Raw genomic sequence first — 115343 nt, 5'->3', positions numbered from 1 at the left:
GGCCAATAAGTTCTTTAAGGTAACAAAGAAATGGACACAAGGCTGTGATGAGCTCGTGCGAGAAAGTTCATTCTACAATATGGAAAGAAGAGCTCTAAGGAAATTAAGAAAATATCCAAACCTTAAGATTAATGATGCGCAAACAAAGAGTTCGACATGTAAAGTACGACTGGATGCTACTAATTAATCTTCAGTATATGTAACGAGCTGATTGCCTAGGTCTTTGTAGGCCTTAAAAAGAGAATCCTCGTTTACCCATCCACTATCGTTAAAGACATCAAAGTTCTTTCCCCAACTATTGTGGACACGGTATTGATTTCGGCATTTATTTTGATCATCGCAGATCTTTCGAAAACCACTCAATAAGTAAGCATGACCTCCACAGTAGCGCTGTCTCTGCTCTTTTGGACACATCTCCATATACCTGACAGAAGGATCATCACAATAGCGAGTCCAAGTACAACTTGAAATTGCAGCGGACTTATCTTTTTCAAAAAGTTCAGTCATCTTCTTTCTAAATTGATCGACATCAGTGATACGCTCTTGCTTAAAGCCAATTGGTGGCAGCTTAATCTGACTTTTGTCTTCCTGACATTTTTGAGGAATCAGTACTTCATTTAAAAATTCCTCGAAGGCATTAATTGAAGTAATCTTTGTTGCCGCACGAGAGAGGCTATCTAACATCTCAGAACTAAAAGGAAAGAAGTCTTTAAAAAAGTCTTCAGTACACTTATTACAAACACCATCTTTTAAAGAGTTATCCTTAACCTGATGGTAGATCTCATTAATAGCGAGAAGCTGAGGATAGTCCACAATTCGAAAGTCATTATCTGGATTGTTGTAATTTTCAATTTGCTGATAAGGAGCACACTCTTCTTTGGCAAACTTAAGGCCAACCTTCTCCCCTTTTGTTAAGGCATCAATTACTTGAGTAAGGTTTCCACCATTAAGTCCTAGAAACTCACTTTGATTCCCAGACTTAAGTTGAGTCTTTCCTAAGACATCTAAAACTGAGATCTGGTCGTCTTTGCTACAGTTGCCACTTTTTAAACATGACTGATCCATTAAAGAAGTCATGGCAAATAAATAACATGTCCCAAATCCATCTTGATCGCGAACAATCGGGTTCGTCTTTACTTCGACTTTATTTACAACTTTCTCACTTCCCATAGGAGGAAGGTATTGATAGGCGCCATGCTCATACTCTTTCCAGCGCATATCTTCAGTGATCACTAACGAAAAAGTAGGAAGTGAAAGCATAAGTATAATTAACGATTTAATCATGGATTAAACTCCATGCACTCTTTAGGCTTCCATCAGAAAATAGGCAAAAGCCATACTGATTATTATCCTCATCTTTTAGAATTTTATACTGACTATTTTTGAATTCTTTGCAGGCCTTTGATCCTGGGTGACCAGTAAGCCCACTTCCCTTCTTTGGTGCAACCTTAGCATTAAGGCATAGCATAGAGCTGAGGCATTCTTTATTCATAAGAGAATGATTCTTTCCCTTATAAATCTTCACCTCTCTAAACTCGCCTTTCTTATAAATCTTCATTATCTGAAAATCTTTTTCTACGGCGAAAGTTAGGAATGGAATTAGAATTAGCAATGCCAACTTCATGTTTAACCTTCTGCTCTAAAGAACGTCTGAATTCTACTAAAGAACTTCTCAATCCAACTTCCTTCAACAGATGAAGGATTTCGTTGGGCCTCTTGAGTCTCGGCCATAACTTCAGCAACTTCCTCAAGAGCAAGATCCATCTCATCACCGTGCTCAATTGCAACCTCAGGGTTAGTCTCCTGAGACTTTGGCTCGATTTCTTCACCATTTTCATCCACTTCAGTAACTGTTGCTCTCTCCTCTAGCTTAGATCTTTGATAAAGATAGATTGGCGTTGAAGCAGGAACAAATTGGATAAGTTGGCCAATAAGGCTTCTCTTATGAGTAATACTAATATCACCACGAGCAACGGCCTTCTCTTCAGCGGCCATCATACGCTCATAAAACTTAGGATCTGCTGTTTTGGCATGTTCTTTTAAGATCTTCCACTTCTTAACCGCAAGGGCATCAACCATACGAGCAAAAGTAACAAGGATCTCATCTTTAGGAACAGATGTATTTACATTCTTTAAATGAGAGTAGCTCTTTTCAACATCATTTTTAAAACTCTTAACGATACTATTAATTTTAGGAAAGTGAATCGTTCTTGCCTGTGCATTATAAAATGCTTGAAAGATACGAACTGCGCGATACTTTCCGATTCGTTTTGATTTATAAACAAGGCCCATGATTGAATCAATGATCTCAGGCTGAAGCATAAGAGAGATTAGCCAGTTTACAACCTCAGCGTTTCTCTCCTTCTTAAGCTTTGTTAATAAGGCAACAGGGTTTTCATGAACAACTTTAGTTAGCTCCTCAAGATCAGGTCTCTTTACCCCTTTAAAGAAAACAGGTAGGCTTCGCTGCTCTTTTTCACTCTCCACACCAAGATTTGCGAGGAGAATTTTTAGCTGCTCCTCACATTCGCTATTACAAAGGTCACTTCCATTAAGATCCCTTAAGTGCTCTCTCACAAGTCGGTACTCATAGTAGTGATTACCAATATGCAGGAGGTTACTTTGTACTTCTTTGTCTAATTGAATTTTGAAAATTTCTGGGTTTGGTGAGTTTTCAAATTTCGAAAGAATAAACTCTTGAAATTCACTCCCATAGCCTTTTGAACTAACGTAGCTCTTTAGTTTCGTTTTTGTGATTTCAGTTGATTCAAATTTCTTATAAATATCAGAGAGTCTTTGAAATGAAATAAAGTTCATCTCAAAGTCACGAAAGAAGACTTCCCAGTCTCTTACGTTAACAGAATAGTGTTTCGTAAAGATATTATTATCAAGTCTTTCAATCTTTTTCCAAATGGCCAAAGTTGTCGCTGGCTCCTGGTGCTCACTCGAATTCCTCAAGCGATTATTTAAGATCTCAAGCTTATTGATCTTTTGTTTTAGTGCATATTCTGGTGTGTCGTAGAAAGAACTCTTTCTCATTCCAAGAAATGACTTAAGAACACCACCACATGATGCAAATGAATTAAACGTAAAATTGAATACAATTAAATAGGTAAATAATCTTCTCATAGGCCCTCGTCGTCTTATCGGTGACTTGGGCCTAATCTTTAAAGAAAACAGCTTAAATCAGAACGTAATTTCAACTACTTAAATAGAGAAAGGTATTGGCCATAGCCTTCTTTTTCTAGATCGGCCTTTGGGATAAAGCGCATGGCAGCTGAATTAATGCAATAGCGCTTACCTTCTGGGCCTGGGCCATCATCAAAGACATGGCCAAGGTGAGAGTCTCCGCTTGAAGAGCGAACCTCTGTTCTTGTCATAAGTAGTTTATTATCCTGCTTCATACTAACAACTTTTTGATCAATTGGTTTTGTGAAAGCTGGCCAGCCTGAGCCTGAATCATACTTATCAAGTGAGCTAAAAAGAGGCTCTCCTGTCACGACATCAACGTAGATCCCCTCTTCCTTATTATCCCAATACTTATTAGCAAAGGGCCTCTCTGTTGCATCGTTTTGAGTCACTTCAAACTCTAGCGGAGATAACTTCTCTTTTAATTCTTTTAGATCAGGTTTCTTATACATAACTTTATCCTTTTTATTTTCTAGTTTTTTCTTCTCACACTTTAGGGGCCTTGAGGCGACATCACGAATATAGCCACCTCGTCCTGATAATTCTTTATAGGCATTATAGCGTATCGGGTTCTTCTTATAATAGTCCTGATGATAATCTTCTGCTGGAAAGAATTTATGGGCCTTTTCAATGGCCGTCACAATTGGTTTGTCATACTTCTTACAGGCCTCAAGATTATTTTTTGAGTTTAGGGCAATTTGTTTTTGCTTTTCACTTTCGTAAAAAATCACAGTTCGATACTGACTGCCACGATCCGCGAATTGCCCTCCACTATCAGTTGGGTCAATATTTTGCCAATATATTTCAAGTAACTCTTCATAGCTAACAAGAGAGTTATCGTAGGTAACCTGAACAACTTCGACATGGCCACTGCTACCACTTGAAACGTCCTGGTAACTTGGACTCTCCTTTGTTCCACCCATATAGCCAGAAACAACAGAGTTTACACCTTTAAGCTTTTCAAAAGGTGCTTCCATACACCAAAAACAGCCACCACCAAATGTTGCTGTTGCCTTGGCCGCTAGAATATAAGGGCTTAACGCGACTAATATAGTTAAGAGAACAAACTTCATTTTACCTCCGTGAAACTTTCTTTAGCTTCCTTCGTATAAGTATTCGTCGCGGAAAACGAAATTGTTACATCCTAATCTTAACACAAAGGTCAGTTGCCGATTGAAAGAGTTTGACCTCGTGATTTTGGCTACTTAAAATTAGAATATGAAAAAATTTATACAATACTTTATCGATAATCTTTTAATTTCTAACGTTCTATTCTTCAGTGTCTTTGTCATCGCAATCTTTGCTTGGACTAAAATTCCAAAGGAAGAAATGCCAGACTTCGAATCTCCTTATGTTCGAATTATGACAGTCTTTCCTGGTGCCAGTGCCGAGGATGTTGAATTCTTTATCACTAAGCCAATTGAAGAAGAATTAAAAGATGTTGCAGGGATTGAAGAGGTTCGCTCTGTTTCTTCAACAGGTTCGAGTTCAATAACTGTTGTTATGCTTGAGAATTACCCTAACCCTAGAGAAGTCTATTTAGATATTCAGGATGCTGCTCTTCGTGCAGACCTGGCCAATGAAGCCGAGCTACCAACTTTTCACCAATTTAAGTCTTCTGAAAAAGCATATATTGATATCGGTTTCTACCTTGAAGGAAAAAGAGACTTATCGGTCGAAGATCGCGAACGTCTGCAACAATTAGTTCGAAATTTTGAAACTCAAGTTAAGACCCTACCTGCCGTATCAGGTGTTGATCGTAGTGGTTATCTTGATCCTGAAAATCATATCCTTCTAAGTCCTACAAAAATTAAAGAGAATAAAATCTCTATTCATAAAGTTGTTTCAAGCTTAAGAGAGAGTCATATTAGAGCACCTATCGGTGTTCTTGAAGACACTCAACAATCAAAGGTCACTTCCATTAATGAACTAATTGACGAAAGTGACTTTAAGGACCTTCTTGTCACAGGAAATTATGAAGGAGAAGGTGTCACACTCGATCAGATTGCATCGTTTAGAAAATCTTTTGAGAAAACAAATAGCATCTATAAGATCAATGGCCATGAAGGAATCATGCTTAATTTAAAGAAGAGTCACAATGTTGATATTCTTGAAGCAAATAAGGCCACTGTTGCATTTATTGAAAAGTATAAGAAGGGTCAACTCGATGATCTTAAAATCGTTACACTAGATGATGAGTCATATGATGTTAAGAATAGACTCGCTATTGTTGCAAGTAACGGGCTATTAGGATTTGCACTTATCGTGCTTGTTCTCTTTCTATTCCTCGACTTTAAATCGGGAATTTGGGTAAGTATGGGGATACCTTTTACTCTTTGTTTTACCCTGATCTGTATGCTTATTTTTGATTATACAATTAATAATATGACTCTTGCTGCGATTATTATCGTGATGGGGATTGTTGTTGATGATGCCATTATCGTGGCAGAAAATATTGGCCGAATCACAGAGGATCACAAAGGGACTCTGAAAGAGTTAATGGATAAGGTAACGACAAATGCAGCAAGTCTCTTAATGCCAATCACAAGTGCTATTGCAACAACATGTGTGGCCTTCCTACCACTTCTCTTCTTTGGTGGTTGGTTTGGAAAGTTTGTCTATGTCCTCCCATTTATTATTACCATGATGCTTGTGGCCTCTCTACTAGAGTCCTTCACTGTTCTTCCGGCCCACGTTTTCCAGAGAAAGCCTAAGAAGAAGCATGATGATGAATTAAGTTGGTTTAGAAAGTATGAAGGTATCTATGCAAAAGTTCTAACTAAGGCCCTAAACTACCGTGCTCTAATTATCGTGGCCTTCATTGCCTCGACAGCTCTTTCTGGCTACCTCTTTAAAAGCAAACTGAAGTTTGTTATGTTCCCAAGAGAAGAAAGTAAGGAACTAAGTTTAAGTGTTTATACGAAGAAAGGTACATCAAAAGATGAAATGAATGAATATCTAAAGCCAATCGAGGACATCCTTCTGTCACAAACGAAGGAGCTTAGCATCGTTGGTTTCCGTTCTAACGTGGGACAATCAAGACGCGGTGGTGCCGTTAATTACAACCGTGCCAATATCAATATTGAAATTTTACCGGCAGATGAAAGAAAGCTCTCGGCCAACCAGATTATCGATATTCTTAAAGACAAAATGAAAGATCTGCCAAATATTGAGCAGGTACGCTTCTTTAAGTCTCGTTGGGGAAGTGGCTCAGGATCAACGATTGAAATACAAATTCAAGAAAATGATGACAAGATCAGAGCAGAGATCGCAGATCTACTTGCGCAACACCAAAAAAATAATAAGACTCTAAAGAATGTAGAAATTGAAAGGCCAATTAATACAAAAGAATATAATTTTAAAATTAATCAAAATGAGATTTTAAGATTTGGGCTTACGCCAAGTGATGTAACCACTTCCCTTCGTACTTTCGTCCAAGGTACAGTTCTCTATACTCTTAAGAGTACCGATGAAGAAGTTGAAGTTAGGCTTACAGTGGCCAAGAACTACAAGGTTGATATAGAAAGACTAAAGCAACTAAGAATTGATAATGGAACTGGTGGCTACGTACCAATTTCTCGCTTTATTACAATTGAAGAAGTGATTAAACCATCTAATATTGAGCGCGTCGATTATAAGCGAACAACGATGGTCTACTCTGATATTGAAGAAAGCTCTGGTATCACTCCTCTAGAAGTAGCAGATCAGTACGAGAACGAAGTCTTTCCAGATATCCTAAAAAAGTATCCTTCATCAATTATTAACTTTGTTGGTGAAATTGAAGAGACAAGAGAGTCAACTGGTGATTTTATGATGGCCGGCTTCCTCGTTATCGCTCTTATCTATATGATTTTAACAATCCAGTTTAAGTCTCTTTCGGCACCTCTGATTATCATGACAATTATTCCAATTGGAGTTTCTGGAGTTATCTATATTCTTATGGCCCACAATATGGAGATCTTTGGCTTCTTCGCAGTTATTGGTGCCCTAGGAATGGTTGGGGTTGTTGTTAACGACTCCATTGTCCTCATTGATAAACTCATCAAAGACACAAAGTTTACTACTGATAAGAAGGAGCTATACAAACAAATTGGTCAAATCTCTTCAACGAGACTTAGAGCGATTATCCTGACAACACTAACAACAGTTATTGGGGTTCTGCCAACGGCCTACGGCTTTGCGGGGTACGATTCAATGCTATCAGAAATGATGCTAACTATGGGTTGGGGCCTTGCAATCTCAACAGTCATCACATTATTCTTAACGCCTGCAATCTTCTCATTTCTGTCGAGGTTTCTAGTGACAGAAGATCTGCCAGAAGAAGAGGCCTTCTTAAATAATAATTAATCTTATAAACACCTGATATTACGATAAAACATTATAGTATCAGGTGTTTTCTACAATAAAATAAATTGTCCATTTTTTTAACGGCCTTTTACGTTTTTTCAACTTCACCAAGACAAAGACTAAATAATGTTAATTTCTTCATATGATCAAATTCAGTATTTTGAAGAAATTTCTAATAATACTCCTAGGTACATACCTAGTGTGTTCTCCTTTGGCCTTTGCCCAAGATAGTACAGGTCAGCTTGAGCTCTCAATACAAGAGCTTGCTATTTTTAATGACCTAGGTGAAGACGTAGGCAGTAAGTTAATTTACGGAGTCAATGAGCTTGAAACAAAAGTTGGTGAAAAGCTTGATGTCGAAAAAATCACTAATGATCTCGAAAATCTAAAAAGAGAAAATGAAGAGCTTTATGAGAATGTTGAGTTAGAGGTGCTACCTCTTGATGAAACACACGTCTCAATAAAGTTTGAGATGCAAAAGAAGAGGCTTATTAAAAGAGTTATCATTAAACTATTTGATGATGGAAACTTAGAAGAAGAGATTTCTAATGACTTAAGATCTAAGCTAAAGCTTCGTCGAGGTGCTTTCTTTAAATCGAAACAAATGCTTGAAGACCTAAGCACGATCGAAGATTTTTATAAATTAAAAGGTCATGCCTTAGTTGAAGTAAAGAAGAGCTTAAAGCTTAACCGAGAAGATGAGATTAGTATCATCTTTGACATCCATCTCAACTCACCAGAGATCAAAATTGATGATATTAAATTTCAAGGTAATCATTCCTTTAAGTCACGACAATTAAAAGAGCTTATTTCTTCAAAAGAAAGTCACCTCTTTTCCAAGAATCTTTTTATTGAAAAGACGCTTTATGAAGATACAGAAACGATCAAAAAACATTATATGGAGCAAGGCTTTATCAATGTAGAAGTTACTCCATCTTTTGAAATAGATAAGAATAAAGCTAATCTGCGCTTTTTGATAAAAGAAAATAATCAGCTAAAACTCGACCACTTATCAATTGACGGGAATTATCTCTTTTCAAATGATGAGATCTTAAAAACCTTAGCTATCGAACTGCCGTCAGTATTTTCGATTAAAAAGCAAAGAGAGGCCATTCAAAAGCTTAGAGAGCTCTATGGCCAAAAAGGATATGTCTTTGCTCATATCACAATGAACTACGATCAAAACCAAAAAAGCGCTAAGTTAAAGATTGAAGAAGGTGCTGCTCAAAAAATTATAAAGATGGAGATTGTCGGAAACACAAAGACATCACCAGAAGTCATTTATGAAATTATTTCAATCTACAATGGACAGCTTGTTGATACGAAGAAAATTAATGAATCGATTCTTGCTCTTTATAAGAGTGGATATTTCAAAGATGTTAAGATTGACTATACTCCAATGACCAAAAATGCTGGAAAAATCATTATTCAAGTTCAGGAGAATAGCACCCAAACAATTCAATTTTCATTAGGCTCTGTTTACGGAGGAGCCGGCTTTGGAGTTTCACTAAGTGATGGCAATCTATTTGGAACAGGAAGTTCTCTGGCCTTAACAACGATGATCTCAAAAGAGATCAACCGTATTGGACTGGTTTACAATGACCAACATCTTTTCGGGACAAATATTAGTCTTAATCTTTCTGCCAATCATGATACGGAAAGAAGTTTTCATTATAACGAAAATAAAACGGCCATCAGGATTCTTTTTGAGAAGCAGTTAACGAAGAATATTAAGCTAGGTTTAGGAACAAGGCTTGAGTATATTTCGGTAAATAGTTTATCACAACAGTACGCTTCAGAAATAGACCTTTCAGACACAAAGGATGTTGTGAGCGGACTTATTGGCTCTTTTGCCTATCAATTTGAAGATTCAAATGAAGCAGGACTTAGAACGAATGGAACAATTTCGATTCACCTACTTCCCTCTTTTAACAAGCAAGAGCTCTTCTTTAAAAGTATTGTGAATGCACAAATCGCACGAGATATTTATCGCAATCAAGACGGTGCAGCTCATCGTCTATCAGGAAGAATCACACTGGGCTATGCCTCTGAGCAGACTCCATTCTATGAGCGCCTCCAAGGTGGTGGAAATGGAACAATTAGAGGTTTTGAGTACGGCTCAATCAGTAAAGATGGACAGCTTGGATCAAACTCAATGGTCTCGGCCAATCTAACGTATAGCATGCCTATTTATAAAGACGTCTTTAGTGGTGTTCTTTTTCTAGATGCTTTTAGTCCGGGTGATAGCTCATTTGCTCTTGATGACTTTAGGCTTGTCGGAGGTCTTGGCCTAAGGGCAAAAATGGATGCTGGATTTGTTTCTGAAACATTTGAGGCAGGCCTAACAATACCACTACTTAGTAAAGACTCAGATATGACAAAACCATTTTATTTTATTATCGGGGAATACGACCCTGCTTATAACCTATAAGGAGATTAAATATGACTTTAAATCAATTGTCTCAACTTATTACCGCCTTGGCCTTGCTCGGTTCCGTAGGAGTCCAAGCAAAGAGTTTAGAAGTCTGTGATAGACTTCAAAAGGACATCAAGCTTGAAGAAGTCGATTTTCAAGAAGCATTAAATGATGCACATGATTTGTCAGGCTCTGCAAAGCATTGTAAGGCAGCAAGAAGCTATCAATTGGCCCTTGTAAAGGATCAAAAGCTTGCCCTTGATCAAGGTGTTGATATCAAATTACTCAATGAGCTCTATGAAGGAAACTTCTTAAATGACTATGCAAATTTCTCACTGTCACTAAAGAAGCTCGTTAAGAATCATCCGCAATCAGAGAAGATTCACTACCAACTTGCAGACCTCTACAATCAGAACTTACCAACTGATATAAAGAATATGCCAATTGGTAATTTCGTCAAGGCCGATGGTAGTGCTAATGATATCGTCAATGAAGCTATTATGATTCAAGAAGATTTCATAAAGAACTATCCTAATTCGATGCTCGTAAATGATATCTCAAATAAGCTCAATAATTCAAAAACAAAGCGATTAGAGAAAACTCTATCAGACTTTAAATATGAAGTTTGGCTGAATAAGAAATCTAAAGACAAGGATATCTATGAGTATCAAGCGGCGCTCCTAATGGAGGAAGTGGCCTCTAATGAAGATGGACGTGTAAAAGCACAGGCCCTGCTCGAATTATTTGAGCTATATAATGACCATCAAACAAAGTTAACGGACGCAAAAGATAGAATGGCACAAATCGCTTATCTTCTAATAAGTGAAAGCGAGTATGTAAAAAGTCGTGAAACAAAGAAGATCAATAAAGCACTTAAGAAGTCACAGGTAGAATTGGCCAAGGCCGACGAGGACCAGTTAAATCAGGAAGTTCAAGAAGCAAGTGAGATTAAGAAATCTCTTCTTAGTGACGCTGATTTAAAAGAGCTTATTAAGAATAAGAAAGGCCGTGATCGTTCAATCTTTATGCCTATCGAATTCTCTGACTCAGAGAAATCACTGATGTTAAGAACTCTAGGAGTTGTTGGAGTTATGATGGCATTTGACCAACCAATGATGGACTTCGTTCAAGACAATAAGAATGACACACTAACGACGATTACTGACTTTACAAATAATTACGGTGAAGCAGCAGGACTTGTTCCACTAGTGGGAGCTTCTATGGCCATTGGTCTCGTTTTTAAAAATGACCAATTTAAGCGTGCAGCAGTTAGAAGTGTTGGTGCCGTACTCATTGGGCAATTGGCAACGCAACTTCTTAAGTCGCTAAGTTCTCGTGCTAGGCCTCGTGAAGGAAAAGGGCCATACCACTTTGATGGTGTAAATTTTGGTCGAAATAATACGTCATTTTCTTCAGGTCACTCTGCAGGTGCTTGGTCAGTTATGACAGTTTTTGCCACAGAATTTAAAGACACTAAGATTGTCCCTATTGCAGCTTACTCTCTAGCGGCCCTAACAAGTTTTGCACGAGTTTATAAGAATGCTCACTGGTTTTCAGATGTGACTCTAGGAGCGCTAATTGGATGGGTTTCCGGTAAGTTAATGTATAAATTATTTGATAAAAAACAAGACGGCCCAGTAACATTTACGCCTGTAACTGGTGACCTAAACGGTGGTGCGGTAACATACAAAGTAGATGGACAAAAGGATCTTAAGGCTTGGCCAATTGACTACTATAAATTAGTATTTTCACAAGCATCTAAAGAATAAATAGCAACGAGGAAAGAAAACTGAAAGCGATTTTCACTCTTATATTTACAATAATCATTGCTCTAGGTACTAGCATTAGTACCTGGGCATTTGATTTTGTCGTCGAGGAAAATCACGCGGTTTTAAGAGAAATCGAGCATCTTGTCGATAAGAGATGGAGTAATCTCGAAGCGCTTCAAGATAATGAAGAATGGATAGAGACTCAACTTAAGCTTCAGTACTTTGGGACAATATATCAAAAAGGATGGACAGGACCTAAGGCACAAAGAAGTATTTATCCTACTATCAACGGACAATTTCTTGTGGTGGACTCGATTACATTAAATGCTCCGGTTCTAGAGCAGATGGCCTATATTGGAGCAAACTTTCTTTTTAAAACAATTCTTCCAGTTGTCCAAGGCGCACCTATTGAAGAGAGAAAGTTTTCAAAGGTAACGACAGTTAATTCTTATGAGCAGGCCATAAACCTCAATCATATGAAAGTTAACGAGCTTCCACTGACAAGAGAGAAGCTTAATCAATTAAAAGATGGTGAGCAAATTAACACTGTTCTTATGAGCGGATTTGCAACACGTATGAATTTAATCTGGCTTGATTTTCTTGACGTCGTAATTCCTGTTTTAGATCGCTTTGGCCCTAAGGCAAAATTTAAGGTCATGAAGTCTCTTGATATAACAATTGAGAAGGCCGCCCATGATATTGCATTGATTACCATTAAGAATTTAAAAGAGAGATCAAAAGGTCTAGGCTCGGGGCTAAGTGTTTTCTTAGATGAGGTTATTGATCTTCCAATTTCAATTGGTATCAATGGGTCTGCTGGCTACTCTCCTATTGTTTTTAACTATAAGAAGAGAGAACGTAAGATTAACGAAATTGTCTACAGAGTAGATCTTAGTACCCAAGAAGGTCTTGATGCCTACCTCGGTTTTCTTAATCAGGACTTTTCAAAACTTCAAGAGCTTGAAGAAGCTAGAAGTAAGAGTGTTGATCTCTATATTCAAAAAGAGGGTGATGTCAGAAATAGTGAATTCAACTGGGGACTAAATCTTCTACTTTGGAAGTCTGGCGCACGCTATATAAAAGAAGATGGAAAGTACACGACAACATTTAATAATGGAGATGCGTACAACTACGATATCGTTGAGCATAAGAAAATTACAGACCACAAGGGCTTCTCTGGAACAGAAAAGCGTAGTTTTGAAGTGAAGGCAATTATTCCAACAAACGAGGATGCTACTTCAAGCTTCAGTATGGAGATTGGTTACTCTTACGTCGATGAGATCGCCACTGGAAAAGAACTAAATAAAGAGGCCGAGCTTCTTTATGAGAGATACCTCGATAATGGTATGAGAATCGACTTTGATAGAAAGAAGAAGTATGGCAAGGTTCAAATTTACTCATCATTAATGTTTTCTACCAAGGCGATTTCAAAGCTAATGCATGCACAAGACTTTGATCTATGGGAATCCATTGCTCTTGCCTTTGATTATACAAATTCTCTAATTTGGATTGATGAAGTAAGTAGAAGACAATTTGAGAGAAGTAACTATGTCTACGAAGATTCCCATAATGGACAAACGAATCGCCTTTCTCAAAGAGAAAAGAAAAAGCTTAAGCAGCTAGAGAACTTAAAATTAGCAAAGAAAATCTATCATATCCTAGATGTAGTACGCTCTAATGCATTAACAAAAGAGAAGGCCACCTTACTCGTTGAAAGTCTTAGAAAATCTAAGCTAGGGCCTAAGCTACAACGCACGATGGTCAATATTATTGGCCTTAACGATCTTATGGGACAAGGCCATATTAGAGGAAGTATTTATTAGCTTTTTAGCTTTCTAAGCTTCTTTGCGTGTAAGTAACAATTCTGACTATGATCCTGAACAATCCCGCAGGCCTGTAAGAAAGCGTAGATGATCGTGCTTCCCACAAAGCGAAATCCCCTCTTCTTTAAATCTTTTGAAATTTTATCACTAAGCTCAGTCTTTGATGGATAATCTTTAAGACTTGAAAAAGTATTATAGATTGTTTTTCCATTAGTGAATGACCAAATATACTTATCAAAGCTTCCAAACTCTCTTTGTACTTCAATGAAGAATTTTGCATTCGATACCGTTGACTCAACTTTTAGGCGATTTCTAATAATCCCCGGATCTAATAAGAGCTTTTCAATCTTGGCAGGAGTGATCTTAGAGACTTTCTTCACATCAAAATTATAGAAAACCTTACGATAATGATCTCTTTTATTAAGAACGGTTTCCCAGCTCAGCCCCGCCTGAGCCCCCTCTAAAATGAGGAATTCAAAGAGAGTACGATCGTCATGAACAGGTCTTCCCCACTCTTTATCGTGATAATCGACATATTGTTTATTGGATAACTTTAACCATGGGCATCTTTCTTTCATAAGAAGCATTATAAACCTTTTTTAAATTCTAATTAAGGATTAAAATAAACATTCATGTACTTTCAGAAAGGATAATAAATGAGTAAAGTAGTCAAAAACTTAAGCTTCTGGGTACTCGTCGCAGGTGTACTTGGATATATTTTAGGATCGATCTTTGGTGATCCACTTTGGGCAACGTCAAAAAACCCACCAGATATTTATCAAATCATTGTCATGATTAAAGATGTTTTCATCAGCTCTCTTAAGATGATGATTGCACCAATGATTTTCTTCTCACTGATTGGTGGGATTATCAGTATTGGTGAAATCACAAAACTTAAGTCCATGGGCATGGTGACAATTACTTACTATATCTCAACGACAATCATCGCAATCATTATTGGACTAACAGCAGTCTTCTTCATTCACCCATGGAAAGACTCTGGAGTAACGATAAAGACAAAAGATTCAATCCAGCAGCAAAAGCCAGCAAAGTTTATTGCTGAAGGCTCTAACTCAATTCCACTTGTTATTAAGAATGTTTTTACAACTGCACTTGTTAATCCATTTCATGCCCTCGCAAATAATAATATCCTTGGTATTGTAACTGCGGCACTACTTCTAGGACTATCTTTACTTATTGTTCATCATACCTCGAGTCCCCTTTATCAAATTGTTAAGGATCTCAATATCGTCATTAATCGGGTCCTTCACTGGATCATTAACCTGAGTCCAATAGGTATTTTTGCCATCGTCTTTGATTTTAAGGTCAAGGTATCAGGAGATATTTTTTCAGAGCTCCTCTCATTTGCCCTCTTAGTTTTTGGGGCAACAATGGTTCACGGACTTCTTGTTCTCCCATCAATTGCATGGTTCTTTGGTGGACTAAACCCAGTTAAATTATTTAAGAAGACCGCAAGGCCATTACTTCTGGCCCTTTCGACGGCCTCAAGTTCTGCGACTCTTCCTGTAACAATGCAGACTTGTGAAGAAGAGCTAGGTGTTTCAAAAGGTGTTAGTGGATTTGTTTTTCCACTAGGGGCCACAATGAATATGGATGGAACGGCCCTCTTTGAAGGGATTGCAGCCATCTTCTTAGCTAACCTTTATGGAGTCGAGCTATCTGGAGTTGCCATGTTCTCAATCTTCTTTATGGCCATGCTCTCATCAGTTGGGGCACCAGGGATGCCATCAGGATCAATGTCAGGGATGCAGATGGTTCTTCTCGCCGCGGGAATTCCACTGGAAGCAATTGGTATTCTTCTGGTAATTGAAAGGCCTCTGGATACTTTTAGAACGGCCGTAAACGTTGAAGGTGATATAATTGGAGCAGTTGTTACTCAAAGATACTTAGATAAGAAATTAACATAAAAACAAAAGGCCGCATGAAGCGGCCTTTTTTATTGGAGTCTAAGAAAGTTTAATTTACTTTACAACAACATCAAATGCTAAACTAACTTTATCATCAATCGCTTTGTCACCAAGGCTCTTAAAGAATGAAGCAGATCCATACTTAAGGCCAAAATCTGTACGATTAAACTCTAGTGAACCAACAAAGTTCTTCCCTTTTTGTGCCGCTAGAAACTTAACTTCTTTTGTCTTTCCTAAGATTGTAAGATCAGCAGTTACTGTGAAACCTTCAACTTTTTTGATATCAAGTGTTGCCGTTGGGTACTTTGATACATGAAAGAAGTCTTCATTTTTAAGGTGTCCGTTTAATTTATCTAACCACTCACCTTGAAGGTCTGTTGCAGTAAAAGAGTTCATATCAACAACAACTTTCCCTGATACAAGTTGACCTTTTTCAAGCTTTACATCACCTGATTTAATTTTAACTGTACCGAAGTGACGACCTGTTACCTTAGTACCTTGCCAGAAAACAGTTGATTTAGAAGTATCAATTTTCTCAGCGTTAGTTGCAAATACAGTAAATACCGCAAGGGCCATAACCATAAATTTACTCATAATATTCCTCCGTTTGAATTATGAAATAATTTTTAAAATATCTTAACAAAATACAGAGGAAAATAAAGATCATTATTAGTGACATCTTGTGCTATAATTCGATCATGATGTGGATAACAATTGAACAGATTAAATGTCTTCAGGCCTTAGAGAATGCAGGTAGCTTTACAAAGGCCGCCTCCGAGCTTTCAAAGGCAAAGTCAGCGGTAATTTACTCAATTAACAATCTCGAAGAGCAAGTCGGCTTTGAGCTTGTTGATCGTTCATCATATAGGCCAACCATTACTGCAAAGGGCCAAGAGTTTCTAATCGAAGCATCCAAGCTTACAAAACAATACGATGACCTGATTCATAAAACTCAGCAAATTTCTTCAAATGTTGAAACGAGATTATCGATTTCAGTCTCAGGTATCTATGGCCTCGACAGATTATACCCAATTATCAAAAAGGCCATGGCCCGCTACCCTTCCACAGAAATCATTCTTGAAAGAGAAGTACTTAGTGGCGAAAAAATGCTTCTAAACGACAGGGTCGACTTGGCCATCTTTGAAGATCTCTCAAGTATAAAGAACTTTGATTATAAAGTTGTCGGTAAAGTTGATATGTATCTTGTGGTGGCCAAGGACCATCCATTTCTTGATCTTCCAAAGAAGCAACAAAACTTTAAAAGCCTTGCCCAATTTCCACAGATAATTCAACGAAGTACTATTCCAGATGACTCCACAAGTATTGGCGTTATTGAAGAGTCTCTAAAGTGGAGGGTTACTGACACGGCTTCAAAGAAAGAGATTATTCTCAATGGATTTGGTTGGGGAAGACTTCCCTGCTCTCTAATTGAAAAGGAGCTAAAGAAAGGCCAGCTCATCCATTTAAAGCATCTTGAATCAAAAGTTCCCGTCACATTTTGCTTAGGCCATAAAAAAGAACACCATTTAGGAGAGGTCGCCCAATTTATCTGGGATTCCTTCTAAAATAGCGCAAATAAATTACCTGATTCTGGCATTTTTTCCCATTTCTTAAGCATTTAGTGCTAAGTTGGCCCATTAACACTATAAATTAAGGTAAGAAATGAAAACTGTTTACATTGGTAATCTCAATTACAAGATCACTTCTGAGCAATTAAAAGGTATCTTTTCGCGCTATGGTCGCGTTCAAGATGTGAACCTTCTGACAATCCCAGGAACTCAAAAGAGCAAGGGTATCGCTTTTATCAAAATGCAAAATGATCAAATGGCACAAAAGGCAGTCGATGGCCTTGATGGTTCGATGCTTGATGGTAGAACTGTTAAAGTCTCTATTGCCAAAGATAATTTCGAAGAGCAGAAGAAGCGCAAGCAAGAAACAAAAGCTAAGGTGGAAAAAGAAGAAGCTCAAGAGATCATTATTGAAAAGAAGAAAGCTCGTCGCCGTCGTGGATTAAATGAGTTATTTGATCACCTAGGAAAGAAATAATGACGAATAACGATATTCTAAAGAAACTTCGCATCGCCCTTTCTCTAAAAGATTTTGAAATTATCGAGATCTTAAAACTCGTTGATTTTGAAATGACAAAGACTGAGCTATCAGCATTATTTCGCAAAGATGATCATCCAAATTATAAAGAATGTGGAGATCAAGTTCTTAGAAAGTTCTTAAATGGCCTAATCATTAAGAACCGTGGAACTCGTGAAGAACGTGCGGCCAAAGCAGCAAGTACACCTGAAGCGAAAAAAACATTTAATAAAAATACAAAACCAAAGGCAAAACCAAATGCTCCACGTGGGAAAAAACAATATACTAAAGGTCCGAAAAAAACTTCATAACGGTTACACACTAATCGATGAAGAAAATACGCAGGAAGTTTTTCTGCCGGAGAATTTTGCGCCATTAAAAGTTGATGTAGGCTCAAAAGTTAAGGCCTTTGTCTATCCTGATACACAAGGGGAACTCGTGGCAACGACAGAACTTCCAGTTGCCGTTGTTGGTGAATATGCCCTACTCGATGCAATTGAAATTCAAGAATTTGGTGCCTTCTTTGACTGGGGTACATCTAAAGACCTTCTCGTTCCAGGAAATGAGCAGAAGATCAAAGTGAGAAAATTCGAGTCTCATATCGTTCGTATCTGTAAAGAGGATGGAACAGGACGTATCTTCGGAACAACAAAACTTGGTAAATATATCGAGTCCTCAGACTTTGATATTAACATTGGCGACGAAGTTGATGTTTTTATCGCTCAAGAAAGTGAGCTAGGCTTTAGAGTTATCATAAATAAGAAGTTCATTGGAATGATTTATAAGAATGAAATCTTTCAGCGTGTCTCTTGTGGAAAGTACTTCAAAGCATTTGTAAAAAAGCTTCGTGAGGATGGACTTGTTGACGTCGCTTTACAAGAACAAGGTGTTAAAAACCTAGTGGATTCAAAAGATATTATTATCGACTTCTTAGAAAGAAATGGTGGCTCTTCTTTTTTAAATGATAAGAGTTCTCCAGAAGACATTAAGAACTTTCTAAATATGAGCAAGAAGACGTTTAAAAGAACGATTGGAATGCTCTATAAAGACAAGAAAATTACAATCTCAGATAGCGGAATCAAATTAAATCAATAACAATAAGAAAGGCCCACAATGTGGGCCTTCTTTTTTAAGTACTCAATTTATATAATTAAAAATTAACCTTGAACTACTTTTACATTTACGGCACATGGACCTTTAGGACCTTCACCTAATTCGTATTCTACGCTATCACCGTCATTTGGCTCTCCACCTTGAACTGATGAAATGTGGAAGAAAAGATCTCCACCATCATCTTTTGTGATAAATCCAAAACCTTTCGCTGAATTGTAGAATTTAACTTTACCTGTACTCATTTAATTAACCTCGTAAAAAATTTTTTTCGTTAAAGAGATTTTACCTCAGTGTTCCCATAATTCCTAAGAAAAAAGGAAAAAAAATTTATTTTGCTGATCCTCGTCACTTAGATAAACGCGACGCTTCAAAGTGCGCTTTAAACGTAGCTTCTAAGTCGCTGATTTTATGGGTTTCTTTATTTGCCTTCGTTCCCCATATTGCACCAGGCCAAGAACGATCATTTTCATATCGACAGATTATATGGACGTGAAGTTGCGGAACCATGTTACCAAGCGCCCCAATATTTAATTTTTGAGGGCCATACTTATCTGTAAGAAAGCGGCTGACCTCATTAATTTCCTCTAACAAAGTCACCTGATCTTCCCAAGAGAGCTCATGTATTTCACGAATCCCCTCACGCTTTGGAATAATAACGGCCCACGGATTTTCCGTATCTGGTAAGAGCATAACTTTTGAGAGCTTCATATCATCTATTTCAATTAAGTCTTTTTTTAAAACGTCGTGTAGCTTAAACATCGATACCTTCTTTTTTCTTTATTGATTTTACGGCCCTATATGCAGTTGAAAAACAGCCCTGTAAGAGATAACCACCTGTCGGTGCTTCAAAGTCTAGCATCTCTCCAACAAAGTAATACTGATTATTTTTAATAGCAGATAGATCATCATTTAAAGTTTCAAAGCAGACACCACCAGAAGTTGAAATGGCCTCTGCAATGGGTCTCGTTCTCTTTACTTCAATCGGACAATCCTTAATCGTCATGGCCAAGTACTCAACATTTTCTTGGGCCTTTGCGCGATCGAGAACCTCATAAAGTAAAGAAGTAGCAATCTTATCAAGGCCTAATTGCTTTCTTAGTCGATTAGTTAGAGAGTCCTTACTTCTTTTTGAAAGCTTTTCTATGACCTCTTCTAGTCTTAAGTCTGGCTTAAAGTCGATATGAAGATAAGCGCTTTGAGCTTTTTCTAATTCATCTCGAAGGCCATTTGAGATGGCGTAAACAGCGCCGCCTTCAATACCATAGGGAGTTAACATGATCTCCCCTCTAGCACTTTGGGTTTCATTAAAGACAACAATATTCTTCACAAAACCACGATCAACTTTTTCTTGAAAGTGCTTTGACCAATCAATTTCAAACCCACAGTTCATGGCCCTTAATGGAGCTGTTGTTACACCTAGGGCCTCAATATAATCCATCCATAGCCCATCACTTCCAGTCTTAGTCCAACTTCCGCCACCCATTGCAAGTATATAGTAGTCTGCTCTTTGGGCCTTATTACTGTGATCATGCTTAAAAATGAGATCACCATCGGCAGTTATATTTGTAAGGGAATGCTTTAGATGCAGATGAAAGTTTTCATGTGACTTTAGTGTATTCATCCATTGGTGTAAGATATCTGCGGCCTTCATTTTCTTTGGAAAAACTCTCCCACTCGTTCCGACAAATGTTTCGGTGCCAAGCGAGTTGGCCCATGAAATAAGATCACTTGCACTAAAGTCTTCTAATAAAGATGTAAAACGTTCTTCATCTTTAAAATATCTTTTAGCAAACTTATCTAGCTCTTCACTATGAGTAAGATTGAGTCCACTATTTCCTGCAACTAAGAATTTCTTCCCAACGCCACCTGTTTGTTCATAAAGGTGAACCTCAATTCCTTGTATTCCAGAATTTAATAATTCATAAGCACAGAAGAGGCCGGCAGGGCCTCCTCCAACAATGGCAACGATAACTTGATTTGACATGATAAAATATTATCACGCCAACAAGTTAGAGAAAAGTCTAAGCTGCTTTTGATGATATCGTATCCATATCAATTTTGTAGCGTAATGCTTCGATTAAGCGGTCAACTTTCTCCTGTGAGATTGGTTCTTTTCGACGAGAATCATTGATTAAATCATTCCATGCTATCACATGGTCAATGACATCTAAGTCCATATCGTTGAGTTTAACCAAGGCCAGAGGCCAATTTTCGAAGCTGCGATTTTCGATCTCACGATCCGTCAATAAATTCACGTTTTGATGGCGAGGATCCAAAATAATTTTATTATATGTGTAGATAACATCATCTTTCTTACCTTCAATAACTTGAAAGAAGAAACCACTATTGTACATTAAAACACCTGTTACATCTCTAGCGTTATTATTTCTAAACGATGAAGAGACAATCTTATCCAAGTCCTTTTCTGGCTTGAAGTCACCTGTTTTTTCGCTGATATAAATAATTTGATATTCTTTGCTCATAGAAACCACCTTGCTGCATATTTATTTTTATTATAGATGTTTGCGAGTCCAGATGAAGACAAGAATGCTTAAATTGCAGTTTAATAATGAATCGTTTCATTCCATATTTATTTCACTATGATTAAGTAGAGTTCCAATATGTCCGTCTTTAATGATCTTAGCATTTTCGCTAATTTGATATTTTGATTGATACCCATAAACTTCCACAGTCTTAAATAAAAAGAATATTATTGTTAGAAGTGTGGCCCAGAATTTCATTTCTAGCTCCTTGTAATATCAGTATCATACTGTTCGGCCATGGCCACTTCTAGTAAAAATAGAAGGGATAAAGCGAAAATAATATTCATTTAACAGTCCAGTAAATCCATGGACTAATCGCATTAAATAGTTTAAGGTGAAGCCGTTAATTCATTGATAATTTAAATAAGAAGGATAATTTATGATTTCCACTTCCAATGTCAGTTTAAGCTTTGGTGGCAAGAAGCTATTTGAAGACGTTAATATCAAATTTACGCCAGGTAATTGCTACGGTTTAATAGGTGCCAACGGTGCTGGTAAGTCAACATTCATCAAAGTTCTTTCGGGTGAAGTTGAACCTAATACAGGAACAATTAATATCACTCCAGGTGAAAGACTTTCTATTCTTAAGCAGGATCACTTTGCATACGAAGAAGAACAAGTTCTACAAGCTGTTCTTATGGGTAATGAGAAGCTTTACTCAATCATGAAAGAAAAAGATGCCATCTACATGAAAGAAGATTTCAATGATGAAGATGGGATGAAAGCAGCAGAGCTTGAAAGTGAATTTGCTGAAATGAATGGTTACGAAGCTGAGTCAGAAGCAGGAATTCTTCTTTCTGGTCTTGGAATTGGAACTGAGTATCACTACAAATATATGAAAGAGCTTACGGGGCCAGAGAAAGTTAAGGTTCTTCTTGCTCAAGCACTTTTTGGTTCACCTGATATTCTTCTTCTGGATGAGCCGACAAACAACCTTGATATCAAGGCGATTCAGTGGCTAGAGAACTTCCTACTAAATTATGAAAAGACTGTTATCGTTGTATCCCACGACCGTCACTTCTTAAATAAAGTATGTACACATATTGCAGATATCGACTTTGGTAAGATCACAACTTATGCAGGTAACTATGACTTCTGGAGAAAATCTTCAGAGCTTGCTCAAAAGCTTCGTGCAGACCAAAATAAGAAAGCAGAAGATAAGGCCAAAGAACTTAAGGCCTTCATTCAACGATTCTCCGCCAATGCTTCAAAATCATCTCAAGCAACTTCAAGACAGAAACAACTTGAAAAGCTTGAGCTTAATGACCTTCCAAAATCAACGAGAAAGTACCCATTTGTACAATTCGATCCTAAGCGTGAAGCAGGAAAAGAAATTCTACGTGTTGATGGAATCACTAAGACAATCGACGGCGTTAAGCTTTTAGATAATGTTACATTCATGATTAATAAAGACGATAAGATTGTTCTTCTTGGTGAGAACGATGTTGCCAAGTCGACTCTTATGAAAATCCTTATGGGCGAAATGGAACCTGATTCAGGAACTGTTGAATGGGGTGTGACAATCACTAAATCATACTTTCCTAAAGATAACTCTAGCTACTTCATGGATGGTAAGAACGATCTTGTGAACTGGCTAAGACAATACTCAGAAGACAAGGACGAAACATTTATTCGTGGCTTCTTAGGTAAGATGCTTTTCTCAGGAGAGGAAGCTCTTAAGAAGACAAATGTTCTTTCTGGGGGAGAGAAAGTTCGTTGTATGATGTCAAAGCTTATGCTTTCAGGTGCAAACGTTCTTCTTGTTGATGGACCTACTGATCACCTTGACCTTGAAAGTATCACGTCAGTGAACGAAGGTTTCACAAGATTTAAAGGTAACCTAATCTTTACTTCTCATGACCATGAGTTCATTCAAACGGTAGCAAACCGTATTATTGACCTTGACCACAACAATGGTAAGGTAATTGAAGATAAGTACGTCAGCTACGATGACTACTTAGCATCAAAAGCATAATCGCTATCAAATATTAAAGGCCTCTTCTTGAGGCCTTTTTGCCACTTTTACCTTATTACAAGGTGAATTCCTGTAAGAAAAACCCCTAAGCCCACTAAATCCCGTAAATCTAAATGTAAGAAAGTAAATTTCTTTAGCTAAACAAAATTTTAATTTCAAAAAAGTCACCCTCCACGTTAGAACTGGCCAAATTCAATTAAAACTCAGAGGGAGATTTATGAAAAAATTGGTTCTACTATTAGTGCTTACGGCCCTGACAGCAACGACTTTTGCTGCACCAGAAAGAGGAAGAAGAAATAACAATGATGACGAATTAAGAAATCGTCGCTCACGTGATGCTAGATACAATAGAGACTCACGTCAAAATAGACAACGTGACAGAAGATATGATGATCGTCGAAATGATAGAAGATACGATGACAGACGCTACGACGACAGAAGATACGATGACCGTCGCAATGACAGACGTTATGATGACAGACGCTACGACGACAGAAGATATGACGATCGTCGCACAACAAGACCTGATCCGACACGCGCTTACCGCCGCTACCGTCACACACCAAACCGTGACTATGTAAGACACAATCGTCGTTGGACAACGGCCCGTGACTATCACAGAACAGTAAGACCAATCTATGTTTATAATAACCGCTGGCTAAGAGTTAGTGTCTCTTATGTTGATGGTTACTACTGGGATTACGACTACCCATACTTTATCTACAATGGATACCGTCACCGTTATAGCGCCTATGATACGTGTAACTACGAGCTTGTTGATAGCTGGAGCGATTCAGTTGAGAGAACATTTTACTCATTCTCTTGTTCAACTGGATACGACCTTTGTGCAGATCTGCGCGATGAACTGAATGATTATGAATACGATTACCGTTATTTCTGTGCTGAAAGATATAACTGGTAGATTCAATACTTATATAAGGGCCGCATAGTGTGGCCCTTTTTTTATTTTCGAATGAATCGATTAAATGAAGAAAAAGAAATTAGAATTGAAAGAACAATAATTAAAATGGCAAAGCCAATAATTTCAGTAGAGCTGAAAATATAATTTAAATCGAATTGAAGTTTTGCAACAGCATAAGTCACAAGCTGTCCTAGAGTAACACCAACAACAACGGCACTCACAGACATTAAGGCCATCTCTTTCATAATGGACTTTCTAATCTCACTAAAACGAATCCCAATGATATTGATAAGAGAGATATCTTCTCGGCGAGACTCTAATTGGTGTGCAATGAGGGAGTAGATCACAAGAAGTCCAACAAGAAAGACAATGAAGCTCATTGTAACGAGAATCTTTGTGATACTCTCCATAATTGTCGCAACTCTTTTAAGAGAGCTTTGAATATCAATTAGAGACACGTTTTGAAACTTGGCCGCAAAGTCTGATTGAAGCTGATCATTAACATCGCCCTCGCCTTTTCCAATGGCAGCAATGAAAGTCTTTGGTGCATCCTCAAGAACACCTGGGCCAAATGAGATAAAGAAATTTGGCAAGAAGCTCGTCCAACGAATCGAGCGAAAGCCTACAACTTTAGCAATAATAGGCATCCCTAGAATATTATACTCAAGCTCATCACCAAGATTAATTCCCAATCGACTCGCATAGCGCTGCTCTAATGAAACTTCTGCCACTTCATCAGATTCAAAGTCAAAGCGCTTAGGCATACGTCCTTCGACAATCTCTTCACCTCTTACAAGATGATCGCGGTAACTTAAGTTAGCACTGCGATTACGACTACGTTGCTCCCTTTGCTCTTCTCTTGTTAAATCCCCAAGTTTTTCTGGGTTATAACCTTCACCATTAATCTTTACGAGTCGCCCACGAACCATTGGGCTGATATTGAGAAGATCTAGCTTCCTCTGAGAAACAAAAGTTTTTAGCTCCTCAACTTGTTCAGGCTGAATATCGAAGAGGAAGTAAACAGGGCGCTCCTCTGCAGGCATCGAAAGTTCCGCTCCAATGATATTCTTAACTGAAGGGATAAGAGTCATAAGACTCGTTGAAATGAACAGACATAAGAAGATAAACAAAGTTGAAATCTTATGACGAGTCACATACTTAAAGGCCATATTAGATGATAAGCTAAGTTTTGGATTAAGTTTTCCAAGCCATGAAAGAACAAAACTTCCCACAGGAAAGAAGACCCCCACAATAAGTAGGAAGACTGCAATGAATGCACTACCAACAATTAAGCTCTCAGACAAGTAAATGGCCATTACCCAATAGAAGATTACAATTGGAATAAATAGCAAATAATCATAGAAGTTCTTTGAAAGGCTCGTATCATGATCAAAGAGTGCCTTTTGATCGACTCTTAAATAAGGAATAATAAGAGCTGGTGCCAAGACAATTGTAGAGGCAACCCCTACGGCCATTGTGACAAAGAAAGTTGAAAGGCTAAATTCAAGAGCAAAATTAATTCCTAAATTTCGACTGACCATGGTTTGAATAACGGGACTAAATGCCGTCCCAATCGCAATTCCTAAAAGTGAACCAAATAGGCCAAGAAAGAAAAGCTTTAACGTATAGATCTTAAAGATATCTTTCTTTCTCATCCCAATAAAACCAAGAATTGCTAAATCCTTTCTTCTCTTTAATAGAAAGCCTCTAAAGAGGTAGATGAGGCCTAGCCCTGCTAAAAATAGCCCGCATAGAGAAACAAGCCCAAGAAAGTCAGCGAGATAATCCATTGAACGCCCCACTCTTTCAGAATTAGACTGAGGAGATCGGATGCGAATTGATGAATCGATGATTTTAGCTTTTAAATTCTTTTCCGCTTTAACAAGTTCTTTGTCACTTAATTCTTTGGCCATCTTAAAATGTAAACTTCGCCAAATTGTACTGCCAGGCTTGATAAGATCAGTAGCATCTAAGACCTCATTCTTTAGATAGAGTCTTGGGGCCAGCTGTCCCATGGAAAAACCTGCAGAACCATCTTCTTCGACGATTCCTGCGACTTTAAACACTTTTGAACCAATCTTAATTTCTTTGCCAAGATCAAGTCCAAGTTGACCAACAAGTTCAGGATAAATAAAGACTTCATTATCTTTTAAATCACGAAAGCTCTTGCCACTCTTTGCTAGGATATCACCATAGAAAGGAAACCCGTGACCAAGTCCTCGTATATTGACGAGTCGACTTTTTTCGCCGTTAAAGAGCATCGAATAGAGTGAGCGGTTGCGAGTCATCTCACTATAGTCGAGATTAGACTTTGCAATCTCTAAGCTATCTTTCGTGATCGCAATTCGCGAGCTTACTGAAATATCAGAACCAAGAAGAGATTTTGACTTTGCCGTTAAAGCACTATCAAAAGAGGACTTAAAGACCTCAATGGTTGATAGTCCAACCATTCCAATAGAGAGATTTAGAATAAAGATGATAAAGAACATTGGAGAGCTTCTAAGCTCTCGCATAACCATTTTAAGCTTCAAGACTTAGCACTCCATTTTCTAAGTGATAAATCTTCTCACACCTCTTTGCTAAATCCTTATCGTGAGTGACAAGAACAAGACTCATCTTTTCATCGCGAACGATATCAAAGATTAGATTCATAACTTCATCACCAGTATTCTCATCAAGACTTCCACTTGGCTCATCTGCCAGAAGAACACCAGGGTGAGTGACGAGAGCGCGAGCAATGGCAATTCTTTGCTTCTCTCCACCACTTAATTGATTTGGGAAATGCGTCTTTCGGTGACTCATCCCTACTTTTTCAAGAAAGTAATCCACACGATCTTTCTGATGGCCACTGCCATTTACCTCGAGTGGCAAGAGAACATTCTCATATGCATTTAGATGTTCTAATAAATGAAATTGTTGAAAGACCACACCAATATGCTTAGCTCTAAGATCTGTGATCTCTTCGCTATTTAGATCTTTAAGTGAATTATTGCGATATGAAATATCACCACTAGTGGCATCATCAATTCCACATAAGAGTGATAAGAGAGTTGATTTTCCACTACCAGATTTACCTAGGATTGCGATGGTCTCCCCTTCGCTAACTCCAAGCTCAACACCTTTTAAAACATTGAGGATTTCTTCTCCTTGAGAAAAATCCTTTCTCACTTCTTTGAGTGATAATACTAATTCAGTCATTATAAAGCTTTCCTTATAAACGGTGCGACCGTCCTTGCAATAATCTTGTGTCCTTCCTCATTTGGGTGGATGCCATCGTCAATATTATACTGACGCTGTCCTGCTACATCCTTAAGTAAGAATGGAAGTAGTGTAACTCCCTCTTCTTTCTTTAAATCAGGAAACATTTTTTGAAATTCTTTCGTATACTCAGGCCCATAATTTGGTGGAATCTGCATTCCTGCGAGAATAACCTTTACTCCCTTACTCTTTGCAAGCTTGATAGCATTTTTTAAATTCTCTTTTGTTGAATGAAGCTTTATTCCACGGAGTCCATCATTTGCCCCAAGAGCAAGTAACATGACATCAGGCTTTCCTCTTAGTGACCACTTAAGGCGAGAAACAGCAGAAGCTGAAGTAGAACCGCTAATACTTGCATTCATCACTTCAATTTCAATGCCTTCTTTTTTTAAGATATCTTTCACAAGATTTGGGTAGGCCTTCTCTGGATCAATTCCATAACCGGCAGTAAGAGAGTCTCCGAGAAAGAGAACTTTTGGCGCAGCAAATGTTGAAAGGCCAATTAATAGAACTAGTAAAAATTTATTCATAACAACTCCAATCATATTATTTTAGGGCATCACAGCAAAAATAGCGAAGTTCATTTCGCTTTTTTACAAAGATTTAACAAAGCCTTTATTAATGCTTTGCTGGCCCTCTTTCATCAGTTAAACTAGATAAGTGAGTCAAGGAATCGAGATACTTCAAAAAATATTTGGTTATAATGCCTTTCGCGGCAATCAAGAAAAGATTGTGGAAAGTGTCATTACAGGAAATAACGCACTGGTCCTCATGCCAACAGGTGGTGGGAAGTCTTTGTGCTATCAAATTCCAGCACTTGCCCGCTTTGGGACGGCCATTGTTATCTCTCCCCTCATCGCTCTTATGAAAGACCAAGTTGACGCCCTTATTGAAAAAGGCGTCGAAGCGGCCTACTTAAATTCTTCAATTTCTCATAGTGAACAAGATGATATTGTGGGAAATCTTCTCAATGGAAATATTAAGATTCTCTACGTCTCGCCAGAGCGTATGATGAATGAATACTTTCAGCGAATCTTAGATCGCATTGAGATTTCTCTCTTTGCCATTGATGAGGCCCATTGTGTTTCTCAATGGGGCCATGACTTTAGACCTGAGTATATGCAACTTGGCATGATCACAAAGAAATTTCCCGACATCCCTCGCATTGCTCTTACCGCAACGGCCGGTGAAGCAACACGTGGTGAGATCATTCGCTGCCTAAACCTCCATGGCTCAAGTCTCTTTATTAGCTCTTTTGATCGACCAAATATTACATACGAAGTTCAAAAGAAGACAACGAAAGAAAAAGACTTCTATCGTCTCACGCAATTTGTTCAAGATAATCTTGATGGCCAATCAGGAATCGTCTACTGCCTTTCACGTAAAGGTGTCGAAGAATGTGCCGACAAATTAGTTAAAGCTGGTTTTAAGGCCTATGCCTACCATGCGGGAATGAGTGCCAGTTACCGCGAAAAAGTTCAAGAGAAATTTATCACCCAAAAGAATGTCATCGTTGTGGCAACCATTGCATTTGGAATGGGAATTGATAAGGCCGACGTACGCTTTGTTGCCCATATGGATATGCCAAAGTGTCTTGAGTCCTACTATCAAGAAACGGGACGAGCAGGACGAGATGGCCTCCCTTCTCAGGTTCTAATGTTCTATGGACTAAGAGATCTTGTTCTTTTAAAAAGAATTGCCAATAAAGGCGTTGGCGCAGCAGCTCGTCGCCGAGTGAATGAAGAAAAGCTTGATGCCATACTTGGTTTTTGCGAGGCCACAACTTGTCGCCGCGAAGTTCTTCTTAATTACTTTAATGACCCCTATCAAGGGCCATGTGGTAATTGTGATATCTGCTTAAGTGAACAGACTAAACAGAAGCTTATTAATGCAACTGAAATTGCCAAGGCCGTTCTCACTTGTGTTTATGAAACTGACCAGCGCTACAACGTCCACTATATCGTCGATGTTCTCAAAGGAAATATTTCTGGCGTCATTCAAAAAAATGGCCACCACCATATCACAAGCTTTGGCTATGCAAGTAAAGAAGACGAAGGATTTCTCTATTCTCTTTGTCGCCAACTAATTGCCCAAGGCCATCTTAAGATGATTATGGATGGAAGCTCAGAGATTAAACTTACTCAATCGGCCATTGATGTTATTGAAGATCGCAAAGAAGTCATGATTCGCGCAGACTTTAAAAAAGGTGCACCTGCTTCGAAGTCGACTGCGACAAAAACAAAAGCGACAAAGAAGAAAGCGGTTCGCAAGAAGGCCACCACAAGAAAGAAAGCTGTCGCCACATATAGGCCAAATGATGGAACTGATAAAACAATGTATGAGAATTTAAAAGTTCTACGCTCTAAACTTGCCAAACAAAAACGCACACAGGCCTTTAAGATTTTTCCAGACAAGACTCTTATGGAGATGGCCGCCCAACGCCCACAAACTCTCGATGATCTCGAAAGCATCTATGGGGTTGGACCTAAGAAGCTTCAGCGCTTTGGGAAGATTTTCCTTGAGGCATTAAATAGGGATGCTTAAATTTTACTGAGATTTATTTGCTAATTTTCACTTCGTGAAAATGTCGCTTTTATATTGCGGAGACTTTCCCATTGGCCTTGAGACGAACCGCTCGGGCTTGGACCCTCGCTCTCGACGCTAATCTCTAGCTAAAGAGTTGGGGGCCAAGCGGCCAAAGAAGAATAAAAATCTGTTCAAAGTGCTTTTTCTTAACACACCGTCAATGAAAAAAACACTTAGCGCCTGACTTGTATCAAGTGATAAAAGACAAGCCACCTTTAGTCACCGATTCAATAACTTAAAAGACTACTTTGAGCAAGAACAAGATGGTTCAGACTCTCGAAGACCACCACTAGGATCTGAATTATTACAATACCCCGTCATAGTAATCGAGTCCTCACTCACTGAAAAATACTTCCCAGGAATCGGCTTAAAAAACTCTACATACTCCATATTTTCATCATACACTAAAGAACATCCTATGTTAGCCTCTTCTCCCTTTATAGGGATGCATGTGACAGGACAGGATGGTTTAGAGTCATAATATGTGCCACTACAATTCTCACCATAACTCATTCCATCACGAGGTTTTGGCTTGCATAACCCACCACAATACACCTGATCACTTTGACGACAACAACTTGCTCCTTCGCACAACTGTAAACTAGCAAAAAAACGACCTTTGTACTCAAATTCATCTAGATATAAATATTCTAGACTTAGGCCAAAGCTATAATTATTTGGAGATAATGGTTTGGCTAATGAGACTTTATTTCCCTCCTCTCCATTAAATAATTTCTTTAGCTTGTCGTTTGTATAAGTAAGGTCATATAATTCATTAAAGTCTACATATAAATCTGGTTCACTATTTAAAACAACCTCTACACTGTCTCCTTTATCAATAACAGTAAGATAATCCTTTAACTCTCCTGAGTTATCCTTATCTTTAAGTTTTATTTGATAATCACAAGTCGCAGGTAATGTATTTGCAAGAGTAGACATATTCTCCAGAAATACCTTTTGCATACTTTTCACCTCACCGGTAAAAACATCCTTAACAAATACATCTTTATTTAAATATAAACCTAAAAAACTATGGTTATCTCTTAACTGATTCGGTGAAAATGTATTTAATATATTTTTTTTAAAATTGCCAGGATCACTAATAAACGAAGAGAGTGCCCTTCCAAATAATGAGGAAGGATTTTCTTGACGTACGAAGTTATGGCTTGAAGGAGGAGGTGACGTATAACTTCCACTATATTTATTCAGAATATCATCATCTAAAATAATATATCCATAATTTGGATATTGATAGCCAGAGTTATGAGGAGGAGCGACGCCTAAAGCTGCAATTTTACGAGACTTAACATAATCACTATCTTCGTCGTTACTATACTCCAATGCATATGGAAAAGTATACAGATAAGACTGGTCTACATAAAGTGCACCTTGCGAGTGGCCAATTAATATAGTATTCATACTATTATCAACATTATTTAAAAGTTTTGTTTTCAATTGGTTTAAATCACCGCCTAATTCTTGATCTTTATTAATTCGATCTTTAATTTTTGAAACTCGCTTTATAATCTCCTCATGCATCAAACGCTCCGATTCACTTGTGTACACGGGACAAGGAAAATCTTCTACCAAGTAAGCTGCAAAACATTTATCAACAAAACTTTCTTCGACAGGTTCTATTATGTGTGAAAGCTGGTTAATTTGTTTTTGAGCTTCCTTTAAATCATAATAAGCATCATTAGCGAGATCACTAAAAACACCAAGAAGAATGCTTCCTCCTTCTGACCTATTATGAACAAAGTCAAACTCAACAGCCTCCCTCTTGCTAATCAAGCTCCCATTAAAAAAAAGAGATTCTAAATTTTTATCACTAGTCTCATATAAACTCTTAATACTATTTGTCTGCAGGACAGGACGACGCACATTACCTACTCCATTTACATAAATCACGTTAAGTGCTTTTGAATTACAAACAGTCGCATATACTTCCGCAAAAATGATCATAGAAACGAAAATCCATTTACTCATCATAACTATCATAAATCAACCTCCAGCGTTCTTTAACCTCAAGTTCCCCTCTTGACATAAACTTCGCAATCTTATCTTTAGTAAAATTTCGATAATCCCTATAATACTTTACTAAAACAGCACTCAAATACTCATGCGGAAGTTCACAATATTTATCAGGAAACAATTGATACGGGTATTTCTTGAAATCATTATTAGACCTTAAGTAGTACAGTTTATTAATTCTCAATCTTTTTTTGTACTGTTTACCTAGAATTTTTTTATATAATTTTAAATGGTACGCCCTACTTGACTCAACATCATGATGAAATCTATAAGAGACCTCATCATTAGGCATCAAACTTTCTGCATACGAATAGCACCCTTCCGAAAGACTCTCCTTGCGAAGCCATTCATAAACTGCTTTTTCATCATTCAAATCAAGCTCTAATAAGTCATAAGTATCATATACCCACTTTTTAGAAAGATACTTCGCTTCAGGAACTCTAAGAGTTTCAGCGATCCACTCCTGAACTTCTAAAAGTTTTTCTTCTTTTGATTTCTTTACAACTTCGTTTTTTTCTTTTGGATTACAACCAAAAAGAATAAACAATAAACTAATTAAGACAATCTTCCTCATTAAATTCATTCCTTGTTTCAGAATTATATAGATCATATATTTCGACTCTTTTTATTACTCTATCTACATTATCAAAGGTATTTCCTTCTAACTCAATAGCCAAGCTACTTGCTAACTGGTCATAATTTACCAAATTCTGAGACTTGAAATATTGAGACAAACAAAAAACTGCCTTTTCTCGTTTAAAAATCGCTTCATTGACCTCTAATTCGGTCATTACACTTAATAATCGAGTGTTTTCAACTTGAACGTTCTTTAGTTTCTGCAATAGATCTGAATTACCTTTGGCATAATTTTCAAGACCTCTTTGAATATCATCTCGTATCAAATCATTATCACTGTCTACTCCGATCAAAGTTGAAGCATTTTCTAAACGATCAGGATAGGGAACCGCCAGATTAAACACATTAATTATCTCAGAATGTTCAGTAACAATATTATTGCTACCTTTCGTTTCGAGTTTTACCGTATACTCCCCCTGCAAAGGAAATAAGTACTCTAGAACATATGATTCCGTAATAATAATTTCTCCATTAACATACCATTTAAATTCTTTTACATCTGTAAAGTTAGACTGTGACAATGAAGCATTAAAAATAACTTTAAGATTCGTATCTATCATGTATGCATAATTGGCCAGAGGTGTGCCATTTATGTTTAAATAATTAAAATTAATCTTAGCTTTAGTTTCCGCTGCGAGATTGTCTGTGACAATAAGTTCAATCGAGAATTTCCCATATGATGATGGTTTGATGCTTACGACGCTACCTTCGTAAGTATACTCATTAAAATTCCACTTAAAATCCAATCCTTCGCTATCATCGTATGTCCCTAAAGCATTACATTCAATACGATCAGCCTCTTTTTGACTACATTCTGCTTGTATTACAGGAGACTTATTTACTTCAATAGTTTTACTTAATGTGGTTACTTTTCCCTCGTTGTCTATTACACGATGCTCTATGTCTAGAGGTGATTCATCTAACAATTCTATTATAACTGACTGACCTTCATAAACTTGATCATTAATATAAAAAAATGATGAAGCTATGTACCCATCAGAATCTCTTGATGTCGACACACAACTAAGTTGAGTATGTATTGATTGCGAACAATCAAAAGAAGCGATAGGTGCAATATTCCCATTAACAAAAATAACTTGATTAGCTGTCGCACTTAATCCGTTATCATCTGTAACAGTTAATGAAACATTTACATTTCCACTCTCTGATACAGATACTTCATCAAGATTAAAGCTTGTATATTCAACTCCATTAACATTCCATATACTAGATACAATTACACCATCATCTGTTGACTGATTTTGACATGATACTTTTAAAGAACTTGGTGAATGACAATTAAAGCTTACATAAGGAGCTAAATCTTCTTTTACTTCTTGATTATTGTATTCCACTGAGTCAACATAGCTCCCATAACTAGTTGTAACCGTAATCTGAATAACATAATTATCAGGTTCACTATATTCATAGTCGAAAAAATCCCACGTCCAACTAGAAGAAGCTGGATCAAATGTCTCAACACTCCCATCACCCCAGTCAATTTCAATTGATTGAATCTCTTCTTCTTTTGCAAGTGCTACAACATCACATCCAACGTAGAGGCCACCTTCATCGAAGCATTCAAGATTTGAAATAAAATCCTCACCTTCTTCAGCAATAATGACTCGTGCAGTTTGTGAAGCGCTCATTCCATATTCATCTACAACTGTTAATGTTGCATAATATGTGCCCGGATCATAAAAATGCGTATGGATTGGCTCATTTCCAGTGTAGACAGTGCCATCCCCATAATCAAAGGTACGACTTACGATCTCACCAGTTGGAGACATTGAAAGATCAATATTAAATGCTACGTGTGGTGCAAAATATTGTTTTTCATATCTAAAGTTAACAAGTGGAGGCTGAGCAGCGACTTCCTCGTTTGTAACAGTTACTTGCTTTGTTAAAGTTTTAACTGTTTCTCCATTTTCACCGGCCTTAATAAACTCAACATTTACCTCATATGTACCAATCGATTGATAAGAGTGTTTAGCTCCTCCCTCATCCGGTACCCAATGCTCTGAGACCTCTCCGTCGCCCCAGTCAATGACAAGACCATCAAAAAGCCTTGCAGGGTCAAAAACTCCTCGAAACTCGATAAAAACCTCTTTTGGAGCAGAAGGAATTATGTCAAATTCCATAACAGGTGCAATGATCTCCATTTCTTCATTTGTTCCAACAAAAACTTTTCTTTGATATCTAAAGACTTGATTATAAATGTCAGTTACTTCAAGAGTTACATCATGCGCCCCACTTGCAATGTCATTTATAAAAATAGAATCAAGATGATAAAAACTTGGAAGATTATATTCTTGCTCATTTACAATAAATTTTGCGCTTGTAATTTGATCACGAGGAATACTTTGGATAAAAATAAGCTCTAGCATTCCATCTTCTACTGCATACTTAAAGAAAGCTTCTCGATCATTTGTTATCGGTGCAGAAACTGTAATTTTTCTTTGTGCTGTCGACACGTACCCGAGATTGTCTACTATCTTGGATTTCACATAGTAAATACCTTCTTGATTAAATGTATAAGTAAAAATATTGCCTTCATTTTTCTGCAGTACTTCTCCATTAACAGAAAAAGAATGCTCTAATATTCCATTTGTAGCACTTGAACGACTTGAATCAAAAGTTAATGTTTCACCAATTAGAACCTGTGTTTCAACTTTCTTAATACGAGAAGTAGGCCTCGATATATCAAAACAACTCCCTGTACCAAGAGTTATCATATTTCTCAACTTACACTCAGGTGCTTGCGCACTCAATCCAGTTGACTCAATGACGACATTGTTGGCCAGTCTTACTTCAGTGTCTGATATGATAGACATTTGCGGAGTTATAATTTGAGTATCTCTCCAAATACTAGAAAATTCATCACGAGATTCAATATTGATTGCCCCCGTAATATTATAAAAAGATGAATAACCAAGAGTTGCTCTTTTTGTACCGTATAGATTCAAATTAACAGCATTAACAGAAGATGTATTTCTAATATGAACCCTTGAGTCAGCGGACTCGCCATTAGAAACCAATGAAATACTATTAACATTAATTGTTGCTTCCTTTTGAATTGCTATTATCTTTTTTGAATAAAGATGAATATTGTTTGCAGAAATATTTTTTCCTGCGTGTAGACGAATACCATCTCTAGCATCAAGACAGATATCTCCAGTCGTATTGATTTTAAAGTCTTTATGGTATCTAACGAGGCATGGCGTATGTAGCTCTATATTTTCATCACCTAGTAAATCAAAAGCTATTGTTAGGTTACGACTTTTAAGATGAGACTCGGTTTTATATCTTTCAAGATCTGCTAGAGAGTTGGCCCTAAAGTTCTTTTCGCACACAATTGCTGTATCAAATTCTTGTTGTACACAAGACTCATCCGCTGAAACACTAACATTTAATACGAATATAAGAATTCCCAACAAAGAAAATAGTTTCGACATAACTTCCCTCACACATCAAATTTATGAAATGATTATCGGGTATAATCGAACTAAATATTACCTATTTCCACACAAGTTATATTGAGTCCGAGTTCATCGTATTTAGCAGTCTCAAAGTCAAGAAATTCTAAAGAAAGAGATTCCAGAAACTAGAACTTCTCTCAAAAAAATTGCCAACAATATGAGAAAAGTTGATTGGTATGAATGTGAGTCTGTTGTACGAGGAGATTTGTTACTCATTTTCACTTCGTGAAAATATCGTTCTTTTTATGCGTTAACTTTCCCATTAGCCCTGAGACGAACCGCTCGGGCTTGAACCCTCGCTCTCGACACTAATCTCTAGCTAAAGAGTTGGGGGCCTAGCACCGCAAACAATAGCCCGCCTTAGGGCGGCCAATTTTGCGGGTGCTTAATAGCGATCTTTAAAACGTATAATCAAAGATTGATTGATATGAAGGTTTCCGCGACGGTAGTCGATGAATTTTGCACGCATTAAGTTTTTTAATGAGTGAGAGAAGTCCACATCGGCCATAGCAAATTCTTTGTAAGGATAGCCGGCCCAAAGATTTTTAAGCTCAGCATGAAGATCTTTTTCTCTTTTTCTGAATTTACCTTGGTCTTTTAGATGGTAAATGATGAAAAGCTCTTCGTCTTCAAGATCAATTCCTAGGCCATAGCAGATGGCACTAAGGGCATGAACTGCTGCGATATACTTCTTATCTTTACCGAATTCATTTTGAAAATTAACGAAGCCTTTAAAGAATGCATCGAGTTTGAATACCATATTTTCATATACGGCATATGTACTTTTCGATGAGTCATTAGAGACGTGGATACACTTATGAAGAAGCTCTTCAAATTGATCCATTTTCTTAAATTCTACTTTTTCTAATATTTCTTCAAATGTTTCTTGTAATTGGTCCATAGTCGTCTTTCTATCACATAATTCCTAAGCTGCCTATTATTGAGTAATACCGCGAATCTGATACTCTCGTGACGGCTTACGACGGCGATCGTATTCCTTTTGTCCAGGAGAGCGAGAGTCATTGTAAATATCCTCTGCTCCATAATAATTACTGATCATACATACATTCAGTGCTGCAATACGATCACATTTTGATTTTACAATTCTCTTATAATTGGCCACGGCCTTTTGATTGCGGGCCTGTCTTTCTGGTGTTAAACGGTAGTATTCTACAAAGAGATTTCTATCCGCTGGATTAATTTCATCCTTGTACACATTGTAAACGAGCTTCTCGCAAGAAACGTCCTTAAGCTCACCTTCAATAGCTGGAAAGTGATTCTTTAATGTTGTTGCAGACTCAGAGCGGAAGCCCCCCTGGTCGTTGTCCCCTGCAAAGAAAGAAAGGTTTGAATAAATATCTTCAATCTTGGCGGTTTCATTTTCACATGAGTTAAGCATTTGATCGACTCTTGTTAGAAGCTTCTCAAGATTCTTCTTTGTCACCTCGGCATTTTCATCATCACAAGAAATACACCACTCTCTTTCAGCGAAGTCCGAGTTCACATAGAGCATGGTTGCCAGAAGTGTATTTTCAAGTCCACTCATGGCATCCGCATGGGCAGTTGGAATGAAAAGATCAAGGACTGTAAATCTTCGAGTGGCCTTAACTTTTTCAACAAGTTCATCAAAGGCCTTATTAAAATCAAGCTTCTTGAAGTCAACAGGACGCTCATTCAATAGAAATTGATTCTTAACCAGAGTTTCAATGGAATATTGTAATTTGTAGTTACCAACTCTAATGGTGGCCACACCGTTTTTAATCGTAGCAGGAGGGAGCTCACCGATGCCAGTCTTCTTTAGCCAGCGAAAGTACTTATGTTGCTCTTTAATATTTTTAAAGGATTGGGCATAGACCTCAGGGTCTTTACGTCTTTGATTGTAGCTATCCGTAATATTTACGAAGCGACGATAGTAGTTCTTCAATGCAAAGTCTTCAACGATGGCCTCGCCAGAGTACTCCTCTTTCTCCACAATCATTTTTGCATGAGTCTGGGTAGCTGTCGCCAAGAGGCCAACAAGCGCTAAGATCTTAATAATCGAGTTCCTCATAATTATCTCCCATACGCTTAACGGAGTAATTATATCAATTATTAAATATTTATGTCAGAGATCTAAAGATATCAGTAAGATAGCAAGGCCATCGACATGGCCTCGCTCTAGTTATGCCAATTAAAATTGTGCTGATAATTGAAAGATAAAAGATGAGCCACATTCGAATTCATCGAGCTGATTGACTCCACAATCCATTGCTGAAACCGAATAGTCCATTGTGAATGAGCCTTTTTCGGTATTCAAATTGAAGCCATCTGCTAAATCAAGGCCTTGGGCCGTAAGAGCTGGAGCGATTGCTCTTTCTAAGTTCTCTGCACTAATTGAGATTTGTTTGAGCTTACCAAATAAAGTCTTCTTAACCACTGCTGGTACCACAATATCAATTTCATGCTCTTCAAAGATAATTTGAACTGCTTTTTTAGAGACAACGTTTAATTTCATTTTATTAAGTATTTGCTTAGTAGGAACTCCTTGCGAGATTTCATTACGTGAGCCTTCAACACTAATAACCATGTCGAAGTCACCTTCAATTGTCGATTTTGTTCCAGTAAGAGCATCTCCCTTAACCTCATAGAAATCCTTACCACGAAGCTCGATCGTAATTTCCATACCATTTTCAAGGTGATTAAAGCTTGTGTTAACAGTCTTAGCTAATTCATTATAGCTTACACCCTTGGCAAGAGCTTCAGTCATTGCCGTTGAACAAGATTCAACCTGCGCAAGATCTCCTCTTTTAAGTAAGGCAGCGGCCTTAGTGGAACCCTCAAGAGCACGAGCATAATTTACTGCAGCTTCACTATTTGAAAAGCGACAACTTGATAGGCCATCATTAACTGATAATGATGCAAATGCTTGAGTGCTTAATAAAGTGATTGCCGTGGCAATAATAAATTTATTCAATTCAGGCTCCCTTGTACCTTCTTAAAAGTCTGGCAGTAAATTATCATATCTAGGAAATCTATCGAGTTATTTGAAAATTTGCCAATGGATGTCTTAGATTTAGACGCCTATTTTAAACAGGGAGAAATGGTCTTAAAACTTAAGATTTCTCTTAAGTTTCAAGACCTTAGAGCTTATTTAGTCTTCATTTGCTCAATAAATAATCGATACAATGAAGGGAGAACAACAAGTGTTAGAAGTGTTGCAGATATAATTCCTCCAACGACAACTGTAGCAAGAGGCCTTTGAACCTCTGCCCCTAGCCCAGTTGAAAAAATCATCGGCAGGAAGCCGAAAATATCCGTTAAGGCCGTCATAAGAACTGGACGAAGTCTAACCATTGTCCCTTCCCTCACAACGTCATCAGGTGATTTTCCATCAGCTAAGAGTCGATTAAAGTAAGTCACAAGAACAACACCGTTTAGAATACTAATCCCACAAAGAGCAATAAAGCCAACCCCAGCAGAAATACTAAATGGTAGACCTAAAATCTTTAATGAAAGGACACCACCAATAAGGGCCATTGGTGCACAAAGAAAAATGAGTAAGACTTGTGCATAATTCTTAAAGGCCGCATAGAGCATAACTAAAATGAGAAGCAGGGCCAAAGGAACCAGAACGCTTAGTCTTTCTTTAGCAGAAATAAGGTTTTTAAAGCTTCCACCCCATTCGATATAGTAACCTTCTGGAAGACTAACTTCTTTTTCAACAATCTCTTTTGCAACTTTAACAAAATTTTCGATATCTCGAGTTCGTGGATTAATAAGAATAGCAAGTCTTCGAACAGAGTTTTCACGACTAACTGATGCATATGTTTCAGAAAGTTCAATATCGGCCACATCACTAATCTTAACAGTGTAGCCTTCAGAGATTCCAACAGGAAGATTTGAAATTGTCTCCACATCCTTCCTCTCGTTTGCAGACAAACGAGTCATGATCGGATACTTCTTAACACCATCATAGATATCCCCAACTTGGGCACCACCGATAGCAGTTGAAATAACATCAAGTACAGGTTTACTACTTACGCCTAGTTTAGCTAGTTCATCAAGCTTTGGCGTGTATTGAATCATTGGAGCGAGCCCTTTTGATTCAACTTCAACTTCTCCTGCACCAGGTGTTTTTGCAATGGCCGCAGAAACCTTAGTGGCGATCTCTTCAATAACTTTTAAGTCTTCACCGTAAACCTTAGCAGAAACAGATGCCCTTGTTCCTTCAAGTAACTCGTTAAAACGCAGCTCTACAGGTTGAGAGAACATGGCCACTTGAGCTGGTATATTTAAGGCGAGGGCCTTTCTTACTTCCTCCATAAGCTCGGCCTTGTTTTTGATATGTTCATTCTTAGGCCACTCATCTTTAGGCTTAAGCATGACATATGAGTCCGAGATATTGACACCCATCGGGTCCGTACTAATTTCGGCGGCTCCTGTTCTTGCAAAGACCGTCTTTACTTGAGGAAACTCTTTAATAACATCTTCACTTAAGCGTTGAAGGTGAATTGAGTTTTCAATACTAACATTAGCAGGACGGATAAACTGAACAGCAAAGTCCCCTTCATCTAATTGAGGAATAAACTCTGAGCCCATGCCCATAAAAAGAATTCCACCGAGAGCAATAGCAGATACGCCAAAACCTAGGACAGTCTTTTTAAATCTTAAGGCCAATTCTAGAATTGGTGCAAAAGCCTTTTTTGCAAGAAGCATGATTCTTGGTTCACGATCTTGTGTATTAGAGCTTAAGAAAGTTGCAGCTAGAGCAGGAACTAAGGTGAATGAAAGTACAAGTGCTGAGGCAAGGGCCATAATAAAAGTTGTGGCCATAGGGCCAAACATCTTTCCTTCAACCCCAGTCAGTGCAAAGAGTGGAATGAAAACAGTAATAACAATAATCTCTCCAAATCCAGCTGCTGAGCGGATTTCAATAGCACTTTCCACAACAAGGTCTTTAATTTCAGCTCGTGTTAAGGCACGTCCAATTTCCTTTGTTTTCTTTTGTAAACGGTGGACACAATTTTCAATAACAATAACAGCACCGTCAACAATGATTCCAAAGTCCAGAGCACCAAGGCTCATTAAGTTTCCTGAAACATTTTGCCAGCGCATTAGAATGAAAGTAATCAAAAGAGATATTGGAATGGTAGCAGCAACAATAATTGCGGCCCTAATATTTCCCACAAGAAGCATGAGAAAGGCCATCACAAGTCCGGCACCTACAATTAGGTTATGCTCAACTGTACTTAAGGTAGCATTAACCATATTCGAACGATTATAAACGATTTCGAGATTTACCCATGAAGGAAGATCCTTTTTAATCTCGTTGATACGCTCTTCAAGCCTAGTTGAGACTGCACGCGAGTTTTCCCCAAGAAGCATGAAGGCCGTGCCGATGACAACTTCTTTTCCATTATGAGTTGCTGCTCCTGTGCGAATCTCTTTATCAAACTTAACAACGGCCACATCTTTTACTCGGATGATATCAAGAGAACCAAGGCGTTTGATAACAATATTTTCGATATCAGAGATATTCTTTAAAAGACCAACACCGCGAACAAGAAGTTGCTCACCTGTTTGAGGAATATATCCTCCCCCAACATTTTGGTTCGTACTCTCGATGGCATTTTCAATATCATCAAAGTGAATTCCAAAGCGGGCCATTTTATCAATGTCTGGCTGGATGAAATATTGCTTCTCATAACCACCAATTGTATTAACTTCTGTCACACCTTTAACAGTTAGAAGTCTTGGCTTAATCAACCAATCTTGGATTGAGCGAAGCTCCATAAGCTTCAGCATCTCCTCTTCTTCAGTTTTTACTTCTCCCTTAAAACTTAAGGAGTAGTGAAAGATCTCTCCAAGTCCTGTACTGATTGGCCCCATCTCTGGTTTCATTCCTATAGGAAGATCAATATTAACAAGCTTCTCTGAAGTAAGTTGTCTGGCACGGAAAATATCCACATCATCATTAAAGATGACAGTAACCTGTGAGATACCGTACTTCGATACAGATCGTGTTTGCTCAACTCCTGGCATTCCCGTTAAGGCCGACTCAATTGGAAACGTTACCATTCTTTCAATTTCTTCAGGAGTTAACCCTTCAACAGGAGTATTAACCTGCACCTGGGTATTTGTGATATCCGGAACGGCATCAATTGATAATTTATCAAATGAGTAGATACCTCCAATGATTAGAATGGCCGTCGCAATAAAAACAAAGAGACGATTATGAACACTAAATTCAATTATTTTATTCATCATGATTCTTGCCCCCGTCCTTAGTGTGCGTGGCCGTATTCAGACTCATCTGTCGAGAAGATATCTGAAACGCGAAGAAGACCGATGCCGCTAATAACGATTTCATCACCTTTAGTAAATGACCCCGTTAACTCATGCTCGTCTATTAACTTAAAGAAACCTTCCCTCTTGCGATAAAGAGCGCGCTCCTTTCCAACAACCACGTAGGCGCTATCAGGAATATTATAAAAACCCTTTTCAAAAGATGTCGTCTTTATAGCAAGTCTCTTCTGAGCTTCATGAGACAGTTGAAAACCGTGTGTTTCATCAACCTTTGTGATGGCCTTGCCTACACCAGTTTTTTCGTCACCGTGTCCATGTCCATGGCCATGATCGTCGTGGTCGTCGTGGTCCTCGTGTCCTTCGTGATCATCATGTTCCTCATGTTCGTCATGGTCAGAATGTTCATCGTGTTTGTGTTCATCGTGTTTGTGTTCGTCATGATGAGATTCACAACCAACTAAACCTATCAGTAATATTAGTAAGAATATTTTTTTCATATTTGTTCCTCTAGAATTGTTCCTCTTAGTAAATAGATATTCCATAAAGCTTCGACTGCTCCCATTTCGTAGTCGTTTCGCCTAATGGAAAAGTCCACCATTTGTCTGTGGGCCTCAATAATCAGCGATGTTGAAATCACACCGCGATCAAAGAGCTTTTCTATTCTCTTATGTTTTTTTTCTAAGACGGCCTGAGAAACCATTTTCTTATATACTGATTGATAACGTTGATATTTTTGAATCCAATTCCTAAGATCAATTTGAAGATCAAGTTCATCATAACGAATTTGATACTCACCTTTTTTAACTGCGGCCATCCCCTTGGCCTTTGCTCCATCATTTGTATTAAAAACTGGTAAGTCAAAAGTAAGGCTTAGACCAAAGGCATGCTCTTTCTCATCATCAACTTTGGAGTATTCATACATAGGCCCAATAGAAAGATCACTATAAGCATTGGACTTGGCGACATCATACTCTGCCTTAGCAACGGCTAGTTGTGCGAGTCCTTTCTTATAGTCAGTGCTATCTTTTAACTCTAGTGATTTTAAGTTGATCTTTTTAAACTTAAATAATTTTGGCAGAGCACTTTTTGTGACAACACAATTCTTTCCTGCATTTAATTTTAAATGGACTTGTAGGTTTGCTTTTTCAGCAATTAGTTCTGATAGCCTGATGTAGTAATCATCCATCGCAAACGAAAGAGTCTCATACTCGACTTCTTGGCTTGGTGATAATGATTTTCTAATCTTGCTCTTCTTATCTAGCACTTTCTTTAGAGAATCGTAAGATTCTTGATAGACAGGAATGAGTTCTTGAATTTGTCTAAGGCGATACATATTTAGAATATTTTCTAAAACAACCTTTTCCTTTTCACCTTTCGACTCAAGACTTCCAAGCTCTTTTAATCTCTGTGCCCATGCTTTACGTGAACCTCTCTTTCCCCCTAGCTCAAAAGTTTGAGTTAGCTTAATCATGGAAGAGATTTCATTACTCCCTGCAGAGATGACTTCTGTTTCAACCTCAGGGTTATAAACCTGATTGGCCGAATTAATTTCACCATCAAGTATTTCTTCATTGGCCTTTGCCAAGTGATTGACTTGATGATTTGACTTAATTTTCTTCAAAAATTCATTAGCATCTGTGATACGACAACTCTGTCCATAGGTGTTTAAGCCTATGCACATTGCAAGAATCACGACGCTACTTCGACTAGTATTCATCGCATTAATCCTTTTTAAATAAGAATGTTAAAACTTTAAATTTGAAAATTTACGATAAAGAAGGTGGCTTCTTTGCCGGGTCGAGGTATGGGGATTTGAAGAAATCCAATCTTGGTGTTTGTGTCTTATGTATTTCAAGAAGTGGTAATTTTAATTGAACAGTATGTTCGAGATTGGCCAGGAAGTGCAGACCTGTGCAATGAATATGGCAATGATCAGAACCACTGTCGTGATCATCACAATGTTCTGGATGATCGAGTTTAGACTTCTCGACTTTAGTACTTTCTATATTATCCACAGAGACTTTAATTTCATGGGCCTCATGAGTGAAGCTCACAAAAATCATAAAGACAGTGAATAGAGAAAGTAGAATTCGCATCATGAGTAAAATACTAACATGCTCAGATATTGGAGTCTAGCCTCCAGTCTGTTTCCACTTTAAATTTTTTTTATCGAAGTGCGCCTTAACCTGATCAAGCTTTTCACCGTGAACTTCGATATAGTCGTTTTTAAAGGCACCTCCAACACCAAGAGATTTTTTTAAATCCTTAGCAAGTTTCTGACACCATTTTTTATTTGCAGGAAGATCGCTAATTTCAACAATCGCTCTTCCCTTTCCTGAAGTTAGTCTTCTAATTTTTAAAACAAGTTCAGATTCATTAACTTCTTCATTAGAATTATTTTTACTATTTTTTTTTCTTAAATCACCGGCCTCATCAGACCACACTAGTTTTGCATCTTTCATTCTTAGATCATAACTCAGAAACTAGAATTTGGCATTTTCAAAAAATCAATCTCTTCAGGAGTGGATTCTCGGCCGAGTACTTCATTGCGATGTGGATAACGTCCAAAACGTTCGATAATTCCCATATGCTGATGCATATACTGAAGGGCCATATCATTATCCAATTTTTCAAACAGCCTTAGCCCTTCTTTTTGAATTGTAAGAGATTCACTGTGCATATAGGGCATATAGAGAAAGTGTTTTTTTCTTGTCGTAAAACCTTCATCGGCTTTTTGGAGAATTGCCTCTTGGGCCAAGACCAAGGCCATATCATCACTGGCAAAAGAGCGTGCATCACCACGATAAATATTGCGAGAGAATTGATCGAGAATGATGATTTCGGCCAAACGTCCAAGATGCTCTTCCCTCCACTCAAATAACTCTCCCTTGGCGGCCTTAGTATGAAGCCTACCAAAGCGTTTCTCAATCTCGCGATCAATGCGGGTATCCTTCATCCACTTTTGTTCGTCGGTAAGCTCATCAAACCAAAAATCAAGTACTTCGTGGTACATAAACTCTCCTATTTAATGAAATTTTACCCGATATCTTGTTCAAAATTCGAAATCTGGGTAGAACCTTTTCATGAAAAAATTAATCCTTCTAGTTTGTTTATTTACACTAACAAAATCAGTCTTTGCGGCCGTTAGCAAGGACGAGTACGAGCAAGTCAAAGATGCTCTCTATCAAGCTTATAGTGAACTTGCCCCATCACAAAATGAAGTTTTACAAATTAACTTACCAATTGCAGGTTTACCTGATTCGTATTGGTGGGATATTGATATGATCCATGCCTCATATGTTCAGGCAACAAATCAAGAAGATCAAATTGAACACCGTATTTACTTAATGGGTGGCTTTGGTCGACTTGCGGGAATGACTCCAGATGGGCTGGCCCTAACGGCATGTCACGAGATCGGCCACGGTATTGGTGGTGATCCTAAGAAGGATGATCCAATGAATATGGGCTATCACTCTTCAATGGAAGGGCAATCTGATTACTTTGCCACGAAAGACTGTCTAGCTGTTGTCTTTAAATATCTTCCAGAATTACGTGAAGTAAAAGAGAAGCCTATCTATAAAGATCTTTGTTCAAAACAAGATAAGCATGAGTACTTTACTTGTCTTAGACTTCTAACTGCAATGGAAGCTGATCAGGCCTTCTTTAAAAGCAATGGTGACGAGGTAAGTTTTGAGACCTATTCATCAAATGTGGCCACAGAGCTTAACACTGATCCGTCTTACTACCCTGCGGCCCAATGTCGCTTTGACACAATGATCAACGGGATTTTAGACCTAGAGCGTCCAGAATGTTGGTATCCAGGTGGTGAGAAAAACGGAACATTGCGCTAAATACATGCAAATTTTCGACATGTTCTCCATTAAATGCTAAGGTTCACACTATTATTAGTAGTATTTAACCAAACAAAGGGTATTTAATGGAAACTCATATGGAAAAAGTAAGCTACATTATCGGTCGCCAAATTGGTTCTGATTTTGTTGCACAAGGAATGGAAATCAACGCTGAAATTTTCGCAAACGCAGTATCATCTGCAATGAAAGGTGAAGCAAGCCAACTATCACCAGAAGAAACTCAAAAAACAATGACTGAGTTCCAAGAGCACATGGCAAGACAACTTGCTGAAGCAGCAAATAAGCTAGCTGAAGAAGGTCGTGCATACCTTGAAACAAACAAAGCAGCTGAAGGTGTATCAACAACTGCTTCAGGTCTACAATATAAAGTTCTAGAAGCAGGTTCAGGTGCAACTCCAACTGCTGAGTCAACAGTAGAAGTTCACTATGAAGGAAAACTAATTGATGGAACTGTATTTGATTCTTCATTCCAAAGAGGACAAACAATCCAATTCCCAGTTGGTGGTGTAATCAAGGGTTGGACAGAAGCGCTTCAACTAATGAAAGAGGGAGACTCTTGGGAACTAACAATCCCATCTGAGCTTGCTTACGGTGAGCACGGTGCAGGAGCTAAGATTCCTCCACACGCGACTCTTATCTTCAAAGTACAACTTATCAAAGCAAACGCATAAGTTTATAGAAGGGCCAAGTCATTGGCCCTTTTTCTTAACTTCCTTATAACCTTTCTTAACCAAACTTAAACTTCTAAATTGTTAATAAAAAGCTACATTTCCATCCATAACTTATGGGAGGATTCATGAAAAAAGTATTAATCTTTTTGGCAGCACTACCATTTTTCTTTAATACTGCTCTAGCAGAAAGAAAAAGCGGAGATGAAACAAAATTATCAACAACTGAAACAGTCGGTGCGATGAAGCACACGAGACGATTTAGAAATTTCTTAAGCGCGGCCCGCATTGCAGGCCTTGATGATATCGTAACGATTGATCATCCAATCACAATCTTTGCACCGAATGATGCAGCATTTGCGAAGCTACCTCCTGAAACAGTTGAGCATCTTCTAGCAAACCCTCTAGAGCTTAGAAAACTTCTTCTTTATCATATTGGTTACGGACGCCACGACAAGAATGATCTTAGACAGAAGAAAGAAGTTAAGACATTCCATGGAAGAGTTATCCTTGTGGATCAAGATAGTGAGGAATTTATTCTAAACTCAAGTACTCTACGCCTTGGAACTCTTAAGAAGCACGATAGAAATATCATTGTTCACGAAATCAATGAAGTACTTATGCCTTCAGAAGAGCTTCCTGCTAATAACTTTCAAACTGTTGAGTATGTTGATCTTTCTCGCTACCTGGGAACTTGGTACCAACAGGGTGCATACGATGCTTTCTTTAACCTAAGATGTCAGGGAACAAAGGCAGAGTACACACTTAAGCACCACAGAATTAGAGTTAAGAATTCTTGCCAGCTAGTTAACGGAAAAGAAAAAGTTGATAAGGCCTATGCAAAAGTTGTTGATGAAATTTCGAATGCAAAACTTAAGGTTAGCTTTGTACCACTACTTGGATACTTTGGAGTTGGTGGCGGAGATTACCAGATCATCCACCTCGATGAAGAATATACTGAGGCAATCGTAGCGGATAGAAATAGAAATACCCTCTTCATCCTGACTCGTGAAAGAGAGATTGAAGAATCAAAATATGAAGAGCTAGTACAAATTGCAGTTGATCAGGGCTTTAGACCAGAGTACATCAAAAGAACTCCTGTGTATGAAGTAGTTGAGCCAACAGTAGAACCAACTGAGCCTAATGGCCATACAGATGGTGATAGTCATAGCGATAATCATGATGGTGATGATCATCACAATGATCACAACAGTGATAATCATCACGATGATCACGATGGTGATCTTGTCATTAAAGATCCAGTTGAAACTGACGTGATATTTTAAAAAAGAAAAGGGCCAGATTCTGGCCCTTTTTTTATTCGACTCTTACTAAGTTTTTACAAACGATGATATTTCTCTCTTTCTTTGGAAAGTGTGGAAAGAGATTGTATTTTGAGGAAAGTGAATCAACCATAAACTTTCCATTTCTCTGCTTCTCTAAAACAAGGTCATTAAAACCAGTATACTCATCATCATGAAACCAGCGTGTTTCAACACCTGTGTACTGACGATATAATCTAAATTCATCTGACTTATCTGTGTCTAACTCTCCTTCAAGAGTAAGAGACTTGTCACCTTTTTCAACAGTTGCATGGCAATATCCCTCCTCACACTCGATGCTAACAGAGCACCCGCTAGAGCTTTCGTAATTACCCGCTAATTTGGCGGCAGATGAATTAAAAGAAATAAGAGCAAGTATTGCGACTAGTGTAATTTTCATAGTGAACCTCATCAGATTTTTTTTTGAATCTATCAGAAATCGACATGAGATTATATAAGGGTGGTAAGAAATATTATGGTGATTAGATTTTAAACAAGGGGGCATTGCCCCCTTAAGTATGTGAAATTATAGAGAATACATTTGAACGATGATAACAGCAAAAAAGATTGCTAGAAAAAGGGCCACACATAAATAGAAGCCCCAAACACTTCCCTGCTCTTGCTCATTATTATCATGTTGTCTAACTTTACCTTCATAATCAAATTTCTTTACTTCTACAGAAGTATCTACTGATGCGTTTTCCATACATCCTCCATTGTTTTTTAAATCAAATAATTTTTAAATTGTGATAATTGATCTAAGACAATGGTGGGCTGAGCCCAGAGTGAATGCCAAAAAATAGACTTGTGGCAAGTATTGGTTGTGTGTTTGAAAGTCGACCATAAGAAGGTGCTCTTAGGTCATTATCGAGATGAATTAGATGTAAGTACTCATCAGGTAAGTCTTCTAAAGACTTAAGCTCAGGTGTTCTGGTGTGATTTTCAATTGAGGAGCTGGCCTCTTGATTAAAGTCCAAAAAGATCTTGGCACTATCTTTAAAATCAATCTGTGTTGAAGCAGCACTTGCGATACTTCCTAATAGGAAGAACCAGATGAATAGGATTATTTGCTTAATTTTCAAAGCGCCATAGTCCTCTTATATTTGTGACACCTGTAACGCGCCACTTATCTTTTTTCATTAAACTAAATACGACTTCAACTGGCTTAAGTGTATATTGGCCATCGTTGATATTCTTCATAATCGTCGCATTTGTTTGGGGACGATTTGAGACTAGTGGAGGTCTTGTTAACTTTAACAAGGCAATCTGCATATCGAATTTATTATCAAACTCTGGCACGATAATAATCGTTCTAACAGTTGCGCGACTTCCCTCTTTTTTCACGTCCACGATCTTAAATGAAAGTAGGCCCTGAATGGCCGAGAGAACTTCCTTCTTAGTCTTTTTGATATTCTTTTCCCATGTCACAACATCTTTTACGAAGCCACGATAGTCAGCAATTTGCTGCTGATTTCCAAAGCCTGGGTCATAGTAATTGAATGTTTCTTCAAAATTGACCGAGAAAGTTTCACGAATCACGCTCTCAACCGTTTCCTCTGGAGTTGGTTTAGAACAACTAATAAATGAAGAAATTAAAATTAATAAGACAAGAAATCGTTTCATCCACACATTATACACTTAGCTTGAGCTATGGCCTAATCATTTCTTTGTTAAATCTCTGTATGGAAATTGACGTCACTAAAACATGGAAAATACTAGAGTACGTATTGCATTTATAAATATGATCTGGTGGAAGCTTCTCCATCAATTCTCTGTGAGCGGCGGCCAAATTTGTATATGGAAGCTCAGGAAAGAGATGGTGGATGGCATGGTAATTTAGTCCATTAACAAAAATTAAAAATGAACTGAGTCCCGACTCTATTGTCACAGTGTCTAAGAGATGTTCTTCCCAACTCATAGGCTCTAGCTTCTCATTAGTATAGAGATGATTAAAGAGTGCGCGGTACATATTTAGCGTTGAAGAGATCACCACAATTGCAAACCAAATCCATATCGTTCGCATGGGAAGGATTTCAGAAAAAATAAGGGCCCCAATAATGGCCTTATAGAGCACACACATAAGGTCATTTCTAACCATACGGGCAACCTCTTTTTCTTCGTTACGAATTGGTCTCTTATAATCCATAGAAAAAGCGAGGGTGGACATATTTTGATAAACCCAGATCTTTTGTTCCCTAGTTAAGAATGGATAAACAAGCGGAAACACCCCAAAGCGAATGACCTGCACGATAGGCAGTGCAACTGATGCCATAAGAGGTCTTGATAAAGTAAAAAAGCTAAACTCTGAAATATACTTATATTCTGGATCTCTCTTGGTACCATAAGTCTTCTTACCGTGGTGAAAGAGGTGGGCATCCCCTAGATAGACAGGATAAGCGTTAGGCCAACCAAAGAGAATATTAAAGGCCGTACGATACCCTTTAATCTTCTTTGCGATATGACTCACCTCATGAACTAAGATTGTTCCACGATAGATAAAGAAAATCGCAACAATTAAAGTGAAGATATTAAAATGGAAACATGTGTAGAAGAAAGCACTCCATCCAATAAGAGCGTTAATAAGTAGATCAAACCAAACCCTACCCTTGTTTAGGGTGTGGTGATTCTTTAAGATCTCCTTCATTAGCTGAATGTCATCTCTTTTAGATATTACCTCTCTCATTATACTTTTCTAGCATATGAGAAAAGTATCGATAAGATAGGTAGTGAAAACTTAACCTAATTTAACAATATTGCTCTTTCAAAAACTCAGCATAGCGACTTAAGGTTTCAAACCATTTTTGCAATGAGTCTTCATCCCCATCTTTTAGAGCTTTTTGTAAATTAAATACGATTTGATCCAGTTGAAAAAAGCCATAGGACTTTGCCGAGCCCAAGATCGTATGACAAACGCTACTCATTCCCCCGATATCATTAAGTTTATAGAAAGAGGATAGCTTCTCATAGTCTAGTAAGGTGTACTTGATAAAATCAGGAATTAAGCTCACTAATTCAGGGTCAATATCTGCTTTTACAAAAATCATAAAATCCTCCTAGACCAAATTCAAATACGAGTCTTTATACAAGCAGTTATAAACTGTTTTCTTTAATATCGAGCTTGCAATTGGCTTTTGGATGAACATTGGGAAATCAGTGCCAATACCTTCAATTAGGGCACGATAATTCTTGTATTGAGAAATAAATATGAATTGAATATCTGAGTCATTTAATGACTTTATCACTCTTCTTATACTCATCCCGTTTGACTCCCCTAGATTAATGTCCAAGATCACAAGATCCACCTCATTTTGAGAGATATACTTAACAGCTTCAAACTCATCATTGAATGTTACGACATCAAACTGAAGGTCAGGCTCCAGAATTGGGCGCAAATAATTTGTGATTCTTGGGCAATCATCGAGAATCACAATTCTCTTCTGATGACATCGAATCTTATTCTTATTGTTATTTTGTAGTGCTCTTGATCTTTGCTCAAAGCTTAATTCTTTTGCCATTAAAACTCTCCATGATTAGGCTTGAGTTAAATACTACATCTAAGCTATGACCCCAATGTGACGAACTTATTAGGCCCCGCTAACAAGTCAATAATATCAACAAGATAAAGCTTGTTTTATGATTCTATTCTTAAAGTTTTTTGGTATAATAGGAAAAGATTGCACCCAAGAAAGAAGGCCTAGTGAAGAATTATCTATTAATTGATGATGATATAAGAATCTATAATCTCATGAAAGTTTACTTAAATAGTGACGAGAATCTTCATTATCTTGAATCCACAGAAGCAGTACAACAAACTCTTGAAGAGAATAAGATCGATATCGTCATTATCGATATACACTTGGAAGAAAGTGATGGGCTTAACTACTTCGTTGAGCAAAGGGATATCTTTACGAAATATAATATCCCAGTATTTATCATCAGCCAAAACACAGACTTAGTAATGAAACTCAAGGCCTTTCAATTTGGTGTTGATGACTATATTGAAAAACCTTTTGAGCCATTAGAGTTATTTGCAAGAATTAGGGCAAAAGTACAAAAAAATAATAAGTCTTCAGATACTCTCTCTTTAGGTGACTTGGTATTTAATCTACAAAGTCGTACTTTAGTCATGAAGGGCCAGCAGGGCCATGAGGACATTCTTCTTTCAACGCTTGAATTTAACCTCTTACTATTCTTTGCTAAATCTCCTGAAGTCATTCATTCAAGAGAGGGATTACTTGATAATGTCTGGGGTAATAAATTAGATGTAACAGATCGAACGATCGATCATCACATTAGTAACTTAAGAAAGAAAGTAAAATCAAACTCTCACTTCATAAGAACGCACTTCAATCTTGGATACTCATTATCAGAATATAAAAAATAGCGACTAATTAAAATTGGCCAACAAGAAGTTCACGTAGCTTTTAAAAACTTCATTTATTTCTACAGTTTTCTCAAAATCACCAGAGTCAACATGCTTCTTTAGCTCCCTGACAATTTCATCTAGCTGATCAAAACCATATGATTTAGCACTACCTAAAATTCGGTGACACACTCTACTCATGCCATTGTAATCTTTGACACGATAACAAGATTGAAACTCTTTAAAATCAACGACTGTATTTGTGATAAAGTCAGGAATAATTTCTATTAAATCTTTATCGATAACCGGTCTCGTGAACTTCAAAAGGCACCTAATTATTATTCAAAATGGTTGCAACTTTATTCATTAATAACTCATTATCAAAAGGCTTTACGATATAGTCGTCGACACCCATCTCAATGACAGATTTAGCAATCGAATAATCTGGGTTTGCAGAACAAATACAAACAGGCACTTCTTTTAAGCGCTCATTTCTATTTCGAAGAACTAAAAACTCTCCACCAAACTCACTAGACATATTTAAATCGAGTAAGATGAGATCCGGTAAATTTTCATCAAGATATTCATATGCTTCTGTTAAGTTATTAGATGAAGGAACCTCAAAGCCAAAGCCTTCTAAGTGTTTCTTTACGATCTTAATGAATCGATTATCGTCATCAACAACAAGTATACTCTTACCTGAAAAATCCACTTACTCTCCTTTGCTTGCAAGCACTTTATTAATCAGCTTTATGACACCATCTTTTTTTACTGGCTTAATTAAATATTCATCACATCCAATTTCAAAACAACGCTCCTTATCTTCTTTTAAGGCATAAGCTGTTAAGGCAATAATAGAAGCTCGACCAATATTCTCGCTTCTTTCTAAGTCTCTAATCTTTTCAATCGCCTCAAAGCCATCCATGATAGGCATTTGTAAATCCATTAAGATTATATCAAAGTTATTCTCTTTCTTATAAAGATCAAATGCTTCTTGGCCATTTTCGGCTTCGATAATAGTCGCATTCTCATTTTTTAAATAAACCTTAATCAAATTACGATTATTAATAGCATCATCGACGAGAAGTATCTTAAGTTCACTAACGTCTAATTTTTCTTCCTTATTAGGGCCTTCATTTTGAACTAAAGGTGCTTGCTGATTTTTTTCAACCTCAAGCGCTAAGGAAATCACAAATTCGCTACCGATGCCTTCCCTACTTTTAACATGGATACTTCCTCCCATTAACTCCACTAACTCTTTAGTAATGGCCAGCCCTAGGCCTGTGCCACCATGCTCTCGAGTTGTCGATTTCTTCCCTTGGTCAAATGCCTTGAAAATATTATCTTTCACATCTTCCGGGATACCAATACCAGAATCAATGACATTAATAATTAAGTTCCCAGGAAGATCGGCGCTTGTATTTTCTTGGACTTTAACAAGAATACTTCCCTCGTCAGTAAACTTAATAGCATTACTAATTAGGTTAATTAAGATTTGCATGATTCGAGAAGAATCGCCGATGAAAAAGTGAGCTAAGCTCTCTTCGATAGAATAAGAGAGGGAAATATTTTTCTTCTTGGCCGGCCATGTAAAGATATCCATCACTTCTATTAATAAGTCTTTTAAGTTAAAAGTTCTTTTATCAAGAGAGATGGCCGAGGCTTCAATTTTTGAAATATCTAAAATATCATTTACAAGATTTAATAAAACCTCACTAGAGCTTTTAAGAGAACTAGCATATTCGACATACTCATTTGAAATATCGGCCTTCGATAGAAGATCAGAAAAGCCAACAATTGAGTTAAGTGGAGTTCTGATTTCATGGCTCATATTCGCCAAGAATAAAGACTTTGCCTTTGAAGCCTCCTGCGCACTCTTTGTTGCATCTCTTAGGCTTTTTTCATACTCTAGTTGTTTAGTCGTATCGAGATTAACACCAATATGGCCATAAACTTGACCATCGTTATTTCTTAAAGGGGTTGCAATTGTTTTTGTGAAAGTTATTTCACCTGTCTTTACATTACAAAATTTAATATCGAGATCAAATTCTTTAGAGTTTGCAGCTGCTTGTGCCCACTTCTTACCAACCTCTTGCCTTTGTTCAGCATAAATTGCCTTAATCCAACCTTCACCAAGGGCCTCTTCTTTTGTCATCCCTGCATATTCGAGCCAACGTCTATTCTGATATCGGGCCAAACCATCTTCTGTTGTTAAGAAGACACCAACAGGGAGTAGTTCAGATAGTGTTTGGAATTCATTCAAGCTTCCTTGCAGCTCAGAAAATGCCTTCTCTCTTTCTTTTAATGCGTTCCAAACTTCAATTTTCTTAGAAATAAGTTGTGATAAAATTTCAACAAACCTTATCTCTTCCTTACTGAAGCCTCTTTTCTTTATAATACGTGATGAATAATTTAACGTTCCATAGATTTCATTATTAACTCGTATTGGTGTCCCAATAAAGGATTCAAGTTTCATATTTACGTAGACAGGGTGAGCACACATTTGCTCATCTTCACCAACATTTTCAAAAACAATTGTCTTGTTCTTTTTTATGACTTGATCACAATACGTATCCGCAATATTTGCTTCAAAACCCTTCTCTATTTGATTATCAGGCCCAACAACTTCCACAACATGATAAATACCATCGTTAATATGACTAATGATACCGTACTCTAAATCAAGAACATCCACTCCCCTTGATAAGAAACTTGGAAAAAAGTCGAATGGATCACCTGTTGAAGCAAGATTCAAACGTTGAATCTCCTCCATCATAAGAGAGAATTTACTGACATTATTTAAGTCACTTCTAAGTCTTAGGAGTTGGCATATTTGATTGGCCAAAGTCTTTAACATCGAAATCTGAGAATCATCTAAGCTTCGAGGTTTTGTATCGATAATACATAGTGTACCTAAGCGGTGCCCATCTAATATCTCAAGAGGAAAACCAGCGTAGAAGACAACTTTAGGGCCATCGCAAACAAGAGGATTATCTTTAAAGCGATCATCAACTCTAGCGTCTTCCACAATCAAAGGTTCACTTGAGTGAATTGCATGAGCACAAAAAGATAACTTACGTTGCGTTTCACAAATATCGATCCCAACTTTTGATTTAAACCACTGCCTTTCCTTATCGACAAAGGAAAGTAAGGCGGTTGGAGCATTCGTTATTTCAGAAGCTAACTGAGTGATATTATCAAAAACATCTTCATCTTGTGTATCTAGTATTTTCAAAGACTCTAGTAACGATAGTCTTTCTTTCTCATTCTTTGTTTCTTTGGCCGTTATCATTTTTCTACTTTCTTAAAAAATACTGCTCTACTTCACACCATTCTTAATTTCTTCAACCACTGATGGGTCAAGAAGTGTTGAAGTATCTCCAAAATTATTAAAGTCATGGGCCGCAATCTTTCTAAGAATTCGACGCATAATCTTTCCCGAACGTGTCTTTGGTAGCCCCGAAACAATTTGAATTTTATCAGGGCGAGCAACTGCGCCGATTTCTTTTACGACTGTTGCATTAATAAGCTTCGTTACTTCGGCTTCATCAGTAAGGTCAGTGACAACGTAAGCATAGATACCTTCACCTTTAACGTCGTGAGGGTAACCTACAACCGCACTTTCAGCGATGGCATGATTCTTTCCAATAGCATTTTCAATTTCGGCCGTTCCAAAACGGTGTCCTGAAACATTGATAACATCGTCCACACGTCCAGTGATTCTAAAGTAGCCTTCAACGTCACGTTTTGCGCCATCACCAGAGAAGTAATAACCTTTATATGTTCTTAGATAAGCATTCATAAAACGCTCATGATTCTTATAAACCGTACGTAGCATTCCAGGCCACGGATACTTAATACAAAGCTTTCCTTCGGCCATCGTTTCACCAATCTCATGCCCATTATCATCAACGAGAACAGGAACGATTCCCGGAAGAGGAAGAGTTGCCTTACATGGTTTTGTTTTTGTAAGCCCTGCTAGTGGAGAAATCAAAATCCCACCTGTTTCTGTCTGCCACCAAGTATCAACAATTGGACATTTCTTCTTTCCAATAAATTCATTATACCAGTGCCAAGCTTCTGCATTAATTGGCTCACCTACTGAACCAAGAACCTTCAGGCTTGAAAGGTCGTACTTGGCCGGAACATCATCTCCAGCGGCCATAAGGGCACGAACAGCAGTTGGTGCTGTATAGAAATGTGTTACCTTATTTTTTTCTACGATGTCCCAGAAACGTCCCGCATCTGGATATGTAGGAACACCTTCAAACATCATTGTCGTGGCACCATTTAAAAGTGGCCCATAAGTAATATAAGTGTGACCAGTGATCCAACCAATATCGGCGGTACACCAATACATATCCTGTTCATCCACTTGGAAAACATTGGCAAAAGTATATGCTGCCCAAACCATGTAACCAGCTTGTGTATGAAGAACACCCTTAGGTGTTCCAGTTGATCCAGACGTATAAAGAATGAATAATGGATCTTCGGCGTCATGTTGTGGAGCTTCGTGCTTGTCTGATGCTTTATCAAAAAGCTCATGCCACCAAACATCGCGTCCTTCTTTCATCACGACGTCATTTCCTGCACGCTTGTGAACAATGACGTTCTTTACGCTTTTGCAGGCCTTATCTTCTAGTGCTTCATCAACGATTGACTTAAGCTCAGTCACTTTCGTTCCACGAAGTCCACCATCGTTTGTCACAAGAACACTACATTGAGCATCTTCAACTCTTCCCGCAAGAGCTTGGGCAGAAAAGCCACCAAAGACGACAGAGTGAATTGCACCAATTCTTGCACAGGCAAGAACTGTAAACATTAGCTCAGGAACCATCGACATATAAATGCAAACGCGGTCACCTTTTTTTACGCCAAGTCCTTCCAGCATATTTGCTGTTTTACAAACTTGAGCGTGAAGTTCTTTATATGTAAATTCTTGGTTTGCTTCATTCGGATCGTTGGCAACAAAGACCATCGCCTTCTTATCACCACGAGTCGCAAGATGGCGATCAAGACAATTTTCAGTAATATTTAATTTCGCTCCATGAAACCAGCGGATATCGCCGTCTTTAAAATTACCTAGAGTGACTTCATCCCATTTTTTTGAGAATTGAAAATTTTCTGCAATTGATCCCCAGTATTCTGATGGGTTATTCTTGGCCTGCTCATAGGCAGCTTCATATTCCTCGAAAGTTTTTAAACGAATATCCATATTCATTACCTCGCTAAATTACTTATTAATTTATTATGATAGAGGTAAATTTTCTCGCAACTTTTAAGATACGTCTAGTACTGGTAAGGATTCTTAACTTCTATTATCTTAGATAGTAAGGCCCTTAAATCATTCATTTGCCCATACCAGTAGTTTGGTGATTCAAAATAGCCAAAAGTATACTTGAATGATGGATCATCCCACCTCTTAGCAATCCATGCACTAAAGTGAATTAGTCTTAGAGCTCGTAGTGAAGGAATAAGCTTAAGTTGCTCATAAGGAAATGAGCGAATGCTATCATAGGCTTCTAGAAAGATATTGCGATCAATGACGGATTGTTGATCATCTCCAGGGCAAATAGGCCAAACATCTTGAACCACTGGCCCCATCACCATATCGTCAAAGTCCACAAAGAATGAGTCATCACCTCTTAAGATGATATTTCCTTTATGAAAGTCACCGTGGACTCTTTGATAATTTACATTTTCAAATAGTGGCTTAGACTCACTAATAATTTGCTCACAAATCGTAATGAAGTGCTCGCGAATATCTGTTGGAATATAATTTGTTGAAGCAAGAAATTTTAAATTGGCGACTCCGTATGTTTCAGGAGTGAGCTTAATTCTATGATCAGCGCTCTTTAAGGCACCAACACTATGAATACGGGCCAGAGAACGCCCCATGATTTCAAGCTGCTCGATATTCATCTCTTCTGGGTTTCTGCCCCCTCTCTTTTCATAGAGGCAATAGAAGATCTTGTGATTTGGCATCTCAAATAGAGTTGTGCCATCAATTTCAAGTGGAGCGATTACAGGAATCTCCGCATCATTAAGATCCTTTATGAAATTGTGCTCATCGATGATCTGATCCTTCGTCCAGCGCCCTGGACGATAAAATTTGGCCACAATAAAATGGTCACTTGGGGAGTTAATCTCGGCCTCAGGGCGATCCACCTCGATCTCATAGACACGGTTTTCAATACTATTTAACGGTAAACAGCGCCCCGTCGTCTTGAAACCAACTGCATCAATAGCATCTAAAATTGCCTCTGGATTTAATTGGAAGAAATATTGGGTCTCTTCACTACCCCATACATAATCACTCATGTAAAAAATCATATGCTTGCGCACAGTGCCATGGCAATGAAAACCTAGGGTGTTAGAAAGCGTTATACTTAGGAGAGATTATGTACAAATTTGCACTTTTAGCACTTATTTCAACTTTTAGCTTTGCCGCAACTTTTGAGTTTGTAGGCCCTTGTAAAAGAGGTGCACTCTTCAAAACAGAGATGCAGCTAAAAAATGGTTCAACTGTCGGAAGTGCTACGATTGATCTTCTCAATAATTTTGGTATTGCTTATAAAGGAACTCAAAGAGCAATGAACTCGATCTTTGATACGCCAACAGGACTTGATGCCATGGAAGTCTTAAGTGATACACAAATGAATGCTCACGGTTGGTGCTATTCTGTTAATGGCCAAAGCCCAGAAGTATATCCAGATGAAGTACCACTAGGAAACGGAGACCACGTGATGTGGTGGTTTGGCTATGCTCACTACGATAGTGGTGAATGGCTAACTCAATGCGAGCCAACTTGGAAGCGCGCCCCTTCACAATTTTGCCACTAAGCTCGCTGCAATTAGCTCGAACAACTTAGTGTCGAGCAACCTGGCCTTGATGTCGACCAATCAGGGGCCTTAACAAGAAAAGGTCTTGTGAATTCATTTAACTCATATGGATTAGCAATGGCCTTTTCAAGATTTCGAAGAGATGTTTCATCCCCTTTTTCTAAATCATCTAAAACCATCTGCACAATATAATTACGTGGAATAAAGACAGGATTGGCTTCGTTCATAACACCAAAAGCAATCATTGGATCGACTCTTTGAAGCTTCTGCTCTCGTTGCCACTTCGTTACCCAAGTATTAATTCTTGCATTATCGACATCACTTAAGTCCTTATAGAAGGCATCTTGCCAAGAGACTTCCTTACCTTCCATCACACTCATGAGAGTTCGATAAAAGAGAGTCATGTCGGCCTGCAATTCATATTTTAACTCAAAGAGCTCATCGATAAATTCACGCGTACAAGTTTTAAGCCCCAACTTCTTGGCCACACTCTCCTGATAGAAGCTGTGAAAGTATTCTGGAAATTGATCAAGAACTTCATCTAAGCTTTCAAGACATACTGTCTGCAGGGCCTCTTTAAGTTGCGCAAGATTCCAATAAGCAATACTTACTTGATTAATAAAACGGTAGCGTCTTTCTCTAAAGTCCGTTGTATTTGGTGTCCAATTTGGATCAAAGCGATCAAGCCAACCATATGGCCCATAGTCTATTGTAAGGCCTAGCATCGAAAGGTTATCAGTATTCATCACGCCGTGAACAAAGCCCACACGCATCCACTCGCTCATTAAAAAAGCTGTTCGACGAGTGACTTCTTTAAACATCTCCTCGATGCTCATGCCCGGAAAGTAATTATCAATGGTGAAGTTAACAAGCTCTGTTAGCTCCTCCAACTCATGATTGGCCGCATGGATTTGATAGTGGCCAAAGCGCAAAAAGCTTGGAGCAACGCGAGTACAGATAGCACCTTTTTCATAGGCAGCGTTTCCATCATAGAACATATCACGTAAGACTTGCTCACCTGTTTCAACAAGGCATAGTGCTCGAGTTGTTGGAACGCCTAAATTAAACATGGCCTCCGAACAAATATATTCTCTTAAAGATGAGCGAAGAACGGCCTTGCCATCAGCTCCTCTTGAATAAGGAGTAAGTCCGGCACCTTTTAATTGAATCTCAAGACCTTCATAAAGCCCTAGAGTCATGGCGCGGCCATCACCTAGTTGACCGGCCCAGTGACCAAATTGATGTCCTCCGTAGCGAGTTGCCACCGGAGTGGTATGGTACTCTTCTTGGTTACCACTAAGAAGCCTTAACCAACTCTGTTTGTCTGTCTCATTAATTCCCATTGCCTTCGCAAGATCATTTGACCAGCAAAGCTCTTTAGGAGCGGGAGACTTTTCAGGAGTGACACGACTAAAGTGCGCTCCAGGAGTTTGTTGTGGACGACCAGTGAGGTCTTTATACTCACGCAGTCCCTTATATGCAGCTTCTAATTTAATCATAAGTACCTAGTAATGTGGTGGTTTGAAATCTTTAAGATTCTCAAGAGTCATCTGCTCACCCGAACTATCTCCTTGGTGAGCAAGGAGATTTCTAATATGAGTCACAAGTTCATCAATGATAAACTCTTGTTTAGTAACAACCTCGTTTAGTTGGCCAAGTAAATGATCCTGGTGACAAAACTTTTCTTCTAATGCGATTAATTTCTTTTCAAGTTCTTCATTATTCATGTCTATAAACTACTACATTACTCAACTAGCGTCTATTTCTTAGTCGATGAATACTGTAGTTTTGGGCGCTTACAGCTGTCAAAAAAAATAGGATTTTATTAATAACTCCTAATCCGTTACATGGTACAATTACTGCCATGAAAAAGAAGTGGAATACGGCCACAAATTTCATCTCCATCCTTCTTGTTGGGTTTATTATTTACAAGCAGGCCCCTGCTGTACTCAATAACTTTAAAAAAGAAGGAAGTACTCTTACTCCAAAAGAGTATGTAGATCTTCGCACAAATAAAAAACTCGAGTTTCCAAGTAAGGATTTGCAAAACAGAAGCCTTGCCATCTTTTGGGCAACTTGGTGTGGGCCATGTAAGGTTGAAATGAAGCGCCTTCATCAATCAGTACAAGAAGGAAAACTTGCGGCCCATCAGATCTATGCCATTAATTCATTTGAAAATGAATCCACAATCAGACGATTCATTGGGCAATCCCCTTATGAGTTTCGTTTCATCTCTTCACCCTATGCAGTAAAAGCACTGGATGTTAAATCAACTCCCACAACAATTCTCCTTGAAGGCCCTCATGTCAACTCCATGAGTTCAGGACTGAGTTTCATTGGAATTTGGCGCGCTGAACAATACCTTGCCAAGAAGTAGTTTTCTCGACAAATAGTCACTCTCTAGCTACTATTAACAATACTTTATTTTTTAAACGAGGATTCTATGGGAAGAAAATGGGCCAATATCGTCAAGAAGAAAGGCGCTCTTGATAAGGCAAAAAGTCAGATTTACACAAAGCTATTATTTGAAGTAACAAAAGCAGTAAAATCAGGTGGCGACGACCCAGGCTCAAACTTTATCCTTAAAATTGCTCTTGATAAATGTAAGGCAAATAACGTTCCAAAAGATAATATCGATCGTGCCGTTAAGAAAGGCCTTGGTGGAGAAGACGACGGATACGAAGAAATCAACTATGAAGGCTATGGGCCAAATGGTGTTGCGGTATTCGTTGAGGCCTCAACAAATAATCCAACTCGTACTATTGCTAACGTAAGAGTTCACTTCAAGAAAGCTGGTGGTTCAGTTGGAACAACGGGAACACTTCAGTACGTCTTTTCAAGAAAGGCCCTATTTGAAGTTCCAGTTGCACAACTTGATGAAGACGAGTTCACACTAGAGATGATTGATGCTGGTGCAGAAGATATCGAAGTGGAAGATGGCTACTTTTCAATCACAGGTCCAATGGAAGTCTTTGGTTCAATTTCTAAGAAATTAGAAGAGATGGGGATTACACCAGAAGAGGCAACTCTTGAACAAATTCCACAAACATTCAAAGAAGTTGATGATGAGACGTATTTAACTATAATGAAGATGGTGGATGGACTTGAAAGTGATGAAGACGTTCTAAAGGTTTACCACAATATTCAATTTGATGAGCGTTTCGAAAATTTATAATGGATAAAGCAAAACTAACCTATACAAATGAACAAGGACGAGAGGTGAAAACCTCTCAATTCCTTAAAAACCGTGGCTCTTGTTGTAAGACGGCCTGTCTTCACTGCCCTTACGGTTTTACTTTAAATAAGCACGGCATTCAAAGCCAAGAAGTTACTGTCGACTTAATTGCTAAAGCACAGGCCATCTTAGATGCCAATCAAGAGCAATCACAATCAGTGGCCTCCGCACTTATGGGATCGGCCTTTGGTGGAAGCAAGCCTAAGAAGGTCACGATTTCAGAATCAAATTCAAGTGATTTTGCCTTTGTTGAACTTAAGGGTGAGATCTTTGGCCTGATCGAAAAAGGTAGCGTCCAGGCAAAGAAGCTCTATCTAAAAGAACAATTTAAAGAGCAAGGACTTGACCTCGACACAGTAAATTCAGTTATATAGACACTGTTCACTGTTTTTACACGCTCTTCTTTTTTTCAATTTCTCTGTGAAAGATCTGTAATCAATTTATATTGAAACAGATTAAATGGAGAAAATATGAAGAAGATGACTCTACTTTCAGTAGTGCTTACGGCACTTCTTAGCTCACTGACTGCTCAGGCCAGACATGACGAATCGTACTTTGAGAAAAGACAGCGCGAACGTATGGAAGAGCGTCGTAAGGAAAAGGCACTTGAGAAGAGGGCCAACCAAATCAATTGGGGAGCAAATTACCAAGATCTTCTTAATGAGAACTCTCGTTTTTTCAAAAGACTATTTGAACGTTATGAGAATGGAAATATCATAGGCCTAGAGCTTGTGATTGCTTCTAGTTCTTGGTCAAATATTGAAAGTGGTTTTGGCCACACCATGCTACGTTTTGTGGACAATGTAGGAACAGAAGCTGATGACGTGGTTCTAAGCTTTGTTGCAAATGTCGACACCCTAAAGCTTAACTACTTTAAGGGAATCTTTGGCGGCTACCCTGTTTTTCCTCAAGTAAAAAGTCTACGTATGTTTATGGATGAATACAATAATAAACAAAGACGTGACCTTGATCGCTATATCATTATTTCAAATGAAGAAATTAGAAAGAATATAATTAACCAACTAAGAAATCAGTGGGAACAAGTTACTAACCATCGTGTCGAAACACAGAAGTCTGTTCTACAAGAAACTCTTGAAGAGCTCAACCAGTTTTCAACACAGAAGTATGGAGAAGGCAATTACGGCATCCTTCCTCTGCGCTCTGGTACTGGATCGGTCTTTGCACTTACTCCCGTTCCAAATAACTTAACATCAAATTTTAAGACAACAGTTGAAGAAGTCTTTCCTGTTAAATATGAACTACCTGAAAGTAGCGAATTAGGAGATTACACATTCTTCTCTAATAATTGTGCTGGTGCACTTGTTAACTTCTTAAAACAAGTTGGCTACCCATATCACAAGAAGATGGGTTTTAAAGGACGTATTCCACTTGCTCTTCCAGACTACCTACAAAGAGCACTTATTAACCCATACCCTATTATTAAGATTCACTCGCTAAGAGAACTTAAGGATAAAGCAGCAAGTATTCTCGAATTAAAAGATGAAACTTATCTGCAATACGATATCAACACAGACCAAGTTAAGAAGCTTCAAAAAGCACTTAGTTTAAATGAATTTAGAAAGCTTAATGAAATTGCAACTCTAGATCTTGATGCTTTTAAATACTATGCATCTCAGATTCAAGAAACAAAGGCCGTCTCCTTTGATGAGCTTCACGGAATTACAAAGGCACCAGATGCTCTTTATGAAATTTGTAATAATTCAAAGTGTGAACAAGATGTCATTAAAGGCCTTGAAGAGTTTTACGGAAAAGGTGCCTTTTCTAAGATCAAAGAAATCAACAAGGAAAAGTCACTCAAGGCCATCACGAAGTGGAGACATGACCACAGCACAAAGAGAAGAAAGAAGGTCATCACTCGCCCTTACAAAGGTTTATTAGTTAATAAGAAAATATTAGATCATCAAAAGAGATTCTACCTCCTCGATTCGAGATGGTAAGAAATAGGAGAAATCATGAAAAAGATTATGCTTTTAACATGTCTTATATCAATTCTAATGGGTATTAGTGCTAAAGCATCATGCCTTGAAGTTTATAAAGAAAATCATCGAGCACCAGACTATCAAGATATTGGAGCGATGGCCGGTATTTCTTCAACAATTTCAGGAGTTACTGTAGCAGGAGGAGAATTTGCCCTAGGCCTATCAACAACAAGTGCCGTTGGAATCCTTCATCCAGATAGTGCTCTTAGCGAACTGACGATTTCTAAATCAATTAAAGGTGGTGTCTCATCGACAGTTGACTCTCTTTACTACGGAGCATCTAGTACATCTGCAGCAATGGGAATCATCAAAGATCGTGACTATAGAAAACAACTGAAGCTTATCCAAGCATCTGAGCTAGCACCTAAACTTATCAGTGGTGACATTATCGAGATGACAGGAAAGATCAATGATAATCGTCCAGTGGATAAGAGAGTTTCTGTAAACGAAGTTGCCAGTGAAATTCAATTAGCAAATGAAAGAATGGAATTCTGTCTTGATAGTGAAAATCTTATGACAGTAGATGAAATTCAAAAATATATCGAAGAACAACTATAAAGGAGAGAACAATGAAAAAATCATTAATTGCCCTAGGGCTACTTTGCTCACTAGCAGCTTCAACACAAGCATCATGCCTTGAGCTATACAAAGAAAGAAATAATGCACCTTCAGACAGTGCTCTTGCAACAGGAGCAGCACTTAGTACAACAGGTGTAGCAGTAATTTATGGTGGTGTTGAACTTGCATCAACAACAATTGCTGCTGGTACTGCTCTACTTGAAGACTCTGATAATATCATTATCGACTTAATCGCTCTTGATATCATTGAAGATGGCCTTTCATCATCAACTCACGCTGTCTATCACGGTTCTTCTAGTACACTAGCTGCAACAGGTGTAATTGACGATAGTAAGAGAAACTTCAGAGGACAGATTGAGTTAATTCAAGACGCTCAGCTTTCACCAAAAGTAACAGGATCAACTCTTGCAGAATTTACTGAAGACCTAAACGATAGAAGATCTTCAGGAAACAAGGTTTCTGTTGAGCAAGTTGCAGATGAAATCCGCGTAGCTGATGCACGTGGTGAGTTCTGTATGGATGCGGATGATATGATGTCGATGTCAGAGATCCGTAACTACATCAACAACCAACTTTAATAAGTGTTTAAATAATAGGCCCTATCAAGGGGCCTATTGTTTAATTTCTAGACACTTCCCTCTTCCAAGGCCCTTAAATCACATCACTTAATTGGCACCATCATTGCTCCTTAATATAGGTATCGAAAACTAAATTAGGAGAGAGAAATGAAAAATGTCTACTGCTTGGGACTTCTTGCCACTCTAATTCTAAGCGCAAACGTTAAGGCCGAAAGCTTTCGCGGTAAGCTCTATGATAAAGATGGACAAGCAAGAGCTATTGTTAAAGTAGATGGACAAGAGCAAGACCTATCTCTTAAATTTGATAAACGTTATCACAAGTACATGGATAAAGTTCTAAAGAACTCTCCGGCCTACGTCTTTGAATTTGACGGTGAGGTATCAGGAGATAAACTAGCAATCGATAAAATGCCAAGAGTTGTGGCCGACCTTGAGGACCGAATCGGAACACTCACAAGAGCAAAAGATGGGCGCTATTATATTGATGATCAACTCGTGGAATTTGGCCGTTCGAAAAAAATCTATGGAAGTGAATTCGATTACATTTCTCGCCACTACTTTGAAAATAAGAAAGTTCATACTCAAGGACATATGCAAGATGATACTTTTATCATCAATGCTATCATTCCTGCAGACCTTTTTACGGTGGGAGAAAATCCATATCCAGCAAATGAAAAATTTAATAAGAATCCACTGAAGTATATCTTAAAAGAGATGCCAAAGAATAAGAACTCACAGTCGCTAGAACCATTTCGAGGAACAATTAGACATCGTGATAATTATGAGGCAACTCCAGGAGACCATGTCTTTATCGTAACTTTAAGTGGCCGCCAAGGGGATGAGCCAGGGGCAGCTGCAGGACACTTTGCCATCGGTATGGGAGAAGTTCAAAATGACCTCTCGATAAAGGGTGAAACTTTTAACTTTTATTTTAAAGGTGAAAAAGAAGTTCTAGCTAGTAACACAGACCTTGTGAGCTACTATGGCCACCTCATTCAAGGACAGGTTAACTATAGGCCGACTTATACCCTAATTGGTTATGCACGTTCAAAAGAAGATATGCTTAAAGTAAGAGATATTTTTGAAGATCAACTACACCGTGTACGCACCGAAGCAGGGCTTGAGATTACGCCATTTTATAATTGTACAACGACATCAAATGATACGATGAGAACAATTGGTATAAAAGGGGCCCATGAATTTGCAATTAGCAATATCTTTGATTACCAAACATACTTACCAATGAGTTCCAAAGCTCCAAAAGATGGGACAAATGCTTCAACTCTCTCTCAACTACGTTATATCTTAAAAAGAGATACTGAGCACTACGTTCCACGAAAAGCATTTGAGTCCTTTGCTAAGGCAATGGTTTATCAAAGTAAAAGACTAAAGCTTAAAAGAACAGATTATATTTTCTTACCACAAACCCCTTCTCAAAGACCGACTGGAGGGATCTCTTATGACGAAGTCCTATCTGAAGGAAAGAAGATTATCGACTTCAAGGAAGAGCGTCTGCTAAGACTTGAAAGAGAGGATAATGCTCGTAAAACACTCGAGAACCCTAACGCTTCAGCGGAGCAGCTTGAAGAAGCTAAGTCGATTTTAGATAATGCTCCTACGAAAGAAGAAGATCAAAAACAAATTAGCGAAATCCTATACAGAATAGATTAAAATTAACTTTCTCCTAAACTTCTATCTTGAGAAGATAGAGTTTAGGAGTTTTTATGTATAAAACCTTAGTAATCATCCTCTTATTTATCCCTCTATTTTCTTATGGAGAATGGAGTACTCACCGCTTCTCTCTTGGACTTGGTTATACCTATCACGACACAACAATACAGGTTGGAAAGAAATCCTTAGGGGCGTTTATTTTAAGCACCGAAGACACTCTTGGACTTGATGATACACAATCTTCAGTACGTTTAAGTTATGAATGGCGCTTTAGTAAGAACAAGAGGCACGCCTTATCAACAGGTTGGTATAGTCAGCACAGAAGTGCGCGAAGAGTTCTCGATCAAGACATAAAATATGTGGACAAAGATAATAATGAAATCATTATTAATGCTGGGACATCTGTCGATACACTCCTAAACTTTGATATAATCCGACTTGCCTACTCTTATTCCTTCTTTCTAGATGAGAGGGTCAATATCTCAACCGGTATTGGTTTCTATATAATGCCTCTAAAGTTTGCAATTGGAGAAACAGGAAAAACCCAAACTCAAAGTGATTTCATTGCACCCCTGCCAACTTTTCAGCTAAAATCAGAAGTTAAGATTACACCAAAGTGGACTCTCTCAAATGAGTTTAATATCTTCTATATTCAAATCGGAGATTATACCGGAAGCATTATCGCAACGAATCTATTTATTGATTATCAATTCTACAAGAGATTTTCAGTTGGCCTTGGCTTTGAGGCCTTTAAGTTAAAAGTTGATATGGAGGAAACATCAGATGTATTTGATGCTGAAGTTGGAGGAGAATTAAATTTTGGAAATAATTCGCTAGTGGCTAGGGTGCGCTACGAATTATAGGTGCTTGATAGATTTTCAAATAAAGATCGATCCAATTTAGCAAGTCCCTTCTCTTTTTATTGAATTGAGTAATTTGCTCCTTACTCAATGTCTTTGAAAATTTATCAAAGAATTTAAAGAATGACTTATTTTGCTTTAAGACTTCATTTAGAGAAACAATATCTTGGAAATTCTTTTTTAAAAAATTCTGATAAGCTTTTTGTTCTTTTAGATTCAAGGCCTTAATAAAGTCCTGATGCCAGCTGCTACCTTCCACTCGAGTACTCTTATACTCCTTTGCAAAGTCATTAACTAGCTTAACTTGATTACTAGAGAGCTTCCCAAAGACATTCTCAAGACGCTTGACGCCTCTTTGTTCATAGCTTTCTTCATATTCCTTACGATCATCGATGCGCCTCTTTACAAGCTTCTGCCTTTGTTCAAAGTTAAGGTTTGATAAGACTTCAATCGATATTTTATTAACCTTCTTCATAATTCGGGCATAAGGAGGATATCCCTTAACGATTGCTTCTTTAAGAGAGTCTTTCTCAACCTGATAATTTTCAACGAGGTTCTTTAACTCAAGGACTTCCTTATGATGCTCAAAGAAAGCATTTGTTACCTTGATACGTAATTCTTTTTCTTGTTCGTCATCAAGGGAAAGATAATCATCAATCTTTTCACTTAAGAAATCCGGTGCTTTCTTGAGTATAACTTCACGGTAGCTACAACTGGCAAGAAAGAATAATGATAAAAAAAGAGAGATAATAGTTATTCTTTTGGACACTCAACTTCCTTCCACTTAGAATCGTTTGTGTAGCGAAATGTAGGTGCATTTTCAATCCCAGTTTCTTTTAGCCATACATCCCATCCCCATTGTCGCATAACTTGGTAAACTTCGGGATACTTTTTACTCGTCAGACAAGTATTCGGTTTTCTTCGAATCACAAATTCAGAACAACCCAAAAGAAATAGAAAGGAGAATAGAAAACAAAGCAAGAATTTCATTTAAAACCACTTCTCCACTTGAAAAATAAAATCTAAATAAGAATTATCCGCCACATAGAGATCACTATTATCAACTTGTAAGTCGTAGCGATCAATTCTTTGATTAACTTTAAAAGTTAGTATTCCAATTCTATCTTCATATTTCAGATAATCAAACTTAAGAAAAAAGTTTTGTTGAGTTGATTTCTCAACATTAACTCTTTGCGACTGCCCAGTTAGAGTGAAAGTATCCGCAGATAAGAACGACATCCCTAAGCTTGCTTTGAAGTATTGAGAAAGATCAATTTGTCCTTGAAATCCAATGACAACTTGATGACTATCCTCGGCCTTTAGATTTTCATTACCAAATTCAAATTGATTAATACCACCATTATAAAAAAATGCACCAACATAGCTCATTAAGTAGAAAGTATTAAAATCAATACCTGCTATCGCATTAATCTGATAATAGTCCTGGCCATCAAATGGGCTAACAGTCCTACTTAATGGTGTTTTCCCGGAGTTTGTCGCCCCCCAAACAACTTTTGTGCTGACATCAAAGAACACTTCATCCTTATCGATAAAGCGATATCTTAACTCAATTGCAGGATCATAAATTCCAAAAGGACTCTCCTCTGGAGTCTCTTCATCCAGTTCGTTTTCAAGATGAGTTTCAAAGTCAGCTATTTCTGCATGTGTACTAAAGGCCGCTAAGAATTTATCAGAGAAAGCATAGCGGTATTCAAGGCCCGCAACGAGAACCGAGCGATCCACCTCAAAGAACTCTTCAAGCCCAGCACTTCTATTATCAAACTCCATTTCATCAAGTGACCAATAGAGCGAATACGTTAGAACACTCTTGCCCTTATTTGGGAAACGATACAAATAGTCTAAGCGGTTAACCGCAAAAGCAGAGAATGCTATTAAATAAACTAATAAATACTTCATAACATCATTCCAAAACTTAGAGCATAGCGCTCATTGATAATATCAACAGAAGGAGCAACGACAATATTGCTCTTACTATTAAAGCGGTATTGCCCTTTATCATCAAAGTGAAAGTCATACATGAGATAACTAGTTAGACCACCTATAAATGCCCCCATAGAAACATCTCGAAAGCTGTGTTTCTTTGCATCGATTCGACTCCACCCAATATAAGTTGCGTAAACGAGAGGGAGTGAGGCAACTAAGTAGTTGCGATGAAATCTTTTACTATTAAAGATATCCTTACTCATCCACATCCCTACAGCGAAGGCATGAGTTGTGTGACCGCTTGGAAATGAAAGATAATTTGAGCTATCAGGCCTTTCTTTGTTGGCAGTATACTTAATACCAAATGTTATCCCTTGGGAAATAAGCATCGACTCAGTAAAAACAAATGCTTTTTCAAGGGCAAACTCATCACGACCAAATAGATAGTAACCATACATTCCGGCAGTTAGTAGCTCAGGGCCATGATTTCCCAACTCATATAACCACTTCGGCACAGAGAGGTCATCTTCATTATAATCATAATCTCCCCCTTCAAAGTCTGTCTTAACAAAGGAAGGTGAAATAATCGAATAAGTAATTAGCTCTAGAGCAAAGAAGGCCGACATGAATTGAATTTGAATGGGAGAAATATCCCATTTAGACTTTCTAATATGCTCAGAAGGAGCAACAAAGGCCTGGGTACTTAAGGTAAGAAATAGAAAAGTAATAAATGCTTTTAACATCTATTAATGAAAACAAAATTCACCTAATTCGTCTATTTATTTTACTTTAAGGACAATAAATAAAGAAAGAGTACTACAAATCAAAAAGCCCAATGCAATTGGTGTCACATCACCGCTATACAATTGTCCGATTAGCCCACCAATTGTCGCAGAAATGATAATCTGAACAGAGCTAACGACAGAGTTTGCAGTTCCTGCAATATGGCCCATTGGCTCTAATGCCAGTGCAATGAAATTTCCAAAGAGAAGACCAAAGCTAAAAAGGCTCAGAAGTAGAAAGCCATAAAAGAGAAAGAATGGAGGTAGTCCTCCAGTAAAGAATAGAATGATATTAAATGTAATGGCGATTAAAGAAATTGTCGTTAAAGCAAGACGACATAATTTCTTCATGCCAAACTCTTCAACAAGTCTAGAGTTTAAGAATGATGACAGTCCAATAAATGAAGCAAGCACACCAAAGGCCAAAGGAAAGTCCTCTCCTAGTCCGTACTTAATTTGTAGAATTTGTTGAGAAGTATTTAAATAACCAATAAATGCTCCAAATACTAATCCTGAAGCAAGTGTGTAGCTAATTGTAACAGGATGACTAAGGGTCTCAATTGCAGCATCCTTAATCTTCTTATATGAAAGAGGCCTGCGATACTCTTCATGTAGTGTCTCTTCTTGTCTTAGCGTAAACCAAGTAAGACAGATAACAGCAATAACAAGCATAATTAGAAAGATATCGCGCCATCCCCCAAAGCTAAGAATCACTTGCCCAATAGTCGGAGCAAGAGCGGGAACGAGGACGAAGATGATCATAATTAAAGACATCGTCTTGGCCATGAGCTTACCGCTAAAACGATCTCTAACCATTGCTGTTGAAATAATCTTTGCCGATGCAGCTCCTAGACCTTGCGTAAAGCGGCCAACTAACATCATTGTAAAAGTATGTGCGTTTAAAGAAATAAGTCCGCCAATAAAGAAAATAGCAATCCCAATATACATGGCAGGCTTTCTTCCTATTGCATCAGAGATTGGGCCAAAGAAGAGTTGTCCGACTCCCATCCCTAAGAAAATAAAAGAAATAATCATCTGGTTATCATTAGGATTTTGTACTCCTAAACTTTGACCAATTAAATTAAGTGCCGGCAACATTGCATCAATTGATAACGCAGCAAATGACATAAGAGCGGCCATAAGAGTGATAAATTCACGACGGCCTATTTTTTTTTCAACTTCTTCTACTGATAAATCCACTAGCTTAAATGTCCCATTTTTCCTGATTGATAATCTTCAAAAGCTTGTACGATCTCATCTCTTGTATTCATCACAAAAGGGCCATGTGAAAAGACTGGCTCATCAATAGGCTCACCATTTAAGATCAACAGCTCTGCGCCTACATTACTTGATAACTCAACCTCTTGGCCATCCCTTTCAAAGATCACTAATTGGTGTTCGTTAACTTGATTACCATTTACTGCAACACTTCCTTTTCGTACGAGAACAAGTAAGTTTGTTTTATCCTCTAATGAAAGTAGGAAGTTAGAATTCTTTTGCATTTTTGTTTGAATAAGATTTATTGGTGTATAGGTCTGACAAGGCCCAACTTTACCTGCATATTTTCCTGCAACTAATTTCAGTTCAACATCATTCGTTGGGTTAATCACTGGAAAAAGCTCTCCTTTTATTCCCTGATAGCGAGGAGCTGTCATCTTGTCTTTCTTAGGTAGGTTTACCCACAATTGCACCATTTCAAAAAGACCACCTTCCTGAGCAAATTTCTGAGAATGAAATTCCTCGTGAACAACACCGCTTGCGGCCGTCATCCATTGAACATCACCGCTACCAATAATGCCTCCACCGCCAGCAGAGTCACGATGCTCAATTTCACCTTCAAAGGCAAAAGTGACAGTCTCAAATCCACGGTGAGGATGCTCTCCTACACCTCTCTTTGTTTGGGTTGAAGAAAACTTCTTTGGAGCTGCAAAGTCCATCATTAAAAACGGAGTCGTGTAGTAATAGATATCATAACCTGGATGAAACATTGTATGGACGTGAAAACCATTTCCTACCCAATGTTTTTCAGGTGGGTTTAAAATATACTTTATCGCTTTTTCTTTCATTTATTTATCCTTAAAAAATTTCGCTCGGCCCTAGGGCAATAATACGATATGGATTTAAATCATCATGACTATAGAAATAGTGTCTTTTAATATGATCAATATTTGTCGTTTCTTTAATTGCATCAATTGAATAAAGATCTCTTACATAGCGAGAGAGATTCTTATAATCCTTAATGCGCTTAAGATTACATTTAAAATGGGTCACATAAACACAATCAAATCTTAGTAAAGTAGGAATTAGTCTTAAGTCTGCTTCAGTTAACCTATCCCCTAATAAGAATTTTTGACCTTCAAGTATTTCTTCCACACGATCTAGAGATGAGAATAGTTTTTTTACTGCTACTTCATATGCTTCTTGAGTTTTTGCAAAGCCACTTCGGTAAACACCATTATTGATATCGGGATAAATAAAATCATTAAGCTCATCAATTTTCTTCGCTAACTCTTTTGGGTAAAAGTCATCAAGGTTTCCTGTAAGATCATTAAACTCATTATTAAAAATGCGAATAATTTCAGATGACTCATTATTAACAATTGACTGAGTTTTCTTATCCCAAAGCACTGGTACTGTAACAGTTGTGCTAACCTTAGGGTCGGCCTTTAAGTAGAGTTCTTGCAAATGATTTAGTCCATATAACTCATCACCCGTTGCACCTTCATATGACTTATCAAAGCTCCAGCCCATCTCTAACATATCAGGAGAAACAACGCTGACTCCAATATGAGACTCGAGTGACTTTAACTTGCGGTAGATAAGTGTACGGTGTGCCCATGGACAAGCATAGCTAACATAGAGGTGGTAGCGTCCACTTTCAGGTTGGAACTTTGGGTGGTTACTACTTATTGTCTCTCTAAATGATCGAGGTACACGATCATAGGCCCCACTTTCGTCACTCGTAATGACTGAAGAATTGATCCACTTTCCATCGACTAAACGTCCCATACTTAATCCTTTGTTTGATTAATACGGGTACAGAATAACGAACAAATAGATCGATTAAAAGATCATTTACCTGATCGAGATGTACTATTTATAGATCATTTAGTATTAAGCTGACCGCAGGCCGCAAGAACATCGTCACCCTTAGTGGTACGTACCATTGTTGGTATCTTATACTCTTCTAAAACCAGCTTGAATTCATTAACACTTTCTAGCGCTGGCCTCTTATACTGGGTTCCTGGAAATTCATTAAATGGGATAAGATTGATTAATGCACGTCGATCCTTAAGTAGTTGCCCTAAGGCCACAGCATCTTCTTGGCGATCATTTAAGTCCTTAATAATGAGATACTCATAAGTCACAAATTGTTTATGACGTAGAGGTATTCCATCGATATAGTCGAGAACTTCTTCTAATGGATACTTTCTATTGATTGGAATTAGTTCATTTCTGATCTCATCAAATGGCGAGTGCAGAGATAGGGCCAAGTTAACTCCAGGAATTTCATCCTTCCATCTTTTTAACCCTGGGATATAGCCACTCGTCGATATTGTGATTTTTTGGTGGCCAATAGAAGTTCCATATTGAGATGTAAAAATATCACATGCCTTCTTAACTTCATCGAAATTATGAAGAGGCTCACCTTGCCCCATAAAAACAATATTAAGAATTCTCTCTTCACCCGGGCGATTCTCTCTTAGCCAATGCCAGGCCCCTAAAAATTGCCCAATAATTTCTGCTGCCGAGAGGTTTCTCTTTAGCCCCTGTGTTCCAGTAAAACAAAAAGAGCACTTCATGGCACAGCCAACTTGCGAAGAAAGGCAGATTGAGTATTTCTTATTAAATGGAATTAGAACACTTTCAACTTTAGAACCATCAGATAATTCAAATAGAAATTTTACCGTCTTATCTTCGGCCTGTTGAACTTTTACGGCCTTAGGTAAAATAAAGTTGAAATTATCTTCGATAAAAGAAAGAGTACCCTTGGCAATATCAGTAATGGAATTGCTGTATTCATTTTTTCTTTTATAATACCAATTATAAAGAAGATTAGCGGCCGAGACATTGAGGCCGTTTTGTTCCAATAACTGTTGTAACTCATTGAATGTAAGTTGAAAAAATGACTGCTTCACAAACCTCACATTATAAGAATTAACACATATAGTCCATGCCAAAGAGGCAAAAGGGGTCAATAATGAAAGTTTTATTAATTAGTTTATTTTCAATTCTTACTTTAGCCCAAGAACTAGGCCTTGGCGTAGGTATGAAGTCCCCTAATATCGAAATTAAAAATATCGAAGGCAAAGAAATCATTCTCGATGATATGGATAAGAAAACAGTTCTCATATTCTACCGTGGCTCTTGGTGTCCATATTGTATGAAGCAGCTTCAAAGTATTCAGAAAGAGATTATGCCAAAACTCGATAAAAACTCTAAAGTAGTTGCCATTAGTGTCGATCAAAAAATCATCGCAAAGAAAATGCAAAAGAAATATCAATACACTTTTGATATCGTCTCAGACCCTAAGGCGGAGTTACTTTTGGCCTTTAATATCGTCAATAAACTCGATGATAAACTTGTTAAAAAGTATAAGCAATCATACAAAATTGATATTGAAGGAGATTCAGGTCAAACTCATCACATGGTCGCACATCCAGCGGTCTTTGTTATCAAGAATGCAAAGATCACTTATCAAGATATCCATAAAGAATATAAAGATCGAACGAAGAATGATGATATTTTGGCAGCACTTGAGTAAGTTCTATTTTGAAAAGAAAGTTGCGATTCTTCCTTCCACTAGAACGAACTGATCTTTTTTATAAACGGCCAGTGCCTGAAAGTTTCCTTTTGGTAATTTTATGGCACCAGAGAAAGCTGCAAATTCATTATCAAGAATAAGTATTTCATTACTATTTGGATCCAATCCAAATAAAATAGAATCGATAACCTTGAGACTAGAGACAACAGGACCTAAGTCATTGTCATCAATAAAGATTTCTCTTTCACTATTTAAAAGAAAATCGGTGGTTGAGAATCTTGTGGCAATAACTCTATTATTTTTTTCATTTGGGATTGAGAGAATCACTAATTCTTGAGTTTTCTTATCATAGGCAAGACATCTGATATAAGCGTATTTTGAACGAACGCTTGATAAACGTCCGCGACTCTTTTCTTCAATACCATTGCTTCCTTCCAAGAACCCCGCATACTGATCCACAATCTTGGCCCTGTCATTTATTCGAATAATAACGAAAGATTTATTAAAACCTATTAACATGATTCGTTTTGGACTGATAAAACTTACACCCACAAGAGATTTAATATCGATACTATAGAGTGGATCAATACGAACATAATAGAGAATATTTTCTAATTTCTCGTCTAATAGATACAGATAAAACTTATCCGTTACAATGGCAAAAAGCTTAGATTCAACATGATAGTCGATATCTCTAACCTCTCCCCTTATATTACTTGGAAGAGTGATATCCTTAACCTTAACTAAATCATCCCCACTTTGAAACATGGCAATTTTTCTTCTTACATCATGTTTAAAATAAGGCTTTTCAACAGAGTAATTTCCTCTCAGACTAAAAGGCTTAAGAAGCCCATTCCAATTCTTAGTCGACCAATCCCAGTTCTTTGGAGTCCATGAAAACCTCACAGGATCACTATGTCCGATGAAAGGAGGTGGCCCGACTTGAGTAAACGCTTGAATCGAATTAAAAAATAAGATGACAAAGAAAGAAACGAAGGCCAACGATTGAAACCTACTGAGGTAGCGAACTTCACCATCTTCATTATCGACAAGGTTATTACCAAAGAAGAAAAGAACGATGGAGAGGATGAGAAGAATTGACCAAAAGATAACAACACCCCAAGTGTAAGTGTGTAATCCAAAGATTTCAAGTGCGAAGCCTTGGCCTATATCCCGTAAGAAATGTCCTCCCGTATGCCTTAGGGCCATAAAAATGCCAATCGTTGAATAAAATATCAAAAGTCCAAGATATTTTGGTCTGAGTCCGTAGCGCATAATAAAGAGAGTTGTTAATGTAACAAACATAAGAGCGGCCCTCTCCTGCCAGCATAGAATGCAGGGATTATCTCCGAGGCCAAAACCTAATATCACACAGGCAATTCCAACGGGCAAGAGAATCAGGGCCATCGATGCTAAGGCAACGACATTGTAAAAGCGCTCAGATTTATCAGTCATAGGCATCTCAGTAATTTCCAGGAGGAAGAATCATCGACTTAGTTGCGACAAACCAGACAAACAACATCAAAAAAGTCGCACTATAGAGAAACTTTTCTGCTTGTTTCTGGTTTTGCGGTCTTTTCCACACGAGAAAACCGGCAATTATTAACAGTATTATTTCTAAAAATTCCATAAAATCTCCTTCTATAAGCTCGATTCGGATTTAATAAAAACTTAGCTAAGTTAAATTCCCTTAAATTTGGCCATGAAGTAAAATAAAGAGACGACTAAAGGAGTAGTAATGAGAAGTACTAAGCTAATTTTTCTAATGCTTATTTCAACTGTATCACTTGCAAAATTTGGTGCTAAATCACAACCACTATATCACTGTGTAAACTACGATGAGAGTTCTGTTGTGACAGATGCAATTATTCATCAGTCTCGTTTTGGACGAGGTCCACTCTTTCATGAGATTGAGGTATTTGTTGAAGATGTAAATCAAAACAGAGAGTTTTCTTACCGTAAAAAGGTAAATTATATTCCAAAATATGATGCAAAAGTTGAATCATTTACCACTGGAAGTTTTAGAATCAGACTTGATCATGTGGTTGGTGGAATTGACGGAAATATTTGGGCATTCGTTAGGATTCCAGACTATGGAGTTCATTCATTTGACTGGTCATGTAAGGTAGTAGAGGGACAATAAATGTCCCTCTCAAAAAATTAAACTTTTTTAACTTGAGTTGCACAAGGTCCACGCTTACCTTCCCCAAGCATATAAGTTACTTTATCGTTATTATTTAACTTATTGCCACTTTCAATAGCTGAGATATGGACAAATAAATCACCTTCTCCACTATCTGGTTTAATAAACCCAAAACCCTTTGTTTCATTAAAAAATTTAACTTTACCTGTTTGCTCTGTATTCATAATCTTCCCTATTTTTCCAATACCGACAATCAGTTGCCGGGAACTAAATTAACAATAGAAAAGTTATCGCCAATACAACGAGATTTGAGAATTTAAAATAAGTTAAGATTTTCAAATTGAAAGAATTTTAAACATCTTCTCCAGTTATAAGACAAGATTGTTTTCGATTTTAATAAGAATTGACTTGACCTAAGAAAAGGCAATTTAAAGAAGTCGCACCTTATTAAGTGCGACTCATTTTTATTTTAACAAGAAGTGGTAGCAGTACAATTGGAACAATCGTAAAGACTACCACAATAATTGCACCAGCTGGAAGATCGTAGAAATAACTCAATGCCATTCCCAATAAGCTTAAAACTAACCCTATACCCCAACCAATTAAAAGTTGAGATCTAATACTATGAGAGAGTAAAGTACTAATAAGGGCCGGTACGACCAAGAATGAAAACACAAGTAATATTCCTGCAATACCAACAGATGATGTTATGACAACACCAAAAAGAGAAAAGAAAATAAAGTCCCAAAAAGCAGAGCTATTATTTTTATCAAGCGTAGATCTTAGGATCTGTTTTCTGAATATATAGTGAATTGTAGCAACAATACTATAAATAACACCGGTTTTAATAACATCGGCCCAAGTTACCCATAATATTTTTCCAATAAGTATTTCTTTAATATGTTCTGCACCATGGGCCATCATGTTTACGACAAGTATGACAGCAGAAGAAGCGAAAGCATAAACTAAAGCAATTAAGACTTCCTGTGATATATACTTTTCAAACTTCTTGGCCCAAGCAAAGTACGCTGCGGCCACAAAAGTGAAGCCTAATGAAACAAAGTAATTAAGCCCACTATGGTGATCAAGATGCAGGAGTAAGGCGACCGTTGAACCAAGGCTTGCAACTTGTGCAAGTGAGAGATCGACAAAGATCACACCCCTTCTTAGAACATGAAGTCCTAAGTAGCAGTGAATTCCCACTAAAATTAAACACATGACAAACGGTGCAGCTAAAAAAGAAATTACTTCCACTAATCCTCCAGTGCTTTAGCGAGAATATTATAAAGAGAGAAAATATCACGGGCCTCAGAGCTACCATCGACTGCAACAGGAACATTTCTAATCTTTACATCTTTGATCGTTGTACGAATTCTCTTTGCCACACTATCATCAAAATAGTTTTCCACTAAAATGTGACGAATCCCTTCCTTCTTCATCTCTTTAATAACAGTGATTATATGAGATGCCGTAGGAGGTATTCCTGGCTTAGGTTCAAGAACATTTTGAACTTGAATCCCAAATTCATCTAAAAAATAAGTTAGCGTACGGTGAAACGTTATAATCTTAGTTCCTTTCTTAATCTTGGCGCTAAGATCTTTTATCAATTCTTTAGTGCGTTTTTCATATGCTATGTAATTATTTTCGTAAGCCTGCCTATTACTTTCATCTAACTTAATGAATCGATCACGAACTCCCTTCGCAACTTCTAGGGCCTTACTCGGTGAAAGCATAAAGTGAGGATTTCCTTCCGGATGAACATCACCATGAGCACGCGTTAGCTTCCCCTTAACCTCATCTGTTAGTTTCACAAGAGCGTATGCTTCAAGTCTTCCTTCTTGTCCGATACGAACTTTTGGATTGCGACTTCCTCTAACAACAAGCGGGAGCCAACCGACTTCTAGGCCCGCACCGATACTAATTAACAGATCGGCCTTAGCAACTTTAAAAGTATAGCTAGGTTTTGCTTCTAGGAAGTGAGGATCTTGAGTACCTTTAGCAAGAGAGTGTACACTCACACTCTCTCCACCAATTTTTTTTGCAATATCTGCTAAATTTGTCGTCGTTGTTACAATTCTCAATTGAGCGTAAGAGCTCATACCTAGAACAAGTAACAACCCTATAAGAATTGACTTCATTTTAGCGACCTAGTACTGGTGTGCCGGGTGGGCACCGATACTAAAGCTTAACTGAAGACTTACTCTTTTTTCAGGACGATCTTCACCATCATGAATTTCATCGTATTGCATTCTTACAGCTGAGAATTCAGTAGGAACAAATGCTAAAAGTGCAGTATATGCATTTTGATCTGCAATTGACTCATCCTTAGCAACACCTAGGAATTCATATTGTGCTTGAGCAAACCAGCGTGGTGCAAATTGATAACGTAAGAATGTCGAATAACCACCATTTTTAACTTCGTTTGTTCCCTGAACATCTTTGTGGATAAACTCAGTTGACCAAACAAATGACGAATACTTACCTTTTTTAACTGGACGCCATTTTAATGTTAAGTCTGTTCCTAGGACAGTTGATTTCTCAGCTTGTTCTTCAAAATAAAGACCTGAAAGACCCCACTCTAGAGTTAGTGACTCAGATAAATCCCAAAGGTTTTTTAGGTTAGCGACTGTAGTGATCGAGTGTGGATCTTCAACAAATAATTCTTCATTTGTTGGCTGAAGAAACTGAACAGTTAAATCACTATACCATGGCAGTGGCGCTAGATATGATACACTTACACCAACTTCATTTAGTCCTTCTTCTCCAAACATATACTCTTGAACAAGACCACGGTAAATGAATGGCTGAGCGTGAGTATGTACCATATTGTACTTACCAAATTGGGCATAGAACTTCCCTAACTTTACTGTAAAATCAGGAATTGAAATTGTTTCAGCAAATACTTCTTCAGGCTCAAATGCATAACCATGCTCTTCCTCGCCACCCTCTTCATGATGTTCCTTGTGAACAGCAAAAGTCGCCTCAGCTCTAAAGTATGCATCAACATCTGCACTAAACTGAAGCTCTGCTTCTTGTAGAGAAAATCCATCGTGATCATTATCACGAGACGAGTTTTTATAGATAGTTAAAGCATTTAAACCGATGGCAGGATTAAACCCATTGCCTCTTGAATTGTCAGAAAGAGATTGCGCAAAAGTGTTTGAGCCTAGTAATAAAATAGAAATATAAAATAAGTTTTTCAAAATAAACCTCATTGAAAATTAATTAATTAAATTTAAAAAATAAAAAGTGAATGTAATTAAATTAACAATGAGTTGGTGGCCCTCGAGGAGCTGTTTGAATAGATAGAGATTGTAATGTGTGACCGACTAGGGTCTGATAACGATCTGTAACGAGAAAAAGAAAACTTGCTTCAAGTTCTTCAGAGAAATCAGAATTACTAGCATCATATTTGAATTGAGAAACTTTAATACAGAAATGGCAAGCTTGATCTAACTTACTAGTCTCATGCTCATTTTCATGAAAATGCAGGCTCGCTGTAAGAAAGCTTACAAGAAAAGTTGCCGCAAATATGAATCTAAAAAATCTCTGCATTAACTCAATACTAGCAAGACTAAATTTAGAATGTCTTGTTTTTTTTTAACAAAACAATCTATTTAGATACTTAGCATCTGCCCAATATAGAGATTACTAGACCTTAACGAGTTCCTCTTTCTAATTTGGAAGGTCGTTGTATTATAGAGCTTGGCAATACGTGTTAGGTTATCTCCCTTCTTAACACGATAGTGAAAAACTCTCACGCCCTTAGTCACATCAAGCTTTTGACCAACGTAAATATTATTGCCATGAATTCCATTTAGCCTTCGCAAGTAAGAAACACTTAGGCCATAACGTCTTGCAACTCGCCCTAGGAAATCATTCTTTTTAACAAAGTAGAACTTCTTTCCAACAACACCCTTATACTCATTAGCTCGAAGGGCCAATCTTTGACCTGGATAGATACGACTACTTTTTAAATTATTAATACGCTTTAGACGATTAAGTGAGACTTTGTAGCGACGAGAAATCTTTGTTAGAGAGTCTCCTCTTCTCACACGGTAATGAGTTGGAAATGAGTTAAGCTTTCCCCACTGACGACTACTGGCAAGTTTATTTTGAATCTCTTTAATATTTTGATAATCTTTTCTTGGAAGCCAAATCGCATACTGTTTAATCCAATTTGGCGTACGCTTATACTTTAGAGCAGGATTGATTTTTTCAATCTCCTCTCTCTCAATATTAAAATGTTTTGCAACATCTTTAATATGAACTCCACCAGGAACTTCGACTAATTTTAAATCAGGATAAGTTGGTGACTCTGCAATGATCTCTTCATCAAAGCCAAACTTTGCTAAGTTTTCTCCGACATAGGCCGCTGCCAAGAACTTAGGAACATAATTTCTAGTCTCTCTAGGAAGTAGTTTACGATCAGCTAACTCCCAAAAGTCACGAGTTCTTCCCTTCATAATGGCACGTAGAACTCTCAGCTCACCACAATTATAGGCAGCAATAGCAAGTTCCCACGAATTAAAAACAGTATAGAGATCCTTTAGATACTTTGTTGCGGCCTCTGTACTGTGGACAGGGTCTCGCCTCTCATCGACTACTCGGTTCACAGCAAGCCCATAACGCTTTCCAGTTGCTTTAATAAATTGCCAAGGCCCTACAGCACCAGCATGTGAAAGGGCGGTTTTATTATAACCACTTTCAATTAATGGTAGATAATAGAGTTGATAAGGAAGTTCCTCTTCTTCAAGAACTGTTTGTATAACTTCTTTGTAATACATTCCTTTTTTAATGAATTGCTCAAATCGAACACGGTCTTTGACAGCAAAGTAATTGATCCATTTTTGGACTCGCTCATTTTGATAGAGCTCCATTTCATGCTTGATGCTATCTTCATCTTGATATGAAATGGTGTTACTACCAGCAGGGGCCTGACCAACACTCTCCTTCTCAGGTGAAGCACATGAGAGAAGAGTTATTGAAAGAATTATAATTGATAAGTACTTAATTGAATTCAGAGAGTTAATTTTTTTCATACGAAAATTCTACGGGAATTTGTATGATTTTAAATATACTCTGAATCAAATTAGAATTTTCCGAATCTAGTTTAGTAAGTCATCGGAAACATCAGAAACTTCGATCTGTAGATCCACATCTTCGTAACGATCCGGCACATTTGACAGCTTTGACTGAAAGAGTTCTTGCAGCTTACGGATAGAAATCAGTCCTTCATCAGACTTCTTCCATATAGCATAGAGTGACATACGAATTGGTTCACCTAAGTGGAAAGTTTTTAATCCCAAATATTCTTCTAATGGATTCTTTGGTAAGAACATGACACAGCGGCCTCTTAGACAAAGTTTATGAACAAAGTCGATATGATCGCTATAAACTTTCTCTTTTGGTATCACACCATTTTTTCTTAAGTGCTGATAGATGATGCGATTAAGGTTCTTATCCCAATTACTTTCTGCAAATGGAATATTTACCAGTAAGTCTTTTTCATCTCTAAATTTATCATAGAGTTCTGTTGAGCAACAAAAGACAATTTCAAAGGAGCCAATTTCAGCAACATTTAAACTCTTTCTCTTGGGCTTTCTAAGAGAGATCCCCCAGTCGATATTTCCGTGAAGAATATTATCCACAAGTACGTCGTGATCGCCCTGTCGGATGGTATTTACTGTTCCATACTTTGTATAAAGGTCCCAGTACTGAGAAGCAAATTCAGTTGCAAGATCATAAGAGATCGTCTCTTCAATTCCAATTGATACAGGATAGCCACCCACAACATCTTCAGAGAAGTGCTCAAGAAGTTTACTTCCCTCTTCAAAGATACCTTTAGTTCTCTCAAATAATTGCTGCCCCTCCGGAGTCAAAGATAGACCTTTTGAACTACGATTAAAGAGCTTCATATTGAATTTATTTTCAAGACGCTTAAGTTGCTCACTAAGAGTTGGTGAAGATGTACCGATAATTTCAGCACCCTTTTTAAGTGATTGAACTTTGGCCACTTCATAAAAACAGTAGAGATGATTCCAATTGATATCTTTTAGTTTTTCCAAGCATATTCCTCGATTCATTTAACTTTGCTCCTTACCTTAACAAGTCCATCACCAATTAGCAAAAACCGAATATCCCTTAAGGCGCATAACTGCTTAAGACTCGGAAGAAAGTGGAAAAACCTGATTTAAAATGAAAAGGATCATTTTTATAACGTGTTCAAAAATCTTATTAATTAAATTCATCATATCAACCTCTTGTCGTTCTTAACTTTTAATATTGAGCTTATGAAATTCAATCTGTGCACTTTGCAACTCGATATAGAGCTGAGTACGCATATCATTTCGAAGCTCCCATGCATCACTAGGGTTTTCTGCCCAAGCGGCCAACCAGCACTCAATGGCGTCCTTTTCTAATTTCATCACCCACATTGTTGGCTCTTCAACATCACAAAAATAATCAGACTTCTTTGCCACTCGATGTGCAATTTCACGAACTAACTTGAGATCTGAGTTTGGCGCAACATAGAACTCAATATGGGTCCATACAAAGTGATCATTCATGGTGAAGTTTTGTATCTCTTTTTGAAGTAACTTAGAGTTTGGGATAACAAGCCTTACCCAATTCCACTTCTTTACAACTGAATAGGTCAGCCCGATCTCTTCAATTAGGCCGTAGTGGCCATCAATAGTGACGGTATCCCCGATCTTAATTGATCTAAAAAAGGAAATAATCACACCCGCAAAAAGGTTCTCTAGAAAAGGCCTTAGGGAGAAACCAGCAATTACCGAAACAATGGCAGCAATGATTGAAACATAGACAGTTGGAATTTTCCCTAAATAAGGAATGGAAACAAAGAGCGACCAAAGTATAAAAAAGAGTACAGGAAGAGCTCTCATCATAAATGAGAAACGACCTTCAATTCCTTCTACCCCGTGTGACTTTAGCTCTTTTTCTTGATCATCAACTGGCGAGTCTGTTTCAACAGCATCACTAATATCTCTCTTACGGATATTCTTAAGCTTTCTCTTTTGAACTCTTCTAATATTTAAGAGAGCAAGGAAATACCCCCCTAAGAATAGGAGGGTAATGGTAATCGGGTATAAATAGTCTACCAAGGAGTTAGCTATTGGCTTCATTTATAAGCTTTGAATTCTTCATTCTATTATCAACAACCTTATTACCAGGAACGATATCGTTTAATGGCGTATGAGATAGAACAAAATATGTAATTAAACCGGCCATGATTCCAGGAGCAACTTCATAAATCGTTGCACCGTAACCAAGGTTCATCCAAACAACAGTAACAATTCCACCAATGAGAACCATCGAGATGGCCGTAATTTCAGATACCTTCTTACCAATTGCATAGATAAAAATTAATGGACCAAAGCAAGCTGCTAGTATCGACCACGACAATAGGACGAGCTCAAATACGTTCTTACTTCCATAGAGGGCCACGGCCAAGGCGATAATAGTCGTCCCAGCAGTTGCAACTTTTGTCAGATAAATATTGTCTGATTTCTTCGGCAGGATATCTCTTGTAAAAGCTGCTGAACAACTTAGAACTTGAGAATCTGCTGTCGACATTGTCGCGGCAAAGATTCCCGCTAGAACAACACCAATAAGAATTTCAGGAAGTAGCTTTTGACTCATTAGAGGTAGTGCTAGTTCGGCATCAAAATTTGCAGAATTTGGAAGTAGAAGTCTTGCAGTAAGCCCTACTCCAATAGTCATAATAGTAAAGGCGATGAACCACGCATAGTAATAAAGTCTTGTCTTATTCATATTCTTAGTATCATCAATTGTCATAAAACGAATCATGATATGCGGTTGGCCAACAACACCAAAACCTGCAAAGACCCAACCAAGAATAAATAGTGAAATCCCCGTTCCTCCAGGAACATTAAGTCCTGTTGGTGTAAAACTTAAGAAGCCAGGAGATACAGCACTTAGCTTAGAAACATAAGCATCATAACCACCTACTTCGTTAATACCAACAAAGAATAAGATCCCCATTGCAATAATCATAACAAATGACTGGGCAGCATCTGTCCAAATCGATGCCCTAATTCCACCTGATAAACAGTATGCAAAAACGATGACAGCACCAATAATTGCACCAGTACTATAATCCCATCCAAAAAGAACGTGTAATGCTTTAGAGCCGGCCTTAAACTGAGCAGCAGCATAAACACCCAAGAATAAGATTGTGATAATTCCGACAAGAAGTCTTAACTTTTTAAAGCTTGTCCCTCTTTGCCATCTCGAAAGGACACCTCCAAAACTTAGCAGATTTTCTTTTTCTGTAACCTGTCTCAATTTCTTATGAACAAAGAAACTCATGACAATATCACCAACAATCCAACCTATCATAACCCATGATGACTGAAGTCCACTGGTGTAGGTATAACCAATAAGTCCAATAAACATATAACCACTGTTATTAGTGGCAACAGCTGACAGGGCCGCTAACCATGGCGGAGTACTATGACCTGCAAGCAGGTAGTCAGAATTATTTTTCTTACTTTTTAAACTTGAAGAAACTCCAATCAAAACGAAGAGGAGTAAAAAAAAGAGGAAACTGTAAACAATCATTTAACAATCCTTTTTTTGGCATAGCTATCCATCCACTAAAAAAACACAAAGCGGTAGCGAACAAGATAGCTCTTGCTAATTAATAAAATACTAATTTAAAAACTTATTATTTAGAGTATTGAGAGGCAATTCTCTTCATCTTCAATTAGGCTTCGACGAAGAAAAGATGTCTCTCTTAACGCCTTACCGTGCCCCTCTTCACAAATAGAAGTCTTTTTTTGTACTTTAGATGTGCGGGACTGCTTCTTATCAACGACGCTATAACTTACTAACTGTACTAACTTTTCAGATTTCTTATTGTTCATTTAATTACCTTAACATTCTATATATTCATTAAGAATTGATTAATTTACTAATTAGGTTATCCCTAACCTCTTCGTAATTCACTTGAGCGATGAACCGCTTTATCCACGCCCATTTTCACAAAGGCATCAATCCCACTGCTTCTAAAACTATCAATGGCCTCAATTGTGACTCCCTTCTTAGAAGTCACCTTGGCGATTAAATCATCAAGCTCTGTCTCACAATTTATTAGTGCACTCTTTGCACTTCCCCTAAAGAGCTGACTCGTTATTGCACGTGATTCGATAGCACCAAGGCCCCACTCCTTTAGAGAATCTTCTAATGCATTCATAAAATAATAAATAAATGCAGGCCCAGATGCAGAGACGACAGTCACTTTGTCAAAGAGTTCCTCTGTCTTCATTTTTAAGATCATCGAACTTTCACCAAGAAGATCTTTTAAGAACTCAATTTCACTTTCTTCAACTTGCTCAGTGGTACTTAACAGGCAGATACCTTCTCCGTACTCCATTGGTAAGCTAGGCATTAGCCTAATTACTTTTGATGTACCTAATAAATTGCTAATTCTTTCTTGATCGATTCCGGCCATGATCGAAATAACAACTTTACTTGAAAGGTCGATGCCTTTAAGCATTTCTGATAGCTCTGTGAATTGTTGTGGCTTACAACCAATTAAGAAGTAGTCTGCATCGGCCGCTTCATTTAATTCAACAATCGCCTCACCTTCAACCTCTTTAGCAAGTTCGATTGCTCGTGTGCGACTCGGCGTATATGTGAGATATTTGTTCTTAATTTTTTGGCCCTTATACATTGAACGAACAACTGCACCGGCCATATTTCCACAACCAATAACCGCAATTTTCTTCATGATAACTCTCCTATTATTTTAACTAAGATCTAATCTGCCCATCACCAACAACGACGTAGCGTGAGGTAGTCATTTGCTCAACCCCCATTGGCCCATAGGCATGTAATTTTGTTGTCGAAATTCCAAGCTCAGCTCCAAGACCTAACTGTCCTCCGTCGTTGAAACGAGTTGAAGCATTTACCATGACACAACTTGCATCAACACTTTGTAAGAACTTCTGACAATTCTCTTCATTATTAGAAACAATACACTCTGAGTGATTACTACCGTATTCACCAATATGATCGATGGCCTCATCAAGAGAAGAGACTGTTTTGATTGAAAGGATATTGTCCAGGTATTCTGTTGACCAATCCTCTGGTGTCGCCTTAACAAAGCTACCTTTTGTTTGATTTGCAAACTCTTCATCAACTCTTAACTCACACCCCTTTGCAAGGAGCCTCTTGGAAATCTTGTCATTTACCTTTGGTAAAATATCTTTATGAATAAGTAGCGTTTCAATTGCGTTACAAACACCTGTTCTTTGAGTCTTTGCATTTTCAACAAGTGTTACGGCCTTTTCAATATCCGCTTCACTATCAATATACATATGACAAAGCCCTTGATAGTGAGCAATCACTGGCATCTTTGCATTTTCAAAAACATGATTGATTAAACCGTGACCACCACGAGGAATAACAACATCGATATCATCCTTAAGGTTTAGTAGATCATTTAAAACTTCACGATTATCAGATGCTAGAACTTCTACAACATTCTTGTTCACATATTTAGAGATCGCATCCTGAATGATTTTTCCAAGAACTTCATTTGAGTGCTTGGCCTCTTTTCCACCTTTTAAAATAATGGCATTTGAGGACTTAAGCGCAAGAGCTGCACAATCCACAACAACATTAGGACGACTCTCAAAGATCATAAGAATAACCCCTAGAGGGACTCTTTGACGCTTGATCTTTAAACCTAGATCATTTGTAAATTCATTATAGAAAGATCCTACGATTTCAGGTTGATCCTTAATCGTCTTAACTCCTGAAATAATGTCGTCTATTCTTTCATTAGTAAGTTTTAAGCGGTCAACCATTGCCTTCGAAAGATCATTCTTAAATGCAGCATCTAAGTCGAGTTGGTTCTTTTCTAAGATAAGCTCGCGATTTTCATCTAAGGCCTTTACTAAATCATCAAAGATTAGGTCCTTAGTTTCTTTATTTAGCTTCAAAAGTTCTTTTGATGCTTTTCTTACTGTACTAGCTAATTTTTTCATCGATTATATCCTTTTCTAAAATTAAGTTAATTGTATGGACGACTTCAATTGATGTTCTAAAACCAATCAGGTCTTCAATTTCATCACTGTGACGTCCCATAATTTGTTCAACTTCACAATGTCCATATTCACAAACACCAGAAGCAAAGACTTCACCGTCACAAATGATGTCAACGCAGTCCCCTTTGTAAAATTGGCCGTAAACATCAACGATGCCTTTTGGAAGAAGTGATTTACTTTCATTAAGGGCATCAAATGCACCTCTATCAACTTCGATATAGCAATTAGGCTTCTTCATTGAAAGTAGCCATGCCTTTCGCTCTTCTGGGTCATAAGCGTTCTTAGGAGCAAAATAAGTTCCTAGCTCCTTTGTCAGGGGATCCAAGATAAGTCGCTCATTATCCATCGAGCTAATAACGGCCTTAATACCAATTGGTGTAATTTTTGTGATGGCGTGAACCTTAGATTCCATTCCACCTTTTCCCACTGCTGTCTTTCCCTGATAATTCACATCTTCTAAGACATCACTACCAAATGGCACCGTTTCAATTCTCTTAGCATCTTCATACGCCGGGTCCTTATCATAGAGGCCATTAGTTGAAGTAATCATAAGAAGTGCGTCAGCATTAATCATTTGCGCTGTTTGTGCAGCCAAGTGATCATTGTCACCCAGTGCAATCTCAGTAAAAGAGATTGTGTCATTCTCATTTAAGATCGGTGTAATATTATTCTTTAAGAGAACGTTGATACTTTGCTTGGCATGCAGGTTTCGTTTTCTATTTCTAAAATCATCATGTGTTAGAAGAATTTGTGAACAAATCTTTTGATTCTCTTCAAATAGTCGAGAGTATGTATTTAGAAGCTTTGGCTGTCCGACTGCACTAGCTGAATGCTGAAGATCTAACTGACCTCTTCTTGGTAAGTGCTCTTTTAAAAATGACTTCCCAACACTTACGGCACCTGAGCTGACAAGGACAACTTCAATCCCCTCATCAATGAGCTCACAGATATCCTCTACAATTTTTCGCACCTTTCTAGTATCTAACTTGCCACTTCCTTTTGTAATAACATTACTTCCAACCTTTACAACAAGGCGTTTTACTCCCTGTAGTTCTTTACGAAGTCTCATTCTTTCCCCTTATCTTGTTAAAAAACAACATGACATAAATTCCAAAAAACCAAAAGCGAGTCGGACACAAATTAGGGAATGCCAAACAAGACAATTTCCGAGCAAAACAATCAACATATGCTCAAAAAATATTGATAGGCCTTAAAATTTTAATAAAAATCACAAAATATTCGCTACATGAGAAGGGTTTGAGATTATAATATTTCCATTAACTTATGCTTTAAAAATACAATTTGGAGAGAACTTGAAAAGAAGAATTGAAGTTATTAAGCCTGATAATTTTGAACAAGAAAATCACTTTTATCCTAAGGTACTAAACGCACAACTACACCCTTTAGTGAGCCATTTTTTTAATTTGGATCACGAAAGAATTATTAAAAGATATAGTCATCTTAACCCACAAATTTGTACTGATACCTTAAGGGATATTCTCTCATATGAGTGTAAGCACTTCTTCTGGGGTGGATCTGACTTATTCTATGTTACAACACAAGCTGGAAATAGACGCATGGTTGTTCTTGAAACAAACTCTTGTCCTTCAGGTCAAAAGTCAATGCCACCAAGAACCGATGCGGATGAACATAGAGGATATAAATTCTTAATTGAGAACTCTTTTCTTCCTGCACTTAAAAAGAGAAAGAAGAGACTTCCACAAGGTGCACTTGCTGTCATCTATGATAAGAACTACATGGAGACATCTGGCTATGCTTCAACAATAGCAGATCTAACAGGTGAAGATGTTTACCTCGTTCCACACTTTAATGGTGAAGAACAAATGGCCGATTTTGAAAATGGTGTTCTACATATCACTCTTGAGACAGGAGAAAGAATTCCTATTAGAGCGGCATTCCGTTATGTTACACAGAAGCCATGGAATCGCATTCCAACAACTTCAAAAACATTCATCTTTAACTCAACTCTCGTTTGCCTTTCTGGTGGACGCAATAAGCTTCTAGCAAATAAGGCCTATGAGCTTTATAACTCAGAGATTGCTGAATCAGGCCTTAAGATTAATATGCCTGAGACGATTAAAGATGTTAATAAGTTAGAAATTCCTCTTTGGGTTCAAAAATTTGGTGGAAAGGCCGTTATTAAGATCCCTTACTCAAATGCAGGACAAGGTGTTTTTACAATTACGAATCAAGATGAGCTTGATGCCTTTATGCAAATGGATTACCCATATGATCAATTCATTGTCCAAAGTTTAATTGGTCACTACGAATGGAGTTCCACAAGTGAGCATGGTAAATTCTTTCACATCGGAACAGTACCGAATAAGAAAGGAAATATTTATATTGCTGACTTAAGGCTTATGGTTTACTCATCACCAAAAGGTTTCATGCCTTGTGCAGTCTATGCACGACGTGCGAGAAAGCCTCTTGAAGCAAGCTACCCTGAGGATAGCTGGGAAGTTCTAGGAACAAACCTATCAGTTAAAACAGGTGAAAACCAATGGGATTCAGATACATCAAGACTGATGCTTATGGATCAAAAAGATTTCAACTCTCTTGGTATTGGTACTGATGACTTGATCGAAGCATATATTCAAACAATTCTTACAGTTGTTGCGATTGATAAAATGGCAGAACAACTTATTAGTAAGAAAGGGACTTTCAGAACGAAACTCTTTAGAAGTTTAGATAATGATAAGTCACTCTTTAACGAGATTATGATCTCATAGCATAGGAAGTATTATGGGTGCAATACAAGTCATTAAGACAACTGAAGAAATCGATTTAAATTCATTTGCGCATGGTGAAATTCACCGCTTACAAATACATCTCTCAGATAATGCTCTCGGTGTGCCTTGGCGTGTACCAATTATCATTATGAAAGGTGTTGAGGACGGCCCAGTACTTGGTATTACAGCAGCAGTACACGGGAATGAGCTCAATGGTATCTCAACAATTTTCAAACTGATTGAAGAAGTCGATCCTAAAAAGCTAAAAGGAACAATCGTTATGGTTCCAATTAGTAACGTTCCGGGCTACCTAACAAATCAACGTCGATTTATTGATAATATTGATTTAAATAGAATTATGCCTGGAAAACTTACTGGAAATCCAAGTAATCTCTACGCACATTACTTTACGCAAAAGATCGTTTCTAAATTCAACTACCTTCTTGATCTACATACAGCAAGTCATGGCCGTGTAAACAGTCTCTACCTTAGAGCTGACTTAGAGAACGAGGAAACAAGAACCCTCGCCTTCCTACAGAATCCACAAATTATTGTTCAAAAATATGATGAAGAAGGAACACTAAGAGCTTGGGCCAATGAGCAAGGAATCCATGCAATTACCGTTGAAATTGGTAATCCAAATGCTTTTCAACACGCTCTTATTGATGAAACCCTCGATGGTATAAAGAATACTCTTCGCTACTTCTCGATGATCGAAGGAGACGTTCAAGATATGATTACAGATGCCACAATCTGTGACCACTCTTATTGGATCTACTCGACAAAAGGTGGAATTGTTGATGTTCTTCCAAAGCTCACACATCGAGTAAAGAAAGGCGAAGTTATTGCAAAAGTTTACGATGTCTTTGGACAAGTAAAAGAAGTTATCTGTGCAGACCGCTCAGGTGTTGTTATTGGTAAAAACGTAAGACCTAATTGTGAAGCAGGACAAAGAATTCTGCACCTAGGAGTTGATCTTAAGGAAGCACTTCCTGAAGAAATTCCTGGCCACGATGATTTTGAAATATCTGAAAAATAAGAATAAGAAAGGGGGATTTAGATCCCCCTCTTTTTTATAAATTTACATTCATTGTTAGGCCAATATTTGTTCTATCAGCTCTAATATCTTCCGCAATAAAGCGCATATTTGGTGAAATCGAAATATCACGAGTAAAGAAATAAGTCATTGCTATCGTTTGCTGAAGAACTTTCTCATTAATACGCTCACTCCTAAAATGATCGGCCGAGTAAAGATCAGTGATTAACCTTAGAGAAAGAGAGCGAGAAAAGTAAAGCTCACCAGCAAGGCTTAATGAGAAAGAACGGTTTACTTGCCTGTCTTTACCTGCAATCTCCATCCCATTAAATGAAATTGTACTCTTATCATAGAAGTACTGTGTCGCATTCCCTGAAAGAGCAATATAAGCGGCCTTCCATACTTTATAGGCCAAAGAGTGGCTAACATTAAAAACAGAGTTAATACCGAGGTCCTTATAGTAGTCCCACGTAGCATATTGGTATTGTAGAAACGTTACATTTTGAATCCCCAAAAGGTAGTAAGTTTTAAAGTAACTTAGAACAGGGTTATCAATATTTAAGCTATCACCGTAAGTATCAAGTTCATACTGAACCATTGGATTTTCTGAATCAACACTCCCATGAAAAGGGGCCTTCTTTTCGATCCCCACTTGAAGAGATAGGTTATCTGTTTTTGAAAGACGATACTTTACACCAAAATTCCCAGTAAAATTAGTTAGTGAAGTTGTATTCCCAGCATTTCTAATATTAGGCCTTTCAGCGTCATTGAGGTTATCAAGAGCACCAGCATTGTATTTAAATGAAGAATAAAAAGACCATCTCTTTAGCGATCCTGATAATGTCTTCAGTGTCGGGTTATCTAATACTTCTTCCTTCGTGTTGAAGCTCTTTGTCTTGGCCTCTCCTTCAGACTTAGCAGCAGGTGCCGCAAAGGTAAAAGTTGAGATTAGCATAATTATTAATAACTTCATTTTCTCTCCATTAATTAAAAAAGCTCAAAAAGCTTTCACTATTATTTGTTGTTTTATACTTAGTTTCACCCACGAGGTCGTTTGCGATCATGGCCGATCGCCAAGACATCAAACTAGTCTGAGGATCAGCAACCCCATGGCCGTGACGACTAAAGTTCATCGAATAAATTTTTCCATTCTCAATCGTTGTTTGAATACTATAGTCCTGCCCAACAATAATTCGTCCTTGAGAATCCTTGGCAATTTTATCTGATAGCCCCTCTAAGAAGCTTGGTAGAACACTCTTGAATCCAGTTGCTAAAATAACAATATCAGCTTCAATAATTTCTTTGTTTTGATTAAGAAGATTATCAACCTTAAGCTTATAAGACTCACCTTCCTTTTCAATTTCATTAAGCCAACGCATAGGTGAAATCGTGTAATCAGGAAGCTTCTTTAAGTAGAAACGATCAAGATATAACTCGTTATACATCTCCTGTAGATACTGGGGAGTATTTCCATCACTAGCTAGAAGTTGACTTTGTGTATATGAATCTTTTTGCTCTTGAGATAAGGAATGGAAATTTAAAACAAATTCAGGAGTAAAGATCTCATTAGTAAATGGTGCTTCATCAAGAGGCTGTAAATTATTTCGGCCACTTAAAAGAGTTACCTTTTCAACTCTTCCCCACATGCCATTGAGAGCATTTCTAAATGTTTCAACGCCTGTTTGTCCTCCGCCAACAACAACGACTTTCTTACCTTCTAAATCGAGAGTCTTCATTTGCTTAGACTTTGCATGAAATAACGTATTTGAAAGGAAAGGTTTCGCACAGTCAGGGATATTCTTAGTTGGCCCAGATGCAACACAAATATTTTTTGTAAAGTAGCTGCCTCCCTTTTTAATGACCTCAAATTTCTCACCATCGTGTTTGATGTCGATTACTTTAGAATCAAAATCAATGTCATGACAAAGTTGTTTTGAAACCCATTTACAATAGTCTTGAAACTCGTAACGATTTATTGATTTTCTGTCTGTATTTAAAAAGTGATAGAATTGTCCATTTTCAACAAGATAATTCAAGAAACTAAATGAACTTTTAGGGTCAACCGGTGTCACAAGATCTTTTAAGAAAGATGTTTGCATCATGGCATCCCCAAACATTAGTTCAGGATGCCAACTAAACTCCGGCTTATTATCTAAGAACTTAGTATTAATATTACTTAGTGGATTCAAAAGTGCCGCTAAGCTTAGATTAAATGGCCCAAGGCCAATTCCAACAATGTCATAAATATTGTGCATATAACTTCCTCAACTCAACCCTAACTATTTCTAACAAGAGGATTTTTAATATTACTTCCTAGCATTGGCTTTAAACGCTCCCCTGTTTCGCTATAACCAGCGACAAAACGAACAGTATTAACCAATACTTTCTCAAATTCTTTTCTTAATAAATTAACCTTATCCGCAACCTTACGATCACCTTGGTAGTCAGAAATAACTTCACCAAGTAAGTGATAGAAGTCTCTTTCTTTAAATTCGAGAGACTCTTCTACTACTCTTGAAAAATAACGTAGTACTGTAACAAAGTGACCTGTGATAAGATCGTGAATCAAGTACTCTGCTGGTAACTGATCAAGCACAACTCCAAAGTCAGCATCAATATGCTTTGAGTTTGAGGCCATTCTAAAATCACCATGAAAGTCCTTTATAATTAATCTTTGTGGCCTTCCCTCTTTCAGAACGAGAATGGTATTTTGCCCATGAGCGACTAGGCCAAGACCGTGCTCTACTTGTAGGTGGTAAAGAGGAATAACAACAACACTGAAGTACTCATTAATCCATTCTGAAATACTTAAACCAGATGACTTAATATACTCAGCAACCAGTGCATTGCGATCTTTAGTAAAGAGAAGTGCTGCTGTTGGAATGGCAATTTCATCATTGGAGATTTTATTCTCTACGCTTTCACGCCAAACACAGCCCAGTAATTCTTTATAGCGATATGATCCACCTTCAATACGATTAAACTCTGGTAAAGGACAGCTTACTGCTGCAACTTCCTTTAGGACATCGACCTTATTCTTAAGAAACTTATCTGAATCAATAATTTTCTCAATCTTTTCAGATAAGAGATAACCCTTCTTAATATATTTTTGAGGAATTCCTCTTACACATGAAGTATTTAAGATAGAGATGGCCACTTTTACATCATACTTACTTGTAAATGAATTAGAGGATAAAGTTCTAATCGATACTTGTGGTGTGTATTCATGGCCCATCTTTCCAAGAGAAATAATTCGTCTTTGAAAGACTAAGTGATTAAATTGAACACTTATATACTTACTCCACTGCCAAGGATGAACCGGAATAAGAATATAGTCATCAAAGCTCCCTGAGACTTCTTGAACTTTCCTTTTTGCAAAATCCACTTCAGCATCAGTAAGGGAGTCGGAATACAGGTCTTCAATTTTTAATTGATCGAGATTCATCCCCCATTCTAGGCAATCTCGCTTAATCGCACACCAATGAAGCTTATAACTACTTCTCGATTCTGGAGCATATAATAAAAGCTCATCACTTCCCCAACCGAGACGCCCTTTATTCATGATGATTTTTGGGTGTCCTGATAAAATCTGGTCAACTTTTTTAAAATTAAACTTAGATATATCTTCAATGGTAATATCTTCTAATGAAGTCGCTTGAATGATATCACCATAAATTGTCTGATTGCCTTCTTCAATAAACTGAGCAAGTGTTTCATCACTCATCTTACAAGTATCTTGTACCTCAAAGAAGAAGTCCGCAAGAGTATACTCATCGATAATTTTTCCAGCACTATACTTTTTAAAGCTATCATTTTCTATTTGTAGATTTCCCCAAACACTAATACGGCCTTGAAAACTATAGTAGGTCTCATCAGAAATTCTAAAAAAGAAACGATCGTGGCAATACTCAACATCAAAGAGCTCTTCAAATTGAAGTTCTTCAATTGCTTTAATGATAAGATTTTTATGAAGCTCAAAGAACTTTCTTGTATTCATCATGACTTCATCTCACTAAAAAACCTTGTACGATCGGCTTCTAAAAGATTAGAGGTCTTATGAGGAAAACTAAAGACTCCCTTGTGTTCCCATCCAGGAAGTAGTCTTGCGAGAGTTAAAACCTTCTTATTATCGACTCGTGGTTCTCCCCACACCTTTTGAGTCCTACTATCATCTTCAAAAAGAAATTTTGTTAAGTGAAAGATTGAATCAAAAACAGCACGCGTTCCAAGAAATTTTTCCTCACCAATGAGAATATGGATTCCACGATCATATAAAGAGGCGTTACAGTAAGGAGCAATCCTATCATCAAATCCCCAATAGACTTCGAAGTATCCGGCCTGCTCACCATCGATATCAACAATAATTGGCAGTTGATAAGGAGAATCCTTGAGCCCTTGTACATATTCTCTGAGTTCCTCAAGAGGCTTATTCATTTCCCAAAACTCGTAGACATATTTCTTATTATGCCATTCGTGAAATATCAAAAGATCCTTATCCATATCAAAAGCACGAAGGACTATTTCATGATTGTGCTTTGAAGTAGCTCGATATAATTCTCCTTCATAAACACGTGGTCTTCTCAAAAGGGCCTTGATTGGATTCGAGATTCTATTATAAATATCCCATGGGTTTTTAATTGTATTTTCGTTGATATTAGAGACACAACACCTGAAATTTCCCTTTTGGTAGAGAAAATCACTTTCAATTAAGTAGCTCAAAAATGAAGAACGAGAGTGATTCTTATAAATAAAATTCCTAAATTGTGTTAAGTGAAATAACTCGGCCTTAGCATCTCCATTTGCAAGGGAAATGATTGTATTAAACACTGAATTTATAATGAGATAGTAAGTATAAACTTTATTAACATCCTCGGGAGATAAAATATTCCCCTTAGACTCACTGATGAATTCATACTTAGTACCAAATCGTTCAACACTTTTAGCAGTGAAGCCAGTACCCTGACAATCACGATAAATTGTTCCAACAGGAAGTCCATCATTCATTTTAAGAATGATATTTTGCATATGGGCACCAAGAAGAATTCCGTGATCTTCAGACAGAGTAATGAACTCTCCGACTACATTTTCAAGAAAAGCTTCAAACCAATACTTTCTTGCAAGAAAAATATTTCCACACGCTCTTTGAGCATTATCTTCGACTAGACTTAATAAGTGAGACTTACCGGTATAAGGATTCTCTTCGGCCAAAGTGCCAAGTAAGAGACAATTATCTGAAACAAAGTTTTCACGTAATTGAAGAGTCGATTCAATAATAGCACTTGCATCTTCACCTCTTAAGGCAACATAGAAAGGTTCATAAAGAATATGAAACTTATCGCTAAATTTTGAGACTCCTTCGTTTTTAAAAACTGTCTCCATCTGCATTCCGCGGATGGCCTCCTCTGGTTGAAGATGTCTTATCGAATTTGTAAGCTTCACATCCATTGAATACTTAACTAAGTATGGCGCGTCGGGGTTATAAAGAGATCTAAGAGAAGAAAGAGCAAACCAGTTATTTTTTCCACTTGATACTTCAATAACCTCACAGATGTCTTGTCTTTCTTTAAAACTACTCAAACGACGCCATTGCCATGGATGCATCGGAATATAGACAAAGGAATTATCAACTTCCTCTAAGTCGAATATTGCCAGCTTATTTAGTGCGCTAACAACATCATCAAGTGTCCCATTTGATTGAATCATATCCTTTTGACACTTAATCCAAGTTAACTTGAAGCCATTTGATAGTTCTGGAGAATATTGAAATAAATCCTCTTCATTCATTCCTTTCTTGCATTTCGGATAAGGATGAAATGGATGACCAAGAAGCATCTTTTGTTCACTGCTAAGATAGCTATCAATCTTTACATCTGAATTATGATTTAGGATAATTTCAATATTATTTCTCGAATTAATAATATTTTCAATAAAGGTTGGGTCAGCATCAGGAAAGTGACTTATCAATTCAGGAAGCATTTGATCGAAGTCAATAGAAGCTCCATTTAAATAAATTTTTCCCGTATAACGATGGCCACCTAATGGAGAAAATGAATCAATCTCAAATGAAAGATCTCCTATTCTCACATGGCCATTTTCACGATCAACCTCAACAAGTTTCTCTTGCACGTAATCTCTTGCCATCGAGTTAATGAGTGATCGAAGACTATACTTATCAGCAAGCTGCCTAGTGTTTTCACTAACCATTTGTCACTCCACCAAAACCTTCTTCTGTATAGAAAGTGTTATATTTTAAGCTTATGAAAATTGCGGCAATAACCAGAGCAACAAAGAAAATAAGCATATAATTAGTCAATTGAAATTTAATAATCACCCCTGAAGAAAGTGCGCCAAGAGCATTTCCAAGAGTTTGATAAAAGCTGATTTCACTGGCAACAACCTGTTTAGGAGTAGCAGGATTGAGCTTATAAATTTGTCCCATATAAAGAATAGGTACTATCGCTGCTCCAAATGAGAACAAAATGATAAAACCGTACAATGTTCTTAAATCATCAATTCGATAAAATGAATAAAAGCTAGTTAAAAGAGCAATGATTGCTAATATTGTGACAAATTTAGAATTAATAAGATTCATTTTCTTTAGGATCAACTGAGTCACAATAATAACAAGTGATGCAATAGTTAGAGTCCAGTAAATCGTAGCAGATTGCTTAATTTGCCCTACGAAAAGATCACCCACAATATCTGTCATACTCATATGAAAGAAAGAAGTCATAAATGTATAGGCCAGTGGGATTAAAAGTAGCGGTAGAATTATTTGTCTTAAGTTCTGATCTTGCCTTACTGAGATCATCTCGATTTCACTTTGCCCTCTTTCAAAACCAAGTAATATTGAGAGAAGGATTAGTCCTGCCAGGATAACAAGTCCCATATTTAGGTTATATGCTAAAAGTCCTCCTAAAATTAATCCAATAAGTCTTCCTATATTTAAGAAAACAGTGGTTTCTAAGACACCTCTTTGTGCATCTTTAAAGCGCTTAATTTTAACGACCTGAGAGAACGGAATAATAGAACTTGCAGTCATCGCGTAGATAACTCGAGAAAGAATGAAACATGCTAGAGATAACTCAACATTGCCACAAGTGAAAGTTGCTAGTAGAGCAAGTGTTGATAAAAGAAGTCCATAAAGCCCAATTCGGTAAATATTCTTAGGCTGGATTCTTGAAAAAAGTGCGGCCCACTCCTTTGTCATAAAAAGAAAGAAGAAGATTGAAATACCATAAATAATTAGAACTGAAGTGATATCCAGATTTGTTACCATGGCAATTTTCGGTATAAGACCAAGAAGTATTGTTTGGGCCGCACCAAAAACAAAACAAAGGCATGAGATGGCCTTAGTAAAATTATTAATTTTTAATTGAGAACTCAAGAAACTCTCTCCTTTGGTCTCCTCGCTTTATTCCTAAAAGAGATAAGAAAAAGCACAAGATCTCGCCAAGAGAAGATTAAATAAATAAGAAAGAGTGCGCTTAAGATCCACTTAAAGTCAGATGTAATAAAGAAGATCACAAAGACAAACATCGTTGGAAGTAAAACTTCTAGAGTTGATACATTCGTATCGTTTAAAAGACGGCCATCATATAACCCTGCTTTCACAGCAAGGTGTTTCCTTCTAAACAAAAAGATATAGATTCCACTTATTGGAATAAAAGAAGAAATTAGCCCCAGAACACTCCAAATAATCTTTAAGATAACTCCGCCGTAGTCACCAAAGTGTAGTGGCTCTGAAAGAATAAGAAGCTCTAAGTACCATGGAAGAGATACTGTACGATTTAGCTTGCCTGTTATGCCATCGACATAAGCGATTTCATGATGATGTTCTTCATTCTCCATTAGAACAACAAATTGGTTGGGAACAGAGAACTCATTATCAGGAAAAGAAATAAAGTCGTATTCTAAATGTGGAAGCTTTGTTTCAAGTTCTTTTAGAACTGTCATTACTGAGACATATTTTGCATTTTCTATAACGATAGCATTTGCTTGATGTGCCCTTACGTTATCTCTTAGAAATAGACCAATAAATGTGCTATTAAATGCTAGAATTGCTCCCGTGAATGTGACGATTAAAAGCCATGCTAACGTCTTGACTCCAATAATCTTATGAAGACGCCCTAGCAGGATACGAGAATTCATCGTCTTTACATTACGGTAGAATTTATTAGCAATAAGAGCACCACTTAACAGAGCAATAAGAAAGAAGAGGCCCATAAGCCCAATTAGAATCTTCCCCTTTCCTCCTAAGAGTAACTCTCGATGAAGTTTTAAGATAAAGTCAATGAAGGCAGTAGGCTTGACTTGATTTGAAGATAGTACATTTCCAGCAAGGTCAAATTTTAACCTCATTGCACCCTTGAACTTTTCAATACCTGGTTCTGTAACACGTGCTTGGATATCTCCGTCATCACCTTTAAAAATTGAAAGTACTTTTTTATCTTTGTAACTTTTATTTTCAGATAAGTAATTTTCGATTTTTGAAAGTGACGATTCCTCTGAAATAAAGACACTCTTTTGCTCAACTGTTTGAACAGGAGAAAGCTCATGGCGCCAAACGAGAACGACTCCAGTTAGCCCAAGAACAAGGAAGTTGACCGCTAGGACTAAACCTAGAATGCGATGAATTTTTAATAATTTTCTTACTAATGTACTCATAAAAACTAAAAAAAGCAGGGAAGTTTATACTCCCCTGCTTAATATCAAGGATTTTTTATAGTTTTTTATAAACCATAAAATCGATACCAATATGTGTTGCCTCTGCTCCACAAACATCAGCGGCACCAGTAGCTGGAACCATGATCGTTGCGTGGTGAGGGTGCCCCCAGTAAAGATAGTCATTGTCTGCAAGTTGAGCATCAAGGATTGCCTTTCCTTCAGAGCAGTCAGCAGAAGCATTTACTTTTGAGAAAGCTCTTGAATCAACAAGTTCGATCGTAGAAGCAGCATTGTCAGCAAATAGAATTGAAGAGTAAGAACACTCAACACCATCTACATTTTCGAAAGTTGCCTTAATTAGAATATTATCAAGCGTGTAATCAGTAGAAAGCTTTTCAAATTTAACATTCATGTTGTTGTGAGTAGCTGGTGCGTTTGTGTAGTCAGTAAATGCTGCACATACGTAACCTTTATGCTTTGCAACCCATCTCTCACCTTCAAGAATTAGGTCAGAATTTGCGATAGCTGAAACTGATAGTAGTGATAATAAAGCTATAAGTGATTTTTTCATCATGTTTATTCTCCTTTAAGTTTATGAAGAATAAATATCTGAACGAGTTTGGCATGTCAAACTATTATCTACGCATTTAAACAACTGATTGTTGATAGCGACATTTTTTGTAATAAATACATGAAATCTGGTGTAAATAGGCCCTATTTGGAGACTTAAATAGGGCCTATGATAAGATTTAGCGGATTGGATCGCGTCCTTCGATCTTACTAAGGATACGAGTTTCGCCAGATTTCTTATACTTTGACTTGAGGGAATTAGTAGAATGAACCATTTCATTCTCTAGATTTTGATGTGAGCTCACCTCTTGTGAATTATACTTATGTTCACAAAGGGACTCTGCTGATGCTGAAAAACTCATCATACTCGCACCAATAATTAGTGTCGTAAATAATGTGTGAACTTTCATATCCATCTCCTTTGATGATTGATTATCTGTTAATTCATCATCGCAAGGAATGGGAGCGAAATAAAATATCGAGTCTTTATGACATCATAGAGATTTCCTATTAGGCCATGAAATAGACTTCATTCCATTTTTAACAAGGCCAAGGTAGCTCTTAATACGATTGTTTTGAAATTTGTGTTTTTCACCAATAAAAGAAATAACTTGTTTACGATTAAAGGCCATGGCCCAGTCATGAGCACTCATCCCGGAGTCATTTAATTCACCAAGCTTTGCACCATATTGAATGAGTAATTTTACGATTCTTAAGTTACCCTTTAGTGAAGCAAACATAAGAGCATTATTACCTACGCCGTCTGTAGCCTTGGGATTGGCCCCTGCACTCAATAAAGTGTGACAGAAGTCAAAGTGTCCATATTGGGTAGCCTCAAGAAGAGGCGTATATCCTTTCTCATTAGTAATCTCTAAGTTGCACTCTTCATTCGTTAGTAAGAAAATACTTAACTCACCAACATCACCATTCTTGGCCCAATCAAAAATCTTAGACATAACTTCTCCTAATAGATAATTCTACGGAGAAGTCATCTCTTCTAAAAAGTGAAGAAGAGATAAGTTTAATTAACTCCCTTAATGGTTATTTGGGTATTATTTGTTGATTTAAGCTATATTGGCGCTATATGCAAAAATCTTTCTTGTTGTTTATTAAGATTTTATTAAGAAATCCATTGATCTTTCACATCAGTCTTTAGACAATATTAGTCTATAAAAAAACATACACATGGAGTGATTATGAGAACAATTGTTAAAAGTTCAAAGTTACTTATGCTAATTCTAGCAGCTGCTATGACGGTTCAAACTCATGCTCAAGAAGAAGCAAAAAGTAAAAAAGATGGAGACATCGACAGTGAAATTACAAACGCAAGACTAAGAGCACAGTCTGGTTCAAAATCTGACTACAGCTTAAGTCTTTCACTAGGTTACAATGGTGGTACACTAGATGATATTTTTGGTGAAGAAAGACCAGATATCTATGGTGATCCAGAAACAGAAACGAAGACATCTTTTGGTGGTAGCTTCGCAGGTAGATACCGTTTCAACAAAAATGACAGTATGACAGTTGGTGCAGGTTTTTCTGTACTAAACCCATGGGGACACTCAGAAGGTAACGTTGATAACCCATACGTTGGTTACTCTAGAATTTACAAAATTGGTGACTTCCAAACTTCAACTTCAGCAGATATCACTTTTGGTACAGCAGAATCGTATAAAGCTGTAGACCTTAAGCAAGTTGTTAGTGCATCTCACAACATGATGAAGCGTTTTGAAGGAACAAACCTAACGCTAGGTGCTTCAGTTTCTCTAAGTGCATACTTCTACGGTTCAGAGCCAGAAGTTGCGGTATCTAAAGATGCAATGACAGAACTTGCAGTTGGTTTCTACCCACAATTAGAGTACGTATTCAACGATACATTCTCATTTAGAACTGTATTTGGTTACTTTAACTACCAAAAGTCTAGAGGTGAAGATTCTAAACTTCTTAGAGCATACGAATACCAATCAGTTGGTGTTGGTATTTCTGTAACAAGAGATATCTACGTTTATCCAAACGTACAATTCCTTGCTGATGATATTGATTCAGACAAGACAAATTTTGCAATCTCTGCAGATATCAATATTCTTTAATAAATTTAAAGTATACTTAGGCCCGATTATTCGGGCCTTTTTTTTTGCTTAAAATTCAAAACCTCACTATAATTTCAGTATGGATGTTTTTAAAGGTTTAAAGAATACACATACTGAGATCAAACGAATCAATGGTTATCTGAAAGAAGTCGTTACCTTCTTAGATGATACTGGAAAACCCATTGGCCATGTTATCAACCCTCTTATGGTTGAGCTTCGATTACGCGATGTTTCACAGATATTTGTGGGGGCCTTTCTTGTCGCTTCGCCACTGTGCTTTACTGAAGAAGTCTGGAACCTAAGTGTTTCTCTAAAGTTTGATAATATCTACTACCTACTAGCATCTTCAATTGTTATCGTGACGTGTTTTGTCTACTTTAACTTCTATCGTTTTAAGCTTAAGGGGAATATTGCTGAATTCGTTAAGAGGATTATTGCGATTTACTTAATCACAACTTCGAGTGTTGTTTTCATTCTATTCTTGATTGATAAATTCCCTGTCATGACCGACCCAGTACTTGCTTTTAAACGCACAGTCATTATTGCATTTCCAAGCATCTTTGGAGCGGCCATCACAGATTATTTAAAGTAATTAGAACTTAGTATCTTTTTGTCCGCAGTGAGGCATATTTGAAGCATATGGATTGTGAACTTTGTCCTGTTTTGACGAGTTTTGTACCCACTTCTTCTTTACCATTGGACATGAGTAAGCGTTATACTTCTCCCCTACATCATACGTATTAATGATATGAATAAGGGCCATTGAAACAAGATGGTAGTTCTGGTTATTATCAGCAGTTGAATTTGATGCCTTAATCTCAGAAAGCTTAGTTTTTGAGAAAGTTAAAAGCTTTTTGATTTTTTCATCGCTAATCTTATCAATTGCATTGGCAAGATCTTTTGCAGCTTTCTCAACCTTTGCACCATCGTAATCAAAGAAGCTTGCATGAAGGCCCTCATTTAGCTCAAGAACTTTTACAACTTCTTTCTTAGTGTTTTGTGCCATCTCAATACGTCCAGCGGCAAATAAATTAAAAGCAATCATACTTACAATAATAAATTTATTCATGTGTTTCTCCTTTAAGGTTCTTTTGTTCAAAATATGAATATGTAATAGGCACAACAAATAGTGTAATTAATTCGACGAGCATCCCTCCAAGCGTAGGAATCGCCATTGGTTTCATCACTTCACTTCCTGTACTTGTCGACCACATAATTGGAACTAAGGCCACTACTGTTGTCGTAGTCGTCATAACAAGAGGTCTAATACGTCTTGAACCAGCATTGACAATAACTTCCTTGAGTTCCCCCCAATTACTTGGCTTAATTGATTTAAACTCCTCTTGCAGATAAGTCATCATCACGACCCCATCATCGACAGCGATACCGAATAGAGCAATGAAACCAACCCATACAGCAACAGAAGTATTGAATCCTCCAATCCATAAAAGGATTAGACCACCTGCAAATGCAATTGGAACAGCACTGAAGACAATGGCCGCATTACGAAGGTTTTTAATACCAAAGTAGATAATGATTAAATTAATAACGAGTGCTAATGGCACAAGAAGCATTAGGCGATTATTTGAGCGAACCTGATTTTCATATTGTCCGGCCCAAACAAGAGAGTATCCCTTAGGTAACTCGACCTTTTCTTCGACGGCCTTCTTAGCTTCTTCAACAAAGCCGATAAGGTCACGATCTTGAACATTTAAAAGAACAAGTGAGCGTAACATCCCATCCTCAGACTGAATCATTGCAGGGCCTGTCACAACTTCGATCTTTGCAAGCTGCTCTAATGGAATATGTTGTCCAAGAGGACTTGGTACAAGAACTTTTTTAAGCTCATCAACACGGTCTCTTAGCTCTTTCTTATAACGAACACGTATTGGAAAACGCTGTCTCCCATCGTAGAATTGACCAATTGTCATTCCCCCAACCGCAGTTTGGAGAATCTTATTAATTGTTCCCGTATTAATTCCGTAACGACTCGCGGCCACACGATCAATATCAAATTCAATATAAGGCTTACCAGTGATTTGCTGAGCATAGACACCACTTGCCCCTTTTATTCCCTCGAGAACGTGACCGATCTCTTGCCCTATTTTTTCTAGTTTCTCAAGATTATCACCAAAGACCTTTACACCAATTTGTGTTTTGATCCCAGTCGAGATCATGGCGATACGATTTTCAATTGGAAATAGCCACGCATTAACGAGTCCAGGTACTTGAAGCTGTTGATCAAGCTCGGCCATGATATCATAAATAGAAGTTCCACTAGGCCATTCATCTTGCGGAACAAGCTTAATCACTGTTTCAAACATGGCAACAGGCGCTGGGTCTAATGCAGTTTCAGCTCGTCCCAGTTTACCAATAGCACTTGCCACAAGCGGATGCTTAACGAGCTCCTTATCTGTATACGCCAAGAGTTCACGTGCCTTTGTCATTCCAACATCAGCTGTTGTTACAGGCATATAAAGGATTTCCCCCTCATTTAAAGAAGGCATAAATTCCTTACCAAGTTGAGAGTATGCAATACCACCAAGAATAAAAATTAGAGTTGGGAAGATCGCAAAGATCTTACGATTTTCAAGCATCCATCTTAGAACTGGCTGATAAGTATTTACTATTTTTAAACTTACAGGATTCTTCTCAATTGGTTTCAGCTTTCCTTTTAAAAAGAAAACACTTAAGGCCGGAACTAGAATGATTGCCACAACTACTGAACCAAACATTGCCAAGGTCTTTGCCCAAGCAAGTGGTCCAAAGAGCTTCCCTTCACTTCCCTCGAGTCCAAAAACAGGAAGGAATGTCACAATAGTCGTTGCAACTGCTGTTAAAATCGCAGGTCCAACCTCACGGGCCGCCTTCACAACGATCTCAACACGTTCAGACTTTGAGAGATCACGATCTTCATTAGCAAGACTAGAGTAGATATTCTCAGTCATGATAATACCCATATCGACCATTGAACCGATGGCAATAACAAGACCTGATAAACTCATAACATTAGAATCAATGCCAATGAATTTCATAAGAATAAAACTAATCCCAACACCAAATGGAAGTGTTAACGAAACAAGGATCGACGACTTAAAGTGTAGTAAGAAAAGAAGGATCACAATAACAGTGATAAAGATCTCTTGTGCAAGAGCGGAGTAAACTGTTCCAATCGTTCTCTCAATAACTTCAGTTCGGTCATAGAAAGGACTGAACACAACCCCTTTTGGAAGTCCTGCCTTAACAATATTAATTTTTTCTTTTACATTATCAATAACTTCTTTAGGGTTTTCACCAAAGCGCATGGTAACAATTCCACCAACGGCCTCTGTTCCATCCTTATCAAGGGCCCCACGACGAAATGCTGGCCCTGTCCCAACACTTGCCATATCTTTGATACGAATTGGAGTCTTATTCTTAACGGCCACAACAACATTTTCAATATCGGCCAGAGACTTAAAGAATCCTTTCCCACGTACAATGAATTCGCGGTCACCATCTTCAATAACTTCGGCCCCAACATCGATATTACTATCTTGAATTGCTTGAATGATTGCCGTTAAGTGAATATCGTAGGCAATAAGTTTATTAGGGTCGACATCAATTTGATACTCTTTAACGAAACCACCAATACTAGCAACTTCACTAACCCCCTCAACACTTTGCAGAAGATAGCGAACATAGAAGTCCTGAAGAGTTCTTAGCTCTTCTAATGAAAGTGGTTTGTCGCTATCAGGAGCATTATCAAGAGTATACATATACACTTGTCCAAGTCCTGTAGCATCTGGGCCCATTGCCGGATTTACACCATCTGGGAGTTCGTTCTTAGCACTTGTAAGCTTTTCCAAAACACGTGATCTTGACCAATAGAAATCAACTTCATCATTAAAGATTACATATATTGTAGAAAATCCGAAAGCAGACGTTCCGCGAATATTCTTAACACCCGGAATCCCCTGTAGCATGACACTCAACGGATAAGTAATTTGCTCTTCAATATCTTTTGGAGAACGACCTGCCCAATTAGTAAAAACGATTTGCTGGTTTTCACCAATATCAGGGATCGCATCAATTCGAGCAGTTGATAAGCTAAATACAGAAAGTAGTGCAACTAGGATAAAGAGAAGAACTACTGTTACGCGATTTCGAATAGATAATTCAATAATATTCTTAATCATTAGTATGCCCTTGATGAGGGTCAGATGTATTCATATCCTCATATCCACCAAATAGTTGTGCTTGTGCATCAAGAAGGAAGTTACCTTCAATAACAACTTGATCACCATCTTTAAGCCCTGCTTTAACTTCAACATAACCTTCCGACTCATGACCAGTCTTAATAACGATAGACTTAAATTCTTTATCACTCACCTTAACCCAGGCAACTTTTCTCTTACCTGTATCGATAACAGCAGAGCGAGGTATAACAAGAGGCATTCCCTCTAATTCAAATGTAATTTGAGCATTTGCAACCATACCAGGCTTAAGCTTCCCTTCTTCATTTTTGATCGTCGCACGTACTTTTAATGTACGAGATTGTTGATCTAGGACAGGGCTCACAAAATCAATCTCACCTGTTGTTGTTTTCCCAGGTATTGCAATAAATTCTAGTTCAACTTTTTGTCCTAGCTGCACAAGAGCAGAGTCTTGCTCGTATACATCTAGCTCTACCCAAACATCACTTAAGTTTGAGAGCTCAAAGAAGTTTTGCCCTTCTTTAAAGTATGTACCAACAGTTGCACTTCTCTTTTGCACAATACCTGTTGCAGGTGAAAAGATTGTGATCTTATTTGGAACCGTCCCCTTCTTGGCCCAAGCTTCGTATTGTTCTTTCTTGATTCCCCAAAGCTCTAGCCTCTCCTGACTTTGCTTATAAAGATCACGAAATTCACGGCCTCTGTTCCTCAGGTAAGTCTTACGAGCAAGAATATACTCCTCACCTGCAGAAATTAATTTTGGACTATAGATATCAACAACAGGATCACCAGTTTTCACAAAACTCCCTGTTGATTTGACATAGACCTTTTCCACTCGTCCATCGATGCGAGCAGGGATATTACTCTCTTTCTCTTCTGACTGAAGGACTTGACCAAGAAGTCTAATCTTCTTTGTCATCTTCATCGTCGTGACAGGAAAGTATGAAGGTGAAAAATGTTTTAACTGAGACTTTCTAAGCTTCACACTAGCGACAACCTTGGCAGCATTTTCTTTTCGTGTGTTAACTTTAACCATTGGAGTTCCATCCATTGGACATACGTCTTCTTTTTCACTTGTTACATCTGGAAAATCTGCACAACGCCAAAGCTCCTTCTCTGGCTCTGTTTGTGTCATTGTCGAGTGATCATGGTCATCCTCGACTTCAACCTTTGTCAGGTTCATATGACAGATTGGACATTTCCCAGGCTTATCCTCTTTAATTTGAGGGTGCATCGAGCATGTATAGTATGTTTTCACCTTAGATTCGCTTTGTGTACTCACATCTTCCTTTGGTGAGCACGCAACAAACCCAAGAAGAGTTGAGAATGCAATAATTTTAAGTAACTTATTCATAGAGAGACTCTCCAAGAGTATATTTATAATCAACCTTAGAAGTTGCTAATTGAGCTTCTAACATCACCTTTTTTAATAATATTGTTTGTAGTCTTAATTCACTTTGTAAGAGTTCAACGTAAGAACTATTCCCACGGCCATATGATTTTGAAGTAATCAAACGTGAGTTCTTTGCAAAATTCACAGATTTTTTCGTAATGATTTCTAATTCAGATTTTAATTTTTCGATATTATCTTGAATGATATTTAAATCACGACTCTTTTTAAGTTTATAATCCTCAAGCTTTTTAGTCGCAGCATAGCGATTGGCCACGGCCGCTCCCTTAGCGCCTCTCTTGTCATCTGAGACAGGGATTGGAAACGTGATCTGAGCACCGACAAAATCACCATTATTGTCGATTTCATCTGATCGAAATGTATAACCAAGAGAAACAGTGATATCTGGGATATAAGCAAGACTTGCTTGTTCGACAGCAAACTCTCCAGCGATCTTTCCTTCTTCAAGTGCCTTTAAACGGTTATCCTTAATCACTTCTTCATTCTTGGTTTTTTCTAATAAACGCCAAGGAACGCTTTTGTAATCGAAGCGTGCTGCTTGATCACCTAGTAAGTATTCAAGCTGGGCCTTATTCTGTTTTAGCTCAAATGTTTTATTACTAAACTCACTTTCAATTTCTGACTTTCTAATTTGAATATCAAGTAGGGCCTGTTGAGTGATTCGTCCATTAGAGTAAAGCTTCTTGCTAACCTTTAGGATATTATTAATCCAAGCAAGGTTTTCTTTGAGGATATAGAGTTCATTTTCAATTTTTCGATTTCCAATAACATTTCCCCACAACGCCTTAACCAATGCCTGCTCATAATCTAGTGCCGAATAATTCATCGCTCTTGCTTGAGCATTGACGCTTTCAGATGCCTTTCCATACTTATTTGAAAGGGCAATCTTTTGAGAAATTCCAAGCTCTAGCCCCGTCATTGGAGTTTGGTTATAATCCAATGTTTCAACAGGAAAGTTCTTTGCAGCAACTTTAAACATTGGGTCACCCCAAGAGCTTTTCTGTTTTGAAGATTCAACAAGAGACTTAGCACTCCCTTTAATTGCTTCAACACTATTATGTTTACTCAACTGCCCTACTGCCTGTTTAAAAGAAAAGGCCATTGAGCATGTGGAAATGAAAGTAACTAAAGCTAATTTAAGCATAATAAAACCTACGACTTTGCTGATTTTTTTAAAAGTTCCATAATCTCACTGATTTTCTCTTCAGAATCTTTTTCTGAGCCAGACTTTATGGCCTTCATGACACAGCTATTTAGGTGAGATTCTAGAATCACGTGTTCAAGGCCTTTAAGAGCACTTCTAATCGATTTGATCTGAGTCAGAATATCCACACAGTACTTGCCATCTTCAATCATATTCTTAATGCCACGTACTTGCCCTTCAATGCGATTGACTCTTGTTAGAGTAGCTTTGTGATCTGGGTGTTTACTCATATTAACTTCCTTATTCTTAAACTATTTGAAACGACTGAAATACTACTTAATCCCATGGCCACACTTGCAAGAACTGGAGGCATTGTTGGACCTCCAAAAATAACAAGGACACCGGCCGCAACAGGTATAAGTAGAGTGTTATAAATCATTGATAAAAAGAGGTTTTGCTTGATGATCTTCATTGTCCCTTTAGCAAGTTCAATGAATTCTACGGCCTTTGCGATATCCCCTTTAACAATTGTCACATCTGATGCACTAATCGCAACATCTGTTCCTGTTCCCATCGCCATTGACAAGTCTGCTTTAGCAAGCGCAGGAGCATCGTTAATTCCATCACCAATCATGGCGACTTTTCGGCCTTCTTTTTGTAAGCGCTCAATTTGTGATGCCTTCCCAAGAGGAAGAGCTCTCGCGATAAAGTGGTCGACACCAACCTCTTCGCTTACACTCTTAGCGACAATTTCATTGTCACCTGTAATCATCCAAGTCTCAATTCCCAGTGACTTAAAGTGATCAATTGCCTCTTTTGCACTAGGTTTAATCTCATCACCAACAATAAGAGTTGCGACGTGCTCTTTATTTCGAGCAACAAAAATATAACTTCCTACTTTCTCTGACTCTAAATCAATATCTCTTTTGATACGTAAGTCATCTAATAAGGATTCATTTCCAATATGATATTCAAGATCATCAATCTCAGCGATAATTCCTTTCCCCTTAATAACTTCAAAGCTATCTGGTTCGCTTAACTCAGCACCCTCTTCATTTGCATAATTAAGAACTGCTTTTGCGAGTGGGTGTTCAGAGAATTGTTCAATTGATGCAAGATGAGTAAGTACCATCTTACTATCTTCACCCTCTTTATAAAGAGAATCGATTACTGAAGGACGGCCAAAAGTAATCGTTCCTGTTTTATCAAAAATCACCGTGTCAATTTCAACCGCTTTTTCAATAACTTCACCACCACCAATAAGGAGACCTTTTAAAGATGCTCGACCTGTTGAAACAACAACTGCCGTTGGAGTCGCAAGCCCAAGAGCACAAGGACAAGCAATAACAAGTACTGCAATAAAGTTCGAAATCGAGTTCCCCCACCTTGGTTCTCCTCCATAGAAGTACCAAGCAAGAAAAGTCACAACAGCTATAACAATAACCACTGGAGTGAAGACTCCACTAATCTTATCTGCATATTTTTGAATATTTGGTTTAGAAGACTGGGCCTCTTCAACGAACTTAATAATTTGTGAAAGGAAAGTATCACTACCAACTTTTGTGGCCTTATAATCAATAACGTGATCTCCATTGATTGTTCCAGCAAAGACTTGCTCTCCTGCACCTTTCTTAACAGGTAGAGGTTCTCCCGAGATCATTGATTCATCAATGGCACTACTACCTTTGATAATCTTTCCATCAACTGCAAATTTTTCACCAGGACGAACTCTAAGAGTATCACCGGCCTCTACTTCACTAATGGCAACTTCAACAAATGAGTCCCCCTTTAGAATCGTTGCTTTCTTTGCCGATAATTTAAAGAGATCATTTAGAGCTTCTTTTGTTTTCTTCTTCGCTCTTTCTTCAAAATACTGTCCAAGGAAGACAAAAGAAGTAATGAAGCCAACGGCCTCAAAATACACTCTCGTCGTCAATCCAAGATCACGACTTAGATCTGTAAAAAGAGTGATAAAAACACTATAAAGGAATGCTGCTGTTGTCCCAAGCCCAATAAGAGTATTCATATTGGAACGACCACTTCTTAGAAATTGTAGAAGTGAGCGTTGGAACTTTAAACCAATCCATGCCCAAATAGGTGTCGTTAAAATTAACTGAATATACCAATTGGCCTTTTTTGAAGGCCATCCCTTAAGAGGTCCCATCTCAAACATAAAGACCGCAATCGCAAGACTCATTCCGATAACAAACTTATGAAAATTATCCTTTTCAATAGATTTGGCCGGTTCTGAATCACTTAGTTCTTCCTCTTCAGATTGGATTGTATAACCAAGTTCAACGATTTTATTTTCAATATCATCTAAGACACTCTTATTCTCAAATTCAAAGTGTCCACTTTCAATTGCATAATTTACACTTGAAAGTTTAACACCATCAATTTTTGAAACTTCATTTTCAATTGAAGCTGCACAACTAGCACAGCTCATACCTGAAATTTTTAAGTTTACACTATTTTGTGTTTCCACTCAGTCTCCTAAGCCTCAAGTTTTTTCATGCTTGTTACAGGAAATCCGATTTCCCCTAGCATTGACTTGATTTGCATATTTGAAAAACCTTGCTCTCCACTAACAAGAACTTCTTGGTTTTCGATATCAACATTTATATTTGTCACTCCTGAAAGATCCTTTAGTTGTTTTTCAACTTTACCTACACATCCTCCACACTTAATTCCACTGACAACAAATTTAACTGTTTTCACTTCATCTCTCCTCTCTATGAATAACAAAACCATATACCCCTATAGGGTATACTAGAATATTACGCCCCTCCTAAAAATAAAGCAATTAAAGATTTGTTAATTGACATAGAAATGACAAAGGCCCTAAAAAGAGGGCCCTAAGTACTTGAATTAATTTATGATGAGATATTTATTTCTTATTTGGCAGCTTTGGCCCAACAAAGCGGTCATCATTATAGACCATATCAACACTTGAAGGGCCGCGTACCTCTTCCACGCTCTTATGTGCTATTAGGGCCACGATCATATCATCAGGCTTCATTTGGTCAAAGATATGGCCAACAATAGACTTTCTCAGCTTTTCATCATCCTCACAACAGATAAGCTCCCTAATACTAGGAGAAACAGCTTCACTTATTTTAGCTTGGATAACGGTTTCCTCCTGAATGGGACCCACAAAGTCTTGGCCATACTCCTGAACTTCTAAGCAGCGAATCTGTGCAACTTCGCTACAACGTAATAAGCTATCAAGTTGAGAACCTTGGGCGAAGCCAATTGTTGAATATATTAGTGCAAAATAGAGAATTGCGAATTTTAATAAGATCATGCTCCCTCCTGGCCAACGTACTACTAATAAAGTTAGCAAGATGATCAATAATCTATATTGTAGCCTTCTTTTGAAAATCAATAAGATAAGATTCTAAACTACTGAAATCACGATAGTGATGTTAACACCTTAACAATAATTTTTGACTAGTTTTTCGGGCAAAGTGGCATATCAGGGTCCTTCTGACAAAGGTAGGCCTTAAGAACCTCATTCTCTTCTTTAAGTGTTTCAACCTGCTCCTCTAAAGAGGCCACACGACGAGAAATCCCTTCTTGCATAAGGTTTAGCATGCGCTTATTTTCATCAAGCTGAGTCTGTTGCTCTTTTGTTGCATTGATAAGAGCAAGAAAGATTGGATCGTTATCGACAGTTAGATAATCATCAGTTGTTTTTCTAACAGCTTCTGGAATTACCTTCTGAATATCCTGAGCAATAAAACCAGAGTGCTCCCTTTCATTGAGAATACCAAGAGCGTTATTATCTTTATAACGATACTTAATTGTATCAATGGCCATAATAGCATCTAGGCCATAAGTGAATTCACCTGTTAAATCTTTTAGACGAGCATCTGAATAAGTTGCCCATGAACCACCACCTGGCTTCGCGGCCGTTCCGTTAACCACAAGTCTTTCTCCATTAAGAGCAAGATGAGTACCTGGATCAAGTCCAATACCTACCCCACGATAATTTGTATCAGTCCCAATATCTGGTTGAAGATGGAGTGTTGAAAAATTTGTCCCATAAACGTCTACTGATGAATGTCTAGCAAGAATCCAAGAACGTCTTGCATTAAGGGTACCAGCGACTCCTATTTCTAAACCATTATTATGATTAGTAAATTTTGCGACAACATCACCATGAGTTGTATCAGTTGGCCATGTTGTCGAAGTTGATTGGCCATGTACTCTTAATGGTGCATCAGCAGACTTTGTTCCGACTCCAACATAACCCTGCTCGTTTGCGTGAATGGCAATTTTTCCTGCTGTATCTTCAGGACGTCCTGTAACAACATTGAAGCTTAATGCGTGAGATTGAAGCTCTGTTACAGTTAAGTCATTTCCTGTTGATGA

At 37.7% G+C, this 115343-nt stretch carries 113 protein-coding genes (2 of these 113 running past the window's edge); 32 read left to right on the top strand and 81 right to left on the bottom strand.

Translation table 11 applies throughout. The features are described from left to right. Positions 1–187: the 3' portion of a hypothetical protein gene (locus tag ABMA78_RS10425; protein ID WP_392859870.1), read on the top strand. The gene continues 935 nt to the left of window position 1, outside the view; the window shows 187 of its 1122 coding nt (coding positions 936–1122); its start codon lies off the left edge, out of view; the stop codon is at positions 185–187. On the opposite strand, the gene ABMA78_RS10420 is transcribed toward ABMA78_RS10425, so the two are convergent. The 4 genes from ABMA78_RS10420 to msrA form a co-directional block, all read right to left on the bottom strand. After that, entirely contained in the window at positions 184–1284 is a 1101-nt protein-coding gene (locus tag ABMA78_RS10420; protein WP_392859868.1) for a hypothetical protein, read from the bottom strand. The two genes, ABMA78_RS10425 and ABMA78_RS10420, sit on opposite strands and share 4 nt — an antisense overlap. Continuing rightward, positions 1277–1624: a hypothetical protein gene (locus ABMA78_RS10415; RefSeq protein WP_392859867.1), complete on the bottom strand. Its 348-nt coding sequence runs from the start codon at positions 1622–1624 to the stop codon at positions 1277–1279. Before ABMA78_RS10415 ends, ABMA78_RS10420 begins: the two co-directional genes overlap by 8 nt. 2 nt (positions 1625–1626) lie before the next feature. Beyond that, positions 1627–3129, bottom strand: a complete 1503-nt coding sequence (locus ABMA78_RS10410; RefSeq protein WP_392859865.1) for a hypothetical protein — start codon at positions 3127–3129, stop codon at positions 1627–1629. Positions 3130–3203: 74 nt separating this feature from the next. Continuing rightward, positions 3204–4262: a peptide-methionine (S)-S-oxide reductase MsrA gene (gene msrA / locus ABMA78_RS10405; protein ID WP_392859863.1), complete on the bottom strand. Its 1059-nt coding sequence runs from the start codon at positions 4260–4262 to the stop codon at positions 3204–3206. Between the two features lie 145 nt (positions 4263–4407). Between msrA and ABMA78_RS10400 the strand changes: the two genes are divergently transcribed. From ABMA78_RS10400 to ABMA78_RS10385, 4 genes are all read left to right on the top strand, one after another. Beyond that, on the top strand, positions 4408–7536 hold the full coding sequence (locus ABMA78_RS10400) for an efflux RND transporter permease subunit (RefSeq protein ID WP_392859861.1): 3129 nt from the start codon (positions 4408–4410) through the stop codon (positions 7534–7536). 142 nt (positions 7537–7678) lie between these two features. After that, complete coding sequence (locus ABMA78_RS10395) at positions 7679–9967, top strand: outer membrane protein assembly factor (protein ID WP_392859859.1); 2289 nt, start codon at positions 7679–7681, stop codon at positions 9965–9967. An 11-nt stretch (positions 9968–9978) separates the two neighbouring features. Then, a complete protein-coding gene (locus tag ABMA78_RS10390) occupies positions 9979–11721 on the top strand; it encodes a phosphatase PAP2 family protein (RefSeq protein ID WP_392859856.1) in 1743 nt (580 codons plus the stop codon). 305 nt (positions 11722–12026) lie between these two features. Further along, the gene (locus tag ABMA78_RS10385; protein ID WP_392859854.1) at positions 12027–13544 is read left to right on the top strand and encodes a hypothetical protein; all 1518 of its coding nucleotides are present in this window, start codon (positions 12027–12029) and stop codon (positions 13542–13544) included. On the opposite strand, the gene ABMA78_RS10380 is transcribed toward ABMA78_RS10385, so the two are convergent. Continuing rightward, positions 13541–14122: a DNA-3-methyladenine glycosylase I gene (locus ABMA78_RS10380; protein WP_392859851.1), complete on the bottom strand. Its 582-nt coding sequence runs from the start codon at positions 14120–14122 to the stop codon at positions 13541–13543. The two genes, ABMA78_RS10385 and ABMA78_RS10380, sit on opposite strands and share 4 nt — an antisense overlap. Before the next feature lie 78 nt (positions 14123–14200). Here ABMA78_RS10380 and ABMA78_RS10375 point away from each other — a divergent pair, with 78 nt between their 5' ends. Next, a complete protein-coding gene (locus tag ABMA78_RS10375; RefSeq protein WP_392859848.1) occupies positions 14201–15472 on the top strand; it encodes a dicarboxylate/amino acid:cation symporter in 1272 nt (423 codons plus the stop codon). A 54-nt stretch (positions 15473–15526) separates the two neighbouring features. On the opposite strand, the gene ABMA78_RS10370 is transcribed toward ABMA78_RS10375, so the two are convergent. Beyond that, positions 15527–16066: a YceI family protein gene (locus tag ABMA78_RS10370; protein ID WP_021268237.1), complete on the bottom strand. Its 540-nt coding sequence runs from the start codon at positions 16064–16066 to the stop codon at positions 15527–15529. Between the two features lie 104 nt (positions 16067–16170). Between ABMA78_RS10370 and ABMA78_RS10365 the strand changes: the two genes are divergently transcribed. The 4 genes from ABMA78_RS10365 to ABMA78_RS10350 all read left to right on the top strand — a co-directional run bounded on the left by ABMA78_RS10365 (position 16171) and on the right by ABMA78_RS10350 (position 18652). Then, positions 16171–17037 carry a LysR family transcriptional regulator gene (locus ABMA78_RS10365; RefSeq protein WP_392859845.1) on the top strand — a complete coding sequence of 289 codons (867 nt, stop codon included), beginning with the start codon at positions 16171–16173 and terminating at the stop codon, positions 17035–17037. 97 nt (positions 17038–17134) lie between these two features. Next, positions 17135–17518, top strand: coding sequence for an RNA recognition motif domain-containing protein (locus ABMA78_RS10360; protein WP_392859843.1), 384 nt, complete (start codon positions 17135–17137; stop codon positions 17516–17518). Next, a complete protein-coding gene (locus tag ABMA78_RS10355) occupies positions 17518–17868 on the top strand; it encodes a DUF1456 family protein (protein ID WP_392859840.1) in 351 nt (116 codons plus the stop codon). The genes ABMA78_RS10360 and ABMA78_RS10355 overlap by 1 nt, the downstream gene beginning before the upstream one ends. After that, entirely contained in the window at positions 17825–18652 is an 828-nt protein-coding gene (locus tag ABMA78_RS10350; protein WP_392859837.1) for a S1 RNA-binding domain-containing protein, read from the top strand. Before ABMA78_RS10355 ends, ABMA78_RS10350 begins: the two co-directional genes overlap by 44 nt. 62 nt (positions 18653–18714) lie before the next feature. Here ABMA78_RS10350 and ABMA78_RS10345 read toward each other — a convergent pair whose 3' ends face one another. From ABMA78_RS10345 to ABMA78_RS10325, 5 genes are all read right to left on the bottom strand, one after another. Continuing rightward, entirely contained in the window at positions 18715–18912 is a 198-nt protein-coding gene (locus ABMA78_RS10345) for a cold-shock protein (protein WP_021267754.1), read from the bottom strand. Between the two features lie 103 nt (positions 18913–19015). Beyond that, positions 19016–19429 carry an HIT family protein gene (locus ABMA78_RS10340; RefSeq protein ID WP_392859834.1) on the bottom strand — a complete coding sequence of 138 codons (414 nt, stop codon included), beginning with the start codon at positions 19427–19429 and terminating at the stop codon, positions 19016–19018. Next, on the bottom strand, positions 19422–20654 hold the full coding sequence (locus ABMA78_RS10335) for a TIGR03862 family flavoprotein (protein WP_392859832.1): 1233 nt from the start codon (positions 20652–20654) through the stop codon (positions 19422–19424). The genes ABMA78_RS10340 and ABMA78_RS10335 overlap by 8 nt, the downstream gene beginning before the upstream one ends. A 37-nt stretch (positions 20655–20691) precedes the next feature. After that, positions 20692–21153 (bottom strand): BLUF domain-containing protein, encoded by a 462-nt coding sequence (locus tag ABMA78_RS10330; RefSeq protein WP_392859829.1) that lies wholly within the window; start codon positions 21151–21153, stop codon positions 20692–20694. A 96-nt stretch (positions 21154–21249) separates the two neighbouring features. Next, the gene (locus ABMA78_RS10325) at positions 21250–21411 is read right to left on the bottom strand and encodes a hypothetical protein (RefSeq protein WP_392859827.1); all 162 of its coding nucleotides are present in this window, start codon (positions 21409–21411) and stop codon (positions 21250–21252) included. 181 nt (positions 21412–21592) lie between these two features. On the opposite strand from ABMA78_RS10325, the gene ABMA78_RS10320 reads away from it, so the two are divergent. Beyond that, positions 21593–23188 (top strand): ABC-F family ATP-binding cassette domain-containing protein, encoded by a 1596-nt coding sequence (locus ABMA78_RS10320; protein ID WP_392859824.1) that lies wholly within the window; start codon positions 21593–21595, stop codon positions 23186–23188. A gap of 217 nt (positions 23189–23405) precedes the next feature. Continuing rightward, positions 23406–24110, top strand: coding sequence for a hypothetical protein (locus tag ABMA78_RS10315; protein ID WP_392859821.1), 705 nt, complete (start codon positions 23406–23408; stop codon positions 24108–24110). 41 nt (positions 24111–24151) lie between these two features. Here ABMA78_RS10315 and ABMA78_RS10310 read toward each other — a convergent pair whose 3' ends face one another. The 3 genes from ABMA78_RS10310 to ABMA78_RS10300 are packed head-to-tail and all read right to left on the bottom strand — an operon-like array spanning position 24152 to position 27898. Further along, the gene (locus tag ABMA78_RS10310; RefSeq protein ID WP_392859819.1) at positions 24152–26641 is read right to left on the bottom strand and encodes an ABC transporter permease; all 2490 of its coding nucleotides are present in this window, start codon (positions 26639–26641) and stop codon (positions 24152–24154) included. Then, complete coding sequence (locus ABMA78_RS10305) at positions 26631–27308, bottom strand: ABC transporter ATP-binding protein (protein WP_392859817.1); 678 nt, start codon at positions 27306–27308, stop codon at positions 26631–26633. Before ABMA78_RS10305 ends, ABMA78_RS10310 begins: the two co-directional genes overlap by 11 nt. Next, positions 27308–27898, bottom strand: coding sequence for an arylesterase (locus ABMA78_RS10300; protein WP_392859815.1), 591 nt, complete (start codon positions 27896–27898; stop codon positions 27308–27310). Before ABMA78_RS10300 ends, ABMA78_RS10305 begins: the two co-directional genes overlap by 1 nt. Positions 27899–28028: 130 nt before the next feature. Between ABMA78_RS10300 and recQ the strand changes: the two genes are divergently transcribed. Then, on the top strand, positions 28029–29912 hold the full coding sequence (recQ, locus tag ABMA78_RS10295; protein ID WP_392859812.1) for a DNA helicase RecQ: 1884 nt from the start codon (positions 28029–28031) through the stop codon (positions 29910–29912). Positions 29913–30197: 285 nt separating this feature from the next. Here the strand turns inward: recQ and ABMA78_RS10290 are convergent, their stop codons facing one another. The 12 genes from ABMA78_RS10290 to ABMA78_RS10235 form a co-directional block, all read right to left on the bottom strand. After that, entirely contained in the window at positions 30198–31952 is a 1755-nt protein-coding gene (locus ABMA78_RS10290; protein ID WP_392859809.1) for a hypothetical protein, read from the bottom strand. Beyond that, positions 31933–32559 carry a hypothetical protein gene (locus tag ABMA78_RS10285; protein ID WP_392859806.1) on the bottom strand — a complete coding sequence of 209 codons (627 nt, stop codon included), beginning with the start codon at positions 32557–32559 and terminating at the stop codon, positions 31933–31935. The genes ABMA78_RS10290 and ABMA78_RS10285 overlap by 20 nt, the downstream gene beginning before the upstream one ends. Continuing rightward, entirely contained in the window at positions 32537–36076 is a 3540-nt protein-coding gene (locus ABMA78_RS10280) for a PKD domain-containing protein (protein ID WP_392859803.1), read from the bottom strand. Before ABMA78_RS10280 ends, ABMA78_RS10285 begins: the two co-directional genes overlap by 23 nt. A gap of 409 nt (positions 36077–36485) precedes the next feature. Then, on the bottom strand, positions 36486–37001 hold the full coding sequence (locus ABMA78_RS10275) for a hypothetical protein (RefSeq protein WP_392859801.1): 516 nt from the start codon (positions 36999–37001) through the stop codon (positions 36486–36488). A 36-nt stretch (positions 37002–37037) separates the two neighbouring features. Next, the gene (locus tag ABMA78_RS10270; RefSeq protein ID WP_392859799.1) at positions 37038–38150 is read right to left on the bottom strand and encodes a hypothetical protein; all 1113 of its coding nucleotides are present in this window, start codon (positions 38148–38150) and stop codon (positions 37038–37040) included. 120 nt (positions 38151–38270) lie between these two features. Next, complete coding sequence (locus ABMA78_RS10265; RefSeq protein WP_103218086.1) at positions 38271–39053, bottom strand: hypothetical protein; 783 nt, start codon at positions 39051–39053, stop codon at positions 38271–38273. A gap of 173 nt (positions 39054–39226) precedes the next feature. Beyond that, complete coding sequence (locus tag ABMA78_RS10260) at positions 39227–42346, bottom strand: efflux RND transporter permease subunit (protein WP_392859797.1); 3120 nt, start codon at positions 42344–42346, stop codon at positions 39227–39229. Positions 42347–42363: 17 nt separating this feature from the next. Then, positions 42364–42882: a hypothetical protein gene (locus ABMA78_RS10255; RefSeq protein WP_392859795.1), complete on the bottom strand. Its 519-nt coding sequence runs from the start codon at positions 42880–42882 to the stop codon at positions 42364–42366. Then, positions 42879–44102 (bottom strand): TolC family protein, encoded by a 1224-nt coding sequence (locus ABMA78_RS10250; RefSeq protein ID WP_392859792.1) that lies wholly within the window; start codon positions 44100–44102, stop codon positions 42879–42881. Before ABMA78_RS10250 ends, ABMA78_RS10255 begins: the two co-directional genes overlap by 4 nt. 49 nt (positions 44103–44151) lie before the next feature. Beyond that, positions 44152–44484 carry a hypothetical protein gene (locus ABMA78_RS10245; protein WP_392859789.1) on the bottom strand — a complete coding sequence of 111 codons (333 nt, stop codon included), beginning with the start codon at positions 44482–44484 and terminating at the stop codon, positions 44152–44154. A gap of 33 nt (positions 44485–44517) precedes the next feature. Next, the gene (locus ABMA78_RS10240) at positions 44518–44847 is read right to left on the bottom strand and encodes a hypothetical protein (protein WP_392859786.1); all 330 of its coding nucleotides are present in this window, start codon (positions 44845–44847) and stop codon (positions 44518–44520) included. A gap of 14 nt (positions 44848–44861) precedes the next feature. Then, positions 44862–45398: a DUF924 family protein gene (locus tag ABMA78_RS10235; RefSeq protein WP_392859784.1), complete on the bottom strand. Its 537-nt coding sequence runs from the start codon at positions 45396–45398 to the stop codon at positions 44862–44864. Positions 45399–45468: 70 nt separating this feature from the next. Between ABMA78_RS10235 and ABMA78_RS10230 the strand changes: the two genes are divergently transcribed. The 3 genes from ABMA78_RS10230 (at position 45469) to ABMA78_RS10220 (ending at position 48211) form a co-directional block, all read left to right on the top strand. Further along, positions 45469–46236 (top strand): hypothetical protein, encoded by a 768-nt coding sequence (locus ABMA78_RS10230; protein ID WP_392859781.1) that lies wholly within the window; start codon positions 45469–45471, stop codon positions 46234–46236. Between the two features lie 86 nt (positions 46237–46322). Further along, positions 46323–46928, top strand: a complete 606-nt coding sequence (locus tag ABMA78_RS10225; protein WP_392859777.1) for an FKBP-type peptidyl-prolyl cis-trans isomerase — start codon at positions 46323–46325, stop codon at positions 46926–46928. 125 nt (positions 46929–47053) lie between these two features. Then, the gene (locus tag ABMA78_RS10220; RefSeq protein WP_392859775.1) at positions 47054–48211 is read left to right on the top strand and encodes a lipocalin family protein; all 1158 of its coding nucleotides are present in this window, start codon (positions 47054–47056) and stop codon (positions 48209–48211) included. Between the two features lie 31 nt (positions 48212–48242). Here ABMA78_RS10220 and ABMA78_RS10215 read toward each other — a convergent pair whose 3' ends face one another. The 7 genes from ABMA78_RS10215 to ABMA78_RS10185 all read right to left on the bottom strand — a co-directional run bounded on the left by ABMA78_RS10215 (position 48243) and on the right by ABMA78_RS10185 (position 51762). Beyond that, positions 48243–48647, bottom strand: coding sequence for a hypothetical protein (locus ABMA78_RS10215; RefSeq protein WP_392859772.1), 405 nt, complete (start codon positions 48645–48647; stop codon positions 48243–48245). A gap of 126 nt (positions 48648–48773) precedes the next feature. After that, positions 48774–48953, bottom strand: a complete 180-nt coding sequence (locus ABMA78_RS10210) for a hypothetical protein (protein WP_392859770.1) — start codon at positions 48951–48953, stop codon at positions 48774–48776. 52 nt (positions 48954–49005) lie between these two features. After that, complete coding sequence (locus tag ABMA78_RS10205; protein WP_392859767.1) at positions 49006–49329, bottom strand: hypothetical protein; 324 nt, start codon at positions 49327–49329, stop codon at positions 49006–49008. Beyond that, positions 49319–49870 carry a hypothetical protein gene (locus ABMA78_RS10200; RefSeq protein ID WP_392859765.1) on the bottom strand — a complete coding sequence of 184 codons (552 nt, stop codon included), beginning with the start codon at positions 49868–49870 and terminating at the stop codon, positions 49319–49321. The genes ABMA78_RS10205 and ABMA78_RS10200 overlap by 11 nt, the downstream gene beginning before the upstream one ends. Positions 49871–49895: 25 nt before the next feature. Beyond that, positions 49896–50930 (bottom strand): fatty acid desaturase family protein, encoded by a 1035-nt coding sequence (locus tag ABMA78_RS10195; protein WP_392859763.1) that lies wholly within the window; start codon positions 50928–50930, stop codon positions 49896–49898. A gap of 61 nt (positions 50931–50991) precedes the next feature. Next, positions 50992–51291 (bottom strand): Hpt domain-containing protein, encoded by a 300-nt coding sequence (locus ABMA78_RS10190; RefSeq protein WP_392859760.1) that lies wholly within the window; start codon positions 51289–51291, stop codon positions 50992–50994. A 9-nt stretch (positions 51292–51300) separates the two neighbouring features. Continuing rightward, complete coding sequence (locus ABMA78_RS10185; RefSeq protein ID WP_392859758.1) at positions 51301–51762, bottom strand: two-component system response regulator; 462 nt, start codon at positions 51760–51762, stop codon at positions 51301–51303. Positions 51763–51944: 182 nt separating this feature from the next. On the opposite strand from ABMA78_RS10185, the gene ABMA78_RS10180 reads away from it, so the two are divergent. After that, entirely contained in the window at positions 51945–52631 is a 687-nt protein-coding gene (locus ABMA78_RS10180) for a response regulator transcription factor (RefSeq protein ID WP_392859755.1), read from the top strand. Between the two features lie 3 nt (positions 52632–52634). Here the strand turns inward: ABMA78_RS10180 and ABMA78_RS10175 are convergent, their stop codons facing one another. The 5 genes from ABMA78_RS10175 to ABMA78_RS10155 form a co-directional block, all read right to left on the bottom strand. Further along, entirely contained in the window at positions 52635–52934 is a 300-nt protein-coding gene (locus ABMA78_RS10175; protein WP_392859753.1) for a hypothetical protein, read from the bottom strand. A 7-nt stretch (positions 52935–52941) separates the two neighbouring features. Next, positions 52942–53322, bottom strand: coding sequence for a PleD family two-component system response regulator (locus ABMA78_RS10170; RefSeq protein ID WP_392859750.1), 381 nt, complete (start codon positions 53320–53322; stop codon positions 52942–52944). Further along, entirely contained in the window at positions 53323–55902 is a 2580-nt protein-coding gene (locus tag ABMA78_RS10165; RefSeq protein WP_392859747.1) for a GAF domain-containing protein, read from the bottom strand. Between the two features lie 27 nt (positions 55903–55929). Further along, positions 55930–57825 (bottom strand): acetate--CoA ligase, encoded by a 1896-nt coding sequence (gene acs / locus ABMA78_RS10160; protein ID WP_392859745.1) that lies wholly within the window; start codon positions 57823–57825, stop codon positions 55930–55932. Positions 57826–57899: 74 nt separating this feature from the next. Continuing rightward, a complete protein-coding gene (locus ABMA78_RS10155) occupies positions 57900–58931 on the bottom strand; it encodes a serine/threonine protein kinase (RefSeq protein WP_392859743.1) in 1032 nt (343 codons plus the stop codon). Positions 58932–59011: 80 nt separating this feature from the next. Here ABMA78_RS10155 and ABMA78_RS10150 point away from each other — a divergent pair, with 80 nt between their 5' ends. Further along, positions 59012–59452 carry a DUF4430 domain-containing protein gene (locus ABMA78_RS10150; RefSeq protein ID WP_392859741.1) on the top strand — a complete coding sequence of 147 codons (441 nt, stop codon included), beginning with the start codon at positions 59012–59014 and terminating at the stop codon, positions 59450–59452. An 11-nt stretch (positions 59453–59463) separates the two neighbouring features. Here ABMA78_RS10150 and ABMA78_RS10145 read toward each other — a convergent pair whose 3' ends face one another. Beyond that, positions 59464–60951: a YdiU family protein gene (locus ABMA78_RS10145; protein ID WP_392859738.1), complete on the bottom strand. Its 1488-nt coding sequence runs from the start codon at positions 60949–60951 to the stop codon at positions 59464–59466. Between the two features lie 6 nt (positions 60952–60957). After that, on the bottom strand, positions 60958–61179 hold the full coding sequence (locus ABMA78_RS10140) for a SlyX family protein (RefSeq protein ID WP_392859736.1): 222 nt from the start codon (positions 61177–61179) through the stop codon (positions 60958–60960). Between the two features lie 137 nt (positions 61180–61316). On the opposite strand from ABMA78_RS10140, the gene ABMA78_RS10135 reads away from it, so the two are divergent. The 8 genes from ABMA78_RS10135 to ABMA78_RS10100 all read left to right on the top strand — a co-directional run bounded on the left by ABMA78_RS10135 (position 61317) and on the right by ABMA78_RS10100 (position 68378). Further along, positions 61317–61829: a TlpA family protein disulfide reductase gene (locus ABMA78_RS10135; RefSeq protein WP_392859733.1), complete on the top strand. Its 513-nt coding sequence runs from the start codon at positions 61317–61319 to the stop codon at positions 61827–61829. Between the two features lie 66 nt (positions 61830–61895). Further along, positions 61896–62627 carry a YebC/PmpR family DNA-binding transcriptional regulator gene (locus ABMA78_RS10130; protein WP_392859730.1) on the top strand — a complete coding sequence of 244 codons (732 nt, stop codon included), beginning with the start codon at positions 61896–61898 and terminating at the stop codon, positions 62625–62627. Then, a complete protein-coding gene (locus ABMA78_RS10125; RefSeq protein ID WP_392859728.1) occupies positions 62627–63061 on the top strand; it encodes a DUF5522 domain-containing protein in 435 nt (144 codons plus the stop codon). Before ABMA78_RS10130 ends, ABMA78_RS10125 begins: the two co-directional genes overlap by 1 nt. A gap of 96 nt (positions 63062–63157) precedes the next feature. Then, positions 63158–64645 (top strand): DUF4105 domain-containing protein, encoded by a 1488-nt coding sequence (locus ABMA78_RS10120; protein ID WP_392859725.1) that lies wholly within the window; start codon positions 63158–63160, stop codon positions 64643–64645. Between the two features lie 15 nt (positions 64646–64660). Then, a complete protein-coding gene (locus tag ABMA78_RS10115) occupies positions 64661–65245 on the top strand; it encodes a hypothetical protein (protein WP_392859722.1) in 585 nt (194 codons plus the stop codon). Positions 65246–65256: 11 nt separating this feature from the next. Continuing rightward, positions 65257–65844: a hypothetical protein gene (locus ABMA78_RS10110; protein WP_392859719.1), complete on the top strand. Its 588-nt coding sequence runs from the start codon at positions 65257–65259 to the stop codon at positions 65842–65844. Between the two features lie 147 nt (positions 65845–65991). Next, positions 65992–67515: a hypothetical protein gene (locus tag ABMA78_RS10105; protein WP_392859716.1), complete on the top strand. Its 1524-nt coding sequence runs from the start codon at positions 65992–65994 to the stop codon at positions 67513–67515. Positions 67516–67568: 53 nt separating this feature from the next. Beyond that, positions 67569–68378, top strand: a complete 810-nt coding sequence (locus ABMA78_RS10100; protein ID WP_392859713.1) for a hypothetical protein — start codon at positions 67569–67571, stop codon at positions 68376–68378. Here the strand turns inward: ABMA78_RS10100 and ABMA78_RS10095 are convergent. The 8 genes from ABMA78_RS10095 to rlmN form a co-directional block, all read right to left on the bottom strand. Beyond that, positions 68356–69144, bottom strand: a complete 789-nt coding sequence (locus tag ABMA78_RS10095) for a hypothetical protein (protein WP_392859710.1) — start codon at positions 69142–69144, stop codon at positions 68356–68358. The two genes, ABMA78_RS10100 and ABMA78_RS10095, sit on opposite strands and share 23 nt — an antisense overlap. Beyond that, positions 69129–69365: a hypothetical protein gene (locus ABMA78_RS10090; protein ID WP_392859708.1), complete on the bottom strand. Its 237-nt coding sequence runs from the start codon at positions 69363–69365 to the stop codon at positions 69129–69131. The genes ABMA78_RS10095 and ABMA78_RS10090 overlap by 16 nt, the downstream gene beginning before the upstream one ends. Continuing rightward, on the bottom strand, positions 69366–70292 hold the full coding sequence (locus ABMA78_RS10085) for a hypothetical protein (protein ID WP_392859705.1): 927 nt from the start codon (positions 70290–70292) through the stop codon (positions 69366–69368). Then, on the bottom strand, positions 70289–71062 hold the full coding sequence (locus ABMA78_RS10080; protein WP_392859702.1) for a phosphatase PAP2 family protein: 774 nt from the start codon (positions 71060–71062) through the stop codon (positions 70289–70291). Before ABMA78_RS10080 ends, ABMA78_RS10085 begins: the two co-directional genes overlap by 4 nt. 36 nt (positions 71063–71098) lie before the next feature. After that, positions 71099–72301 (bottom strand): multidrug effflux MFS transporter, encoded by a 1203-nt coding sequence (locus ABMA78_RS10075; RefSeq protein ID WP_392859700.1) that lies wholly within the window; start codon positions 72299–72301, stop codon positions 71099–71101. Then, positions 72301–73167: a pirin family protein gene (locus ABMA78_RS10070; protein WP_392859697.1), complete on the bottom strand. Its 867-nt coding sequence runs from the start codon at positions 73165–73167 to the stop codon at positions 72301–72303. Before ABMA78_RS10070 ends, ABMA78_RS10075 begins: the two co-directional genes overlap by 1 nt. Positions 73168–73177: 10 nt before the next feature. Next, a complete protein-coding gene (locus ABMA78_RS10065) occupies positions 73178–74110 on the bottom strand; it encodes a glutathione S-transferase family protein (RefSeq protein ID WP_392859694.1) in 933 nt (310 codons plus the stop codon). A 95-nt stretch (positions 74111–74205) separates the two neighbouring features. Continuing rightward, positions 74206–75240, bottom strand: coding sequence for a 23S rRNA (adenine(2503)-C(2))-methyltransferase RlmN (rlmN, locus tag ABMA78_RS10060; protein ID WP_392859691.1), 1035 nt, complete (start codon positions 75238–75240; stop codon positions 74206–74208). A 62-nt stretch (positions 75241–75302) separates the two neighbouring features. Here rlmN and ABMA78_RS10055 point away from each other — a divergent pair, with 62 nt between their 5' ends. Next, complete coding sequence (locus ABMA78_RS10055; RefSeq protein WP_392859688.1) at positions 75303–75866, top strand: peroxiredoxin family protein; 564 nt, start codon at positions 75303–75305, stop codon at positions 75864–75866. Positions 75867–75869: 3 nt separating this feature from the next. Here ABMA78_RS10055 and ABMA78_RS10050 read toward each other — a convergent pair whose 3' ends face one another. Next, positions 75870–77321 carry a disulfide bond formation protein B gene (locus tag ABMA78_RS10050; protein ID WP_392859686.1) on the bottom strand — a complete coding sequence of 484 codons (1452 nt, stop codon included), beginning with the start codon at positions 77319–77321 and terminating at the stop codon, positions 75870–75872. Positions 77322–77328: 7 nt separating this feature from the next. After that, complete coding sequence (locus ABMA78_RS10045; protein WP_392859683.1) at positions 77329–77496, bottom strand: hypothetical protein; 168 nt, start codon at positions 77494–77496, stop codon at positions 77329–77331. A 108-nt stretch (positions 77497–77604) separates the two neighbouring features. Between ABMA78_RS10045 and ABMA78_RS10040 the strand changes: the two genes are divergently transcribed. Next, positions 77605–78009 carry a hypothetical protein gene (locus tag ABMA78_RS10040; RefSeq protein WP_392859680.1) on the top strand — a complete coding sequence of 135 codons (405 nt, stop codon included), beginning with the start codon at positions 77605–77607 and terminating at the stop codon, positions 78007–78009. A gap of 17 nt (positions 78010–78026) precedes the next feature. Here the strand turns inward: ABMA78_RS10040 and ABMA78_RS10035 are convergent, their stop codons facing one another. The 13 genes from ABMA78_RS10035 to proB form a co-directional block, all read right to left on the bottom strand. Next, a complete protein-coding gene (locus ABMA78_RS10035; protein WP_392859677.1) occupies positions 78027–78233 on the bottom strand; it encodes a cold-shock protein in 207 nt (68 codons plus the stop codon). Between the two features lie 223 nt (positions 78234–78456). Continuing rightward, the gene (locus ABMA78_RS10030) at positions 78457–79263 is read right to left on the bottom strand and encodes a metal ABC transporter permease (RefSeq protein WP_392859674.1); all 807 of its coding nucleotides are present in this window, start codon (positions 79261–79263) and stop codon (positions 78457–78459) included. Beyond that, positions 79263–80147, bottom strand: a complete 885-nt coding sequence (locus ABMA78_RS10025; RefSeq protein WP_392859671.1) for a metal ABC transporter substrate-binding protein — start codon at positions 80145–80147, stop codon at positions 79263–79265. The genes ABMA78_RS10030 and ABMA78_RS10025 overlap by 1 nt, the downstream gene beginning before the upstream one ends. Before the next feature lie 9 nt (positions 80148–80156). Next, a complete protein-coding gene (locus ABMA78_RS10020; RefSeq protein WP_103218127.1) occupies positions 80157–81212 on the bottom strand; it encodes a hypothetical protein in 1056 nt (351 codons plus the stop codon). A gap of 61 nt (positions 81213–81273) precedes the next feature. Beyond that, entirely contained in the window at positions 81274–81564 is a 291-nt protein-coding gene (locus ABMA78_RS10015) for a hypothetical protein (RefSeq protein ID WP_392859668.1), read from the bottom strand. A gap of 62 nt (positions 81565–81626) precedes the next feature. After that, positions 81627–83051 carry a LysM peptidoglycan-binding domain-containing protein gene (locus ABMA78_RS10010; protein ID WP_392859666.1) on the bottom strand — a complete coding sequence of 475 codons (1425 nt, stop codon included), beginning with the start codon at positions 83049–83051 and terminating at the stop codon, positions 81627–81629. Positions 83052–83117: 66 nt separating this feature from the next. Next, the gene (locus ABMA78_RS10005) at positions 83118–84077 is read right to left on the bottom strand and encodes a LysR family transcriptional regulator (RefSeq protein WP_392859664.1); all 960 of its coding nucleotides are present in this window, start codon (positions 84075–84077) and stop codon (positions 83118–83120) included. Positions 84078–84281: 204 nt separating this feature from the next. Further along, complete coding sequence (locus ABMA78_RS10000) at positions 84282–85154, bottom strand: mechanosensitive ion channel family protein (protein WP_392859662.1); 873 nt, start codon at positions 85152–85154, stop codon at positions 84282–84284. Then, positions 85138–86613, bottom strand: coding sequence for a sodium/proline symporter (locus ABMA78_RS09995; RefSeq protein WP_392859659.1), 1476 nt, complete (start codon positions 86611–86613; stop codon positions 85138–85140). Before ABMA78_RS09995 ends, ABMA78_RS10000 begins: the two co-directional genes overlap by 17 nt. A gap of 110 nt (positions 86614–86723) precedes the next feature. After that, positions 86724–86918, bottom strand: coding sequence for a hypothetical protein (locus tag ABMA78_RS09990; RefSeq protein ID WP_392859656.1), 195 nt, complete (start codon positions 86916–86918; stop codon positions 86724–86726). Between the two features lie 62 nt (positions 86919–86980). Continuing rightward, positions 86981–87784 carry a pyrroline-5-carboxylate reductase family protein gene (locus ABMA78_RS09985; protein WP_392859653.1) on the bottom strand — a complete coding sequence of 268 codons (804 nt, stop codon included), beginning with the start codon at positions 87782–87784 and terminating at the stop codon, positions 86981–86983. Positions 87785–87806: 22 nt separating this feature from the next. Continuing rightward, positions 87807–89045, bottom strand: a complete 1239-nt coding sequence (locus tag ABMA78_RS09980) for a glutamate-5-semialdehyde dehydrogenase (protein ID WP_392859650.1) — start codon at positions 89043–89045, stop codon at positions 87807–87809. Then, on the bottom strand, positions 89029–90174 hold the full coding sequence (proB, locus tag ABMA78_RS09975) for a glutamate 5-kinase (protein WP_392859648.1): 1146 nt from the start codon (positions 90172–90174) through the stop codon (positions 89029–89031). The genes ABMA78_RS09980 and proB overlap by 17 nt, the downstream gene beginning before the upstream one ends. Before the next feature lie 244 nt (positions 90175–90418). Here proB and ABMA78_RS09970 point away from each other — a divergent pair, with 244 nt between their 5' ends. Both ABMA78_RS09970 and ABMA78_RS09965 read left to right on the top strand, forming a co-directional pair. Further along, positions 90419–91855 (top strand): hypothetical protein, encoded by a 1437-nt coding sequence (locus tag ABMA78_RS09970; RefSeq protein ID WP_392859645.1) that lies wholly within the window; start codon positions 90419–90421, stop codon positions 91853–91855. Between the two features lie 13 nt (positions 91856–91868). Further along, positions 91869–92894, top strand: coding sequence for a succinylglutamate desuccinylase/aspartoacylase family protein (locus tag ABMA78_RS09965; protein ID WP_392859642.1), 1026 nt, complete (start codon positions 91869–91871; stop codon positions 92892–92894). Positions 92895–92928: 34 nt separating this feature from the next. Here the strand turns inward: ABMA78_RS09965 and ABMA78_RS09960 are convergent, their stop codons facing one another. From ABMA78_RS09960 to ABMA78_RS09920, 9 genes are all read right to left on the bottom strand, one after another. Then, positions 92929–93864, bottom strand: coding sequence for a hypothetical protein (locus ABMA78_RS09960; protein WP_392859640.1), 936 nt, complete (start codon positions 93862–93864; stop codon positions 92929–92931). Between the two features lie 10 nt (positions 93865–93874). Further along, on the bottom strand, positions 93875–95146 hold the full coding sequence (locus ABMA78_RS09955; RefSeq protein WP_392859639.1) for a lysine N(6)-hydroxylase/L-ornithine N(5)-oxygenase family protein: 1272 nt from the start codon (positions 95144–95146) through the stop codon (positions 93875–93877). 20 nt (positions 95147–95166) lie between these two features. Next, positions 95167–96891: an IucA/IucC family protein gene (locus tag ABMA78_RS09950; protein WP_392859638.1), complete on the bottom strand. Its 1725-nt coding sequence runs from the start codon at positions 96889–96891 to the stop codon at positions 95167–95169. Continuing rightward, positions 96888–99095 carry a GNAT family N-acetyltransferase gene (locus tag ABMA78_RS09945; RefSeq protein ID WP_392859635.1) on the bottom strand — a complete coding sequence of 736 codons (2208 nt, stop codon included), beginning with the start codon at positions 99093–99095 and terminating at the stop codon, positions 96888–96890. The genes ABMA78_RS09950 and ABMA78_RS09945 overlap by 4 nt, the downstream gene beginning before the upstream one ends. Further along, complete coding sequence (locus tag ABMA78_RS09940; RefSeq protein WP_392859633.1) at positions 99088–100278, bottom strand: MFS transporter; 1191 nt, start codon at positions 100276–100278, stop codon at positions 99088–99090. Before ABMA78_RS09940 ends, ABMA78_RS09945 begins: the two co-directional genes overlap by 8 nt. Continuing rightward, entirely contained in the window at positions 100275–101558 is a 1284-nt protein-coding gene (locus ABMA78_RS09935) for a PepSY-associated TM helix domain-containing protein (RefSeq protein WP_392859630.1), read from the bottom strand. Before ABMA78_RS09935 ends, ABMA78_RS09940 begins: the two co-directional genes overlap by 4 nt. Before the next feature lie 55 nt (positions 101559–101613). After that, positions 101614–102132 (bottom strand): hypothetical protein, encoded by a 519-nt coding sequence (locus ABMA78_RS09930; protein ID WP_392859628.1) that lies wholly within the window; start codon positions 102130–102132, stop codon positions 101614–101616. A gap of 175 nt (positions 102133–102307) precedes the next feature. After that, positions 102308–102538, bottom strand: a complete 231-nt coding sequence (locus tag ABMA78_RS09925) for a hypothetical protein (protein ID WP_392859627.1) — start codon at positions 102536–102538, stop codon at positions 102308–102310. 84 nt (positions 102539–102622) lie between these two features. Next, positions 102623–103084 (bottom strand): ankyrin repeat domain-containing protein, encoded by a 462-nt coding sequence (locus tag ABMA78_RS09920; protein ID WP_392859624.1) that lies wholly within the window; start codon positions 103082–103084, stop codon positions 102623–102625. Positions 103085–103324: 240 nt separating this feature from the next. Between ABMA78_RS09920 and ABMA78_RS09915 the strand changes: the two genes are divergently transcribed. Beyond that, complete coding sequence (locus ABMA78_RS09915; protein WP_392859621.1) at positions 103325–104218, top strand: hypothetical protein; 894 nt, start codon at positions 103325–103327, stop codon at positions 104216–104218. A gap of 79 nt (positions 104219–104297) precedes the next feature. After that, positions 104298–104810, top strand: a complete 513-nt coding sequence (locus ABMA78_RS09910; RefSeq protein WP_392859620.1) for a DUF2391 family protein — start codon at positions 104298–104300, stop codon at positions 104808–104810. Here the strand turns inward: ABMA78_RS09910 and ABMA78_RS09905 are convergent, their stop codons facing one another. The 9 genes from ABMA78_RS09905 to ABMA78_RS09865 all read right to left on the bottom strand — a co-directional run. Continuing rightward, the gene (locus tag ABMA78_RS09905) at positions 104811–105287 is read right to left on the bottom strand and encodes a hypothetical protein (protein WP_392859617.1); all 477 of its coding nucleotides are present in this window, start codon (positions 105285–105287) and stop codon (positions 104811–104813) included. It lies immediately after the preceding gene. Further along, positions 105280–108396, bottom strand: a complete 3117-nt coding sequence (locus ABMA78_RS09900; protein ID WP_392859615.1) for an efflux RND transporter permease subunit — start codon at positions 108394–108396, stop codon at positions 105280–105282. Before ABMA78_RS09900 ends, ABMA78_RS09905 begins: the two co-directional genes overlap by 8 nt. Further along, positions 108389–109768: an efflux RND transporter periplasmic adaptor subunit gene (locus tag ABMA78_RS09895; protein WP_392859614.1), complete on the bottom strand. Its 1380-nt coding sequence runs from the start codon at positions 109766–109768 to the stop codon at positions 108389–108391. The genes ABMA78_RS09900 and ABMA78_RS09895 overlap by 8 nt, the downstream gene beginning before the upstream one ends. Next, positions 109761–110969 (bottom strand): TolC family protein, encoded by a 1209-nt coding sequence (locus tag ABMA78_RS09890; protein ID WP_392859612.1) that lies wholly within the window; start codon positions 110967–110969, stop codon positions 109761–109763. Before ABMA78_RS09890 ends, ABMA78_RS09895 begins: the two co-directional genes overlap by 8 nt. An 8-nt stretch (positions 110970–110977) precedes the next feature. Beyond that, complete coding sequence (locus tag ABMA78_RS09885) at positions 110978–111259, bottom strand: metal-sensitive transcriptional regulator (RefSeq protein ID WP_021267828.1); 282 nt, start codon at positions 111257–111259, stop codon at positions 110978–110980. Then, complete coding sequence (locus ABMA78_RS09880) at positions 111256–113454, bottom strand: heavy metal translocating P-type ATPase (RefSeq protein ID WP_392859609.1); 2199 nt, start codon at positions 113452–113454, stop codon at positions 111256–111258. The genes ABMA78_RS09885 and ABMA78_RS09880 overlap by 4 nt, the downstream gene beginning before the upstream one ends. A gap of 8 nt (positions 113455–113462) precedes the next feature. Further along, complete coding sequence (locus tag ABMA78_RS09875) at positions 113463–113687, bottom strand: heavy-metal-associated domain-containing protein (RefSeq protein WP_392859607.1); 225 nt, start codon at positions 113685–113687, stop codon at positions 113463–113465. 169 nt (positions 113688–113856) lie between these two features. Next, on the bottom strand, positions 113857–114273 hold the full coding sequence (locus tag ABMA78_RS09870; protein ID WP_392859604.1) for a hypothetical protein: 417 nt from the start codon (positions 114271–114273) through the stop codon (positions 113857–113859). A 146-nt stretch (positions 114274–114419) separates the two neighbouring features. Further along, positions 114420–115343, bottom strand: the 3' portion of a protein-coding gene (locus ABMA78_RS09865; RefSeq protein WP_392859602.1) for a tail fiber domain-containing protein. It continues 5685 nt past the right edge of the window; only the last 924 of its 6609 coding nucleotides appear in the window; its start codon lies beyond the right edge, outside the window; it ends in the stop codon at positions 114420–114422.

This window comes from Halobacteriovorax sp. RZ-2 (genome assembly GCF_043196685.1).
Taxonomy (GTDB): domain Bacteria; phylum Bdellovibrionota; class Bacteriovoracia; order Bacteriovoracales; family Bacteriovoracaceae; genus Halobacteriovorax_A.
Note: the sequence above shows the minus strand (reverse complement) of the source record. Positions and strands in the feature narration are given on the sequence as shown.

Excerpts from the sequence above, each read along its gene's own strand:
- ABMA78_RS10035 (WP_392859677.1), bottom strand. The coding sequence starts at position 78,233 with ATGAATACAGAGCAAACAGGTAAAGTTAAATTTTTTAATGAAACAAAG.
- ABMA78_RS10085 (WP_392859705.1), bottom strand. The coding sequence starts at position 70,292 with ATGAAGTATTTATTAGTTTATTTAATAGCATTCTCTGCTTTTGCGGTT.
- ABMA78_RS10080 (WP_392859702.1), bottom strand. The coding sequence starts at position 71,062 with ATGTTAAAAGCATTTATTACTTTTCTATTTCTTACCTTAAGTACCCAG.
- ABMA78_RS10400 (WP_392859861.1), top strand. The coding sequence starts at position 4,408 with ATGAAAAAATTTATACAATACTTTATCGATAATCTTTTAATTTCTAAC.
- ABMA78_RS10135 (WP_392859733.1), top strand. The coding sequence starts at position 61,317 with ATGAAAAAGAAGTGGAATACGGCCACAAATTTCATCTCCATCCTTCTT.
- ABMA78_RS10330 (WP_392859829.1), bottom strand. The coding sequence starts at position 21,153 with ATGAGCAAAGAATATCAAATTATTTATATCAGCGAAAAAACAGGTGAC.
- ABMA78_RS10315 (WP_392859821.1), top strand. The coding sequence starts at position 23,406 with ATGAAAAAATTGGTTCTACTATTAGTGCTTACGGCCCTGACAGCAACG.
- ABMA78_RS10280 (WP_392859803.1), bottom strand. The coding sequence starts at position 36,076 with ATGTCGAAACTATTTTCTTTGTTGGGAATTCTTATATTCGTATTAAAT.
- ABMA78_RS10240 (WP_392859786.1), bottom strand. The coding sequence starts at position 44,847 with ATGAAAGATGCAAAACTAGTGTGGTCTGATGAGGCCGGTGATTTAAGA.
- ABMA78_RS10090 (WP_392859708.1), bottom strand. The coding sequence starts at position 69,365 with ATGAAATTCTTGCTTTGTTTTCTATTCTCCTTTCTATTTCTTTTGGGT.
- ABMA78_RS09900 (WP_392859615.1), bottom strand. The coding sequence starts at position 108,396 with ATGATTAAGAATATTATTGAATTATCTATTCGAAATCGCGTAACAGTA.
- ABMA78_RS10015 (WP_392859668.1), bottom strand. The coding sequence starts at position 81,564 with ATGCAGAGATTTTTTAGATTCATATTTGCGGCAACTTTTCTTGTAAGC.
- ABMA78_RS10145 (WP_392859738.1), bottom strand. The coding sequence starts at position 60,951 with ATGATTAAATTAGAAGCTGCATATAAGGGACTGCGTGAGTATAAAGAC.
- ABMA78_RS10105 (WP_392859716.1), top strand. The coding sequence starts at position 65,992 with ATGAAAAATGTCTACTGCTTGGGACTTCTTGCCACTCTAATTCTAAGC.
- ABMA78_RS10285 (WP_392859806.1), bottom strand. The coding sequence starts at position 32,559 with ATGAGGAAGATTGTCTTAATTAGTTTATTGTTTATTCTTTTTGGTTGT.
- ABMA78_RS10010 (WP_392859666.1), bottom strand. The coding sequence starts at position 83,051 with ATGAAAAAAATTAACTCTCTGAATTCAATTAAGTACTTATCAATTATA.
- ABMA78_RS10195 (WP_392859763.1), bottom strand. The coding sequence starts at position 50,930 with ATGAGAGAGGTAATATCTAAAAGAGATGACATTCAGCTAATGAAGGAG.
- ABMA78_RS10050 (WP_392859686.1), bottom strand. The coding sequence starts at position 77,321 with ATGACTGATAAATCTGAGCGCTTTTACAATGTCGTTGCCTTAGCATCG.
- ABMA78_RS09910 (WP_392859620.1), top strand. The coding sequence starts at position 104,298 with ATGGATGTTTTTAAAGGTTTAAAGAATACACATACTGAGATCAAACGA.
- ABMA78_RS10270 (WP_392859799.1), bottom strand. The coding sequence starts at position 38,150 with ATGAGGAACTCGATTATTAAGATCTTAGCGCTTGTTGGCCTCTTGGCG.
- ABMA78_RS10120 (WP_392859725.1), top strand. The coding sequence starts at position 63,158 with ATGAAGAAGATGACTCTACTTTCAGTAGTGCTTACGGCACTTCTTAGC.
- ABMA78_RS10110 (WP_392859719.1), top strand. The coding sequence starts at position 65,257 with ATGAAAAAATCATTAATTGCCCTAGGGCTACTTTGCTCACTAGCAGCT.
- ABMA78_RS10380 (WP_392859851.1), bottom strand. The coding sequence starts at position 14,122 with ATGAAAGAAAGATGCCCATGGTTAAAGTTATCCAATAAACAATATGTC.
- ABMA78_RS09935 (WP_392859630.1), bottom strand. The coding sequence starts at position 101,558 with ATGAGTACATTAGTAAGAAAATTATTAAAAATTCATCGCATTCTAGGT.
- ABMA78_RS10185 (WP_392859758.1), bottom strand. The coding sequence starts at position 51,762 with ATGGCAAAAGAATTAAGCTTTGAGCAAAGATCAAGAGCACTACAAAAT.
- ABMA78_RS10000 (WP_392859662.1), bottom strand. The coding sequence starts at position 85,154 with ATGAAGCCAATAGCTAACTCCTTGGTAGACTATTTATACCCGATTACC.
- ABMA78_RS10290 (WP_392859809.1), bottom strand. The coding sequence starts at position 31,952 with ATGATAGTTATGATGAGTAAATGGATTTTCGTTTCTATGATCATTTTT.
- ABMA78_RS10210 (WP_392859770.1), bottom strand. The coding sequence starts at position 48,953 with ATGGAAAACGCATCAGTAGATACTTCTGTAGAAGTAAAGAAATTTGAT.
- ABMA78_RS09950 (WP_392859638.1), bottom strand. The coding sequence starts at position 96,891 with ATGATGAATACAAGAAAGTTCTTTGAGCTTCATAAAAATCTTATCATT.
- ABMA78_RS09925 (WP_392859627.1), bottom strand. The coding sequence starts at position 102,538 with ATGAAAGTTCACACATTATTTACGACACTAATTATTGGTGCGAGTATG.
- ABMA78_RS10025 (WP_392859671.1), bottom strand. The coding sequence starts at position 80,147 with ATGAAGTCAATTCTTATAGGGTTGTTACTTGTTCTAGGTATGAGCTCT.
- ABMA78_RS10395 (WP_392859859.1), top strand. The coding sequence starts at position 7,679 with ATGATCAAATTCAGTATTTTGAAGAAATTTCTAATAATACTCCTAGGT.
- ABMA78_RS10370 (WP_021268237.1), bottom strand. The coding sequence starts at position 16,066 with ATGAGTAAATTTATGGTTATGGCCCTTGCGGTATTTACTGTATTTGCA.
- ABMA78_RS10325 (WP_392859827.1), bottom strand. The coding sequence starts at position 21,411 with ATGAAATTCTGGGCCACACTTCTAACAATAATATTCTTTTTATTTAAG.
- proB (WP_392859648.1), bottom strand. The coding sequence starts at position 90,174 with ATGAGACTTCGTAAAGAACTACAGGGAGTAAAACGCCTTGTTGTAAAG.
- ABMA78_RS10345 (WP_021267754.1), bottom strand. The coding sequence starts at position 18,912 with ATGAGTACAGGTAAAGTTAAATTCTACAATTCAGCGAAAGGTTTTGGA.
- ABMA78_RS10410 (WP_392859865.1), bottom strand. The coding sequence starts at position 3,129 with ATGAGAAGATTATTTACCTATTTAATTGTATTCAATTTTACGTTTAAT.
- ABMA78_RS10245 (WP_392859789.1), bottom strand. The coding sequence starts at position 44,484 with ATGATGCGAATTCTACTTTCTCTATTCACTGTCTTTATGATTTTTGTG.
- ABMA78_RS10250 (WP_392859792.1), bottom strand. The coding sequence starts at position 44,102 with ATGAATACTAGTCGAAGTAGCGTCGTGATTCTTGCAATGTGCATAGGC.
- ABMA78_RS09980 (WP_392859650.1), bottom strand. The coding sequence starts at position 89,045 with ATGAAAAAATTAGCTAGTACAGTAAGAAAAGCATCAAAAGAACTTTTG.
- ABMA78_RS10305 (WP_392859817.1), bottom strand. The coding sequence starts at position 27,308 with ATGACTGAATTAGTATTATCACTCAAAGAAGTGAGAAAGGATTTTTCT.
- ABMA78_RS10150 (WP_392859741.1), top strand. The coding sequence starts at position 59,012 with ATGTACAAATTTGCACTTTTAGCACTTATTTCAACTTTTAGCTTTGCC.
- ABMA78_RS10045 (WP_392859683.1), bottom strand. The coding sequence starts at position 77,496 with ATGGAATTTTTAGAAATAATACTGTTAATAATTGCCGGTTTTCTCGTG.
- ABMA78_RS10390 (WP_392859856.1), top strand. The coding sequence starts at position 9,979 with ATGACTTTAAATCAATTGTCTCAACTTATTACCGCCTTGGCCTTGCTC.
- ABMA78_RS09890 (WP_392859612.1), bottom strand. The coding sequence starts at position 110,969 with ATGCTTAAATTAGCTTTAGTTACTTTCATTTCCACATGCTCAATGGCC.
- ABMA78_RS09905 (WP_392859617.1), bottom strand. The coding sequence starts at position 105,287 with ATGAATAAATTTATTATTGTAAGTATGATTGCTTTTAATTTATTTGCC.
- ABMA78_RS09895 (WP_392859614.1), bottom strand. The coding sequence starts at position 109,768 with ATGAATAAGTTACTTAAAATTATTGCATTCTCAACTCTTCTTGGGTTT.
- ABMA78_RS10365 (WP_392859845.1), top strand. The coding sequence starts at position 16,171 with ATGATGTGGATAACAATTGAACAGATTAAATGTCTTCAGGCCTTAGAG.
- ABMA78_RS09990 (WP_392859656.1), bottom strand. The coding sequence starts at position 86,918 with ATGAACAATAAGAAATCTGAAAAGTTAGTACAGTTAGTAAGTTATAGC.
- ABMA78_RS10220 (WP_392859775.1), top strand. The coding sequence starts at position 47,054 with ATGAAAAAAGTATTAATCTTTTTGGCAGCACTACCATTTTTCTTTAAT.
- ABMA78_RS09915 (WP_392859621.1), top strand. The coding sequence starts at position 103,325 with ATGAGAACAATTGTTAAAAGTTCAAAGTTACTTATGCTAATTCTAGCA.
- ABMA78_RS10335 (WP_392859832.1), bottom strand. The coding sequence starts at position 20,654 with ATGTCAAATCAAGTTATCGTTGCCATTGTTGGAGGAGGCCCTGCCGGC.
- ABMA78_RS09930 (WP_392859628.1), bottom strand. The coding sequence starts at position 102,132 with ATGATGAAAAAATCACTTATAGCTTTATTATCACTACTATCAGTTTCA.
- ABMA78_RS09995 (WP_392859659.1), bottom strand. The coding sequence starts at position 86,613 with ATGATTGTTTACAGTTTCCTCTTTTTTTTACTCCTCTTCGTTTTGATT.
- ABMA78_RS10115 (WP_392859722.1), top strand. The coding sequence starts at position 64,661 with ATGAAAAAGATTATGCTTTTAACATGTCTTATATCAATTCTAATGGGT.
- ABMA78_RS10420 (WP_392859868.1), bottom strand. The coding sequence starts at position 1,284 with ATGATTAAATCGTTAATTATACTTATGCTTTCACTTCCTACTTTTTCG.
- ABMA78_RS10275 (WP_392859801.1), bottom strand. The coding sequence starts at position 37,001 with ATGGACCAATTACAAGAAACATTTGAAGAAATATTAGAAAAAGTAGAA.
- ABMA78_RS10215 (WP_392859772.1), bottom strand. The coding sequence starts at position 48,647 with ATGAAAATTACACTAGTCGCAATACTTGCTCTTATTTCTTTTAATTCA.
- ABMA78_RS09955 (WP_392859639.1), bottom strand. The coding sequence starts at position 95,146 with ATGCACAATATTTATGACATTGTTGGAATTGGCCTTGGGCCATTTAAT.
- ABMA78_RS09985 (WP_392859653.1), bottom strand. The coding sequence starts at position 87,784 with ATGAAGAAAATTGCGGTTATTGGTTGTGGAAATATGGCCGGTGCAGTT.
- msrA (WP_392859863.1), bottom strand. The coding sequence starts at position 4,262 with ATGAAGTTTGTTCTCTTAACTATATTAGTCGCGTTAAGCCCTTATATT.
- ABMA78_RS10255 (WP_392859795.1), bottom strand. The coding sequence starts at position 42,882 with ATGAAAAAAATATTCTTACTAATATTACTGATAGGTTTAGTTGGTTGT.
- ABMA78_RS10200 (WP_392859765.1), bottom strand. The coding sequence starts at position 49,870 with ATGAAACGATTTCTTGTCTTATTAATTTTAATTTCTTCATTTATTAGT.
- ABMA78_RS10375 (WP_392859848.1), top strand. The coding sequence starts at position 14,201 with ATGAGTAAAGTAGTCAAAAACTTAAGCTTCTGGGTACTCGTCGCAGGT.
- ABMA78_RS10260 (WP_392859797.1), bottom strand. The coding sequence starts at position 42,346 with ATGATGAATAAAATAATTGAATTTAGTGTTCATAATCGTCTCTTTGTT.
- ABMA78_RS10070 (WP_392859697.1), bottom strand. The coding sequence starts at position 73,167 with ATGAAAGAAAAAGCGATAAAGTATATTTTAAACCCACCTGAAAAACAT.
- ABMA78_RS09920 (WP_392859624.1), bottom strand. The coding sequence starts at position 103,084 with ATGTCTAAGATTTTTGATTGGGCCAAGAATGGTGATGTTGGTGAGTTA.
- ABMA78_RS10140 (WP_392859736.1), bottom strand. The coding sequence starts at position 61,179 with ATGAATAATGAAGAACTTGAAAAGAAATTAATCGCATTAGAAGAAAAG.
- ABMA78_RS10055 (WP_392859688.1), top strand. The coding sequence starts at position 75,303 with ATGAAAGTTTTATTAATTAGTTTATTTTCAATTCTTACTTTAGCCCAA.
- ABMA78_RS10190 (WP_392859760.1), bottom strand. The coding sequence starts at position 51,291 with ATGATTTTTGTAAAAGCAGATATTGACCCTGAATTAGTGAGCTTAATT.
- ABMA78_RS10235 (WP_392859784.1), bottom strand. The coding sequence starts at position 45,398 with ATGTACCACGAAGTACTTGATTTTTGGTTTGATGAGCTTACCGACGAA.
- ABMA78_RS10355 (WP_392859840.1), top strand. The coding sequence starts at position 17,518 with ATGACGAATAACGATATTCTAAAGAAACTTCGCATCGCCCTTTCTCTA.
- ABMA78_RS10155 (WP_392859743.1), bottom strand. The coding sequence starts at position 58,931 with ATGAGTGATTATGTATGGGGTAGTGAAGAGACCCAATATTTCTTCCAA.
- acs (WP_392859745.1), bottom strand. The coding sequence starts at position 57,825 with ATGGATATTCGTTTAAAAACTTTCGAGGAATATGAAGCTGCCTATGAG.
- ABMA78_RS09870 (WP_392859604.1), bottom strand. The coding sequence starts at position 114,273 with ATGATCTTATTAAAATTCGCAATTCTCTATTTTGCACTAATATATTCA.
- ABMA78_RS10165 (WP_392859747.1), bottom strand. The coding sequence starts at position 55,902 with ATGATAACGGCCAAAGAAACAAAGAATGAGAAAGAAAGACTATCGTTA.
- ABMA78_RS09960 (WP_392859640.1), bottom strand. The coding sequence starts at position 93,864 with ATGAAGTTATTAATAATTATGCTAATCTCAACTTTTACCTTTGCGGCA.
- ABMA78_RS09945 (WP_392859635.1), bottom strand. The coding sequence starts at position 99,095 with ATGGTTAGTGAAAACACTAGGCAGCTTGCTGATAAGTATAGTCTTCGA.
- ABMA78_RS10065 (WP_392859694.1), bottom strand. The coding sequence starts at position 74,110 with ATGGGACGTTTAGTCGATGGAAAGTGGATCAATTCTTCAGTCATTACG.
- ABMA78_RS10300 (WP_392859815.1), bottom strand. The coding sequence starts at position 27,898 with ATGAATAAATTTTTACTAGTTCTATTAATTGGCCTTTCAACATTTGCT.
- ABMA78_RS10360 (WP_392859843.1), top strand. The coding sequence starts at position 17,135 with ATGAAAACTGTTTACATTGGTAATCTCAATTACAAGATCACTTCTGAG.
- ABMA78_RS10130 (WP_392859730.1), top strand. The coding sequence starts at position 61,896 with ATGGGAAGAAAATGGGCCAATATCGTCAAGAAGAAAGGCGCTCTTGAT.
- ABMA78_RS10040 (WP_392859680.1), top strand. The coding sequence starts at position 77,605 with ATGAGAAGTACTAAGCTAATTTTTCTAATGCTTATTTCAACTGTATCA.
- ABMA78_RS10125 (WP_392859728.1), top strand. The coding sequence starts at position 62,627 with ATGGATAAAGCAAAACTAACCTATACAAATGAACAAGGACGAGAGGTG.
- ABMA78_RS10225 (WP_392859777.1), top strand. The coding sequence starts at position 46,323 with ATGGAAACTCATATGGAAAAAGTAAGCTACATTATCGGTCGCCAAATT.
- ABMA78_RS09885 (WP_021267828.1), bottom strand. The coding sequence starts at position 111,259 with ATGAGTAAACACCCAGATCACAAAGCTACTCTAACAAGAGTCAATCGC.
- ABMA78_RS09965 (WP_392859642.1), top strand. The coding sequence starts at position 91,869 with ATGGGTGCAATACAAGTCATTAAGACAACTGAAGAAATCGATTTAAAT.
- ABMA78_RS10100 (WP_392859713.1), top strand. The coding sequence starts at position 67,569 with ATGTATAAAACCTTAGTAATCATCCTCTTATTTATCCCTCTATTTTCT.
- ABMA78_RS10320 (WP_392859824.1), top strand. The coding sequence starts at position 21,593 with ATGATTTCCACTTCCAATGTCAGTTTAAGCTTTGGTGGCAAGAAGCTA.
- ABMA78_RS10230 (WP_392859781.1), top strand. The coding sequence starts at position 45,469 with ATGAAAAAATTAATCCTTCTAGTTTGTTTATTTACACTAACAAAATCA.
- ABMA78_RS10340 (WP_392859834.1), bottom strand. The coding sequence starts at position 19,429 with ATGTTTAAGCTACACGACGTTTTAAAAAAAGACTTAATTGAAATAGAT.
- ABMA78_RS10415 (WP_392859867.1), bottom strand. The coding sequence starts at position 1,624 with ATGAAGTTGGCATTGCTAATTCTAATTCCATTCCTAACTTTCGCCGTA.